This is a genomic window from Reyranella humidisoli, from assembly GCF_019039055.1.
GTDB classification, from domain to species: Bacteria; Pseudomonadota; Alphaproteobacteria; order Reyranellales; family Reyranellaceae; genus Reyranella; species Reyranella humidisoli.
In genome coordinates, this window is sequence record NZ_JAHOPB010000001.1 from 165,381 (window position 1) to 278,458 (window position 113,078).

The window sequence follows — 113,078 nt, forward strand, 5'->3', positions numbered from 1 at the left end:
CAGAGAAACGGCACGATCGCCCGAGCCGCCCGTGTTGGCGAGCGCGATCGCGAAGGTTGCGGCCTCGCCGTCGGTCACCGGCAGCTTCTTGCCGTTGAGACGACCGCCGCCGAACATCGTGCGGATGTTGCGCGGCTTGGGTGGCTGGGCGCCCTCGGCGATGGCCAGCGTGCCGATCGCCTTGCCCGACGCGAGTTCGGGCAGCCACTTCTTCTTCTGCGCGTCCGAGCCTGCGAGCTTCAACGCTTCGGTCGCCAGCACGACCGAAGAGTCGAATGGCACCGGGGCGGCGGCGCGGCCGATCTCCTCGGCGACGACGCAGACCTCCAGCGGCGACAGGCCCATGCCGCCATAGGTCTCGGGGATGCCAAGGGCCGGCACGCCGAGATCGACGAGGCCCTTCCAGACATCTTCCGCATGGGTTTCGGAACCGTCGAGCACGCGCCGCACCACTTTGGTGGGGCACTTGTCGGCGAGGAATTTGCGAACCTGCTCCTTGAGCAGCTTCTGGTCGTCCGAGAAATCGAAGTTCATGATGCCTGACCCTAGCAAGCCTGCTCCGCTCGGGGAACGGCTCTGGGTTCCGACAGGCGGGTTGTGAAGCGCATTATGGTGAACGTCATGAACACTGACCAAATCAAGGACTGGCACGCGCACGTCTATTTCGACGACGCCTCGCGCGACGTGGCGTGGGCGTTGCGCGAGCGTATCGAGAAGACCTTCCCCATCGAGATGGGCCGCTTCCATGAGAAGCCGGTCGGGCCGCATCCGCGCTTCAGCTACCAGGTCGCCCTGAAGAACGAACAGTTCCTCCCGGTCATGTCATGGCTGACGCTGAACCGCGGAGAACTTACGGTGTTCATTCATCCCAACACGGGGCACGATCTGGAAGATCATCGCGACCGCGCGATCTGGATGGGCCAGCAGGTGCCGCTGGTCCTCGACATTTTCACGAAGAAGGATTGACCCCATGGACTCCCTGCTCCCGCTTGCCCAGCGCGTCGGCGAAAAACTGAAGGCCCGCAAGGAAACCGTCGGCATCTCGGAATCGTCGGCCGGCGGTCTCGTCTCCGCCGCGCTGCTCGCCGTGCCCGGCGCCTCGGCCTATTTCATGGGCGGCGCCGTGGTCTACACGCGCCCGGCCGGTGACGCCTTCCTCGCCGTGCCGCGCGAAAAGCGTGCCGGCGTGCGCTCCTCGTCCGAGCCGTGGGCGCTTCTGGCGGCCGAGCATGTGCGCGGGCGCCTCAAGACGACCTGGGGTCTTGCGGAGACCGGTGCATCCGGCCCGACCGGCAATTCCTACGGCGATCCGGCCGGCCACACCTGCGTTGCCGTCGTCGGCGCCCACGGCAGCATCGCGCGCACCCTGCGCACCGGCTCCGACGACCGCGTCGCCAACATGCGCGCCTTCGCCGCCGAGGCGCTCAAGCTGCTGGACGAACAGCTTTCCTGAGATCAGCCGATCGGGCGCTTGAGCGCGGCGATCGCAAGCAACACCCAGCCCGCGATGAAGGCGAGACCGCCGATCGGTGCCACGGCGCCGAACCATCGCGGGCCGCCGAACGACATTGCGTACAGCGCACCCGGGAACAGGACGCTGCCTGCGAGAAAGAGCCACAGCGCAAGCAGGGCGAAGCGCGCGTTGAGCAGCTCAGCGCCCGCCAGGGCGCAGACGCCCAGCATCGCGAGCGCATGGAACATCTGATAGTGGCTGCCGGTCTGCAGCCAGTCCTTCGCCTTGAGGCCTGCTTCCGTGCGCAGGTCGAGCCCGTGCGCGGCGAAGGCACCGGCGGTGACCGAGATCGCGCCGCTGAGCGCCGCGACGACGATCCAGATCCGCGCGGCCTCACCCATGGGTCTACTGCAGAGGCCGGGTCGGACGCCCGCCGGCGGTCATGCCGCCGTCGATCACCAGCTCCTGGCCGGTGATGTAGTTGCCGGCGTCGGTGCACAGGAACAGCACGCCGTTGGCGATGTCCTGCGCCTCGCCGACACGGGGCAACGGCACCGAAGCCGCGGCACGCTCGCGCGGATCGATCGGCGCGTTGCGGCGGTTGCCTTCGGCGCCGGTCGGGATCTTCTCCCAGATCGGCGTGGCGATGATGCCGGGATGGATGGAGTTGCAGCGGATGTTGTCGGCCGCGTGCTCCAGCGCCACCGACTTGGCCAGCAGACGGACGCCGCCCTTGGTCGCCGAGTAGGCCGCGAGGCCCGGCGCGCCGCGCAGGCCGGCCACCGACGACATCAGCACGATCGAACCGCCACCGCCGCGCTGCATCGCGGGGATCGAATGCTTGATGGAGAGGAACACGCCATCGAGGTTGATCGCCTGCTGACGCTGCCAGTCGGCGAGAGTCATGGTGGCGATCGGCGACATGATGCCGATACCGGCATTGGCCACCATGATGTCGAGGCGGCCGTAGCGTTTCTCGGCTTCGGCGACGATACCCGGCCATGCCGCTTCGTCGCGCACGTCATGACGCACGTAGTGCGCCTTGCCGCCCGCTTTCCCGATACGCTCGACGACGCCCTTGCCCAGGGCGTCGTCGATATCGGTGATCAGGACCGACGCGCCTTCGCGCGCCAGCGTTTCGGCACAGGCCTCGCCGATGCCGGAGGCGCCGCCGGTGACGATGGCGACCTTGCCCGAGACCTGTGCCATGGAACGCTCCCTTAGCGGTTCTTCCAATTGCCGGGGCGCTTCTCGGCGTAGGACTTGACGCCTTCCTTGAAGTCCTCGGTCTTGCGCGTCCACTCCTGCTCGGTGAGTTCGCGCTCGGTCGCCGCTTCGGCGCCGTCGGCGAAACCACGACGCATCGTCTCGCGGGTCGACATCACCGCGAGCGGAGCGCTCTCGGCGATCTCCTGCGCGAGCTTGATCGCTTCCTTGCGCACGTCGGCCAGCGGCGCCAGCACGTCGGCCAGGCCCCACGCCACCGCCTCCTCGCCGCCGATGCGACGGCCGGTCAGGAACATCAGGTTCGCCTTCTGCTGGCCGATCAGGCGCGGCAGCGTGAAGGTGAGCGAGAAGCCCGGATGGAAACCCAGACGGGTGAAGTTGGCGGCGAAGCGCGCCTCCGGGGCCGCGACACGGAAGTCGGGCGCCAGCGCAAGGCCGAGGCCGCCACCGATGGCCGGTCCCTGGATCGCCGCGACGCTCGGCTTCTTCGCCCGGAAAATGCGGGTCGCTTCCTTGTAGAGGTGCTTGCCGCTCTCGGCCGCGCCAGTCTGCGGGCGGTTGGCGAAATCGGCGCCGGCGCAGAACGACTTGCCCTGCGCGCACAGCACGTAGGCGCGGATCTTGTCGTCGCGATCGAACGCTTCGAAGGCATCGGCGATCTGGTTGATCAGCGAATTGTCGAAGAAGTTGTGCGGCGGCCGCTGAATCTCGACGATTCCGACCGCGCCGTCGGTGCTGATGCCGAGGTCCTTGAAGGTGGCGCTCATACGTTTTCTCCCACGTTGAAAATACGGTTAACTTGGGCCGGATACTGCCCCGGCAGGGGGCACGCGTCGATACGGGAGGAAAAGGAATGCCGCAAAGCGAACGACACGCCCTGGTGCTGGGCGGAGGCACGATGGGCGTTGGGATCATCTCCATGTTCCTGGGCGGCGGCTGGAAGGTGGACGTCGTGTCGCGCTCCGCCTCGACCCGCGACGGGCTGCCGGCGGCCACTGCCCGGGCACTCAGGACCATGGGAAAGCCTGAGGACATATCGGGTCTCGGGACCTATGCGACGCTCGAGGAGGCGCCCTGGTCGAAGATCGACATCGTTGTCGAGACGGTGACCGAGGACTTGCCGCTGAAGCAGAAGCTTTTCGCCGACATGGAGAAACTCTCCCGTCCCGGCGTGCCGCTGACCTCCAATTCGTCGAGCTTCCCAATCAGCGAGATCGGCAAGGGGCTCGCGACCCAGGACCGCATGATGGGCCTGCACTTCTTCATGCCCGCGCACCTGATCCCGCTGGTCGAGGTCGTGCGCTCCGTCCACACCGATGTGGCGCTTGCCGAAAAAGTCGGCGCGATCATGAGCGAACTGGGGAAGCGGCCGGTCCAGGTGAAGAAGGACGTGATCGGCTTCCTGGGCAACCGGATCCAGGGTGCGCTGATGCGCGAGGCGCTGTGGCTGATCGAAGAGGGAGTGGCCTCGCCGGAAGACATCGACGCGACGGTGCGTCTCTCCTTCGGCTTCCGCTACGCCGCTGCCGGCCCGATCACCCAGAAGGAACATTCCGGCTGGGACACGACCTGTGCCGTCGCCAAGATCATCTGGCCCGACCTCAGCAATGCCGACGGCCCGCCGCCGGTCCTGCAGCGCAACGTCGATCAGGGCCGGATCGGCTTCAAGACCAAGGGCGGCTTCTTCGACTGGGACGATGCCTCGATAGCAAAAGAGCGCGCCCGATATGAGCGCGCTCTTTCTAAATGCCTGGAAATCTTCCGCGAGGAAGGAATTCTCTAGCTAGGCAGCGCGGCCTCGACCGCGGCCACCGCCGCCGCCGCCGCCTCCACCGCCGAAGCGCCGGCCCTTCCACTGGGGACGCGGACCCTGCGGACGATCGCCGGCCGGGCGATCGCCTTGCGGGCGGTCACCGTGGGGACGGTCGCCGTGGGGACGCGGCGCATACTGGCCGCCGCCACCATTGTGGTTCGGACGATCGCCGAACGACCGCGGGCGGTCACCCTGCGGGCGATCACCGTGCGGACGATCGCCATGGGGACGATCGCCCTGCGCGCGATCGAAGCGGTCGCCCTGCGGACGATCACCATGGGGACGATCACCATGAGGGCGGTCACCCCGGGGGCGGTCGCCGAACGGGCGATCACCCTGCGGGCGCGGACCACGCGGACGATCACCCTGGGGGCGCTCGCCCTGCGGACGGTCGCCGTGCGGACGGTCGCCCTGCGGGGCATCGCGGAAGTCGCCACCGCGGAACTGGCTGTCGGCATGCGCCGGCGGACGGTCGCCGCGCGAACGATCATGGTTGGCACGGTCGCCGAACGAGCGATGACCGCCGGGACGACCACCACCGCCAGGACGACCACCGCCACCCGGACGGCCGGCGCCACGCGGACCACCACGGCCCTCGCGGGGACGCTCGTCGCGATCATCACGATCGTCGCCCTCGGCGCGCGCCTTGGGCGGCGGCAACTGCGGCATGTCCTCGTTGGCCGGCGTCGGCACGACGGGAATGCGCTGGTTGGTCAGCCGCTCGATACCCTTGAGCTGGCCGCGCTCGCTGCCGTCGCAGAACGAGATCGCAATGCCCGAGGCGCCGGCGCGCGCGGTGCGGCCGATGCGATGGACGTAGCTCTCGGCATCGGCCGGCAGCTCGAAGTTGATGACATGGGTCACGCCCTGCACGTCGATGCCGCGCGAGGCGAGATCGGTCGCGACCAGGACGCGGGCTTTGCCGCGGCTGAAATTGTCGAGCGCCTTCTGGCGGGCGTTCTGCGACTTGTTGCCGTGGATCGCCTCGGAGCGCACGCCACGGTCTTCCAGCGCCTCGGCGACGCGGTTGGCGCCGCGCTTGGTGCGCGTGAAGATGATGACCCGCTCGAGGCTCTCATCGGTCAGGAGATGGTTGAGCAGGGTGCGCTTGAGGCCGGCGTTCACGAAATAAACGCGCTGGTCGATCTTCTCGACGGTGCGGCCCTGCGGTGCGATCTCGACCTTCTCGGGGTTCTTGAGAATTTCCGAGGAAAGCTTGGCGATGTCGTTCGGCATCGTCGCCGAGAACAGCAGGGTCTGCCGGTTCTTGGACACCGAGGCCGCGATGCGACGGACGTCGCGGATGAAGCCCATGTCGAACATGCGATCGGCTTCGTCGAGGACGAAGAAGCTGACCTGTCCGAGCTTCACGTTGCCGCGCTCGACCAGGTCGAGCAGACGGCCCGGCGTGGCGATCAGGATGTCGACGCCGCGCGCCAGGGTCTCGATCTGGCGGCCGTAGCCCAGACCGCCGACGACGGTGCAGAGGCGCAGGCCGAGGCCGCGACCGTAGGTGTCGAAGCTGCGGGCGATCTGAACCGCGAGTTCGCGGGTCGGCGCCAGCACGAGAGCGCGCGGGCTCTTGGGCTGGGCGCGTTCCTTGTTCTCGAAAAGGTGCTGCAGCACGGGCAGCGCGAACGCCGCCGTCTTGCCGGTGCCGGTCTGGGCGATGCCCAGAACGTCACGGCCCTGCAGCAGGGCGGGAATGGTGCGCGCCTGGATGGGCGTCGGCACGGTGTAGTTCGCTGCATTCAACGCACGCAGCAGCGGCTCGGCCAAACCGAGGTCCGCAAACGTAACTTCACTCACTGAAAATCCTTACTTGCCGCCCGGCATGCCATCCCCGGCACGCGCATCTGTAGCGGCGTTAGGCCTGTTCCCGCGCGCGGCTGGGACGGCTCTTGTCTGGGGGATTGTCTCGGGATGAGGCGCCGTCACAAAGAATGGGGCGCGTCGCGCGATCGCGAGAAATCTTGGACGCCCACGTACCTGTGGGCTGCGGCGTATATGATGGTGCAGCGCAGCGAAGTCAAGCCGATTGCGAGGGCGCCACTGGCATTCGGTCGATCCGCACCCTAAAGTCCCAGCAAAACAAGCACTTAAGGGAGTGAACGATGCGCCGCCGACACCTTCTCGGTCTGACTGCCGCGACACTGGCCACGCCGGCGATCCTGACCAGTGCCTGGGCCCAGGGTTTTCCCAACAAGCCGATCCGCATCATCATTCCCTACGCGCCGGGCGGCACCTCCGACATCCTGGCGCGCCTGATGCAGCCGCATCTGCAGGCTGCACTCGGCCAGTCGGTGGTCGTCGAGAACCGCACCGGCGCCAATGGCAACATCGCCGTCGACATGATCGCGAAGTCGGCGCCCGATGGTTACACGCTGGTCCTCACCGATCTCGGCAATCTCACGATATCGCCGTCGGTGATGAAGCTGCCATTCGATGTCGCCAAGGATTTCAACGCCGTCACGGTGCTGGCCTACACGCCGCACCTGCTCGCCGCGGCGCCCGACCGTCCCTACAAGACCGCCGCCGAACTGATCGCCTTTGCAAAGGCCAATCCGGACAAGCTCAACTATGCGACCGCCGGCCTCGGCAGCGCGCCGCATCTCGCGGGCGCGCTGTTCGCCCATTCGCTCGGCCTGAAGATCACCTTCATTCCGATGAAGGGCGGCGCCGAGGCGATCCAGCAGGTCGCGGGCGGCCACGCCGACGCCCTGTTCAACGGCATGATCGCAACCTTGCCGCACGTGAAGAGCGGCAAGCTGCGCGGCCTCGCGGTGTCGAGCGCCAAGCGCAACGAACTCGCGCCGGATCTTCCGACCGTCATCGAGGCCGCCGGCATCAAGGACTTCGTGACGGGAAGCTGGCAAGGCTTCCTGGCCGCCAAGGGCACGCCGCCGGAAGTGCTGGAGCGGCTCTATGTCGAGATCGACAAGACGACGAAGATCCCCGAAGTGGCCACGCGCCTGAAGGAACTCGGTGCCGAGCCTGTCCTCTACAAGCCCGCGCAGAGCGATACGTGGCGTGGCCGCGAGGTCGAAAACTGGGCCAAGGTGGTGAAGGATACCGGCATCAAGCTTGAGTAGCTGCGGGAGACAGCGATGGAATTCGGTATCCTCTTCACGTCGCACGCCAATCCGAAGGAAGAGCCCTATCCGCATCGCGCCGTGCATGCGCGCACGACGGACGAGATCATCGAGGCGGAGCGTCTGGGCTTCGACACCGCCTGGATCGCCGAGCACCATTTCTCGACGAGCTACGGCATCATGCCGGACTGCTTCGCCTACATGGCCTACCTCGCCGGCAAGACCAGCCGCATCAAGCTGGCCTCCGGCGTGATCACGCTGCCGCTCTACGATCCGATCCGCGTCGTCGAGAACGCCAACTTCGTCGACATCCTGTCGAACGGCCGGGTCATGCTGGGCATCGGCTCGGGCTATCGCCCCTATGAGTTCGTCGGGCTGGGCAAGGATTTCGAGGGTCGCCGCGACATGGTCGAGGAAGCGGTCGGCCTGATGTTCGACGCCTTCCATCGCCATCGCTACGACCACAACGGCAAGTATTTCAGCGGCACCGTCGCGGAGCCCTACGAACTGCTGCCGCAGCCCGTGCAGATGCCGCATCCACCGCTCTACATGGCGGGCGGCACCGACCGCTCGATCGGCTACTGCGGCCGCAACGGCTTCGGCCTGATGCTGTCGACCCTGCCGGGCATCGAGACGCTGGCGGCCCAGACCTCGCTCTACAAGCGCGAACTGGCGAAGGCGTCGGCCGAGCGCGCGAAGAACCCCGCGGCAGGGCAGATCGACATCGCGCGCTGGGTCTACATCGCCGACACCGACGCGCAGGCGCGCGCCGAGACCGAGGAGGCGATCGTCCGCCACATCGCGCATTTCGGCGGTACCGGCACGGCGGGCTATCTCGGCTCGGTGTCGGAGAAGGGCACCCAGCTCAGCTACGACGACCTGCTGAACACCACGCTCCTGCACGGCTCGGCCGAGACGGTGATCGCGCGCCTGCGCGAGATGCAGGCACGCACCGGCATGACCTCGCTGCTGCTGCACTACCCGCCCTATTACGGGCGGGAGAAGACGATGAAGAGCCTGAAGCTCTTCGCCGAACGCGTGATCCCGGCCTTCCGGCCTCCGGCGCATCGCGTCGCCGCCGCGGAATGACGCGGCCCGCGGCCGATCCGGGCCGCAACAACAATTCGCGCGGCGCGATCTTCACCATGCTCGCCATGCTGGGCTTCGCCAGCATGGACACCATCACCAAGTGGATGGTGGCCGACTATCCGATCGGCCAGATGATGTGGGTGCGCTACGCCATCTTCTGCCTGTTCGCCTGGTTCGTCGTGCGCCGCCGCGGCCTGCGCGCTGCCGCGCGGTCGGCCCGCCCCTGGCTGCAGCTCGGCCGCGCGCTGCTGGCGGTGGTCGAGAGTGCGGTGTTCGTGCTCGCCTTCCGCTACCTGCCGCTGGCCGACACGCACGCGGTCGCCGCGACCTCCCCGCTGATCGTGATCGCGCTGGGCGTGCTGTTTCTCGGTGAAAAAGCCGGGCCGGCGCGCTGGGCCGCCGTCGCCGCGGGCTTCGTCGGCGTGCTGCTGATCGTGCGACCGGGTTTCCGCGAACTCGACTGGCCGCTGCTGCTGCCGGTCGCGGGCGCGATCCTGTGGGGCGCCTACCAGATCCTGATCCGCCTCTGCTCGCGCACCGATACGCCCGACACGACGCTCGTCTGGTCGGCCTTCGTGGCCTTCGGCGCGACCACCCTGGTCGGACCGCTGCAGTGGCGCTGGCCGGACGCGACGGGCTGGGGCCTGCTGATCGCCATCGCGATACTGGGCGCCTTCGCTCACTACGCGCTGATCAAGGCCCTGGACTATGCCGAGGCAGGCGCCGTCCAGCCCTACAGCTATACGCTGCTGGTCTTCGTCACGATCCTGGGCGTGATCGTATTCGGCGACGTCCCCGACCATTGGACCCTGGCCGGCGCCGCGGTGATCGTCGCGTCAGGCCTCTACACCTGGCATCACGAGCGGCGTGCAGCTGTTAGAGCTGGATAAAAGGCCCCGTCGTCCCGAGCGGAGCGCAGCGAAGTCGAGGGACCTCTTTTCGCTTCGATACGCCGTGCGCCAGAAATGAGATTCTTCGACTGCGCCGCCCTCTGGGCGGCTGCGCTCAGGATGACGGGGCTTGTTTGTATCTGCCTCTAATTCCTGACGCAGGACAGGTCGCCTTCAGGACAGTTGAGCTGGGTCTCGAGATCCTTCACGCGCACGAGCGTCAGGCGTGCCTGGCACTGGGCGACGATCATGCCGTGGATCGAGCCACCGGCCGTCGGAGATCCGATGAAGGCGCACTCCCTGTCACGGAACTGGATCCACGCCTCCTCTGCCGACTGCAGCCGCGCGCGGCTCTCGGGTGAGAGGCGCGTGCGCAGCTTCGTGTAGACGGCATTGAGTTGCCGGTCGGCGTCCTGTAGCGCGGCACCCGCCTGCTGGTTGAGCTCCATCTGGCTCTGCGCGAAGCCCGCCGCCGGCATCGCGACGGCTGCCATAAGGAGCGCGACCAGCGGCCGAATCATCGCGGCCAGGCCCGCAGCGAAACGAGACCGCCGTCGATCGGCAGCATCACGCCCGTCACCCAGCGCGATTCGTCGGAAGCGAGATAGACCGCGCCATGGGCGATGTCCCAGGCCGTGCCCTCGACCTGCATCGGCACCATCTTCTTGCGCCGGTCGCGCGCCTCGGCGCCGAGATGCGCCACCATCGGCGTGTGTACCGAGCCCACGATGATGCAGTTGGCGCGGATGTTCTGCGTCGCATAGTCGGCCGCGACCGACATTGTGAAGCCGTGCAGGCCGGCCTTGGCCGTCGCATAGGCCACCGCGCCGGCACTGCCCATCAGGCCCAGCGCGCCGGCGATCGACGACACCATGATGATCGAACCGCCGCCGCCTTCCTTCATGCGCGGCAGGCAGGACTTGGTGCAGAGCATCGTCGTCGTGAGATTGGCCTCCAGCACCTTGTTCCAGGTTTCGAGCGTGACCGTCTCGGGCGTGCCCGGTCCGCCGATGCCGACATTGTTATGCAGGATGTCGAGGCGGCCATATTTCTTCATCGCGAAGTCGGCCATCGCCTCGGCTTCATCGATCTTCGCCACATCGGCCGCGAAGACCGACGCCTCGCCGCCCTCGTCCTTGATCTGCTTCGCCAGTCCCTCGGCGCGTTCGGCGCTGCGATTGACGAGGACGACCTTGGCACCTTCCTTGGCGAACAGCAGCGCCGTCGCCATGCCGTTGCCGACGCCCTCGCCGCGCGGCGCCGCACCCGTCACCACCGCCACCTTGCCCTGCAGCCGTCCGGCCATGTCTACTCTCCGCCCAGATGAATTCAGGCGCGGACCTTAGCCGGGAGAGGAATACGATGACCAGCAAGACGGAGACGTTCGAGGGCGGCTGCACCTGCCGGCACGTGCGCTATCGACTCACCTCGAAGCCGCTGTTCGTCCATTGCTGCCATTGCCGCTGGTGCCAGCGCGATTCCGGCACGGCCTTCGCGATGAACGCCATGATCGAGGCCGACAGGGTCGAGCGGCTGGGCGGCGAAGTCGAGGTGATCGACACGCCGACGCTCAGCGGCAAGGGCCAGAAGATCTCGCGCTGCCCGAAGTGCCGCATCGCGGTGTGGAGCAACTATTCAGGCGCCGGCCCGACGGTGCACTTCGTGCGTGTCGGCACGCTCGACGAGCCCGACCGGCTGCCCCCCGACATCCATATCTTCACCATGAGCAAGCAGCCCTGGGTCGCGCTGCCCGCCGCCGTTCCGGCGGCGGCTGAGTACTATGACCGCAACGAACTCTGGCCGAAGGAGAGTCTCGACCGATTTGCCGCGCACAAGGCGAAGAACGCGTCCTGAGCTAGGACCAGTAGACCGCCAGTTTCGCCGCCAGCCACTTCGCCAGAGCGGCATTCACGGCGACCGGCTGCTCCTGCGCCATCCAATGCCCCGACGGCACGACCACTTCAGTGAGGTCGGCGCAGTCGCGGCGCATCGGGTCGGCGAGCTTCGAGGTCATCGTCTCGCAGGTCGTGTCGTAGGCGCCGTGCAGGAACAGGACCGGCATGGCGAGCCTGCCGCCGTTCTTCGCCCGCTTCGAATAGGCGGCGTTGGCCTTGTGGTTCATGTACCAGGAGTCGGGGCCGAAGAAGCCGTTTCTGGTCAAGGCTGCGGCATAGGCCTCCATGTCCGCCTCGGTCAGCACGTCGGGATCGCGCGGCACGTCGGGGCAGGCGCCGCCGCCGAACCAGCCGCCGGCCATGCGCACCATCGAGGTCGGCGCGGGCTTTCCGACCCGCGACGGATCGCCCTTGCGGAACAGCGCCTTCACCAGGTTGCGCGGATTGGCGTCGAAGCTCGCGCAGGCCTTGTCGAAGCTCTCCTCGTAGAAGAACTGGTAGTCCCACTGTCCGGCCGGAAACTGGGCCTCGGGATAAAGCGCGCGGTCGACCAGCGGGACGACGGTCTCCAGCGTAAAGCCCGTGGACAGATAGGGCACACACAGGCTCGCCACGCCCACCGTCTTCTCGGGGTGATGCGCGGCCATGTTCCAGACGACGGGGCTGCCCCAGTCGTGGCCGATCCACACCGCCTTGTCGCGACCGAGTGAAGTGAGCAGCTCGACCATGTCGGCCACGATCTCTTCCTGCGCGAAATCCTCGTGCCGTGCATAGGTGCTGGAGCGGCCGTAGCCGCGCATGTCCGGCGCGATGCAGCGGAAGCCCAGGGCAGCAAAGGCCGGGAGCTGGTGCCGCCAGGAGAGCGACAGCTCGGGCCATCCGTGGACGAAGATCAGCAGCGGGGCGTCTTTCGCTCCGCAGGCGAGGTAGCCCGTCGTGTGACGGGCGGTCTTGACGGTGTGTTCGGTGACCGGGAATGTCATGGCAAGGAGAAGGTCACATGGAAATCGATACCGGCACAACCGAACTCTTGTGCAGCGTCCGCGACGGCGTCGCGCTGATCACGCTGAACCGCCCCGAGGCGCGCAATGCGATGTCGCCCGACCTCACGGAGGCCCTGCGCAACCAGATCAAGGCGCGCGGCGACGACGATGCGGTGGGCGCCCTGCTGATCACCGGTGCCGGCACCGCCTTTTGCAGCGGCGGCGACGTGAAGGGCATGGGCGGCCGCGGCCCGCGCGGCCAGATGAGCTACGAGGAGCGGCTGGCCGACCTGCGCTGGCGGCAGACGCACCTCACCGGCGCGCTGGTCGCCGTGCGCAAGCCCACCATCGCCGCCCTCCCCGGCGCGGCCGCCGGCGCCGGCCTCGCGATCGCGCTGGCCTGCGACATCCGGATCGCCGCGAAGTCCGCCTTCTGCACCACCGGCTACGCCAAGATCGGCCTCTCGGGCGATTACGGCATCTCGTGGCTGCTGACGCGCACTATCGGCCCGATGCGGGCGCGCGAGCTGATGTTCACGTCCGAGAAAGTCAGCTCCGAGCGTTGCGAGCAGATCGGACTCGTCAATCGCGTGGTCGACGACGCCAAGCTGCAGGACGAAGCCTTTGCCTTCGCCAAGTCCCTGGCCGAAGGTCCGCGGGTCGCGCTGCGCCACATGAAGGACAATCTCGACGAGGCGCTGCACATCAACTACTCGGACGCGCACTATCGTGAGGCCGAACGTCTGGTCCAGTCCTCACGCACCGAGGATCACAAGGAAGCGGTCGCGTCCTTCGTCGAGAAGCGCAAGCCGGTGTTCAAGGGGCGGTAGCGGTCACCCACCCCACCTTCACCAAAATCACCTCACCCTGAGGAGCGCTCCGCAGGAGCGCGTCTCGAAGGGTGGGCACGAGCACTACGCCTGTTGCCCATCCTTCGAGACGGCGCGCTGCGCACACCTCCTCAGGATGAGGTGGTGCTGGTGAAACCCTTCGATCAATCCCTGTAGTTCGCCGACCGCTTCTGCAGGTTCGACATGATGGCTTCGAGCTGGTTGGGCGAGCCGATCAGCTTCTGCTGCTCGACCGACTCCATCATCAGTCCGGAGGCGGCATCGGTCGCGACGGCGGCGTTCAGCAGCCGCTTGTTGGCGCGCATCGCGTCGGGGCTCTTGGAGGCGATCTCCCGCGCCGTTTCCAGCGCCGCGGCACGCGGATCGTCGACCACCTTCGTCACGAAACCCATCTCGCGCGCCTCGACGCCGTTGAAGATGCGGCCGGTGTAGGTGAGCTCTCGCACCACGTCCTCGCGCGCCAGATGTCGCATGAGCTGCGTGCCGGCGAGGTCGGGCACGAGGCCCCACTTGATCTCCATCACCGAAAAGCGCGCGTCGGCCGTGGCGTAGCGGATGTCCGGTCCCAGCGCGATCTGGAAGCCGCCGCCGAAGGCCACGCCGTGGACGGCGGCGATCACCGGTACCGGCAGCTCGCGCCACAACCAGGCGCATTGCTGCGGCCGGTTGGCGATGCCGTGAGTACGCTTGGTGAGGTCGCGCACGCCCGGCACCGCGTCGCCTTCCGCCTTCATGGCGGCAAAGCTTCCCATGTCGAGGCCGGCGCAGAAGGCCTTGCCCTCGCCCGACAGCACGACACAGCGCAGGCCCGGCATGGTGGCGAGCTTCGCGCCCGCCTCGATGATGCCCTCGAACATCGCCGGATCGAGCGCGTTCATCTTGTCGGCACGGATCAGGCGCACGTCGGCGACGCCGTCCTTGAGATCGATCGAAACGCGGTCCTTCATTTGTCCCTCTCCGATTTCATCCATTCGCGCAGGCGGCGCTTCACTTCGTCGGGGTCGAGCCGTTGCGGCGGCGCCAGACTGCCATCGTCGCGCTTGGGCCACATCAGGACGGCGATGCCGCGTTGCACGTCGGCGAAGGTGCAATCGTCCGGCAGGCGGTCGAGCAGCGCCCGTACCTGGTCCTTTACGCTGCCTTCCATAGTGCTCATCGCGTCACCATCAGCCAGATGCCCTGCGCTATGTAGACCGCGCCCAGCGCCAGGATCACGCGGCGCGTCCAATGATAGAACTGCTTGTCGGACATGCGGTCGAGGAAACTGCGCGACAGGGTCGTGCCGACCACCGCGAAGGCGGCAGCGTAGCCCATGACCAGCCACTGTTCGAGGTCGCGGCCGGCCGGACCTTCGATCACCAGGCCGAAATAGATCACCTTGGTGAGATGGCCCAGAACCTGTGCCGCGGCCTTGGTGGCGACGTTGACCTGCCGCGTCATGCCGGTGCGAACATAGAAGATGTCGAGCAGCGGGCCGGTCACGCCCGAGACGAGCTGGATGGCGCCGCCGATGGCGCCCGCCAGGAACGCCTGCCCGCCGCGCTCGATGTTGGGCGCGATGCGCTGCGGCACCGCCAGCGCGATGAACGGCGTCGCTCCGACAGCCATCAGCACCAGCGCCTTGTCGGGAACGAAATCGAAGAAGGAGAAGACAACCAGCGAAGCCACGGCCCCTGCGCCGAACTGCAGCACGACGTTCCAGTTCACGTGATGGCGCCACAGCCAGGCCCGCCAGCCGTTGGCCGCGATCTGGATGACGCCGTGGAACACCATGGCGACCGGCACCGGCAGGAAGAGCAGCAGGAAGCCGATCAACAGCATCCCTCCCGCCATGCCGAAGATGCCGGAGACGAACGAGGTCACGACGGCAACGACCGCGAGTGCCGCCAGGACGGGAAGCGAGAACATCGGCATCGGGCGTAGCGCAGCGTGCAGACCGTGTCGAGGATGGGCTAGTGTGCCGGCATGACCGACACAGAACTTCTCTTCACTCCGGCCGTGCAGGCCGCCGCCCTCATCCGCAACAGGAAGCTTTCGCCCGTCGAATATCTCGACGCGGTCCTCAAAGCCGCCGAGCGCGCCAACCCCGTGATCAACTGCTTCCGCGAGGTCATGGTCGACCGCGCGCGACGTGACGCGAAAACGGCCGAGGAAGCCGTCACACGGGGTGAAAAACTGGGCCCCCTGCATGGCATTCCGATCAGCGTGAAGGACCTCGTCGACGTCGAGGGTGCGCCGACCCGCCACGGCTCGGCAATCTTCGAGGGCAACGGCCCGGCCGCGGCCGACGATCTGCTGGTGCAGCGCCTGCGCGCCGCCGGTGCGGTCATCTTCGCCAAGGCGACGACGCCCGAGTTCGGCGTGAAGGGACTGACCGACGGCCCGTTTGGCGTCACGCGCAATCCGTGGAATCTGCAACGCACGCCGGGCGGTTCCAGCGGCGGCGGCGCGGCGGCGGTGGCGGCCGGCCTCGGCCCCCTCTCCCTCGGCACCGACGGCGCGGGCTCGGTGCGCGGCCCCGCCTCCTGCTCGGGGCTGGTCGGCCTCAAGCCGACCCTGGGCGCCGTGCCCTACGACACCACGCGCGACGCCTACGGCAACAACATCTATGCCGGCCCGCTGGCGCGCTCCGTCACCGACGCCGCGGTCATGCATTCGGTGCTGGTCGGTCCGAGCGACAAGGACCCCTGGACCCTCTCCGGCAGCGCGCAGAAGCCGCTGTCCCCGAAGCTCGCGGGCAGCGATCTGGCCGGCGTCCGCATCGGCTACATGGAGCGCACCGCCAATCCACGCGTCGCCGCCGACGTGCGCGACAACACGCGCGCTTCGCTCGCGGCCTGGGAGGCGATGGGCGCCGAGGTCGAGGAGGTCACCGACAAGATCGACTGGATCGAATACGAGGGCCGCGTTCTCTACCAGGCGAATTTCGCCGTGTTCTGCGCGCAATACCTGCCGAAGTGGCAGAACCAGATGGACCCGGTGACACTCGCCTTCATGGAGCGCGGCGCCAAGTTCACCCTGGCGGACTTTCGCAACGCGCAATTTGCGCGCACGACGCTGTTCCGCAAGATCCAGTCCCTGTTCGAGCGCTACGACTTCCTGGTGATGCCGACCAACGCGCGCACCGCGCTCGACGTGACGCACGACGCGGCCAACGACGAGGTGATGATCGACGGCGTGAAGTGCGGCATCACCCGGCAGGGCTGGACCTCCTACCAGTATCCTTTCAACCTGACCGGCCATCCCGCCTGCGCCTACCCGTCGGGCTTCGGCACGGACGGGCTGCCGACCTCCGTGCAGGTCGTGGGCAAGTGGGGCGCCGAGACCGACGTCCTGCGGATGGGCGCCCTGCTCGAAGCCGCCCGGCCGTGGGCGCAGCATCGGCCACCGACGCGCTGATCGTCCGCAACGCGGGCCGCGCAGGCATCGGAGCTTTGCGCGGCCGGGGACGTTCTTCTAGGCTCCTCCCAAACATGAACAGGAGGAATCAATGCGTTTGGTAGCGGTCATTGGAGCACTTGCCGGGCTTGCCTTCGGGTCGGGAACGGCTTTCGCGCAAGCTTTCGACAAGCCCATCAAGATCATGGCGCCCTATGCGCCGGGCGGGAACATCGACGTCACCGCCCGCATCATCGCCGACAAGCTGCGCGAGGTGACGGGCGTCACCGTCATCGTCGAGAACAAGGCCGGCGCCAGCGGCATGATCGGCAGCGATATCGTCGCCCGGTCGGCGCCCGACGGAACGAGCCTCCTGGTCTCGGCCAACTCGCTGGTCGCGGTGCCGGCCATCTACGGCAATGCGCCCTACGACTGGCGCACGGCCTTCACGCCGATCACCCATATCCAGCGCGTGCCGGCCGTCCTCGTCGTGCCGCCCAGCTCGCCGATCAAGACCCTGGCCGACTTCATCGCCCTCGGTAAGGACGGCAAGTTCGCGGTGGCCGATTCCGGCGTCGGCACCACCAATCATCTCGCGATCGAGCTGATCGGCGAGGCCACCAACACCAAGTACACGCTGGTCCACTACAAGGGATCGGGCGCCGCCATGATCGACGTGATGGCGGGCCAGGTGCCGGCCCAGGTCGACCAGCTGAACGCCGCCCTCGGCAACATCAAGTCGGGCAAGCTGCGCGCTATCGCGGTGTCGTCCGACAAGCGCGTGCCGCAGCTTCCCGACGTGCCGACCTTCAAGGAAAGCGGCGTGAAGGGTCTCGAGAACTTCACCTTCGCGACCTTCACCGGCCTGTTCGGTCCGGCCAAGATGCCGCCGGAGGTCGTGGCGAAGATCAACGAGGCGATGGTCAAGGTCCTGAAAGACCCGGCCGTCGTGCAGCGTTTCGCCGACCTCACCGCCGAGGCCTATCCGACTACGCCGCAGGAGACCGCGGCGATGTTCGACGCCGAGGACAAGATGGTCGTCCCGCTCATCAAGAAGCTGCAGATCAAACCGGAGTAGCCCGTTCGATGTCCTTCCTGCCGGCCGCCATCACGCCCATCGTCCTGTTGCTGATCTCGAACGTCTTCATGACGTTCGCTTGGTACGGGCACCTGAAGTTCACCGACAAGCCGCTGTGGCTGGTGGTGGTGGCAAGCTGGGGCATCGCCTTCGCCGAATACTGTTTCGCCGTTCCGGCCAACCGGTACGGCCACGCGGTCTATTCGGCCGCCGAGCTCAAGACCATGCAGGAGGTGATCACGCTCACCGTGTTCGCCGCCTTCTCGGTGCTGTATCTCGGCGAGCGCATCACCTCGAACCACCTCGTGGGCTTCGCCCTGATCTGCGGCGGCGCCTTCTTCATCTTCAAGGGACCGCTCCCGTCCTGGTGAAATCACCAGTCCGGCATGGGATGAGGCGGTCCGTCACCGCGTAGTCTGTCCAGGGGGACCCACGGCTGACGCAACTCCGAACCGCACGACGATTCGAACACGGGCTGCTCGCGGTAACCCTCGCCCTCGCGGCCAGCCTGCGCCTGTGGGATCTCTCCGCTAACGGGTTCGGCAACGAATACTACGCCGCCGGCGTGCGCAGCATGCTGCAGGGCGCCGGCCTCTTGTTCTACAACGCCTTCGATCCGGCAGGGCTGGTCTCGCTCGACAAGCCGCCGCTGGCCTTCTGGATCCAAACGGTCTTCGCCGCCGCGCTGGGCTACGGCACCTGGGCGATCCATCTGCCGCAGGCGCTGGCCGGTACCGCCTCGGTGGCGGTGCTGTATTTCCTGCTGCGAAAGCCGTTCGGCCGGTCGGTGGCGCTGATCGCGGCCTTCCTGATGGCCCTGTCGCCCATCGCCGTCGCGGTCGACCGCTCCAACAACACCGATGCCTGGCTGGTCCTGTTCCTGCTGATCGCAGCCGGGCTCGCCCTCAGGGGTCGTGGCCTGTCGCTGGTCTTCGCGATGGTGGCGCTGGGCTTCGCCTTCAATGTGAAGATGCTGGCGGCGCTCGTCTGCGGTCCCGCGCTCCTCGCCGGCTGGTGGCTCTCCAGCCCGCTCGACTGGCCGCGGCGGCTGGGCTGGATGGTCGCCGGCGGGTTCGCACTGGCCGTCGTCTCGCTGTCCTGGGCGGTCATCTTCGACCTGACACCGGAGCGGCTGCGGCCGCAGGCCGGCAGTAGCAAGAGCGGATCCATGCTCGAGCTGATCGTCGGACACAACGGGATCGAGCGCTTCGTGCGCGACCGGCGTCCACAAGCCCCCGCGACGACACAGGCGCCGCACGCCCTGGCATACGACGCGGCGCCGGTCGGACCGCTGCGCCTCGCCACGCCGATGCTGGCGGGGCAGTTCGCCTGGGCGCTGCCCTTCGCGGTGCTGGGCACCATCCTGGCGTGGCGGAGGCGACGCGCGGCGGTTGCGCTATGGGCCGGATGGGCGCTGACCTACGGCATTGTCTACAGCGCCGCCGGCGGCATCTTCCACATCTACTATCTCGTGACGCTCGCTCCACCCCTGGCCGCCCTGGCGGCCATCGGTGGCGTGGAACTCTGGCGGCGCGGTGCGGTGCCCCTCGCCCTCGGAGTCGCCGCCACGGCGCTCTGGCAGGCCTATGTCACCGGCGGGACGCTCGGCTGGACCGCAACCTGGACCGGCTTTCCCGCCGTCGCGCTGTTCGCGGCCGCCGCGGCGGCCTGGCGCGACCGGCGGCTGACGGCGCTGATCGGTGTCGTCGCGCTGCTGCTCCTGCCCACGGCCTGGGCGCTCAGCCCGATCTTCTCGCCGGGCAACCTCATCCTGCCGTCGGCCAGTCTGCCGCGCTGGCTAGGTATGGACGACGGACGCGGCCCCATCCTATCTCGCACGCATCGCTCCCAGGGAGACGACCCGAAGCTGCTGGCGTTCCTCGAAGCCCAACGTGGCACCGCGAAGTTCCTCGCCGCGACGTCCAACGCGCTGCTGGCCTCGCCGCTGATCATCCGCAGCGGCGAGCCCGTGCTGGCCTTCGGGGGTTACCTCGGCAACGACTCCATCATGAGCCTCGACGCTTTCGCCGAACGGGTGAAGCGCGGCGAGGTGAGATACGTGCTGCTGTCGCCGAGACGCCGCCCGGCCGCTTTCGACGCCTGGGTGCGGGCACGCGGCAGGCCGGTGGACCCGGCGCTGTGGCGCTCGCTGCCAACCGAGCCACGCCGCGCGATCAGCCTCTACGACCTCGCGCCGCGACCGACCAATCGTTGATCTATTCGGCGGGCTGGCCGGTGCCGCGCAGGATCGCCTGCCTTGTCCGCTCGCCGGCGCGGCGGTTGCGGCGCTTGATCCACCACATCAGGAAGCCGGTGACGGCGAAGATCGGGATGATCACGCCCGACACGAACACCAGGAACTTGTAAACGCCGCCCAGTCCGATGCCGTAATGCAGCGCGCGCTGCCAGGCGATGATCTTCTCGCCGGTCGACATGGCCTGCGGATCGAACACGTCGACCACGCTCTTGCGGTAGGGATCGACGATCACCGTGACGATCGGCGCGCCTTCCTCGTGGCCGGGCCGAATGAGGCCGACGCGCAGCGCCTGGTCGGGACGGACCGACAGGAAGGCGTTGAGGAAGCGCGTGCCGGGAACGCGCGCCCGGGCGAGTTCGACGGCTTCGTCGACATCCATCGGGGCGGTCCCGCGCATCGGCTCGACACGGGCCTGGAACATCGCCGCCCGCATGTCGCGACCGGGCCAGACCGTGTTCACCGCCGCCGAGATCTGCTGCGGGAAGGCGAGATAGACGCCGGTGAAGTTCACCAGCATGAAGATCGCCAGCGACCAGATGCCGACCGCGCCATGCAGCTCGCGGTTCAGGCGCAGGCCCTTGGCCTTGCGGCGCACCTGGAAGGCCGCTTTCCATTGGCCGGGCTTCGGCCACCAGAGATAGAGGCCCGAGCAGCCCAGAACGAGCATGGCGACGCCCAGCCAGCCTACGATCTCGCGGCCGACACCACCCGGGATGAAGATGTGGCCGTGCAGGTCGTGGAAGAAGCGTACCCAGCCGGTCATCGCCTGCTGGGTCTCGAGGACCTGCAGCGATACCGGATCGATCAGGATCTGCAGGCTGCCGGCAAACGGACTCTGCATCGGCACTCGGCCTTGCGCCGGCGCTCCCGTCGCCTGCCCGCCCTGCTGGCCCCCTTGCTGGCCTCCCCGGAACTGCGGCCGCTCATTGGCCATGCCGGGTCGCGACAGGCGCACCGCCGCCGGTTCGCCGACCTCGATGGGCCAGCGCACCGCGATGGGAATGCGGCCGGGCTCGCTGTTCGCGGCCTTGGCCGCCTCGATCAGCTTCGCGGCCGACTGCCATTCGCCGGCGGTCTTCACCGGCGGATCGCCCTGGCCCAGCAGATGCTCGATGTCGTGCGCATAGACCAGCACGGCGCCGGTGATGCCCATCATCACCAGCGGCAGCAGCAGGATCAGCCCGACCCAGAGATGGAGCTGCTGCAGCCAGTAGCGGAACGTGCGCCGCAGCGGCTTGGGACCCCTGGCCATCGCTACCCTCCGCCGAACGCCACCGCGATCCGGTACGTGAGGAAGGCCGCCACGTACGCCAGCGCCAGCATGTAAAAGAACGTCACCCACAGCCAACGCCAGCCACCGGTCTCACGGCGGATCACGGCGAGCGTCGACGCGCACTGCGGCGCGAACACGTACCAGGCGAGGAAGGCCAGCGCCGTGGCGAGGCTCCACTGGGAACTCAGTGCCTGGGCGATCTTGTCGGTGGCCTCCTCGCCGCCGCTGATCGCGTAGATCGTGCCCAGCGAGCCGACCGCGACCTCGCGCGCCGCCATGCCGGGGATCAGCGCGACGTTGATCTGCCAGTTGAAGCCGAGCGGCTCGGTCAGCGGCTGAATGGCGGTGCCGATCCGGGCGGCCAGGCTGTAGTTGATCGCCGGCTCCGTCGCGCCCTCGGGCGGCTGCGGGAACGAGGCCAGCGCCCAGATCAGGATCATCATCGACAGGATGATGGTGCCCGCGCGCTTGAGGAAGATGGTGGCGCGCGTCCACAGGCCGATGGCCAGGCTCTTCAGCTGCGGCAGCTTGTAGTCGGGCAGCTCGAGCATGAACGGCTCGCCCGGCTGGCCGCGCCAGATCAGCCGCTTGACCACGAACGACACGGCAAGCGCGCTGGCGATGCCGAGCGTGTAGAGGCCGAACATCACCAGCCCCTGCAGGCCGACGAAGCCCCAGACATCGCGGTCCGGGATGAACGCACCGATGATCAGCGTGTAGACCGGGATGCGCGCCGAGCAGGTCATCAGAGGCGCCACCAGGATGGTGGTCAGCCGGTCGCGCCGGTCGTCGATCACGCGGGTCGACATGATGCCCGGGATGGCGCAGGCGAAGGACGACAGCAGCGGGATGAAGGCGCGTCCATGCAGGCCGGCGCCGCCCATGATGCGATCCATCAGGAACGCCGCGCGCGCCATGTATCCAAGATCCTCCAGCAGGAGGATGAAGAAGAACAGGATCACGATCTGCGGCAGAAACACGATCACGCTGCCGACGCCACCGATCAGCCCGTCCTTGAGGAAGCTCTTCAGCAGATCGGGCAGCGGCAGCCGCTCGACGAGGGCAGCCAGAAAATGGAAGCCCGCCTCGATCGCATCCATGCCCGGCTGTGCCCAGGCGAAGACTGCCTGGAACATCACGAACAGGATGCCGAGCAGGATGAGCAGGCCCCCGACCGGGTGCAGCAGCACGGCATCGGCGCGGGTCGTGAGACTGTCAGGCCGGCCCTGGCCCGTCACCACCGCTGCCAGGATGCGGTCGGCCTCGCGCTGGGCGCTGCGCAGCGCGGCCGCGTCGGGCACGGTCCACAGGGTCCGGCTGGCGCCTTCCGCGGCGACGAGGCGACGATCGACCTCCGCCAGCAAGGCATCGGTGCCGCCACGGCGCACGGCGACCGACGTCACCACCGGCAGGCCCAGTTCCTTGCCGAGCTTCTCGGTGTCGATCTCGATGCCACGCTTGCGCGCGATGTCCATCATGTTGAGCGACAGCATGACGGGGCGCCCGACCTGCTTCAGCTCGAGCACGAGCCGCAGCGCCAGACGCAGGTTGGAGGCATCGGCGACGCACACGATCAGGTCGGGAATCACGTCGTTCTGGATGCGGCCGAGCACGACGTCGCGCGTCACCTCCTCGTCGGGCGAGCGGGCGCGCAGCGAATAGGTGCCGGGCAGGTCGACGATGCGCACCGCGCGGCCGGCCGGAGTGGTCAGCGGCCCGACCTTCTTCTCGACGGTGACGCCGGGATAGTTGGCGACCTTCTGCCGGCTGCCGGTCAGCGCATTGAACAGCGCCGTCTTGCCGCAATTGGGATTGCCGACCAGCGCGACGACAGGCAGCGCGGCAGAGGAAGAGGCGCTCACGGTCAGGCTCCGACCTCGACGAGAATGGCCATCGCCTCGCGGCGACGCAGGCCGATCGTGGTGTTGGCGACGCGCACGGCGATGGGATCGCGGCCGAACAGCCCCTGGTGCAGCACCTCGACATCGGCGCCTTCGACGAAGCCCAGCTCGATCAGGCGGCGTTCGAGTTCCGGCGCCGGCATGCCTGCGGCGACGCGTCCCGCCGCGATGGCATGTATGCGGCCACGGAAGCCCACGCGGGCGGCGCCAAGTGCTATGGTTGATTGGCTGCTCATTGAGAGTAATTCGTAGTAGCACTGAAAATGTTGGTTCGCCAGCGGGAGGTAGGGGCATGGCAAATATCGTTCTGGCGCATGGCGCATGGTCGGCCGCCTGGGCCTGGAAGAAAATGCGACCTTTGCTGCAGGAGGCCGGTCACCAGTTTTTCGCCCCGACCTATACCGGCCTGGGCGCCCGGGCCCATCTCGCCTCCCCCAGCGTCGATCTCTCGACCCATATCGAGGACATCGTGGCGGAGATCGAGTTCGAGGACCTGAACGACGTGGTCCTGTTCGGCCATTCCTACGGCGGCATGGTGGCTACGGGTGTCGCCGACCGAATCAGCAGCCGTCTCGCACGCATCGTGTACATCGACGCCTTCGCGCCGCGCGACGGCCAGAGCCTGTTCGACCTCGTCGGCCCCAAGGCCGAAGGCAACATGCGCAAGGGCGCAGAGAAGGACGGCGACGGCTGGAAGCTACCCGTCAACCCCATGCCGCCGGATACGTCGCCGGAGGATGTGGCGTGGGCCAGCCCTCGCCGCCGGCCGCAGCCGATCAAGACTTTCGAACAGCGCATCAAGCTCGAATCCAAGGAGCCGCTGCCGCCGCGCGACTACATCTATGCGACGCGCAACGGCCCCGGCGACCCGTTCCGCCAGTTCGCCGACCGTGCCCGCAGCGAGGCCGGCTGGACCTGTCATGAGCTCGACACCAGCCACAATCCGCACATCACCTGCCCGAACGAGTTCATGGCGCTGCTGACCAGGATCATGGCGGGCGGGAAGTGAACACCGACCTCGCCCATTCGATCCTGGGCCAGCTCGGCCGCGCCAAACGGGCGGACGACCGGCTCACGATCACCGGCGACGGCGATCCGGTCTTCCAGACGCCTTGGCGTGTCGGTACGGCCGGTGCCGCGGCGCTGGGCGCCGTGGGCCTCGCCGTCTCCGACCTGTGGCGGCTGAAGACCGGCAAGCCGCAGTCGGTCGCGGTCGATCTCAACGCAGCGACCGCATCGCTGCGTTCCAACACCTATGTGCTGCGCAACGGCGAGCGGCCGGTCTCGTGGGATCCGCTGTCCGGCCACTATCCGACGCGCGACGGGCGGCACATGTTCATCCACACCAACCACCCGCACCATCGAGCGGGTGCGTTGCGCATCGCCGGCGCCGAGGGGGACACGCGCGAGGCGCTCGCGGCCGCTGTCGCCAAGTGGGACGGACTCGCGATCGAGCAGGCGATTGCCGATGGCGGCTGCGTCGGCGGCCTGACGCGCAGCCGCGAGGAATGGAACGCCCATCCGCACGGCGTCGCCATCGCCAAGCTGCCACTGATTGACATCGTGAAGATCGGAGACTCGCCGGCCGAGCCGCTGCCCAAGGGCGACCGGCCGTTGTCGGGCATTCGCGCCTTCGATCTCACGCGCGTGCTGGCCGGCCCCACGAGCGGCCGCGTGCTGGCGGAGAATGGCGCCGACGTACTGCACGTCGCAGCGCCGCACCTGCCCTATCAGGCCGAACTGCTGATGGACACCGGTCACGGCAAGCGCTGTGCCTGGATCGACCTGCGCGAGCCCGCCGGCGTCGAGACGATGAAGACGCTGCTCAAAGACGCGGACATCTTCACCCAGGGCTATCGCCCCGGCACGCTGGCCGCGCGCGGCTTCTCGCCCGAGCAGGTCGCGGCGCTGCGGCCCGGCATCGTCTGCGTCAGCCTCTGCGCCTATGGCCACGAAGGCCCGTGGTCATCACGGCGCGGCTTCGACTCGATCGTCCAGAACGTGACCGGCCTCGCCGCGACGCAGGCCTCGCTCGCCAAGCCACGCAACCTGCCGGTCCAGGCCCTCGACTACATCGCGGGCTACCTCGGCGCGCTGGGCGCGCTGGTGGCGCTGGCCCGCCGGGTCGAACAGGGCGGCTCCTGGCAGGTCCGCGTGTCGCTGGTCCAGGTCGCGCACTGGCTGGCGAACCTCGGCACGGTCGACGCCACGAAAGGCGCCGCCGAGCTTTCCGACGAGCTGCTCCTGCCCCTCCTCACCGAAAGCGTCGGCCCGCTCGGCCGGCTGCGACACCTGAAGCCGGTGGTGCAGCTCGGCGAGACACCGGCCTTTTATGCCAAACCCGCCGAACCGCTCGGCACGTCTCCCGCGCAGTGGGCGTAGCAGCATGTCGGACATCCTGAAGACGGAAGCCGAGCTCGAGGCGATCTACGGGCGGCCTCTCGAGGCCGCTACCGTAAAGGAGGTGAACTGGATCACCCCGCATTATCGCGCCTACATCGAGGCCTCGCCCTATGCCGCCCTCGCAACGTCCGGCCCCGAGGGGCTCGACTGCTCGCCGCGCGGCGACCGGCCGGGCTTCGTGCGGGTGCATGACGAGAAGACGCTGATGCTGCCCGATCGGCGCGGCAACAACCGGATCGATTCGCTACGCAACATCGTGCGCGACCCGCGCGTCGCCCTGCTGTTCATGATCCCCGGCGTCGGCAACACGCTGCGCGTCAACGGCCGCGCCCATCTCAGCGTCGCACCGGACCTGCTGGCGTCGTTCGCCGTCGAGGAAAGGGCGCCACGGTCGGTCACCGTGATCGAGGTCGACGCGATCTATTTCCAGTGCGCGCGGGCGCTGGTCCGCTCCGAGCTCTGGAATCCGGCGCGGCATGTCGATCCGAAGTCGCTGCCGAGCGCCGGCCAGATCCTGGCCGCGCTGAGCGGTGAGCGGGTGGGCGGCGAAACCTACGATCGCGAATGGCCGGGCCGGGCAGCGGCCACGATGTGGTGATCCGCGAGCGCGAACCGGCGGACGATCCCGCGATCCGCGCCCTGAACGACCTGGCCTTCGGCGGGACGTTCGAGGGCGGACTGGTCGAGGAATTACGCGAGGCCTTCATCGATGCCGTCGAACTGGTGGCGATCGACGACGGCATGATCGTCGGCCACATCCTGTTCAGCGCGCTGACGGTGATGGTCGATGACGATGCCGTGCCGACCCTGTCGCTGGCGCCGATGAGCGTTCACCCGGCGCGCCAGCGCTCGGGCATCGGCAGCGCGCTGGTGGAAACCGGACTGGAGCTGGCGCGCCACCGCGAGTGGCAGGCCGTCGTGGTGCTCGGCCATCCTGAATTCTATCCGCGCTTCGGCTTCTCGGCGGAACTGGCGAGCGGCCTCGATGCACCGTTCGAAGGCGAGTCCTTCATGGCGCTGGAGCTGGTGCCCGGCGCACTCGACGGCGACGACGGCCTGATCGTCTATCCGGCGGCCTTCGGCCTGGTTTCCTGAGGCGCTTTCCTAGGCGGCGCGCGCGAAGGCCGGCGCCTCGAGAGCGTCGATGAAGCGCCGGCAATAGGCTTCCGCCGTCGTCCGCATCACTTTTTCCTTCAATACCCCATGCCGCTCCCGACGCTCCGACAGCGGCATGGTCAGGGCCACATGCATGGCGTCGGCGATGGCGTCGGGATCGAACGGATTGACGATCAGCGCTTCCGTCAGGTCCTGCGCCGCACCGGCGAACTGCGACAGGACCAGCACGCCGGGATCCTCGTCCGACTGCGCGGCGACGAACTCCTTAGCGACGAGGTTCATGCCGTCGCGCAGCGGCGTGACCACGCCGATCCGGCCGAGGCGGTAAAGGCCCGCCAGGGTCGAGCGCGGCGCGCCCCGCGTCGAGTAACGCAGCGGCGTCCAGTCGAACTCCGAGAACCGGCCATTGATGCGGCCTGCCAGCCGGTCCAGCTCGGTGCGCAGCTTGCGATACTCGTCCACCTCCTCGCGCGAGCGCGGACAGATCTGCAGGAAGTGGATCTTGCGCTTGTGCTCGGGGTGCTTCTCGATCAGCCGGCCGAACGCCTCGAAGCGGTGCGGAAGTCCCTTGGAATAATCCAGGCGATCGACGCCGATGGCGAGAAAGCGGTTCGACAGGCTCTCGGCAACCCGAAGCACTTCCTTGTCACCCTCCGCCCTTTCGGCGTCCTGTGCGAACGCCTGCGCATCGATGCCGATCGGGTCGGCGAAGGCCCGCACCCGGCGACCGGCAAGCCGGATCCACTCGCCGTCCACCGTGGCACCCAGCATCCGCTGCGCGCAGTCGCGGAAGTCGCGGGCATGCTCCTCGGTCTGGAAGCCCACGAGGTCGTAAGCGCAGAGATCGGCCACCAGTTCGCGCGCCACCGGCATCGCCTCGATCATTGACGGCGGCACGAAGGGGACGTGCAGGAAAAAGCCCAGGCGTCCGGCGAACCCCTGCTTGCGCAGCAGGCGGGCGAAGGGAATGAGATGATAGTCGTGCGCCCAGACGGTGTCGTCGCCCTGCAGCAGCGGCATCAGCGACGTGGCAAAGGACTGGTTGACCGAGAGATAGCCCTGGTAGTCCTCGCGGCGGAAATGCATGAGCCCGAGACGGAAGTGCAGCAGCGGCCACAGCGCGCCATTGGCGAAGCCGACATAGAAGCCGCGATAGGCGTCCGGCGTCAGGTCCACGGTCGCATAGGTCACGCCGCGCGCCGCGACGATGGCTGGCTGCGGCGAGGGATCCGCCGTCAGCCGCCCGCTCCAGCCGAACCACAGCGCACCGGGTGTCAGCAGGTCCTTCAGGGCGACCGCGAGGCCACCAGCCGCCGTGCCGCGCGCCTTTGGCACGGGCACCCGATTGGAGACGATCACGAGGCGTGCCACAAACCCTCCTCCCAGCTGCGCGACAGACGCATCGCCGACAGGATCAGGCCGACCTGGCTGTAGGTCTGGGGGAAGTTGCCCCACAGTTCGCCGGTGCGTGGATCGAGGTCCTCCGACAGCAGCCCGACGTGATTGCGCCGCGACAACACGTTGTTGAACAGTTCGAGCGCTTCCTCGCGGCGGCCGACGCTGGCCAGCGCGTCGATGTACCAGAAGGTGCAGAGCAGGAACGCGTTGGACGGCGCGCCGAAATCGTCGGCCTCGACGTAGCGCATCAGGAAGCCGTTCTTCACGAGGCGCTTCGAGACCATGTCGAGGGTGGCGTGAAAGCGCGGATCGTCGGACCGCAGCAGGCCGATCTCGGGAAGGACGAGGCTCGACGCGTCGGCCATGTCGCGATCCAGCACGCCCGACAGCCAGCCTTCCGACGTGGTGCCGCGCTGCAGGATCTCCTGCCGCAGCACGCCGGCCTTGGCGAGCCACTCCCGCGACTCGGCGTCGAAGCCGACCCGGCGCGCAATCAGGCCGAGCCGGTGCTGCGCGGCCCAGCACATCGCCGCCGAAAACGTATGCACCTCTTCCCGCTCGCGATACTCCCAAAGTCCGGCATCGGGCGTGAGCGCCGCGCGGTGCGCCTCGTTTCCCACGACGCAGAGCTGACGATAAAGCTCGACGTCGCCCTGCCGGGGCAGGCGTTCGTCCCAGAACATCTGCGCGGCCGTCAGCACCATGGAGCCATAGACGTCGTTCTGCCGCTGGCCCACCGCCGCGTTGCCGATACGCACGGGCCCATAGCCACGATAGCCGGGCAGCGAGTCGATCAGGCGCTCGACCGTGTCGGTTCCCGGCGCGATCGGGAACAGCGGCGCCACGTTGTGGATTTCGCCGCGGCTGCTGCCGGTTTCGACGACATCCACGATAAAGCGCACGTAGCTTTCCATCGTGCGCGTCGCCGAAAGCCGATTGAGCGCCGTGACGGTGAAGAACGCGTCACGCAGCCAGGTAAATCGGTAGTCCCAGTTGCGCACGGTGCCGGCCGCCTCAGGCACGGACGTCGTCAGCGCCGCCAGCACGGCGCCGGTATCCTCGTAGCTGCAAAGCTTCAGGGTGATCGCCGCCCGGATCACCGCAACCTGCCAGTCGAATGGAATGTTGAGATCGCGGACCCAGCCCTGCCAGTAGACCTCGGTTTCGCTCAGGAACGAGCGCGAGAGCTGGTCGACATTGTCGGTGATGCTCTCGTCGGCGCCGACGATGAGGGTCAGCGGCCGGTCGAGGGAAAACTCCGTTTCGTGCATCACGTAATTCAGCGACGCATCGGTCGTGAGGCGGAGCACGGAAGCATCGCCATAGTAGCGAATGTGATTGCTGCCGACTGTAACCCGGGACTTGTGGGCGCCATAGCCGAAGGTTGGACGCATGCGCAGCGTGATGCGCGGGCGTCCCGCGACCGGCTCGAGACGCCGCACCAGCATGGGCGGGCGGAACATGCGCCCGAAGCGACGAAAGCGCGGCGCGAAATCCCAGATGCGCGCGGTGCCGCCGGCGCCATCGATGGTGGTTTCCAGGATCGCGGTGTTCGGCACGTAACGCTGCCGGCTCTCCTTCATGCCGTCGACGACGACGTCCATGAAGCCGGTCTGCGGATCCTTGCCGCCCAGCAGCGCATTGAACACCGGATCGCCATCGAGCCGGCCGAGGCCGTGCCAGACATGGCGGCCGTTACGGTCGATCAGGCTGGCGATGGAGCAGTTGCCGACGACTCCGAGATCGAGACTGCTCATGCCGACGCTCCCGCCGCGACCGTTTGCGTCGCAGGCGCGCCGGTCAAACGCTCTGCATTGCGCGACAACCAGGCCCGCACCTGGGCAGGATCACCGTCGAAGACCTCCTGCACGCGCAGTCCTTCGCCGCCATGGCGGCGCGCCGCGCTCATGCCCGCCTCGTCGGTGAAATCGTCCCCGACGAAGATGGGGCGGCGGCCCTTGAAGGCGCCGTCCTTCATGAATCTCTCGACCGCATGTCCCTTCGAGGTGGATCGAGGGCCGATCTCGACGGCTTCCCGCGCGGGGATCAGCCGGAACCAGGGATGATCGTCCGGCACCAGTGCTCGCACGACGCGCCAGACATCGTCATGGCGCTCGGGCGCCAGACGATAGTGAATGGCGCATCCATGCGGCTTGGGCTCGATCAGCACGCCGGGCCAGCGTTCGGTGGCGGCGACGAGCGAATCGCGCCAAGCCTGCGTGACGGCCAGGCCCGCAGGCATCTCCTCCACCGTCCCGTCGCTGAAGCGCAGCGTCACCCCATGCTCTCCCGCCGCCGCGGATGTGAACGGCTGCAAGAGCTGATCGATCGTCTTGAGCGAGCGACCGCTCACGATCGCAAGTGCGCCGCCCAGCAGCGCATGAAGATGGGCCAGAAGCCCGGGCAATGACGGCGGAACGACGACCAGCTCCGGCGTCGCCGCGATTTCCAGCAGCGTGCCGTCGAGATCGAGGAAGAGTGCGGAACCGTAGTCGAAATCCGTTGCTGACATATCCTCCCCTCGCGCCATGGGTGCCTAGGGCGCGAAGAGGCCGTCGACCGCTACACGCCGCGTTCGGGGGCCACCGAGATCGAGCGACCGCGCCTAGCGCGCAATTGTTTAACGCCAGGAAAAGCGAGCGGTTCCCAACGACGAAAATGGGAACGGTGAGGCGGCAAGAATTCTCGGAACGGACGCGGCGACCCCGCGTTGAAGCGGCACCAAACAGATCGAAGAGGAGACTGTCATGAGTAGCACCACCGACAAGGCCAAGGGTCTCGCCAACGAGGCAATCGGCAACGTGAAGCAGGGCATCGGCAAGGTCGTCGACAGCGACAAGATGAGGGTCGAAGGCGTGATTCAGGAGCGCAAGGGCGAAGCGCAGCAGGCCGTCGGCAAGGCCAAGGACGCGGTGAAGAAGGCGATCGACGGCTAACGCCGCGCGCAATCAGCACGCATCGAAAAGGAAAGGGCGCCCGTCGCGAGACGGGCGTCCTTTTTCTTTGCCCGGCAATCGCCTAGGCTCGCCGCCAGTCCAAACTGGCGGTCCCCATGCTCAGCTCCCAGCGTCATCTGTTCGACATTCCGCGCGACGTGTGTTTTCTGAATGCCGCCGCCTGGAGCCCCCTGCCTCTCGCGGTCCAGGAAGCAGGGCGCGTTGGCGTGGGTCGCAAGGGACAGCCTTGGAAACTCGATACCGACTTCATGTCCGGCCAGTACGAGCGGGCGCGCAAGGCGGCCGCGGCGCTGATCGGCGCCGATCCCGTCGACGTCGCATTGATCCCCTCGGTCGGCTACGGCGTCTCGACCGCCGGCAAGGTGATGAGCCTTCCGCGCGGCAGTCGCGTGCTCGTACTGCAGGACGACCATACCTCACCGGTGCTCGAATGGATGAGCCGCGCCGAACAGGGCGGCTACACGGTCGAACAGGTGAAGCAGCCACCTGACGGCGACTGGACGGCGGCGGTACTGGACGCGATCGAGCGCAAGGGCGCCGCGCCCCTCTCCCTCGTCTCGATCTCTTCCGTTCACTGGTCCGACGGCGGCGCGCTCGACCTGTCGCGTATCGCCGAGGCGGCTCGGCGCCACGGCGCGGCCTTCCTCGTCGATGCCACGCACGATGCCGGCGTCCGGCGCATCGACGTGAAGGCGCTCGACCCCGATTTCCTGATCTTCCCGACCTACAAGTGGGTGCTGGGGCCCTATGGACGCGCTTTCATGTACGTCGCCAAGCGCAACCAGAACGGCGTGCCGCTGGAACAGACCGCGCCGGCGCGCAAGGGCGTGGCCGCCGAGCAGAAGGTCTATTTCCGCGACCTCTCCTATGCCGACGGTGCGCGCCGGTACGACATGGGCGAGCGCGACCACTTCATCACGCTCGAGATGGCCGCGGTGGGCATGGAGATGATGGCGGGCTGGGGCAACGACGCGATCGTGGCGCGGCTCGGCATGCTGACCGACCGGCTGGCCGACGGCCTCGCCAATTCGGGCGTCCGCGTCCTCGACCGCAAGCTGCGCGCGCCGCATCTCATCTGCCTGCAGTTCCCCAAGGGCATGTCCGACGAGTTGCCAAAGAAGCTCGCGGCGGAGAATGTGTATGCGGCCCCGCGCCTGGGCCGGCTGCGCATCAGCCCGCACGTCTACAACGACGAGCAGGACGTCGATCGCTTCGTCGAGGTTTTCAAGAAGGTGGCGCTGTAACAGCGCGCCGAAAGAGAGGGTCCGTTGCGTAACACTCGTCGCCAGTTTCTGGTCGCGGCACTCGCGTCGCCGTTCGTCGCCCGTGCCGCCTCGGCGCAGGGCAAGTATCCCGAGCGGCCGGTCAAGATCATCGTGCCCTTCCCGCCCGGCGGCGGCGTCGATCTGACGGCACGGCTCATGATGGAGCCGCTGTCGAAGGAACTCGGCCAGACCATCGTCATCGAGAACAAGGGCGGCGCCGGCGGCATCATCGGCGTCGAGGCGATGTCGCACGCGCCGCCGGACGGCTACACGCTGTCGCTCACTGGTGCCGGCACGCTGACGGCCGGTCCCCATCTGCGCGCCAAGATGCCGTACGACCCGACGGCGCTGACGCAGATCACGCGGCTGGTCCGCATGCCCTTCATCGTGGCGGTGCGCAACGACCTGCCGGCCAAGACGCTGCCGGAATTCATGGAGCTGGCGAAGAAGCAGGAGCTGCGCTGGGCATCCGGCGGCATCGGCACCAGCCAGCATCTCGCCGGCGAGCTGTTCACCCAGATGTCCGGCCTCAAGATGATCCACGTGCCCTATCGCGGCACCGGACCGGCGCTCAACGATCTCGCCGCCGGCATCGTCGATGCCTATTTCGGCGACCCTGCAACGCTCGGCCTGATCCGCGGCGGCAAGGCGCGCGCCATGGCCGTCACCTCGCCCGAGCGCTGGCCCGTCCTGCCCGACACGCCGGCAGTCGCCGAGGTCGTGAAGGGATACGAGGCGGAGAACTGGTATGGGCTGGCCGCGCCTCCGGGCACGCCGAAGCCGATCGTCGACCGGCTCAACGAGGCCATCGCCAAGGTGATGGCACAGCCCGACGTGAGGAAGAAGTACGACGAGAACGGCCTCACCCCGGCCCTTCTCTCCCCGGCCGATTACGTGGCCTTCCTGAAGCGCGATTCCGTCACCTGGGGCGACGTGGTGCGCAAGGGCAACATCAAGATCGACGAGTAACAATGTCATCCCGTCTGGCTGTCGATATCGGCGGCACGTTCACCGATGTCGTGCTGGAAACCGGCACGATCTCGCACTCCATCAAGATACTGACGACGCCCGACGCGCCGGAACGCGCGGTCCTGGAAGGCGTGCGCTCCATCCTGGCCGAGGCGAAATGCCGGCCGCAGGATGTGACGCTCGTCGTCCATGGCACGACGCTGGCCACCAACGCGCTGATCGAGCGCAAGGGCGCGCGCACGGCACTGGTTACGACCGAAGGCTTCCGCGATTCCGTCGAGATGGCGTGGGAGCACCGCTTCGAGCAGTACGACATCTACATGGAGCGGCCGCAGCCGCTGGTATCGCGCGACCTGCGCTTCGGTGTCCCTGAGCGCGTCGCCTCCGACGGCGCGGTGCTGCTGGCGCTCGACGAAGCGGCGGTGCATCGCGTCGCCGCGCAATTGAAAGCGGAGAAGATTGAGGCGGTCGCCGTCTGCTTCCTGCACAGCTTCACCAACGAGGCGCATGAGCGTCGCACCGGAGAAATCCTGGCCGAAGCGCTGCCGGGCGTGGCGATTTCGCTGTCCTGCGAGGTCTGTCCCGAGATCCGCGAGTACGAACGCACCTCGACCACCATCGCCAATGCCTACGTGCTGCCACGCATGGCGGGTTATCTCGGCCAACTCGAAGCCGACCTGAAGAAGGAAGGCATCGCCGGGCCGTTGCTACTGATGATGTCGTCCGGCGGCATCACCACGGTAGACACGGCGCGACGCTACCCGGTGCGTCTGGTCGAATCCGGCCCTGCCGGCGGCGCCATCCTCGCGCGCACGGTCGCGGCCGAAAACGACGCCCGCAAGGCCGTCGCCTTCGACATGGGCGGCACCACCGCCAAGCTCACCCTGCTGGACGATCTGGAGCTGCAGCGCTCCCGCCAGTTCGAGGTCGCCCGCGCCTATCGCTTCGTGCAGGGCTCCGGCCTGCCGGTGCGCATCCCCGTCATCGAACTGGTCGAGATCGGCGCCGGCGGCGGCTCGATCGCGCGCCTCGATGCGCTGGGCCGCATCCAGGTCGGTCCCGATTCGGCCGGCAGCGTGCCCGGCCCCGCGAGCTACGGTCGAGGCGGCACCGAGCCTACCGTCACCGATGCCGATACGGCGTTGGGACGCCTCGATCCCGCGCGCTTCGCGGGCGGTGCCATTCCGCTTCACCGCGACAAGGCCGAGGCCGCGCTGCAGGCGCTGGCCGGCCCGCTCAGGACCGATGCCCAGGGCGCGGCGGCCGGCGTTGCCGAAATCGTCGACGAGACCATGGCCAGTGCGGCCCGCGTGCATGCGGTCGAGAACGGCAAGGACACGGCCGACCGGGCGCTGATCGCGTTCGGCGGTGCGGCGCCGCTGCATGCGGCACGTCTCGCCCGCAAGCTCGGCATGAAGCAGGTCATCGTGCCGGTCGGTGCGGGCGTCGGCTCCGCCTTCGGCTTCCTGCGCGCTTCCATCGCCTACGAGGTCGTGCGCACGCGCCATCAGCGGCTCGATATGCTCGACGCAAAGATGCTGAACGAGCTGTTCGCCACCATGCGCGCAGAAGCGGAGGCCGTCGTGCGCCCGGCGGCGCCGGGCGAGACGCTGGTTGAATCCCGCCAGGCCTTCATGCGCTATCGGGGACAGGGCCACGAAATCGCAGTCCCCTTGCCCAACGAGCCATTCGCGTCCGATGCGGCAGGCGAACTGCGCCGCCGCTTCGAGGCGACCTACGAGCAGGTGTTCGGCCGGGCCATTCCCAAGCTCGAGGTCGAGGCGCTGACCTGGACGCTGTCGCTCGCCACCGACCGGCCACTGCCGGCGCCGGCGAAGGCCATCGCCACGTCTGCCGCGCCGCCCCCGTCGGGTCATCGCGAAGTGCTCGATCCCGCGAGCGGCGCCCGCGAGAAGACCGCTCTCCATGAGCGTGCGGCGCTGAAGCCCGGCATGACATTCGACGGGCCGGCCCTGATCGTCGAGGACGGCACGACGACCGTCGTGCCGAAGGGCTTCACCGCCCGCATCAATTCCGTGAGCCAGATCGTCCTGGAGGACCGCGCATGAGCACGCCAGCGGACATTCGCCTGCAAGTCATGTGGAACCGCCTGCTGTCGGTGGTCGAGGAGCAGGCCCGCGCCCTGGTGCGCACCGCCTTCTCGACCAGCGCGCGCGAGGCCGGCGACATCTCGGCCGGCGTGTTCGACCTCGAAGGTCGCATGCTGGCGCAGGCCGTCACCGGCACGCCGGGCCATGTGAACTCGATGGCGCGCAGCGTCATCCATTTCATCCGTGAATTCCCGGTCGAGACGATGAAGGAAGGTGATGCCTACATCACCAACGATCCGTGGAAGGGCACCGGCCACCTCTACGACATTGTCGTCACCTCGCCCGCCTTCCACGACGGCAAGCTGGTGGCGCTGTTCTCCTGCACCACGCACGTGGTCGACATCGGCGGTCTCGGCCAGTCGCCCGACGGGCGCCAGGTCTTCCATGAAGGCCTGTTCCTGCCGCTGCTGCCGCTGATGCGCGAGGGCGTGATCGACGAGAGCGTGATGCGCATCGTGCGCGCCAACGTGCGCGAGCCGGTGCAGGTCGAGGGCGACATCCACGCGCTGGTCGGCTGCAACGGCATCGGCGAGAAGCGGCTCTCCGACATGATGGCCGAGCACGGCATCGACTCGCTCGACGAGCTGGGCGCGCACATCATCGAGAAGAGCCGTGCCGGCATGATCGCGGCGATCTCGAAGCTGCCGCGCGGCACCTGGAAGGGCCATATGCGGATCGACGGCTACGACGCGCCGATCGACCTGCATGCCGCCGTCACCATCCACGCCGATCATATCGCGGTCGACTATGCCGGCACCTCGGGCTCGTCGATCTACGGCATCAATTCGCCGATGTGCTACACCGAGGCTTACACCGCCTTCGGCATCAAGTGCGTCGTGGCGCCGACCATCCCGAACAATGCCGGCACGCTCGACTCGATCCTCGTCACAGCGCCCGAGAACACCATCGTCAATGCGCTTTACCCTGCGGCGGTGAACGCGCGCAGCACGATCGGCCACATGCTGCCCGACGTCTGCTTCGATGCGCTGCATCAGGTGATCCCGGGCCAGGTCCCGGCCGAGGGCACATCAAACCTCTGGAACCTGAAGCTCGGTGCCGGACACGGCATGACGGGCACCATCGGCAACAGCCGACCCTTCATGGTGACGACCTTCCATTCCGGCGGCACCGGCGCGCGGCCGACGCTCGACGGACTGTCGGCGACACCGTTCCCCTCCGGCGTGCGCAACGTGCCGGTCGAGATCACCGAGACCATCGCACCCGTCGTCGTGTGGAAGAAGGAATACCGCCAGGATTCCGGCGGTGCCGGCCAGCAGCGCGGCGGGCTCGGCCAGGTGATGGAGGTCGAGCATCGCGAGGGCGCGCCTTTCGGCATCTTCGCCACCTTCGAGCGGGTCAAGTATCCGGCGCGCGGCCGCGACGGCGGCAAGCCCGGCGGCAACGGCCGCCTCTCGCTGGCCTCGGGACAGGAGCTGAAGGCCAAGGGTTTCCAGACCATCCCCGCCGGCGAACGTCTCGTGGTCGAGATGCCCGGCGGCGGTGGTTACGGCGATCCTGCGAAGCGCGACCCCGAAGCCGTCAAACGCGACATCAGGCTCGGCCTGGTCAGCCAGGAAGCCGCGAAGGCGGCATACGGCGTCGAGGGCGATTAGGGTTTCCGGGCGAAATCTAATCGCGTCAGATACCCTAACAACACCTCACCCTGAGGAGCGAACGCAGTGAGCGTCTCGAAGGGTGGGCACGAGCACCATGCCTGTTGCCCATCCTTCGAGACGGTCGCTTTGGCGACCTCCTCAGGATGAGGTGAGTTGCTTTGCCCGAGATGCAAAGCCGCTGGCGCCCATGAAAACGCCAGAGGTTTGATCCCCTGGCGTTCTTGATTCCAGCGAAGCTCGCCCGCCCTTAGAAAGACTTGTTGGCCTCCGGGCGGTGCTTGTTGCGCAACTTGAAGTCCTGCCGCTCCGCCTTGCGCGGCGCGCGCACCCAGACCTCGCGGTTGGGATGCAGACCGCCGCCGCGCGTCGCCGGAACCGCGCTGGTGCGGGCGCGATGGAGCAGGCGCGTATCGGCGGCGCCGCAATTGGGATGCAGGCCGCCATTGGCCGCGACGACCTTGTCCCATGCCGCCTTGCGCTTGGCGTAGGTGGCGGAGTCGGCAAGCTGGGTGCAGTTCAGCTCGTTGACATTGAGATCGGCCACGATTTCGTCGCCCTCCTCGACCAGCCCGATCGGGCCGCCGATCGCCGCTTCGGGACCGACATGGCCGATCACGAGGCCGACCGAACCGCCCGAGAAGCGCGCGTCGGTCATCAGGGCCACGACGATGTTGCGCTCGCGGCACAGCGTCGTGATGCGCGAGGTCGGGTCGAGCATTTCCGGCATGCCCGGGGCGCCGCTCGGTCCCTCGTAGCGCACGATGATCATGTCGTGGTTCTGGAACGTGTCCGGCGTCTCGTCGAGCGCCTTGAGCAGGCCCGCCTCGCCCTCGAACACGCGGGCGCGGCCACGGAAGAGATTGTCCTCGAGGCCGCCCTCGACGCCCGCGAGCTTCAGGATCGCGGAGAAATCCGGCGACAGGTTGCCGCCCAGCATGCGCAGTCCGCCGGTCGGCTTGTAGGGCTTCTCGACCGGATAGATCACGCGGCCGTCGGCCTTCTTGGCACCCAGCCGCTCGACCTGCTTGGCCAGCGTCTCGCCGGTGCAGGTCAGCACGTCGCCGTTCAGCAGGCCGGCGTCGAGCAGTTCGCGCACGATCACCTGCACGCCGCCGACTTCGTCGATGTCGACCATCGAATACTTCCCGTAGGGACGCGCGTCGGTCAGCACCGGCACGACATGCTGCGAGAGGTAGTTGAATTCCTCCGGCGTCATGACGTCCTTCCAGAAGTCGGCGAAACCGGCGGCACGGGCGATTTCCGGCGCGTGCAGCACCACGTTGGTCGAGCCGCCGATCGCCATCGAGACGATCACCGCGTTGCGGATCGAATCGCGCACGACGATGTCGCGCGGCTTCAGGTCGTTCTTGATCAGGTTTGCCAGCAGATCGACCAGCTCGGCCGCGAACTGGCCGGTGCGGCGCGGATCGTCGGACGGCGGCGCCACCATGTGCAGCGGCTGCATGCCGACCACGCCGATGAAGGTCTGCATGGTGTTGTAGGTGAACATGCCGCCGCAGCTGCCGTAGCCGGGGCAGGCGTGGCAGGCGATGTGGTGGCGGTACTCGGGATCCGGATGGCCGGCAACCTGGTAGGCGCTCACGATGTCGAGCGCCTCGCCGGTGTTCGGGTCCTTGCCGGGATGGATCGGGCCGTCCGACATGATGATCGACGGCAGATTGTGCTCCAGCAGCGCGGAGAGCGTGCCGACCGGGGGCTTGTCGCAGGCCACGACCGCGATCGTGCCGGCAAGGCCGGTGGCGCTCAGATGCTCGCACAGCGCGTCCTGCGTGACTTCGCGGCCGATCAGCGAGTAGCGCATCTCGCGCGTGCCGTTGCGGATGCCGTCCGACGTGGCGATCGTGTATTCGGGCTGGACCAGGCGCATCTTGAGCTGGTTGGCGCCCGTGCCGATGCGCGCCTTGAGCTCGGCGTGGATCGCTTCGACCTTGGACATGACGCCGAGATAGCACTGGCTGTCGCCTTTGGTGCCCACGACGCCGACCGACGGCTCGTGAATGAGATCCGGATCGGTCCCGAGCGCGCGCGCCACACCGATGGTCTGGGTGGAGCGGCCCGGATGGCGATCAATGGTCACAAAGGTCGGCTTCATCACAACCATCCCGTAGAGCTTGCTGACTTGACGTTGGCCCACCGACGCCGGTGGGCGGGTACGGCGGTAATATCACAGGCCTGCTTTGCCATTCCCACGAATTATTCGCGGGTGTGGCAGACATGAAGCCGCTCCCCGGAACACCCGTTCCGGAAAGGTGAGCCATTGTCTCTCGACCGCGCGGCGCCGGACGGGCATTCTCGCGCGAAATTCGGCGTCTGCTTTGCGCCAGAACAAAGAACGAGGAAACCAAGATGTGGCAGCCCAGCGAGCGCTACCCTGACCCGGCCGTGCGCGTGCTCGATCCGTCGTTCAACCAGTACCGGCTGGTGCTGGCCTCGGTGGAGCGGCTCTACACGGGCTGCCGCTGGTCCGAGGGGCCCGTCTGGTTCGGCGACGGGCGCTACCTGCTGTGGAGCGACATTCCCAATAACCGCGTGCTGCGCTGGGACGAGGAGACGGGCAACGTCTCGATCTTCCGCAAGCCCTCGAACAACGCCAACGGCCACACGCGCGATCGCCGCGGCCGGCTGATCGCCTGCGAGCACGATGCCCGCCGCGTCGTGCGCTTCGAGTATGACGGCGCAATCACGGTGCTGGCCGATTCCTACAACGGCAAGCCGCTCAACTCGCCCAACGACGTCGTCGTGAAGTCCGACGGCTCGGTCTGGTTCACCGATCCCACCTTCGGCCTCCTGGGCTACTACGAGGGCCACAAGGAAGAGAGCCAGAACAAGCCCGCCGTCTACCGGCTCGATCCGACCACCGGCAAGCTCGCCGTAATGGCCGACGACATTCCCGGCCCCAACGGGCTCGCTTTCTCGCCCGACGAGAAGAAGCTCTATGTCGTGGCCTCGCGCGCCGAGCCGCACCGCACGATCCTGTCCTACGACCTCTCGGCCGACGGCACCTCGCTGGGCACGGGCTCGGTCCTGATCGATGCCGGACCGGGCGGCTCGCCGGATGGCTTCCGCGTCGACGTCGACGGCAACCTGTGGTGCGGCTGGGGCATGGGCTCGGACGAACTCGACGGCGTGCGTGTCTTCAATTCTTCGGGCAAACCGATCGGCCACATCGACCTGCCCGAGCGCTGCGCCAACGTCTGCTTCGGCGGGCGCCATCGCAACCGGCTGTTCATGGCGGCCAGCCACTCGCTCTACGCCCTCTACGTCAACACGCAAGGCGCGGTCGGCGGCTGATCATGTCCGGAGTCGAGTCGAGCTATGCCTGGTGGCGCCTGGCCGCCAGCGTGACCCTGAGCACGGTCGGCGGCATCGGCATGTGGTGCCTGGTCGTGGCATTGCCGTCGATCCAGCAGGATCTCGGCATCACCCGCGCCGACATCTCCTTCGCCTACACGATGAACACGCTGGGCTTCTTCGCCGGCGGCGTCACCTGGGGCAAGCTGGTCGACAAGCGCGGCATCGTGCTCACCGCGGTGCTCAGCGCCACCGGCCTCGCCATCGGGTTCGCGACGGCGCCGTTCACGCCCTCGCTGCCGCTGTTCGCCACCGTTCAGGTGCTGATCGGCTTCAGCGCGGCGGCGACCTTCGCGCCGCTGGTGGCCGACATCTCGCACTGGTTCGACAAGCGCCGCGGCATCGCCGTCGCCATCGCGGCCTCCGGCAACTATCTCGCCGGCGCGATCTGGCCCTCGATCATCCAGATGATGATCGCTGATCATGGCTGGCGGGTGACCTACTGGGCCGCGGGGGCGCTCTGCTTCGTGGCCATGATCCCGCTGGCCCTGACCTTGCGCCGCAAGCCGCCGCAGCATGAGACAACGGGAGCCGACGGCGGGGCCGGCGCCGCCATCCATTCGCCGCGCTCGCTCGGCCTGTCACCCAACGGCCTGCAGGCGGTGCTGGTGGTCGCCGGCATCGGCTGCTGCGTCGCCATGTCGATGCCGCAGGTCCATATCGTCGCCTATTGCGCCGACCTGGGTTACGGCGTGGCGCGTGGCGCGGAGATGCTGTCGCTGATGCTGGGCTTCGGCATCGTGAGCCGCATCGCCTCGGGCTGGATCGCCGACCGGGTCGGCGGCGTGAAAACGCTACTGCTGGGCTCGACGCTGCAGTGCGTGGCGCTGGTCTTCTATCTGGTCGACGATTCGGTGAACTCGCTCTACCTCGCCTCGGCGCTGTTCGGCCTGTTCCAGGGCGGCATCGTGCCGTCCTACGCGATCATCGTGCGGGAATATTTCCCGCCGAAGGAAGCGGGCTTCCGCGTCGGCCTCGCCATTTCCTCGACGCTGATCGGCATGGCGCTGGGCGGATGGATGGGCGGCGTGCTGTTCGACATGACCGGCTCCTACCGGGCCGCCTTCATCAACGGCATCGCCTGGAACCTGCTGAACGGCGCGGTCGCCTGGTGGCTGCTGTTCCGCCAGAACCGCCGCAACGTCTTCGCGGCGGGCTAGAGGCGCATCGCTTCCAGCAGCGCGTCGCCGGTGTAGGGTTTGCGCACGCGCGGGACGCCCAGCAGTTTCGGCGGGAAAGCGATGTCCTCGCCGTAGCCCGTCGTGAAGACGAAGCGGATGCCGAGCGACGCGAGCTGCTCGGCGACCTCGAAGCTCGTCTCGCGGCCGAGGTTGATGTCGAGCAGCGCGAAGTCGGGCGCGCGCGTGGAAATGGCTTTCAGGGCCTGTGCGGCACTCGACGCCACGCGGACCGATGCGATACCGGCACGCAGCAACGCGCTTTCCGCGTCGAGCGCGATGATCATGTTGTCCTCCACGATCAGCACGTCCTTGGGCAACTCGGTGGCCTGCACCTCGGGAATCGTCTTCTCGGCCGGCTCATCCACCGCTCCCGGCGCGGGACGGACATGGACGGCCGGAACCATGAAGGTCGCGCGGATGCCCTTCGTCTCGTAGTCGAGCGTCGCCTCGCCCTTCAGGTCATAGGGGATGGATCGCTCGATCACCGTCGAGCCGAATCCGCGGCGCGTCGGCGGCTTAACGGGCGGCCCGCCATGCTCGGTCCAGGTGACATGCAGGTTCCTCTCGGCATCGAACTGGGTGCCAATCTCGATATGGCCGCGACTGTCGCTCAGCGCCCCGTACTTGGCGGAATTCGTCATCAGCTCGTGGATGACCAGCGCGAGCGTCGTGAAGCCCTGCGGCTCCAGCAGCACTTCGGGGCCGGACAGCCGCACGCGCGCGGCCCTGCCGCCGAGATAGGCGCCCGCTTCCGCCCCCACCAAGCCGCGGAACGATGCCGGGCCCCAATTGTCCGCGGTGATCTGGTCGTGCGCCCGCGCCAGCGCCTGGATGCGGCCGCCCACCACCTCGGTGAAGGCATCGACCGTGAGCGACGGATCGCGGCTCTGCGAGATGACACTGCGGATCAGTCCCAGGATGTTGCGGACTCGGTGATTGAGTTCGGCGATCAGCAGCTCCTGCCGCTCCTGCGCCCGCTTGCGCTCGACCTCGGTGATGGCCGACAGGCGCAGGATCACCTCGAGCAGGCTGACGCGCAGGCCCTCGGCGATGCGCACGTCGACCGGCTGCCACGGGATCGACTGTCCCCGAACCGTCTCGCACCAGAGTTCGAAGCTCTTGCGCGGCGTGAGGCGCGAGCCCAACGGGCCGACACTGACCTGCTTGCTGGGATCGCCCGCCCAGTTGACGGAGCGCGCGACTTCCTTGCGGAAGAAGACGAGGAAGTCCCGCGCCGGCCGCGACAGCGGGACCACCAGCATGCCGGCCGCCCGATCGGCGAACTCCCGGCCCGGCGGATGCTCGGCCGCAATCTCGTGTACGGCCAGCACCTCGCCAGGATTGCGGCGGGTCAGATGACCGATCAGGCCGGCGAACTGGTCCTGCGTCGGCGCCATGCCCTGCAGCGTCGCATGCCCGCCCGTCCACACGCCGATGCCATCGCAGGACAACAACTCGGCGATCTCGTCGAGATGCGAGACGATGCTGTCGAAGCGGGTCGCTTCCGACGCCATCACGGTGACGAGCTGGTTGTGCAGCTTGCGGGCGCGCGCCTCGTAGAGCGATTCGGCGTCGCGTTCGCGACTTTCCATCAGCAGCGAGAACATCTGGCCGAACAGCTCTGCCGCCGTGCGCCGCTCGAACGGCACGTTGTGCGGCGCATAGTGATGGCAGGCGAAGAGGCCCCACAGCTTGCCGTCGCGCAGGATCGAGACCGACATCGACGCGCCCACGCCCATGTTCTGCAGGTACTCGATGTGGATCGGCGACACGCTGCGCAGCACGCTCATCGACAGGTCGAGCGGCCGGCCATCGATGAGACCGGGCTCCACGGCGGCGGGCCGGGCCGAAATGTCGGGAATGATGCGCAGCCAGTTGCGCTCGTAGAGGATGCGCGCCTGCCGCGGAATGTCGGAGGCCGGATAGTGCAGGCCGAGATAGGATTCGAGGCCGCCGCGTGCCGATTCGGCGATCACCTCGCCCGACCCGTCATGATCGAAGCGATACACCATCACGCGATCGAAGCCGGTGAGACCACGCATCTCGCGGGCGGCCACGCGATAGAAGGTGCGGAGTTCCGAAGCCTGCTGCAGGCGGGAGATCATGGCGCGAACGAGCGCGCCCGAGGACACGCCCTGCTCATGCATGCAGGGTTCGCATTCGATGACGATGGAGCCGTCGACGACATGCACGGCGATGTCGAAGACCGGCCCGTCGTTCAGCAACGGCACGGCAAAGGAGCGTGCCACCGCGTTGCTGAAAACCGCGGTCTGGAGCTGCCCACGGATCAGGTGGATCGCGTCGTGCGTGAACACATTCTCGATCGGCCGTCCGATCAACTCGAGCGGCCCGGCGCCCAGCCACCCCGCGGCGTTGTGCGACAGGCGCGTGATCGTCCATTGCGTGCTGTCGAAGGCCAGCAGGAAGCCGAACGACTGCACCGCGCCCAGCAGGTGGATGGGCTCACGTTCGCAATTTTCGAGATCGACCGGTGTCGCGCGGCTTTCCTCAGACATGGGCGGGTTCCGCGCCGAACAGGCCGAACGCCTCGCGCGCACCGAGCAAGGTCCGCTGCGGCGACTCCAGTACGGCTTCGGACGTCTCCAGACGTTGCAGGAAGCTTCTCCAGAAGTCGCTCCCTGCCCCGTGGCCGAGATAGTGCGTCGCCGCGCGCACCTGCGGATCGTCGCTTTCCGCGGCACGCTTCACCAGCAGTTTCCCGCCCAGTCGCGACCCTTCGAGCACGTAGAGCCGGCCGAACAGCCGCGCCTCGTCCGTGGTCACACTGACGTTCAGCACAGGCGGCACGGCGATGCCGAGAAGGTCGAGGTCCTGCTTCAGTGCCTCTGAACGACGGCGCTCCCGCCAATCGGGCAGGAGCCGCCCCACCCCTCCCCGATCGAGGGCCTGTTCAAGCGGCAGCACGGCGCGCGCAAGGACGGTCAGGAACGCCTCGTAAGCATTCCTGTCGGTAGCGAAAGGTCCGGAAAAGCGCGCGTCGACTTCCGCATGAAGCGTTGCCGTCGCTGCACGCAGCATCTGGCGGGCGGAGGATCGGCCGGGCGCAGCCGAGGTGGTATCGAGCTGCATCTGGGCCATACTACGCAAAATCGCGCCTGATGTTCGAGGATGCAGGGCCGATATATTTGGGGAACCCGTTCCGGTCCGTTGCGTTTTGCGCCATCGATTCCGGACCTCCGGTGGCTGGTCGCTGCGCCCGCGCCTCTGTAGAACCTCTAAACAGAGCCGCCGCCTGCCCTCCAGCCACGGACACTTCCATGCGCATCGTCGCCATCCGCGACATCGTCTCGCCCATCCGCTCCAACATCGCCAACGCCTACATCGACTTCAGCCAGATGACCGCTTCGGTGGTGGCCGTGGTCACGGATGTGATGGTCGACGGCAAGCCCGTCGTCGGGTTCGGCTTCAACTCGAACGGCCGCTATGCGCAGCATGGGCTCCTGGGCGAGCGGTTTATTCCTCGCCTCAGCCAGGCGAAGCCGGAGTCGCTGCTCGACGCCGAAGGCCTGATCGACCCGGCGAAGTGCTGGTCGGTGATGATGGCCAACGAGAAGCCCGGCGGCCACGGCGAGCGCTCGGTCGCCGTCGGCGTGCTCGACATGGCGATCTGGGATGCCGTCGCCAAGGCCAAGAGGGTGCCGCTGTGGAAGCTGCTGGCCGACCGCTTCAATGGCGGCCAGGCCGACGAGAAGGCGTGGGTCTATGCCGCCGGCGGCTACTATTACCCCGGCAAGGGGCTCGAAGGTTTGCAGGACGAGATGAAGCACTATCTCGGCCTCGGCTACTCCTGCGTGAAGATGAAGGTGGGCGGCGTGCCGCTGGCCGAGGACCTGAAGCGCATCGAGGCCGTGCTGAAGATCGTCGGCGCCGGCGAGCGCCTGGCGGTCGACGTCAATGGCAAGTTCGACCTCACCACCGCGATCGAGTTCGGCCGCGCCATCAAGGACTTCGGCCTGCGCTGGTACGAGGAGCCGCTCGATCCGCTCGACTATCTGGCGCATGCGGCGCTCGCCACCGAGTACGCCCCGCCGCTCGCCACCGGCGAGAACCTGTTCTCGATGCAGGACGCACGGAACCTGATCCGCCATGGAGGCCTGCGTCCCGACCGCGACATCCTTCAGTACGATCCCGCCCTGTCCTACGGGCTGGTCGAGTACCTGCGCACGATCGAGATGCTGAAGGCGCACGGCTGGTCGCCGCGGCGCTGCGTGCCGCACGGCGGCCACCAGTTCGCGCTGAACATCGCCGTCGGCCTGCAATGCGGCGGCAACGAATCCTATCCGCAGGTCTTCGCGCCGTTCGGCGGCTTCGCCGACGACTGCGCCGTCGTCGACGGTCGCGTGACGATGCCCGACTCGCCGGGCATCGGCTTCGAACGCAAGGCCGACCTGTGGTCGGTGATGAAGGAAATCGCCTGAGGCCCTATTCGGGCTTCAAGAGCCCGAGCTTCAGCAGTTCCGACACGTTGGCCTCGTCGGCCTTGAGGGCCGCGGTGAATTCCTCCGGGGTCGAGGGGCGCACGATGGCGCCCAGCTCGCGCAGCTTCCTGTTGGCCGCCTCGTCCTTGAGGCCGGCCACCACGCCTTCGTTCAGGCGGGCGATGACGGGCTTGGGCGTATCGGGATGAGTGAACACGCCGGCCGTCGTGTTGCCGTCGAACGGCTTGAGGCCAAGGTCGCCCATCGTCGGCACGTTCGGCAGGTCCGGCACGGGCTGGAGGCTGAACGTCGCGAGGGGCCTGAGCTTGCCGGACTGGATGTGCGGCATCGAGCTGGTGAGCTGGTCGGTGAACAGGTCGAGATTGCCGGCCAGCAGGTCGGCGATGCCGGGCCCGGCGCCGCGATAGGGAATGATGTTGAACTTGAGGTCTTCGTTCAGCTGCAGGCGCAGGATGCCGACATGGTTGGTCGTGCCATTGCCGGCATGGCCGATCGTGACGGTGCCCGGCTTGGCCCGGGCCTCGGCCAGCACACTCTTCATGTCGCGGAAGCGGCTGTCGGCGCGCGTGACCACGAGCGTCGGCACCGTCGTCAGGATACTGACCGGCGCCATCTGCGGCAGCAGCGGCTGCTTGCCCGCGAACAACGGCGCGACGTAGGCGACGGTGAAGCTCGCCATCGAGATCGTGTAGCCGTCGGCCGGCGTGTTGAGCGCAGCCTCCAGCCCCACGACACCGCCTGCGCCCGGCTTGTTGTCGATCAGGATGCCCTGGCCGAGATGGCGGCCCATCGGATCGGAGACGATACGGGCGGTGACGTCGTAGTTGCCGCCCGGGGCGAAGGGGATGACCCAGCGGATCTGCTTGCTGGGGAAGGTCTGCGCCGCAGCGCCTCGAGCCCTGCCGGCCAATGCGCCAGCCATTGCCAGGCCGGCGGCGCCGACCCCAAGAAGCCCGCGCCTGTCGATCTTCATGATCCCCCCTTTGTTTTTATCAGCCTCGCCAGTTGTCCCAGCCGGTACCGTGTGTCTGGTAGCGGCCATCCTGGGGGATGCCCGAATTCGCGCAACCCGCCACAGAACCGGTGATGGCGAGGGCCACGACCAGTGCAATCGTCCGGAAGATATTTGTCATGCTGCCGACATGACACCCGTTCACTCGGGTTTCAACAAACCCGACTTCACAAGTGCGCTAACGCCGACTTCCTGGTCCTTCATGTACGCTGCAAACTCCTCCATGGTGGACGGCCGCGGGACGGCGCCCAGCTCGGCGAGCTTCGCGGCCACGGCCGGCTCCTTCAATGCGGTGACGACGCTGCCGTTCAGGGTGGTCAGGATCGGTTTCGGCGTTTCGACACGTGCCAGCAGCCCCGCCGTCGTACCGCCGTCGAACGGCTTGCTGCCGATGTCGGTGAGCGACGGCATGTCGGGAAGCTGCGCGACGCGGTTCGGACTCATCGCCAGCATGCCTTTCAGCTTGCCCGCCTTGATCTGCGGCAGCGATGTCGTGAGCTGATCCATGTAGAGGTCGATCTGCCCCGCCATCAGGTCGTTGAGGCCGGGGCCCGACCCCTTGTACGGGATGATGTTGAACTTCACCCCCTCGTTCACCTCGAGACGCAGAATGGCGATGTGGTTGGTCGTGCCGTTGCCGGCATGGCCGATGCTCACCGTGCCGGGCTTCGCCTTGGCCTCGGCCAGGACGCCGCGGATGTCGGCGAAACGACCGTCGGGCTTGCCGACGAGAATCATCGGCACGGTCGACAGCAGGCTGATCGGCGCGAACTGCGGCACCAGCGACGGCTTGCCCGCGAGGTAGGGCGAGACGAACAGCACGCTGAAGCTGCCCATGACGACGGTGTAGCCGTCGGCCGGCGCATTGGCCGCGGCCTCGGCGCCCACGAGACCGCCGGCGCCCGGCCGGTTGTCGACGAGAACCTGCTGGCCGAGATTGCGCGACATCGCCTCGCCGACCAGCCGGGACGTCAGGTCGTAGTTGCCGCCGGCCGCGAAGGGCGAGATCCAGCGAATGGGCTTGGTCGGAAAATTCTGCGCCAGAACGGGCGTGCCCGCGGCGGCCGTTGCCGTCAGCGCCAGGCCAGTCCCCAAAAGTTTGCGTCGCGATACCGTCATCTCAAATCCTCCCAATCCGCTTCAGACAGATTGCAATTTCCACCGATCAACGCCACATCGGATTGGGTTCCATCACTCGCGGAGAGAAACACTGGATGCCGGAGCAGCATACCCCGCTCATTGCTACGATTGCTGCGGGTCTGATGCTCGCTTTCATCTTCGGTCTGATCGCGCAGCGGCTGCGCATTCAGCCGCTCGTCGGATACCTGCTCGCCGGCGTCATGGTCGGTCCCTACACACCGGGCTTCACGGCCGACCCTGCCCTGGCCACCGAACTGGCCGAGATCGGCGTCATCCTGCTGATGTTCGGCGTGGGCCTGCACTTCTCGCTGAAGGACCTGCTTTCGGTTGCGCGCATTGCGATCCCCGGCGCCATCGGCCAGATCTCCGTCGCCACCCTGATGGGCGCCGGACTGTCCTGGGCACTGGGCTGGACGCCGCTGGCCGGCTTCGTCTTCGGCCTGGCCCTGTCGGTGGCCAGTACCGTCGTTCTCATCCGCGCCCTGCAGGACCGTCACATTCTCGAAACCCATCGCGGCCGCATCGCGGTCGGCTGGCTGGTCGTCGAGGATCTCGCCATGGTCCTGGCCCTTGTCCTGCTGCCGGCACTGGCCCTGGCGACGGCAGACAACGGCGTGCCGGCCACCCGGATCCTGTTCTCGCTGCTCATCGTGCTGGCCAAGGTCTCGATCTTCGTGGCGATCATGCTGATCGTCGGGCGGCGGCTCATTCCGTGGCTGATGCACCACACCGCACATACCGGTTCGCGCGAACTGTTCCGGCTCGCCGTCTATGCCGTGGCACTCGGCGTCGCCTACGGTGCGCACTACTTCTTCGACGTCTCCTTCGCGCTCGGCGCCTTCTTCGCCGGCATGGTGCTGGGCGAGAGCGACCTCAGCCAGCGCGCGGCGGAGGAAGCCATCCCGCTGCGCGACGCCTTCGCGGTGCTGTTCTTCGTCTCGGTGGGCATGCTGCTCAATCCGAGCGTGTTCGTGGACGCGCCGCTGGCGGTGATCGCCACCATCGCGATCATCGTCGTCGGCAAGTCGGTGGTTGCCTACCTGATCGTCCGCGCCTTCGGCCACAGTCGATCGACCGCCTTCACCGTCTCGGCAAGTCTCGCGCAGATCGGTGAGTTCTCCTTCATCCTGATCGGCATCGGCATCAGCCTGAACATGGTGCCGAAGGAATCGCGCGACCTGATCCTGGCCGGCGCCATCGTGTCGATCATGGTGAACCCGTTCGTCTTCACATTGCTGGAGCGCCTGGGGGGCCACAAGGACACCGCGCCGGCCGACAAGCCCGACGAGCCGGCCACCGACTTCGCGCCGACGACCCTGACCGGCCACGACATCGTCATCGGCTACGGGCGCGTCGGCTCGATGGTCGGCGCCGGCCTGAAGGGCGACAGCGGGAACCTGATCGTCGTGGAGGCCAGCGACGCGGGCGTCGAGCGGGCGCGCAAGGATGGCGCGGAAGTATACTCGGGTAACGCAGCCGAACCGGCGCTGATCGCCGCCATCAACCTCACCGGCGCCCGCCGCCTCTACGTCACCATCCCCGAGGCCTTCGAGGCCGGCCAGATCATCCAGCAGGCCCGCGCCGCCAATCCCAAACTCGATATCCTGGCACGGGCCCATTCGAGCGCGACGGTCGAACATTTCGAGAAGCTCGGCGCCAATCTCATCGTCCTGGGCGAGACCGAGATCGCACATCGCATGCTGGAGCGCGGGCGTGGCGACATGGCGGCGTCCGTGCCGGTCTGATCGGGCCGGCGAGGTCGCAACGCGCGCCGGCCGGCTTGTGTGATAAAAGGCGGAATGTCTCCTGCCCTGCGCGCCACCTGTCTGCTTTGCCTCATCGCCGCAACGCCGCCGCTGGCATGGGCGCAGGCACCTTCAGTCCTGGACTGCACCGGCCCCTTCGCCCGCAACGCCGACGAACGCACCCTCGCCCGCGTCTTCGGCGCGGAGAACGTCGAGCGCGCGAACATTCCCGTCGGCGAGGGAAACACGGAGCCCGGCACCGTCATCTTCGCGAAGGACCCGGAGAAGCGCATCGACATCCTGTGGCATGACGCCTACGCGCGCCCCAACGTGGTGATCATCCGCAACGGCTCGACCTGGCCGGTCGCCGTCGCAGGCCTCGACAAGCCGGTCGCCAACGGCGCGACGCTCGCCGAGATCGAGACGATGAACGGCAAGCCCTTCACGCTGACGGGCTTCGGCTGGGATCTCGGCGGCTACAGCAACAGCTGGGACGGCGGACGCCTCGACAAGCCGGTGGGCGGCTGCAACCTCTCCCTGCGATTCGATCCGCCGAAGGACGCGCCCGGCGACGCGCTCGACAAGGTCAACGGCGACGTCGAGTTCTCGTCGACCGACAGCGCCATGCGGCAGGTCAAGCCCGTCGTCGTCGAGATCGAGCTCGGCTGGCCGCAGTAACCTATTGCGGCTTGCGTTTGAACACGGCGAGCGTGCCGAGCTTGCCGGCCGGGACATAGCGCTGACGCCAGGCCGGCGCGCGCTCGTCGAAGAAGGCCTCGTCGAAGATGTTCAGCAGGATGTAATCGAAGTTGCCCCGCTGGATCTCTTCATCGAGCCTGCCCTGCTGCAGGGCGCGCAGGGCGGGAACCCGCATCTTGCCGTCCAGGTTCACGACGCGGTCGGGCAGCATGAAGCCGAAGCGGCCCGACTCCATCATGCCGATGCGCGAACCGTCGGTCATGAACGGCGACCGGGCGAGCGCGTAGGCCGAGGAACCGAAGTAGCCCCGGTAGGGCACGCCCCAGGGCTCGGCGATCCAGTAGGCATTGGACAGGATGGCGGCGACCAGGACCGCGGAGGCGGTGGCGGCGAATGCCTTCGACGCTTCGAACCGCCTCGCCGCGGCGACGATCACCAGCGACAGCAGGATGACGATCAGCAGCTTCACCGGGCCGAAGTAGCGCTCGTAGAACTGGACCGCGGAGCTGACCAGCGGATAGTAGGCGAGCAGCACGACGTTCGACGCCGCAAAGGCCAGCAGGACGAGGCGCGTCGGCGCCTCCGCCAGCCGGGATCGCGGGCGGAACACCGCGACCAGCAATCCAACGGTCAGGAACACCGCCAGTACGCCGCCCACCATCGGTGGCTCGGTGAGGAATCCTCTCATGCGGACGAACAGGAGCGGGACGAAGGAGACGATGAAGGCCCGGATCGTGTCCGCCGGATGGGTGAACGGACGCAGCGCCACCGAGGTCGCCACGCCGCTCTGGGGCACGAACAGGCCCGCCACCCAGTAGCAGTAGGCGATCCAGGGAAGCACGAGCATGCAGGCGATCACGCCCGCGATCACCAGCTCGTAGAAGCGCGCCCGCGAGCGATCGGCGATCAGGAGAGCCAACATCACGAAGGCGCAAACGAAGACGCCATCGTTGCGCGCGAGCATGAGGATGCCTGCACTCAGTCCCATCATCGCGGCGTGCCGGAGACTGGGGGCGCGAACCGCCGTTCCGGCGCTGCGCTGCGCGACCACCAGGAACAGCAGGAGGGCGGAAATATAGAGACCGCTCTCCATGCCGTTCACATAGAGCTCATTGAGCTGCCGGTCCCAGAGGAACAGGCCCGCGACCAGCGGTATGGCCAGGACGGGAAAAGGCAGGCGCGTCGCGCGCTGTACGAACAGGACGAGCAGAACGGCGCCGCCGATCCAGAAGGCGTAGCTTGCCAGGTAGAGGATCGCGAAGGCCGCCCGGTCGGAACCGGCCAGATAGGCAATGGCGCAGAGAAGGGCCCACAGCGGCTGGATACCCGACGTCCACTCCACCCCGTCGATGGTGATGCCGGCGCCCCGGGCGGCGTTGCGGGCGATGGTCAGATAGTAATAGGCATCGTCGCCGCCCTCGGCGAACGCGACCGCGACCATGTCCGTCGACAGGAGGCGATTGACGCTTTCAGCGACCTTGAACAGGACACAGGCGCCGATCAGCGCCAGAAGGAGAACGAAGAGGATCCTGTTCATCGGGCGTGGCACGTAATTCCCCCTTGATCCCGTGACCTGTATATATTGCCGACGTCGATGAATCTGGTTGTCATATATTTGGCGGGGGCGCTGGTTGCAACGCTGGGAAACGTTGCAAGCCAGGAGGTCGTCTGGCGCCTCATGGGCGGTACCGGCCTCTATTATTCGATGATCGTGGGCACGGGCGTCGGCCTGATCATCAAATACACCTGGGACAAGCGCCTGATCTTCGCCTACCGGCCGGCCTCCCCCACCCACGACTTCATGACGTTCCTGCTCTATGCCGCCATGGGCATCGCGACGACGGCGATCTTCTGGGCGGTGGAACTGGCCTTCTGGTACACGTTCCAGACCACGACCATGCGATACGTCGGCGGCGTGATCGGCCTCGCCATCGGCTACTGGGCGAAGTACCGGCTCGACAAGCGCTTCGTCTTCGGCTCCCAGCCGTAACCCGTCCGCCCCGAGCCGTCCCGACATGCGCCTTCGCTTCCTGTTCGCCGTTGCAGCCCTTCTGGTCGGCATCACCGGGATCGCCGCGGCCTGGTGGACCGTCGGTTCGCTGGGCATCGTCACACCCGAGAAGATCGGCGGGTGGCTCGCGGAAACGCGCGGCCATCCGTGGGCGCCGGCCGTGGTCGTGGCGGCGTTCCTGATCGCAGGCATGGTCGTCTTCCCGATCCACGGGGTGATCCTGGCAACGGCGACCGTCTTCGGCGGCTGGACCGGTTTTGCCTACTCCGCCGTCGGCGTGTTCTTCAGCGGCTGGGCGCCCTATTTCATCGGCGCGCTTCTTGGCAAGGACGCGGTCGCCCGCAACTTCGGCCCGAGGGTGCAGCCCGTTCTACGGGCGGCGAAGGAACACGGCGTGCTCGTCGTCGTCGGGCTGCGGATCGTGCCGGCCGCGCCGGGGACGCTCACCAATCTGGCGCTCGGCGCGAGCGGCATCCGGTTCGCCGATTTCATCGTCGGAACGCTCTTCGGGATGCTGCCTGGCCTCATCGTGGTGTCGCTGATGGGCGACCGGATCATGGCGCTCCTGCAGGCCCCGTCCCTCATCGACATCGTGCTGCTCGCGCTGTGCGTGGCCGCCTATGCCGGAATCGTCGTGGGCGCGCAGTTCCTGGTGTCGCGTTGGCGGAAGTAGCTACGGGCTCGCGCGCCTGGCCGCGCCGCTCCTGATCGCGTCGGCAATGGCCGCCGCGATGCGCCGGTTGCCCTCCGCCGACATGTGGAAATTGAAGAAAATCGCGGCCTTGCCCGGATCCTTCGCGGCTCGATCGATCGTTTCGTAGGTGTCGAGCGTGCCCATCCCGGCCTTGGCCGCGCAGGCGAGGACGGCCCGGGTCTGGCGAATCTCGTCGACGATCCAGGGCGGACGCGGATCGAGGTTCCAGACCGGCGGCGCGTAGAGACCCACGACCAGAGTCGGAAGGCCGAGCCCCGCCAGCCGCTCCATCAGCGGACAGGCGAGCGCCTCGCCCGCCCCGCGCGGCAGGACACGGACTCCCGCCGCCTGCCATTCGTAGGGATCGCCCACCCGCCGCATGATCGTCTCGAGCAGGGCGGACCAGCCGAACACGTCGCGCAGCACGCGCAGGTCCCAGGGGATGGTCGCATCGGGCGAGACCGGCACGTTGCGCAGGACAGGCTTGCCGTCCGCCAGGTCGAAGTACGGCTTTTCCTTGCCCCACAGGCGGCGATATTCGCTGCGCCGCAGATCGTCGGCGATGAAGCCGACGACCAGGAGGCCGGGCCTGTCCCGGACCACGAGCTGTTCGGTATGGAGCACGATCTGGTCGAGACCGAAGCCCACGACGCCGCCGTTCAGCACCTTCCGCTTCAAGTCGGCCTGCAGCAGCGCGGGCCAGCTGCCGCCATCGGCAATCTCGGCGCCATAGGTGAAGGAATCCCCCGTCGCGAGGATCGGCGCACCGGCCGGCATGGCCTGGTCTTCGGGAATGACGCGGAAACCGCTTGCGTCATGATTGGCCTCGGCGGACTTGAAGTCGGGCCGCGAGACGAAGCCCAGCCGCGGATCGAAGGCGAACTGGCCCTGCAGCTCACCCTCGAAGCGGGCCTGCGAGGCCAGCACGAAGTTCGGCCAGCGCAGCAGCCACTCGCTGCCGCGATTGAACCGCGTCACGAGTTCGAGGCCGACCAGCGCGATCAGGATCGAAACCGCGACCAGAACGATCCGGCCGATCCATTCGGCGGCGGGTGACAATCGTCTCATGGCTTCGCTGCGACGCCGGCCAGCATCGCCCGTAATCGTTCGGCCGGCCGGGCCAGGGCGCGGCGCACGGGAATGTCCCAGGCGCGCGACAGCACGAAGGCTGCGACGACGACGCAGGCCGCGGCAAGAAGCACGAACGGCAGCGAGAAGGCAGGCGTGCCCGGCGACATGGTCGCTGGCTGGAGGAAGATGACCAGAGGAGCGTGAAGCGCATAGACGGGATAGGAGATTTCGCCCAGCCACGCGTAGGTCCGTTGTTCCAGGCCCGTCACCGGTTCGACGGTCGACGACCAGACCAGGACCGGGATCAAAAGCGCCGAGGCCAGGTAGGTGAACTTGCCATAGGGCAAGGCACAGATCGCGACCAGGATCACGCAGGCCACGATCGGCCAGAACGCCGGCAGGCGCGGCGGGACGCGTTGCCAGATGCGGAACACCAGCACGCCGCCCAGGAAGAAAAACAGGGCGCGCGCCAGGCCTCCGCCGAACGAGCCGATGCTGAAGCCCGGCGGCACGGTATGGAAATGCACGCTCTGCGCGTAACAGGCGAACGAGACTGCCATCACGATCAGAATCGCCAGGGTCGAGGGCCGCGCGATGCCGTAGATCCAGTTGACGACCAGCTCGTAGAACAGCGACCAGGCCGGCGGATTGAGCGGAAACATGAAGTCGTCGATCGTGAGCGTTCCCGTGCGCACGGCGAACGGCGCGAACGCCGGCAGGAAGAGCAGCGCCATGCCGGTGGCCATCACGAGCCGGCTCCACTCGGTCGGCAGGCTCGGCGCCGCAAGCTCCGCCCCCAGCCCGAGCAGGAGCCCCAGCAGGTACATCGGATAGAGGCGCACCAGCCGCCGCGTCATGAAGGTGCCGGTCGTCATGCCGTCCCGCAGCCGCTGCTCGTAGGTGAAGGAGAGGATGAAGCCGCTCAGACAGAAGAAGTAGTCGACGGCCACGACCGCGTTCGGAAACAGCGCCGTCGACGCCAGTCCGCTTGCCGTGAAGTGATACAGCATCACGCAGATGGCCGCGATGCCGCGCGTCGCATCGAGCGTCAGGAAACGACGCGCCTCGGAACTCATCGAATCTTCACTTCAACCGCTGCATGCGACGACGCTATCAGCGCGCGTGGCCGGCCGAAAGTGCATCCCGGCGCGGTCCACCGCTCGTCCACCCGGGCGGCGCGCCTAGATCAGATCCTCGTAAGCGAACAAAGCGGTGCTGTTCAGTCCATCGAGACGAACCGCCTGCTCGGCCGTCGTGGCATCTGCGTCCGTGTTCCAGAAAAGCCAGCCGTTGGTCAGGCTGGCCACGAAGACCACCTGGAACGATCCGGAAGCCATTGCCGTGGACGCCGCCGCCGAAACGGCCGCGAAATCCTTGAGAGCCGAAGTCGTCTCCGCATAGGCTCCCAGGGGCAGCCCGCCGCCATCGATCGTCGAGAGGTCGATCGTGTCGGTCCCGGTGACGAAATCGCTGACGATATCGTAGGCTCGTTCCGGCGTAGCCGTGGCGGGGCTGTCGTCTTCGCCGAAGACGAACACGTCCGCGCCCGCACCGCCATGCAGCAGGTCGGCCCCTTCGCCGCCCACCAGCGTGTCGTCGCCCTCGTTGCCGTAAAGTCTGTCGTCCTCCGCACCGCCATCCAGGAGGTTGTCGCCCTCGTTACCGTCCAGCCGGTTCGCCAACGCATTGCCCGTGCCGTCGATGGCGTCCGTTCCTCTCAGGCTCAGACGCTCGAATTCATCGCCCAGCGACCAGGAGACCGACGCGGCGATGCGGTCGTAGCCGCCGTCCGCCAGTTCCACGGTCACGTCGCCCGCATCATCGACATAGTAGAGATCGTCTTCGGAGCCTCCCTCCAGCCTGTCGGCGCCCAGGCCGCCATGCAGCACGTCGACGCCCTCCCCGCCGATCAGCGTGTCGTCGCCGTCATTGCCGAGGAGCCTGTCGTTGCCGACGCCGCCCTCGAGCCGGTTCGCACCGGCGCTGCCGTCCAGCTGGTTCGCCAGCGCGTTGCCGGTGCCGTCGATATCCGCCGTACCGCTCAGGGTCAGACGCTCGAACTCGTCGCCGAGCGACCAGGAGAGCGACGCCACGATCCGGTCGTAGCCTCCGCCTGTCAGCTCGACCGTTACATCGCCCGCGTTGTCGACATAGTAGAGGTCGGCATCGGCGCCGCCCGTCATGAGATCGGCACCGAGACCGCCGTCCAGCACGTCGGCTCCCAGCCCGCCCACCAGAGCATCGTCGCCGGCGTAGCCGTAAAGCCTGTCGTTGCCCGAACCACCGGTCAGCTCATCGGTCCCCGCCGTGCCATAGGCGACCAGTGCGGTGCCCGTACCCAGACCGCTCGCGTCCACCTCCAGAGTGCTCGCCGTGGCACTCAGGACGATCTGGGAGCCGAAAGCCGCCGCGGCATTCGCGGCCAGGACCACCGACTGATTCCCGCCGCCGGAGAGAACGAGTCTCTCCAGATGGGACAGGCCCACCAGTTCGGAATCGGTCAGAGGGGCCGCATAGGTCAGGGTTATGCGGTCGGTGCCGGCCAGCCCATCCACCCAGCGCACCGGGTCGGTGAACTCGGCATGGCTGGCGTAGGTGAACCTGTCGTCGCCCGCGGTGCCGCTGCGCAGCCGGAGGTCGATCGTGACGTCCAGCGCTCCGGGATCGGAACTGACGGCGCCGTCACTCGCCGTCGCGGTCAGGCTGTGGCTGCCGGCGGCAAGCGGCACCGAAGCAATCTGCCACGCCCCCGTCGTGCCGTTGGCGGTGGTGCTGCCCAGTACCGTCGCGCCTTCGCGAAGGGTCACCAGAACGCCCGGATCGGCGACGCCGGCAAAGCCCGGCGCCACGATGCCGGTCACTCGGTCGGTCGTCGAGGGACCATTGTCCGAGCCCGGTGCCAGCGCGAGGGTCGGCACCGCCAGCACCGGCTCCGCCAGGTCGAAGACCACCGCGGCGCTGCTGCCGGTATTGTCGGCCAGATCGCTCCCGCGGGCGACCAGGCTGTGGCTGCCCAACCCGACGAGGGTCACGCTGGTGGACCAGACACCACCGCCGCCGACAGTGGCCGTGGCGATCGGGCTGACACCGGCATTGTCGAAGATTTCGACCAGCGTGCCGGGGTTGGCGTCGGTCAGGGTACCGCTGATGGTCCGGCTGGCCGAGAACACGGTTCCACCAGCCTGGTCGATGGCAAGCGTGGGCGCCGTGGTGTCCACCTTCACCACCAGGGCGACCGAGCCGCTGGAGGTGTTCAGCGATGCGTTGGTCGCGGTGGCGGTGAAACGGTGCGTGCCATCGGCAAGCAGGCCGGTGTCGATGCTCCAGGCGCCGGTGGTCGCGTCGGACTGGACCTGCCCCACGAGCAGCGCCCCGTCCTTCAGCGTCACACGCACGTCGGGCGCCGCCAGGCCGGTGATGGTCAGCGTGGTCGTGGACGTGACGTTGTCGGTATCCGAAGCGCCGCTGTCCTGCAGGGCGGAGATGTCGAGGCCGGTCGGAGCGTCGGAGGCGATGTTGTCCGGCAGCAGGAACAGGTTTGCGGGATTGGAGCCCGCGGTGGAAACGCCGTCGATGTCGGCCAGCAAATGGGTGCCGGCGACGGTGCCATCGGTCACCCACAACTCGACGCCGTGGTCTGCGTCGAAGGCACTGAAGACCGCCGTGCCATTGCCGAGCGCGGTAACCCCGGTGATCGTACTGCCGTCGCCGCCGACGTTGATATCCTTCAGCAGGCTGGTGCCGGCGACGGTGCCGTCGGTCACCCACAGTTCCTGGCCATGGGTATCGTCGAACGCGGTGAACACCACCGTACCCGTGCCCAGCGTGACCAGATTCGCCGGGTAACTGCCCACCGAGCCGGCCCTGATGTCCAGCAGCAGGCTGGTGCCAGCCGTGGTTCCGTCGGTCACCCAAAGCTCGGGCCCCGTGCTCGCCGGATCGGTGCCGCTGGCGACGAGGACCGCGCGCCCGTCGCCGAGCGCGGCAATGCCGTTGCCCGCGCCGCTATTCACGCCGGGGGCGATGTCCTTCAGCAGGCTCGTGCCGACCGCCGTGCCGTCGGTCACCCAGAACTCGTTGCCGTGGCTCGCATCCTGCGCCGAGAAAAGCGCCAGGCCGTTGCCGAGCGAGGTAACGAAGCTCGGGTAGCTGCTGTCGGTCCCGGTGTTGATGTCCTTCAGCTGGCTGGTGCCCCCGGCCGTCCCATCGGTCACCCACAGCTCGTATCCGCTGCCGTCGTTGGCACTGAACACCAGCAGCCCGCCACCGATCGACACGAAACCGAAGGGGGCGCCATACCCCGTACCGGGATTGATGTCCTTCAGCAGGGTGGTGCCAGCCGCCGTGCCGTCGGTGACCCACAATTCGTTGCCGTTGGTGGGGTCCGTGGCGGAGAATACCGCGCGGCCATCGCCCAGGGCGGTAAAGCCATAGGCATAGCCGTTGCCGGCACCCGGATTGATGTCCTTCAGCAGGACGGTGCCGTCCGCCGTGCCGTCCGTGACCCACAGCTCGGAGCCGCTGGTGCCGTCGTTGGCGCTGAACAGCACACTGCCATTGCCAAGGGCGAAAAAGCCGGAGGCGTAGCTGCTGGTGGTTCCGGTGTAGATGTCCTTCAGCAGGCCCGTACCCGCGGCAGTGCCGTCGGTGACCCAGAGTTCGCCGCCATGATCCGCATCGCCGCCGGCGAAGACGCGCAGACCGCCATCCACTTCGGCGCCGGAGGGGTACGACTGGGTCGTGGCCGCCAGTTCGCGGGTGCCAGCCGCGGTGCCGTCGGTGATCCAGACCGCAAGGCCGGCAGCGCCGTCCGCCGCGAACAGCGCCTCGCCGCCGCTGGCGGCGAAGCCGCGCGGGAACGAACCGCCCGCTGAATGGACGTTGACGTCGGCCACCTGGACCGTGCCGCCCACCGTGCCGTCGGTGACCCAGAGTTCCGTGCCATGGATGCCGTCATCGACGGTGAAGGCGACGGTGCCGTCGCCGCGGGCCAGGAAATTGGCGGGCGCCCCACCGTCCGTCCCGGCAACGAAGTCGCGCAGCAGGCTGGTGCCGACAGCGGTGCCGTCCGTCACCCACAGTTCCTCGCCATGCACCCCGTCATTGCCGCGGAACACCGCCAGCCCGTTTCCGAGCGAGGTCAGGTCCGCCACCGAGGGGTAATAGGCGTCGCCGACGCCGGGCCAGACGTCCAGCACGAGACCGGTGCCCGCCGCGGTGCCGTCGGTCACCCACAATTCGTCGCCGTTGGTACCGTCAGTGGCGACGAACACCACGCGGCCATCGCCCAGCGCGGTCAGTTCGCCCGGGCCGCTACTGCCACCGCCGGGGCGGATATCCTCGACCTGGGTCGTGCCCGCCGCGGTGCCGTCGGTCACCCAAAGCTCGGTGCCGTTGGTCCCGTTGTTGGCGGCGAACACCATCCGGCCATCGCCGAGCGCGGTGAAACCCGTTGGGCTGGAACTGAGGTTGCCGGAGCGGATCTCCTTGACCAGGCTGGTTCCGCCGACGCTGCCGTCGGTGATCCACAATTCGATGCCTGTGCCGTTGTTGGCGCTGAACAGGACGCGTCCATCGCCAAGAGCGGCGAAGTTCGCCGGCGAAGCGCTGGACGCTCCGGCGCGTATATCCACCAGCAGACTGGTACCGGCGGCGGTGCCATCGGTCACCCACAGCTCGCTTCCCGTGGTGCCATCGTTGCCTGAAAACAAGGCCCTGCCGTCGCCCAGCGCGAAGATCGAGCCAGGAACGCCGCTGTTGGTGCCTGCCCGAATGTCCGCCACCAGGCTGGTGCCGGCCGTGGTCCCGTCGGTGACCCACAACTCGGTGCCGTGGGTGCCGTCATTGGCCGAGAACACGGCACGCCCGTCCCCCAGGGCGGTGACACGAGCGATACCGGAACCGTAGACACCTGGCCGGATATCGGCCACCCGATAGGTGCCCCCCGCGCTGCCGTCCGTCACCCAGAGTTCGCCCCCGTCCGTGCCGTCGTCGGCGGAGAAGACAGCCCGGCCGTTGCCGATCAGGGTGAGGTCGGAGAAATAGCTACTGCCAGGCCCCGCGATGATTTCCGTAACCAGGCTGGTGCCGCCGGAAGTACCGTCGGAGGACCACAGTTCACGTCCCGAGTCGCCATCATCGGCGGTGAACAAGATACGCCCGGCCATCAAGCCCTCACTTGCACGCACGCGTCACAAATACACAAAATTTCTGTACAGTGACTGCAAGATCGTGGGTAGGTAAAATAGTGACGCGGGCGTCGATATTTTCGTTGTACGAGACGGTCATTTGGCGTCGAGGCGCCTTATCCTTTAAGGCGAGTTCGAAAGCATGTCCGCAGCCCCTATTCAGATACAAAGCGACGGCGACAGCGCCCCTCCCTACCGTGTCGATGCCTCGCCCGGCCTGGCCGGATGGTTGCGCCAGCATGAACTCGGCCTTGCCGTTACCACCTACCAGATCGGCAAGCTGTTTCTGGTCGGCGCCCCGGACGCCCAACGGCTCAACGTCACGGAACGGACCTTCGAGCGCTGTCTCGGCGTGGCGATCCAGCGCGACAGTCTTTATCTGGCCGGGCTGAACGCGCTGTACCGCTTCACCAACGTCGTCCCGGCCGGCCAGGACCTCGAGGGCCACGACGCGGTGTATGTGCCGCAGGTCGCCTGGTTCACCGGCGATGTCTTCGCGCACGATGTCGGCGTCCTGCCGGGCGGGCGGCCGGTCTTCGTCAACACCCTGTTCAGCTGCCTCGCGACGGTCGACGAGGCGAGCAGTTTCCGCCCGGTCTGGACACCCCCGTTCGTCAATCAACTGGCGCCGCAGGACCGTTGCCATCTGAACGGGCTGGCGATGGACGAGACCACGGGGCTGCCGGCCTACATGACCGCGGCGGCGCCGACCGATACCGCGCGCGGCTGGTCCGACCAGCGCGTCGGCAACGGGGTTGTGCTCGACATCGCCAGCGGCGAGACGGTGTGCCGGGGGCTGACGATGCCGCACTCGCCCCGGCTACACAGGGGCAAGCTCTACGTGCTGAACGCCGGCACCGGCGAGCTCGGCCTGGTCGAGCCCAAGGCCGGGCGGTTCACGCCGCTGGCCTTCCTGCCCGGCTTCGCGCGCGGCCTCGCCTTTCACGAGGGCCATGCCCTCGTAGGCCTGTCGCTGCCGCGCACCCACAAGGTCTTCACCGGCTTGCCGCTGGAAGATCGGTTGAAGGCGGCGGGCGAGGAGCCGCGTTGCGCCGTCGTCGTGGTGGACCTCGCCAGCGGCAAGGTCGTGCACTGGCTGCGGCTCGGCGGGGTGGTCCGGGAGCTTTACGACATCGCACTTCTGCCCGGATATCGGCGACCGATGCTGGTGGGGCTTGCCCAGGGACAGATCAACCGGCTGGTCATGCGCGGCCGGCCGCTACCCCTGTCCGAACTGGCCACCCCGACCTAAGCGCGGATGGGCTATCGGGGGCTACGGCAGTGCTGACGCACCTGGAGCAAGAGATCGAGCTTTAGCTGCCCTTGCGACTACAGGTATTGATGCCCAACAGGGAATATGGCGGGCACCATCCAAGTGCGGCGGTGGCGAGCGGCACGAGGCCGATCCAGCCCCACGCCGTTTTCGGCCCCCAGAAGGCCAAGCTGATCAGGCCGAGGCCCACGATGATGCGAACGATTCGATCGATGCCACCGACATTGCGGGCCATGTCCACTGCCTCCTCGGAAACCTGCGTTCAACGCTAGGCCTCCCCGCAAGCCGTTCCATGACATAGGTCAACAAGGCGTCGTCCGACCGCGCCGGGCCCGCGAGGCGCGGCCTCTCAATGCCGAATCCGCGAAGGGACCGTCAGCGGGCCGCCCTCAGAACGGCAAGCCGACGTAGTTCTCGGCGAACACCGTCTGCGCGGCGCGCGAGGAAGCGAGATAATCGATCTCCGCGCGCTGCATCTCGGCCTCGAAACTGTGCTCGGGATGCAGCTTGTGCATTGCCAGGGTGAGCCACCAGGAGAAGCGCTCCGCCTTCCACACGCGGGCCGCCGCCGTCTCGCCGTAGGCCGCGAGAAGCGTTCCGTCGTTGCGCCGGTAGTGGGCTTCCAGTGCCCGCGAAAGATAGTGGATGTCGGAGGCCGCGAGGTTCAGGCCCTTGGCGCCGGTCGGCGGCACGATGTGGGCCGCGTCGCCAGCGAGGAACAGCCTTCCGTGCCGCATCGGCAGGAAGACGAAGCTGTGCAGCGCCGTGATGCTTTTCTCCAGAGCAGGCCCGGTCGTGATGTGCGGGGCTACGTCGGGGCCGAAGCGGTTCTTCAGCTCCTGCCAGATCCGGTCGTCGGGCCATTCCTCGATCTTCTCGTCGAGGCTGCACTGGATGTAGTAGCGGCTGCGCGTGCGCGAGCGCATCGACGCCAGCGCGAAGCCGCGGCCGTGGCTGGCATAGATCAACTCGTCGGAACAGGGCGGCACGTCGGCCAGGATGCCCAGCCAGCCGAACGGATAGGCGCGCTCGAAGGAGCGGCTGCCGGCCGCCGGGATCGACGCCCGGCTGGCGCCATGGAAGCCGTCGCAGCCGGCGATGAAATCGCAGGCGAGTTCATGCTCCACGCCATCCACGCGATACCGCAGACGCGGTCGATCGCCCTCGAGATCGTGCAGTGCGACGTCGGCCGCCTCCCAGACGATCGGCCCGTCGCCGGCGAGGCGCGCGGCGATGAGGTCGCGCGTCACCTCGCTCTGCCCGTACACCGTGACGGCCTTGCCGGTGAGACCCGCGAGATCGATGCGAAAGCGGCGGCCGTCGACGGCCAGTTCGACGCCCCCGTGCACCAGCCCCTCGCGATGCAGCCGCTCGGCGACACCCGCCTGCTCCAGCAGGCCCACCGTCCCCTGTTCGAGGACCCCGGCCCGGACGCGGGCCTCGACATAGGCCCGGGACCGGGCTTCGAGGATCACGCTTTCGATTCCGCAGGTTTTCAGCAGCCGCGCGAGCAGGAGACCGGCCGGCCCCGCGCCAACAATGCCGACCTGCGTCCGTTGCTGGCGCGCCATTCACTCCCGCTCCCTGTTTGGTCGATGCTAGGCCGGGACCGGGTTACCGCTCAAGGCCGGCCTGACGGGCCACGCCGGTGGCTGCGTCCTTTCGGTCAGCGGGGATTATTCAAAAAAACGGCGATTTCTGCCTTAGTTCTGCATCATACTGGCGTCAGGATGAGGGTCGCTGAAGACCCCGGCAGGACAAACGGTGAGGCTGGCGATGAAGAGACGAGTTCTGACGCAGGCGCTGTTGATGGGACTGGTCGCGAGGCCTGTCTTTGCCGCTAATCCGCTGCCTGCGTTGCAGGAGACGCCGGGCCTGCTCGACAAGGTGAAATCGGGCGCACTGCCACCGATCGACAAGCGCCTGCCGCGACAGCCCCGGGTCATCGAGAGCTTCTCGGGCGCCGATGGGCCCGGCAGGCACGGCGGCCAGCTCAACATGCTGGTCGCGGCCACGCGCGACACCCGCCTGATGACGATCTACAGCTACACCCGCCTGATCGTGTACGACGACAAGTTCAAGCTGCATCCCGACATCCTCGAGAGCTACGAGGTCAAGGAGGGCCGCGAGTTCACGTTCAAGTTGCGGGCCGGCCACAAGTGGTCGGATGGCCATCCCTTCACGACCGAGGACTTCCGCTTCTTCTGGGAGGACATCGCCAACAACAAGGACCTGTCGCCCAACGGTCCTTCCGTCGAACTGCTGGTCGAAGGAAAGCCGCCGAAGGTCGAAATCCTCGACGAGGTGACGATCCGCTACAGCTGGGACAAGCCCAACCCCGACTTCATCGAGAGCCAGGCACGCGCCGCCCCGCTCTTCCTGTTCCGCCCCGCCCACTACCTGAAGACGCTGCACGGCAAGTACACGGACGAGGAGGAAATCCTCAAGCGCTACAAGGGCAGCCGCTGGTCGAACGTCTTCAAGCGCCAGGACGCGATGTACGGCAACAGCAACGTCGACCTGCCGTCGCTCAACCCGTGGGTGCTGACGACCGTGCCGCCGGCCCAGCGCTTCGTCTTCGTGCGCAATCCCTACTTCCACCGCATCGACGGCAAGGGCAAGCAGCTGCCCTACATCAACGATGTGATCATGACCGTGGTCGCGGCCAATCTGATTCCCGCCAAGGCGGGCCTGGGCGAATCGGACCTGCAGCCGCGCTATCTCGGCCTGCGCGACTACACCTTCCTGCGCGACGCGGCGAAGACTTCGGGCATCAAGGCGCTTCTCTGGGAAAAGGGCTCGGGCTCGGAAGTCGCCTTCTATCCCAACATGAACGCCAACGACGAAACCTGGCGAAAGCTCAACCGCGACGTCCGCTTCCGCCGCGCGCTGTCGCTGGCGATCAACCGCGACGAGCTGAGCGACGTCGTCTACAGCGGCCTGGCCAAGCCGTCCGCCAACACGATCATGCCGCGCTCCCCGCTGTTCAAGCCGGAGTACGCGACGAAGTGGGCAACCCAGGACGTCAAGGCGGCCAACAAGCTGCTCGACGAGATCGGGCTCACCAAGAAGGGCAGCGACGGCATCCGCCTGCTGCCCAACGGCCAGCCGGCGATGTTCGTGGTCGAGCATTCCAGCGAGAAGGCCGACGAGGTCGACACCATGACCCTGGTCGTCGACCAGTGGAAGAAGATCGGCATCAAGGCGCTGCTGAAGCCGCAGACCACCGACAATTTCCGCCTGCGCACCACCTCCGGCGAGGCGATCATGACCGCCTATGCCGGCGTGACGACGGCGGCGCCGACCCCCGACACCAGCCCGCGCGAATTCACCCCGGTGATGCAGGGCGGCCTGCAATGGCCGAAATGGGGACTCTACGTCGAATCGAAGGGCAAGCAGGGCGAGCCCTGCGACATGGAAGTCGGCAAGAAACTGCTGGCGCTGCTGCAGAGCTGGGAGCAGGCAACCGACAGCGCCGGGCGCCGCAAGGCCTGGGAGGAGATCCTGACCGTGAATGCCGACGAGGTCTTCTCGATCGGCACAGTCAACGAGGTGCGCCAGCCGGTGACCGTCGGCAAGAAGGTACGCAACGTGCCGGAGAAGGGCTACTGGGCCTGGGATCCGGGCGGATATATCGGGCTCTACGAGCCCGACACGTTCTGGATCGCCGGCTAGCGATCCAGAATCCGGTCGGAGAGGACGATGGCGAGGCCCGTGGTCGGGCCCCGGCATCGGCGTCGTTACTGCGGCTTGAGCGGTCCCTCGAACAGGCAGTAGCCGTCGAGCATGATCTTGGCGTCGCCCGGCTTGACCGAGCCGACGACGTCCATCTTGTTGCCGCCGCCCACAATGGTGGTCGTCTTGAACTTCATGTCGGGACCGATCGTCGCCTTGAAGCCGCGCTCGGGGCGGCCTTCCTGCTGGAACCATCCATCCACGTTCGTGCCGACGACCGTGACCTTGATCACCATCTTGTAGGTCGGGCACTTGCCGCTGCCCGGGACGTTCAGTCCATAGCCCGTCCAGGTCCATATGGCCGGCTCGGCCAAAGCAGGCGCGGCGGGAAGAAGGGCGACCAGGGCCGCCACAGCGATTTTCTTCAGCATCGACATTCCCTCACCGGAAAGGGTGGCAACGAACACTCAATCACTGGGCGAATTGTAGCCATTTTCGATGTCGAAATCGCGCCGTTTTGAAGGCACGCGCCTTTTCATCGGGCCCGCTTCTTCCGGGCCTTGCCCGGCTTGCGCCCGCCACCCGCCTTGACGGGCCCGGTCTTCGAGGCGAGCGCGGTCTGCAGTGCCTTTTCCGCCTCCCGGATCTTGGCCTCCCGGTTGGGGGCCTCCGCCGGCAGGTTGCGGGCGAAATTCAGCCGGGCCTCGGCCCGCTGGAGGAAAATCGCCTTCTTGGCTTCGGAAATCGGCTGGCCCATGAACTCTCCTGCCGGGAACCGGCGTCATCTGCGGTCCGGCACCTTATCCACTTTCCGGTCCGCCGGGGGCACCGCCGTCTCGGAACTACCCTCGTCTTCGGGACGCTCCACGGTGGGTTCCAGCCCGTAGCGGCCGCCCTTCTCCCCGTCCTCGCGGTCGTAGCCCGGTCCCTCCTCGGCAGCGGCGCCGTAGACGCCAGTCTTGCGCTTCTCCTCGCGGCGGGCGTCCTTGGCCTGTCCGGTGCCGCTATAACTGGCGGAAGCCTCGTTCGGGTCGGGTTTCTCAGGTCGAGCGGTCATGGATCCTCCAGGGTCAGGTATGGTGCGGGGCCGTCACGACGCCGATGGGCGGCGCACCGCGAGAAGCGTCCCGTAGCCCGCCAGTGCGCAGCAGGCCGCCAGGACAGCGAAGAACAACGCGAAGGGGTCGCCCCGACCGACACCCATCCAGAGAGCGACACCGGCAAACACGACGGTGAGGGCGACCGCGCTCCACCACACGACCCGCACGCCCAGCCGCAGCTTCTGGATACGCTCGACGGGCCTGGGCTTGCCGGACGCGGGCGGCGGATCGAGGATGGGCGTGTCGTCGCGAGGTGGGGAACGTTCGGACATGGATGTCAACGGGTACGAACGGCAGAGGCTGCATGCCGCGTTACAGCCTCCGCGATCCCCCTCTCGGGAACATCTGGCTGCGTGACGCCGATGATCCCTCTGCGATTTACGGTCGTTGCCGCATCCTTGGCTGCCTTTGTCGCAAGTGCCGCCCCCTGTCTCGCACAACGGCCGGAGGCCGTGCGCATCGGTGAGTTCAGGATCGACGCGACCGAAGTGACGATCGGCCAGTTCCGGGCCTTCGCCCGCGCGACGTCGCTCCGAACGGCGGCCGAGCGTGAGGGCGGTGGTTTCGAATACACCGGCGGATGGACGCGGCGGCAAGGCTGGACCTATGAGCGCCCGCAAGGCCAGCCCGGCCAGGACTCCGAGCCTGCCGTGCACGTGACCTGGGCCGAGGCCGATGCCTATTGCCGGCATGCGGGCGGCCGGCTGCCGACCATCTCGGAATGGCGAAGCGCCGCCTACACCGAGCAGCGCGAGCGGCCGACCGACGGTTACGTCCGCGGGAAGACCTACCCGTATCCGGTGGGCGACGCGCCCGACGGCATGAACAACAACCGCCGGGCGCACGTCGCGGTCGCAACCACCAAACGCGGCGTCAACGGACTCTACGACATGGGCGCCAATGTCTGGGAGTGGATGGCGGACCGGCGCGGCGAAGAGGCCCTCACCGCCGGCGGATCCTGGTGGTACGGCCCGGAACAGACCCGCACCGACGGTGCCCAGTGGAAGGCCGCCAGCTTCTATGCCGTCTATATCGGGTTCCGCTGCGCTTACGACGCGAAGGGCTGACGCCCTGCAACCCGAGCGACGCTGCGACCGTGGCCACGCTGCCGCGCAGGCCAGGGGAGCGGAATTCCGAGTGTCGAACCTTTCAGCATGTTTCGCTCGTCTACGATGGATTTGAGTTAGTCTGGAGCGGTGTATCTATTGGTCGGCGGAATTACCGACCGGATGAGGGAGAGGTTTAGGAATGTTCTCGCATATCTTCGTCGGCGCGGACGACGTTGCCGTTTCGAAAAAGTTCTATGATGCCGTGCTCGGCGCCATCGGTGTGCCGGAGGGCAAGGCCGATCCCAAGGGCAGGGTCTTCTATCGCACTCCGACCGGCATCCTCGGGATCAGCAAGCCGATCGACGGGAATGCGGCCACCCATGCCAACGGCGGCACAATCGGATTCGCCTGCGACAGCCCCGAAAAAGTGAAAGCCTTCCACGATGCCGGCGTCGCGAATGGTGGCAAGACCATCGAAGACCCGCCCGGCTGGCGCGAAGGCGGAGCGGCCAGACTCTATCTGTCCTATCTGCGCGATCCATATGGCAACAAGATCTGCGCCTTGCATCGCGGCTAACACGCCCGACGAGGACGGGGCATCAGCCGCAGCAGCCTTCCAGAATCATGCTGCTGCGGCTGAGGACCTCGCAACCGGGAATTCGTGGCGACGCCGCCGCGCTACGCGCTGCCGCGCAACCGCCTCCGAACGAGAGCCCAGGCAATGAGCGCGACGACCAGCTTGTCGGCGAACTCAATCAGCAATCCACCGATTGTCACGGCGCTCCAGATACTTTGCTCGGAGGCGATTGGAACAGCATTGTTGGCCGTCATTGCCGGCACCGTTGCGCCTCCAAACACCAAAACCGTCACCGGTGCCGAAACCAGTACTGCCACTATCGCGACTACCGCTCCAAGGATGACGGCTTTCCACAGTCGATCGAAGCCGATGAGTCGCATGACCGCGAGTGCCGCAATCACAACTGAAATCTGAGTGCCAATATAATACGGATACACCGGATTGATGACCGCCCAACCGAGAACGGCCGTGATGGCGCCGACCGCGATGGCAAGCGCAGGGGGAAGGAGCGCAGCTCCGGTCAAGCTGCCAATCGTATCCAGAGAAAGTGGCAGCGAGAGCAGATTGGCGATCGTGCCTACCGCCAGGTTAAGGGCGACACAGGCGGCGGTGATGGCCATCTGGTGCGGCGGGGGGACTTTCAGCATCGCTCGCGTCCTTCCTTAACCGCCATTCACCCGATGACTGATCTGTCGAGACCAGATTGCCGCGCTGGACGGCACGCTGCAAAGCCGTAGTGGCCGCATGGGCACCGCCCCGCCCCCGGGCCGGATCTATTCAGGCCTGCCATGCCGACAGCGTGGCTTGATCACGCCACATATCGTCGCATAGCCTACAGGCAACAAAACACGAAGGGGCGGAGACACCATGGATCGCAGGCAGTTCATCGGCGCATCGGCTGCAGCCGGGCTCGTCGCACTTGGCGGCACCAACGCTGCGCGGGCGCAGCAGATCCTGAAGTTCACGATCACCTGCGGCCACCCGCCGGTGTTCAATTGGGTCAAGGTGCTCGACGAGACGTTCCTCGGCACGATCGACCGCGAACTCGCCGCCGCCGGCTCGCCGGTGAAGATCGAATGGACCAAGGCCTATGGCGGCACCGTGGCGAAGCTCGGCGCCGAGAGCGATGCGCTGAAGACCTCCGTGTCCGATGCAGGCCTCGTGTCGCAGATCTTCGAAGCCGCCAAGTTCCCGCTGCAGCAGGTGACGCTGCAGGTACCGTTCGGTTCGTCGGACATCGCCACCGTCAGCGCCATCGTCCAGAAGCTGAACGGGCAGTTCACCGAGATGAACGACGCCTGGTCGAAGAACAACATGATGGTGCTCGGTATCGTCGCCATCGACGGTTACCAGCTCGTCACGAACTTTCCGGTGAATTCCGCCGCCGACCTCGCGGGCAAGAAGATCTTCGTACCGGGCCCGATCGCCAACTGGCTGCAGGGCACCGGCGCGGTCGCCGTCTCCGGCAACCTCAACACCTACTACAACGGCATCCAGACCGGTGTGGCGCAGGGCGCGATCGTGTCGATGTCGCCGGTCTGGTCGGCCAAACTGCATGAAGTCGCGCCGCACATCACCCTTTGCAATCTCGGCGCCCAGTACACCGGGTCGCTCGCCTTCAACCTGCGCAGCTTCCAGAAGCTGCCGCCGGTCGCACAGGAGGCCGTGCGCAAGGCGGGCAGAGCCTATGATGCCGAATTCGCCAGGACCCAGACGGCCCTCGCGGAGGACGCGGTGAAGAACCTGCGTGCCGCCGGCGCCAACGTCACGACCCTGCCGGAAGCCGAGCGGGCGAAGTGGGCGGCAATGCTGCCCAACCTGCCGGATACCTGGGCAAGCCAGCTCGAGAAGCAGGGCGTCAAGTCCGCCCGCCCGCTGGTCAACGCCTATATCGAGGCGCTGAAGGCCGCAGGCGTCAAGCCGGTGCGGGACTGGAAGGCCTGAGGCCGTGGAGCTGGAAGCCGGCGTCGACAGCGCCGGAAAGGCCGATTCTTACGGGCAGCCCCAGCCGTTTCGCCTGGACCAGATCACCGGCGTCATGAACGCGCTGGGGACGATGGGCATCTTCGGACTACTGGTGCTGATCAACGTCGACATCGTCGGCCGCTCCGTGTTCAACAGCCCGCTGCGTGGCACCACCGAGCTGGTGTCGCTGGCGATCGTCGGCATCGTCTTCATGCAGCTTCCCAATACGCTGTGGGCCGGCCGGTTCGTGCGGGCCGAGTTGCTGATCGACGTCGTCGTGGCCCGCGCGCCACGCCTGGCCGACGTCATCCAGGGCCTGTTCCATGTAATCGGCGCGGCGATCATGGCAATCGTCGTCATGGCGGTGATGCCCGAACTCAGGTCGGCCTGGGAGATCGGCGACTATGTCGGCTCGCTGGGCGACTTCACCGCGCCGACGTGGCCCATCCGCCTGATCACCGTCGTCGGCTCGGCCTTCACCTGCCTGACCTACATCTTCCTCGCCCTTGCCGATTTCCGCAGGGCGCTTCGGGGTACGCCATGACAGCGCTCGGCATCGGCATCGTCTCGCTCGCCATGATGGTCGTTCTGATCATCGCCGGGCTGCATGTCGCCATCTCCCTGCTGCTGTTGTCCTTCGTCGGCGTCTGGCTGATGCGCGACAGTATCGACGTGGCGCTGGCGTTGATGGCGCAGGCGACCAACGATTCGATCGCCAGCCACGAGTTCGGCGTGGTGCCGCTGTTCGTCCTGATGGGCCTGCTGGTGGCGACGGCCGACCTGGGCAAGGACATTTTCGAGGTCGCCAACAGCATGCTTCGCCGCATCCGTGGCGGGTTGGGCGTGGCGACGGTGATGGCGAACGCCGTGTTCGCCGCCATCACCGGCATCTCGATCGCCTCGGCCGCGGTCTTCACCAAGGTCGCCGTGCCGGAGATGCTGCGCTTCGGCTTCACCCCGCGCTTTGCGACCGGCGTCGTCGCAGGATCGTCGGTGCTGGGAATGCTGATCCCGCCCAGCCTGCTGATGATTCTCTACGCGTTCCTTTCCGAGCAGTCGGTCGGCGCCATGTTTCTCGCGGGCGTCATGCCAGGCCTCGTGCTGGCCATCGCTTTCTCCGTCGCGATCATTGCCATGGCGTGGCTGTTTCCGGGCTACGTGGGCGGCACCGCCGCCGTGAACGTGCCGGGCATGGCGCTGCGTGAGGCGGCCGTCAAGGTGGCGCCGGTCGTCCTGCTGATCTTCGTTGTGCTGGGGGGCATCTACGGCGGCATCTTCACCGCGACCGACGCCGGAGCGGTCGGCGCGTTGGGGGCCCTGGCCCTGGCGCTTGCCAAGCGGCGCCTCACGCCCGCGATCTTCTGGAAGGTGCTGGTCGAAACCGGCCGCATCACCGTCTCGGTGCTGTTCCTGATCATCGCCGCCAACCTCTACAGCCGGATGCTGACCCTGTCCGGCCTGCCGCAGTTCATCGTCGAATGGATGGCGGGCCTGGGCTTCGGCGTCGCCGGCTTCCTGACCGTCTTCATCGCGATCGTGCTGTTCCTCGGCTGCATCATCGACTCGGCGTCGATCATGCTGATCGTGCTGCCGCTGATGCTGCCGGTGGCCAAGACGCTCGGCATCGACCTGGTGTGGTTCGGCGTCATCACCGTCGTCGCCGTCGAGATCGGCCTGCTGACACCGCCTTTCGGCATCTCGGTCTATGTCGTGAAAAGTACGCTCAACGACGCCCGCATCACGCTCTGGGATATCTTCGCCGGGACGCAGCCCTTTACGTTGATCATGTTCGCCGTGCTGTTGCTGATCATCGCCTTCCCGGGGATCGCGCTCTTCTTCAATTGAGCGAAGCGCTCTGGCGGCTTGCCTGATCGCCAGCAGCTCGACATCGAACATCAGCGTCGCGTTGGGTGGAATCGCTCCACCGGCGCCGCGCTCGCCATGGCCGACCAACGACAGGTTTGTGGCAGAGCGCCTTGGCCGGTCGGCACGAGCTCGGGCAATGAAGCGCCCTGAATCCCACAGTCATCTGCTTTGAAGAGAAGTGGCCTGAAAGAGAGCCCTTCGGCTCTTCGGGCGCCGAGACCGGTCAACAGGTCCTTCGCGAAACGGCCGCCGATGTTGGGCTCTCCAGACACCCGCCGCAGCGGGAGAGACTGTTCGCTCAGATCGTATTGGCGGAGGATTGGAACCTGGGATCCAACGCTATCTGCGTAGCGGTACGGGTTGTTGCTGCGGGTTGCTGGGGCGCAGTTTACGCCTCGAGGGACAAAAGCTCTTTCGAGCCGGTGGAGGCGGCGGAAGCCCCGGGAAAATACCGCAGGCCGCCCACGGCTTCACCGGAACCCGACAGGATGTTTCGGTTCTCGCGGTTCCAAGGTTTCATCCGGGGAATGTCGGGTGATAGGCTGTCGGGATGACATTGACCCCGCGGCTTGCCACGGGTCCCGGCGCGTCCCTGCGGGACCGGCCCTTCCTCGATCGGGTGCGCACCAACCTGCAGCGAGTCCGGCTGGCGCTCGGCGCCAGGGGCGTCGCCTGGGCGACCGCCGCCGGGCTGGTGGCGCTTGCCTGCGGCGCGGTGGCGCTGACCAAAGTCGCCATGTCGGTGGGAGCGACCGAGGTCGAGTACAGCCGCAACAAGGCGGCCGAGATCCGGACCCTCGACCAGAGCAATCGCGCCTTGATGCGCAGCATATTTTCTCTGTCCACCGGCCGGCGGCAGCTCGCCGAGAGCGACCTTCCCGTGGCGCAGGCCTGGGAAAAGGTGCAGTCCGCCCGGACCGCGATCTGCGACCATCTCGACGTGCGTGCATCTAAGTTCGCGGAACTGCGTGCGGTGTGTGCGGCGAGCGTGGCCCTGCACGAGCGCCTCGCGCCGCAGATCGCCGCGTTCGATCCGCCGCGCCAGTTGATCGACCCGAACACGATGCACGACGCCGCCACCCTTCATGCCAGGGTGAACGACCTGACCGGGGCGATCGCCCAGGAAGCCGAAACGTTGGTCGGGTACATGGCCGACGAATACCGCGAGGCGCTTCTCCTACTGACCGTCAGCACCGGGGGATTCGCCGCGGCCTGCCTGGTGTTGATCGTGCTCGTCGGCCGAGCGTCGATCCTGCACTACGAGCAATCGCAGAAGGCCGGTGAAGCGCTCGACCTCCTCGAGGAGACGATCGAGGCCTTGCCCGCCGGCGTCACGCTCTACGACCGCAACGAGCGGCTGCTGATGTTCAATTCCGCCGCGGTCGCGGCCATACCCCTCCTGAAGCGGCCCGGCATTGTCGGCATCACCTACGAGGAACTGGCGCGCGAGACGGCCAGACTTGACGCCGGGGGCGGCGAGCCGCTGCGCAACACGCCGGAGGAGTGGATCAGGCGCTTCCGCAGCGAAGGCGAGCTGCCGATGCGCCAGTCGGTCGACGGGCGCTGGTTCGAGTGGTCGAAAAAGATGTCGCCCAACGGGCGCACCGTTGGACTCTGGGTCGACATCACCGGGGTCATGCGGGATTTCGAGGAACGCGTACAGCTGACCCAGCGGCTCGACGCAGAGATGGCGCGGCTGCGTTCTATCGTCGAATCGAGTGGCGCGATGATCGTCCTGGTCGATCGCGAGCTGACCGTAATCATGGCTAACAGCGGCTACACGGCAGTGACCGGCGTCGCCGCGGCGGAGGCGGTCGGCCGCCCGTTGAAGGAGATCGTCGATTGCCCGCTCGATCCGGGCGTGCTCGAACGCTGGCTCTCCGGCCCGTTCGAGCCCGGCCGGGTCGAGCCGTCGCGCTTCGCCAACCAGATCCGCGACCGGCAGGGGCGGCAGCGGTTGATATCGGTGACGGCAACGCCCGTGCTCGGGGAAGGCCGGCTGGTTAACAGCATCGTCTTCCTGGGCGTCGACGACACCGAGCGGCGTGACGCCGAGCGAGCCCTGTTCGACGCGGTGCGGCTTGCGACGGTGGGCGAGATGGCGGCCACCGTGGTGCACGAGATCATACAGCCACTGCAGGTGATCAACATTGCCTGTGCTTCGGCCGAACAGGTCCTCCGCGAGGCGACGGGCGAAGGTGTCGCCCCGAACAGGGCGTTCCTGCAGAGCAAGCTCGCCCGAATTGCCAGTCAGGTCGAGCGCGCGGGTCGCATCGCGGGCGAGCTGCGCACCTTCGTGCGTGGCACGGCCGCCGAGGAGGCGACGCCATTCGACCCGGCGACGGCAGTGCACGCGGCTGTCGAATTGACCCAGTACGCCACCCGCCAGGCGGGCGTCACGGTGTCGGTATCGGTCGCGGCAGGACTGCCCGAGGTCATGGGCCACGTCGGACGCGTCGAGCAGGTGCTGGTCAACCTGATCGTCAATGCGCGCGATGCGGGCGGCAGTGCTGTGGAGGTTTCGGCCCGCCCCCTGTTGCGGGACGGCCGCGCCTTCGTGCAGATCGCCGTCGAGGATACGGGCCCCGGCATTCCGAGCGCCATCCTGCCGCAGCTGTTCGAGGCGTTCGTCACCACCAAGCCGCGCAGCACCGGCACCGGGCTCGGACTGCGAATCTGCCGACGCATCGTCGAGGAGATGAACGGCACCATAACGGCGACCAACCTCGCCGAAGGTGGCGTGCGATTCGAGGTCGTGCTGCCGGCGGCTGGCAAGGCGTAACGGTCGCACGATGGACAAGTCTCCTCGTCGCTCTCGCCCCGTCCCGGCCCAATGCCATGTCCTCGTGGTCGAGGACGACGTGGATCAATGTGGTGAAATGGCGGGCTACCTCATCCTCTCCAAGCTTGAAGTGCGGATGGCCTACGACGGCACCTCGGCACTGCGCCAGGCTGCGGAGCATCGGCCGCGCGTGGTCCTTCTCGACTTCAATCTGCCGGACATGTCCGGCATCCAGCTGGCAAAGCAGTTGCGGGCGATCCTGCCGGATGCGGCCTTCATCATGATGTCGGCCCACATCGACGGACTGTCAGAACGGACGCTCCAGGAGATCGGCATGGCTGCTTTCGTGAACAAGCCGGTGCCGCTTGGCCCGCTGCGAAAGGCGGTGCTGATGCTGGTCGCCTCGCCTCGACTTGGCCGCGATGGGCCGAAGCATGGCGAGAAGAGCTGGTTCTCCACGGGACTGGGCGGCCGGCGCCGCTAGAAGCCGGATGTGAGAATGAATGATATTCATCACGTCGCTCACATTTCATTGAATATCGCCTGCGCGGAAGTCGCGTAAATCATCGGCCTCCCCCAACAAGCGGACATTCCCCATGTCAGCGCGAGCACTGTGCGAATCCTCTCTTCGTGGGGGCGGCAGCAACAGAACGTGACCTTGTCGACGGCAGAGGACGTTCAACAAATCGGAGGACGGTGCTCCCACCGGTTCATCGGTGAATTTGATTGGCCGATTGGCACGCAGCTCGTGTGGGGCAAAGACCGCATTGGTGTCAGCTTGCTGATGGCTATCGCTTCGCGACTCTTGGGGTCCTCGCCGAGCACGGCCCACAAAAGGTCGAGAGTCGCGCGCGGATAATCCATTCATTAGAACGGATGAAGCGCTTCACCGGCACCGGCGAGCCGAAAATCCCCAGCAGTTCCAACGCACCAGTTCAACGCCAGTGCCTCTCGCATATCCAGACGGACTGCCAAAAGCACAGCATCCTCGCGCCGAATTGCCTGGTCAAATCAACGGCTTGGAATTCCGTACTGAATTCACCAGGTCGGGAGCTTTGGAGAGAACAGGCCTGAGAGAGCGGAAAAACGTCGGTTTGACGCGTCTGCGAAGTCGGTAGCTTTCAGCAAAAGCCCGCAAACACCGGGCGCTTCAGCGCCCTCGACTGGGCCCAGAGACAGTTGTCTCGGGAGTTAATGGCGGAGGGAAAGAACCTGGGATCGAACGCTCTCTGCGGAGAGGCGCCGGATGCTGCGGTAGGTCAGTCTGCGCACCCAAGCCTTAGAAGCCCTTTGCTCTACAACGATTCGGCCACGGCATCGTGGACCGACCCCGAAATTTTACCGAGCCGCCTCAGGAACAACCATCGCCGTCGCGAAAATCACTTTCTTTTGTCGGCCGCCTGGTTTTCTCATCCTATGACTTCTTGACCGCCCTGCTACTTTGCGTTCGAGGAGATTCTCGGGTCAACGCGACAAGCCCTTCTTCGGGCAGTTGGACTCAGGGGACACCCAGGGGAAGGACGATGATCGAACAACTTCAATCGCGAGCGTCGAGCTGGGTGGCCGCAGTGGCACTGTGCATGGTCGCCGCGGCACCCTTGTCGGCCCAGCAGGCCGCCGACAGCATCTGGTCGGGAGGCACCATCCTGACGATGGACGACAAGGCCATGCGCGCCGAGGCGGTGGCCGTGGCCAACGGCAGGATCATCGCCGTGGGCCGGCGCAGCGATGTCACGAAATTGCAGGGACCCGCAACGCAGTTTGTGGATCTCCAGGGCAGAACTATGGTGCCCGGCTTCGTCGACCCCCATGGCCACGTCGTCGTCGGCGGATTGCAGGCACTGTCGGCAAACCTGTTGGCGCCGCCCGACGGCAAGGTGCGCGACATCGCCTCGCTGCAGCAGACACTGCGCGACTGGGTGCAGACGAATGCCGCTGCCGTCGAGAAGGCCAAGGTCATCATCGGGTTCGGCTATGACAACGCGCAGCTCGCGGAACTTCGCCACCCCACCAAGGAAGAACTGGACGCGGTATCGCAGGACATCCCCGTTCTCATCATCCACCAGTCCTCGCATCTGGCGACGGCCAACTCCGCCATGCTGAGGCTGATGGGCTACGACGCCACCAGCAAGGATCCGGACGGCGGCGTTATCCAGCGCAAGCCCGGGACCAGCGAACCCAACGGCACGCTGGAGGAGACGGCATTCTTTTCAGCCGTGCCGGTAGTGCTGGGTCGCATCGGACCGGAGGGATTGAAGGTGTTCGCACGCGAGGGCGCCAAGCTGTGGGCGCGCTTCGGCTACACCACGGCCCAGGAAGGGCGGTCCGTCCCTCCCATCGCCGACCTGATGAAGCAGGTGGCCGCCGAAGGCGGCTTCGCCATCGACGTGGCAACCTACCCCGACGTGCTGGTCGATCGCGCCTACATCAAGGCCAACCAGAGCGGCACCTATACCAATCGCTTCCGCGTCGCCGGCGCCAAGCTCACCATCGACGGCAGTCCGCAGGGCTTCACCGCCTGGCGGGACAAGCCCTACTTCAAGCCCGTGGGCAACTATCCGCCCGGCTATTCCGGCTACGCCGCGGCCTCGGCCGAACAGGTGATGAGTGCCGTGCAGTGGGCGACCGAGAACGGCATCCAGATCATCACCCATGCCAATGGCGAGCGCGCCTCCGATCTGCTGATCGCCGCCCACCGTGCGGCGCAGGCGCGCGCGCCCGACGGCAGGGAACTGCGCCCGGTGTTGATCCACGGTCAGTTCCTGCGCGAGGATCAGCTCGACAGCTACAAGGCGCTGGGCGTCATCCCCTCGCTGTTTCCGATGCACACGTTCTACTGGGGCGACTGGCATCTGGACCACACCGTCGGCCCGCAGGCGGGCATGAACATCTCGCCCACCGGCTGGGCCCGCAAGCGCGACATGATCTTTACGACCCACCACGACGCGCCGGTTGCATTCCCCGACTCGATGCGCGTGCTCGACGCCACCGTCACGCGCCGGGCGCGCGGCTCGGGCCGCATCGTCGGCCCCGATCAGCGGGTGGACGTGATCACCGCCCTGAAGGCGATGACGATCTGGCCGGCCCATCAGATCTTCGAGGAGAAGGCGAAAGGCAGCCTGGAGGTCGGCAAGCTTGCCGACTTCGTCATCCTGTCGAAGGATCCGACATCGGTCGAAGCGACCACGATTGCCGAGATCGAGGTAACCGAGACGGTCAAGGAAGGAAAGACCGTCTTCCGGCTCGAGCCCGGCAAGCGGACTGACATCGGCCTGCCTGACATCACGCCGCTGCTGGCTGCCTTCGGCGGGCATCCGGGGCCGATCGACGGCTGCGCGCACGACGCGATGTTTCAGCTGACGACTGTCATGGCGGGTGGTCCGGCAAGTCGCTGATGCCTGCACAGCTTCGGCGGGGCGGCAATCCCGCCGAGAAGCGGCTCCTTTTTGAGTACTTGGCAGGTGGCGGAGATACCGCGGGTCAAGACGCGGAGCAGAGTGGCGTTGTCCTTACTCAAGAATTCCCAATGGCCAAGAATGCGCGGGGTACTTGGCGCCGCAGTCATGCCGCCAGTTGTATGCTGACGCTTCTGTCCGCCCTCAGTTCGCTGCTCTCGTTCCGAGTGCGCAGCTGCGATTCACTGGAAATCGTGCCATCGCGGCGCAGGCGTTATCGCGTCGGCAATTGCGTCGCTCGGGGCTGACGCGCTCAGAACACATGCAGCAAGTCCGCCGCGCAACAATGCGGCGCTCTGGCCGAGTGCCGAACATCGTCGGTCGCGATCTTCACCCGCCGAGCGAATTTCATGGCCGCGTCGCCTCTTAAGCAAGGAGAGTAATTCGGTCGATCGCGCCGAACCCCTTTTGAATACAAAAGGATTCGGGCCTTTCATCGAAGCCAATGAAGATTGGAGACGAGGCAATGGCGGAGGATTGGAACCTGGGATCCAACGTTCTCTGCGCAGCGGCGCCCCACGTCGACAGCATGCTGGTCAAGGCGATCACCCACGCGTTCCGGTATCGAACAGCGCGCTGTGCCGGGCGGAGAAACGGCCCCTGTACAGGTAGGCGGCCGCCAATCGCTCGCCGCAGCGCTCAGCCGTAGAAGCGAACTCCGCCCAAGGCGAGGTCGGCCATGAAGGCGCGTCCGATAGCCACTATACCCAGCCGGCGCAGACGCGACAGCTCGAGCGGCGTCTCGGTGCGATGAGGCACAAAATCCGCGAAGGGCAGCCGCAGGCTTTGCCACTCGGGCTTCACCGAAAACTCCTGCCGGTATGACTGCCACGGCCGGTCGAGGTCGGTGGTGCGCAGGTGCAGGCTGTAGGACTGCCGCGCGCCGTAAGCATCGATCTCGAGCCCCTGCCAGCGCCGAGCATCGAGCGTGCCGCTCCCCGCTGCCTCCGGGCGGGCCAGATCGAGTGCCATCTGGATGAAGCCGCCGTTGTTCTCCAGCCGCACGTTGCCGCGCATCACCAGCGCCGGACGTCCCGCCACCGTCTCTCGGGTCAGCGTGCCCCGCGACACACCGCCCATCACCTGGTCGGTGACCAGCTGCCAGCGTGTGCCCGGCGCCGACAGGCCGGCAGGATCGGAGAGATCGTCGATGATCGGGGAAGGCAAGGCTGGGGTCTGGCTCCAGGCCACAGGGAGGGGCGCCACGAGCGCACCGGACAGAAAAAGGAGAGAGCGGTGGGCGGCGCGACGCCGGATCATGCGTCGCTCACGGAGGCGGCACCGCATAGCCGTTGCGGCGCAGGAGGTCCTCCATGGTGCGAATGCCCGCTTCGGTGCGGCCTGCCGCGCAGTCGGAGATGGCGGACTTACGCGGCATATCCATGCTGCCACCACCCTCGCCCCTGCTGGCGTTGTAGCGATCCCAGTATTCGACCAGCTGCGCGCAGCGGGCTCGCGCGGCGGCGGCGGACTCCGCCGCGGGCGGCGGCTGCCCATGGGCCTCACCGCCCCCCACCGACAGAAGGAGCACGCAGGCGAGGAAGGGTAATCGTGACATGGCTGGCTCCGCGAATGCAGATTTTACGTCGGAACGGCCGACCCGGATGTCGACGGCAAGGATTGCCACGACGATGGCGATTGATCGCCCAGGAGCCGATGAGTGCCTCGCCAGCGCCGTGACCATCAAGGTGCCCTCATAGTCCGCAAGCGCGGCGGGCGTAAGCTGGTCCTCCCCCCTGACGGCGCGCCTAACCGCCCCCTGTACTACCCAGACGCGGCGACGGCATCATAAGCCGTCCGCAAAATCGGACCGGACCATCTCCAGCACCGCTATGCTTACCCCGCTTGGACGCTGGGCTTCCGCACGTTCGAGTTTTTTGACCGAACGCGGATGATCTGCGCGAGGTCGAACTGCTGAGGCGTGAAAGCGCTCATCCTTAACCAGCGACGCTGCTTGTTGTCAGTTCTTAGTTGCCGCCAGCACTCCGGAGAGAGATCGAAAGCATGAACGTCGCAGTTGGCGACAGGATCAAAACATCTCAGTGGCACTCAACACTCCAAGATTCCCCTACTCGCCCAGAACGACGCCGCCTTTCGACCAAGAAAAAGGTGAACCTAAGGCTGCCGGCCAAGGGTAGCGTCCAGCGCCTCGACAAACGCCGTCACGTGCCCTCTGAGCGCTTCCAGGCCCTGGCGACTTGCCATGGGCGCTCGATCTGTCCGGAGCATAACCTGCCAGTATACGGCTTCGGACGATCGCAGAAGGCCTTCCAGGTAGTGGCCGCTGGGGCCGTTGGACCCAGCCAACCATCCTTTGACAGTTCTTTCGCCGGCACCCGTCCAAGCCATAACTGTCCTGATTGAGGCGCCGCATGCCCGTTCCTTTTTCAGGGCATCTGAGGCTATGCCTGCCTCTCCTTGACAGATCTGAGACGACCAATCAGTTCGCGGCGCCCCACTCCCTTCGGAGCGGCACAGCCATTCAGCCACCACGCGATGACGCTGGGCGCATAGAGCCAGTGCTCGTGCGCCGCGGCCCGCGCCAGGCCAACCAACCAGCAGATCGACTTCCAGCACTCGCCGTTGGCCCACCATCCAGACGACCCTGGCATCGATCGGCTCAAGCCAAGCCGCCCAGTTGAGCGTTTCCCTCCATGCGGCTGATGGCTGTAGCCGAATGCCAATAGTGGGGCCAAGCCCCCCGCACGCCATGCGCCCAGACATCGCCTGGGAGTCGAACAAGGTGACGCGGCTCACGGCTCCGTCAGCGCATAGAGCTTTACTGGTTGAGATTGTCCATCGAGCGTCACGGGACCGACTAACTCCAGTGCCGCAGCCGAGGTCAGTCGCTCTACGACGGCAGCAGACACCATCGCAGCCTTGCCAAACTGTTTGCAGGCCTTCTCGATGCGGCTTGCGACGTTCACCGTGTCGCCGATGACCGTAAATTCCAAGCGTTGACGCGTGCCGACATTGCCCACCACAGCCAGTCCTGCGTGGATGCCGATGCGTTGGACAAGCGGCGCTTGACCGCGTGCCACACGGTCGCGGTTGAGATCAGCAAGAGCCTTGATCATGCCCCGTGCTGCACGCACAGCACGGTCGGCGGCATCAGGTACCGGCACCGGCGTCCCGAAGGTCGCCATGATGCCGTCGCCAATAAACTTGTCGAGCGTACCACCGGCACGAAAGATCTCGGCGACCATGCGCTCCTGGTATTCAGAAAGCATTGCCAACGCCTCACCCGCTGGCAGCCCCGAGCAGGCGCGTGTGAAGCCGGCCAGATCACTGAACAGCACGACCACCTCCTGTTCTCTACCCCCCGGGCGAAGAAATGCCTCTCCGCCGTCTCGGATGCCCGTGGCGATGTCGGGGGAAAAGTAACGGCTGAGCTGGTCAGTAGTACGTTGCAGCGCCACGGCCTCGCCGACGGTGCGACGGGCGAAAAACACGGCGATGGCGGCGCCGCTTGTGGCGCCGACGACGCACAGGAGTTCGACGATTAGGCGGGTGGTGCTGACGGCCGGCCCAAAATAAGGTTCCGCGCTATTGGAAATAAAGATGGTAGCGGGATCGTGCGCGGCGACCCCATAGAAGCCGACCAAGGTGGCAGCTACGCCGCCACCAACGATTACGACATGGAGCGGGCGCAGCGTCAGCGTCATGAGCGCAATCATGGTAAGACCTGCCGCAGCTACCGGAATTTTAGTCAGAAGCGTTACCGGTGCTGTCGACGCGTAGGTGCGCCACGCCAAGTAGCCTGTAATTGCTGCGAACGCTCCACAGCCCACGGCCGCAACGACTCCGACGACCTCGACCCAGCTACGCCGACGAAGAGCTGCCAGCAGGAGAACCTGTAGCCCGATTGTAGTAGCGAAATAGGCAACTGCCCGAGGGGCGTCGATGTAGGTATGCGGCTTGATGAAAAACTGAACCGCCATATACGCAGCCCAAGCCACGAAGCAAGTCAACCCGATGCTGATCATCAGCGTGAGGCTTCGTGCTTCGCGTTCGCGCAAGAGCTCGTCGGTTCCGTCTTTGCGGGTTATGTCCATCGATTGCCCCTAGGTTGGGCCGCCCTTTCGGCCGCTGAGGCTGATGCCACTCGACATTGCTAGCGGCTGCTTTCCTGCATTGAGCGGGCCCACTCCACAAAAGCGCTGATCAACGTGACCTTCGGGCACCCAGATTCTCTCGGCTGAATGCCATATGAATGACACTTCAAACTCATGTTCATACGCGTCGAAAGACTATGCAAGACGTTTGAGGACCAGAGTTATTCCGTAGGGTATCCGTCGTGCCGGTATGTCCGTGAGTCACCAAGGCGCTGACTAGAGAGAGGCCCGCACAGCGGTCGCTATCGTGCTCCAGTGGGATCCTGCCAAACGCCGGCCCCAGCTGGGCTGCCCCCGGTTTGGTTGACACCAAGCTAAGCTAATCCCGCCTGCCTCTCGAACTCCATGTGGCTTCTATACCCGATGGTCGAGTCCCTGTGCCTGGGGTTCTAGAAGCGTTCGATGTAATCGAACACGTCCGCCCTGGCGCGCGCGTCCAGTACATCTTGCGTGCCGTGCGCCCGGTCTTGAGCGAGGAGCAGAAGATTCGCCGGATCCCGGTGGCCAACTCTCCGTCGCTCCGGCTCCGCTGGTTGCGCGGTCGCACCACCCACGCAGAGATGCCATTGAGGTTGCAGGTCTCAATCATGCTGTATAGCCGCGGCGCGTTCGCCGTCCGCGTCGGTGCCGACGAAGGTCCATTTTGCGGCCGAGAGTCATTGTGCCGCGCGAAACTCCGATCCCAGCCCCACTCTCCGACCGCCCGAACCCGCCAAACATGCAGATTTACGCTCCGAATTCTCCAACAAGATCGGTCGCTCACAAGAAGAGTACTAAATCCCGCAGTCATCAGCTTGGGAGAGAATGGGCCTGGGAGAGAGCGATTCAGCCCTATTGGCGCCTGGGCCGGTCAACAGGTCTGGCGTGAAAAGCCCGCCGATGTTGGGCTTTCGAGCCCCCGCCGAGGCGGGAGAGACTGTTCAGTTAGGTAGCAGTGGCGGAGGATTGGAACCTGGGATCCAACGTCCTGCAGTTTATGCCTATTCGTTGTGCCCCGTTGGACGTGTCTCCGTGCGGGAAGTCTGCTGGGAAGCCAAACCTCTCCCTATCCATCGATCGCGGCCAGGGACCTAGCCCTCGCGGGTACCAGATCGGACATGCTCTCGAGCAAAGCCTCCGCGCCGGACTGCTTCTACAGGCCAGATCACTTGCCGTGCGCGCGCGCGGCGAGGGCTTCGAGGATAATGGCCACGCACGCTTCGGTTCCCATGGCTCCGGTATCGACCGTCACGTCGTACTCGCAGAACGTATGGACGATGTCGGCAAGTCCGCGCGCCCGGCCTACGACGCGGTCGCCGCGGGCACGCTCGCGGGCTTCCAGGATGCCGAGCGGGCAGGTAACGCCGATCGCGAAGACAGCCAGCCCGGCCGTCGAGCGACAAAAGCTCTCGTACATGGCGCGGTCGTGCAGCACATGGTCGAAAATGACAGGGTTGCCGCCGTCGACCAGCGCACGCACCGCGGGCGCCATCGACTGTACAAGGCGGCGGAACACCGGCCCGAAACGCGCGACGACGGCAGGTGGCGCTCCTGGCGCCGATGTCGTCACCATCTCGACGCCCAGCGCCGTGAACGCATCGTGTTCAGCCTGCCGACCGGTATCGGCGCCGCGATAGTAGCGTGGCGCGGACATCAGGATGAAGTCGTCGAAGCCCACGACGAGATAGGGAGAAGGAATCGCCGCCTGCAGGGCGCGGCAAAGCGTGGTCTTACCCGCACTTGACGGGCCGTTGACCAGCACGAGGTCGGGCCAGCGCTCCGGGGTCTCTGTCATCATGCCGACCCAGAGGTGCGGGTGAAGGCCGGCCGACCGCACGGCAAGGACAGCATCAGCTCCTGGTCCACCGGCACTGTCACGCAGGCCAGGATACGCGCCCAATCCATAATCGCCCCCTGCCCTGCACCGACTCGACCACGGCATCATGGGCCGTCGGCGAAATTGTATTCAGCCGCCTCAGGAACGACTACCGATGCCGCCTGAATCACTGTTCCCCGGCCGATCCAGTTTTTTGGCCATACGCGGTTCGCGCGAGATCCCCGTCGTCGTGCCCGACCCGATTAGCGAGCCATCCGCTAGTTGGCAGTCATGCCGCCGTCGATCACCAGCTCGCTGCCGGTGACCCAGGCGGCATCGTCGGAGGCGAGGTAGAGGCAGCCCGCCGCGATGTCGTCAGGCGTCCCGAAGCGACCGAGTGGCGTCGCTTCGAGGCGCTGGCGTGCGACGTCGGGATTGGAATGGCCCGGCACGGTCATCGGCGTGTCGACGAAGCCCGGATGCACCGAGTTCACGCGGATCTTGTCCCGCGCGTACTGGATCGCCGCGGCCTTGGAGAAGATCCGCACCGCGCCCTTGGAGGCGTGATAGGCGGCATTGGCGTGCGAACCGACGATGCCGCAGATCGACGAGATGTTGATGATCGAGCCGCCGCCGGCCCGCAGCATGGCCGGCACCGCGGCCTTGGTGCCGAGGAAGACGCCGGTGGCGTTGATCTCCATGACCCAGTTCCACTGCTCCAGCGTCTGGTCGGCAAGGCGCGGTCCGGCCGTCAGGCTGGTCTGGATGTTGAGCTTTGGATCGCGGCCCGAGATACCGGCGATGTTGCACAGGATGTCGAGGCGGCCATAGGCCTTCTCGGCGTCGGCCACGATCTCGGCCCACCGGGCCTCGTGGCGCACGTCCTGCGTCGCGAAGGTCGCCGTTCCGCCTGTGTCGACGATCTCCTTTTCCATCGCCTTGCCAAGTGTGGCGTTGCTGTCGGTGAGGACGACGGAAGCACCGTGCAGGGCGAACAGCCTGGCCGTCGCCGCACCGATGCCCGACGCGCCACCCGTCACGAGCGCCACCTTGCCGATCAGTCTCTTCCCCGGTTGCATGCCTGTCCTCCTCGCTTCCCCGACATTGTTTTCAGCCGCGATCGTGGCGTGGGATCGTGACACGGCGGCCAGCGAAACGACAGGCGGTGGTCTGATTGACTCCCCCGGCCGGGCCCGCACAATCCTCACAACCAAAAAGAGATTGCGAGGAAGCCATACGCTTCGTGTCCAAGGCGGCGTTGATCACCGCAGCCGAATTGGGCCCCGAGGGCATCGACGTCACGGGCAGCGTCTGACAGCCAGCAAGAGACGAGGGAGAGGAACATGGCCGGCAAGGTCGGATTCATCGGACTCGGCGCCATGGGCGGACCAATGGCGCTCAATCTCGTGAACGCGGGCTTCGCGCTCGTGGTGCACGACATCGATCAGACCAAGACCGCGCCGCTCCGGGCCAAGGGCGCCGAACTCGCCGGTACGGCGGAAGGCGTGGCGGCGGCGGTGGAGCGGACCATCGTCATCGTCGAAACCACGGAGCAGGCGGAATCGGTCATCGCCGGCGAGCGCGGCATCATCAAGAGCGCCAAGCCGGGCCACATCGTGCTCTGCATGGCGACCATCGATCCCTTCGCCGCCCGCGCCCTCGCCGACACATTGGCGGCTCAGGGTATCGCCATGCTCGATGCGCCGGTGAGCGGCGGCACGGGCCGGGCGCAGTCGGGCGAGCTGTCGGTGATCGTGGGCGGCGCCGCCGACGTGGTTGCCAAGTGCGAGGACCTCTTCTCGGCAATGGGCAACCGCACGTTTCATGTCGGCCCGCTGGGCAATGGGCTTGCCATGAAGCTGGTCAACAACATGCTGGTCCAGGTCAACACCGTGGCGGTGGCCGAGGCCCTGGTGCTGGGCGTCAAGGCGGGGCTCGATCCGCAGATGATCTATGACGTGGTGCGCGTCTCGACCGGCGCCAGTGCCGCGTGGGAACTGCGCGTGCCGCGAATTCTGAACGACGATTTCGAGCCGGGCGGCACGATCGACATTTCCTACAAGGATCAGGAACTGGAGACTGCCTTCGCAAAGCGGCTGGGCGTGCCGCTGCTGCTCGCGAACGTCACGCAGCAGGTCTACCAGATGGCGCGTGCCCGTGGCCTCAACAAGCAGGACGGGGCGGCGATCGTCAAAGTCTTCGAGCAGATGGCGGGCGTCACCGTGAAGAAGGGGACAGGGCAATGACCACATTCGTGCTGATCCACGGCGCCTACCAGGGCGGCTGGATCTGGAAGACGACCGCCGAGCACTTGCGTACCAGGGGCCATCTGGTGCTGACGCCGACGCTCGACGGGTGCGCCGAGCGCAAGGGCGGGCTTCGCGCCGGCATCGACACCGAGAGCCACGCGGCCGAAATCGCCGAGCTGCTGTTCTACCAGGACCTGCAGGATGTCGTGCTGGCTGGCACCAGCACCGGCGGCATGGTGATGGCGCGTGCGGCCGAACTTGCACGCGAGCGTGTGGCACGGGTGGTATTCGCCGATGCGCTGGCGCTGCGCGACGGCGAGGCGTTGCCCGATATCGTGAAGCGTCCGACCGCCGTGAACACCGAATTCGGCACCGGCCCGTCGCGCCAGGATTTCGAGACGCGCCTGTTCGTCGATCTCGAGCCCAAGGTGCGGGCCTGGGCGCTGGAGCGCTGCACGCCGCATCCGATCGCCGCCATGCAGGCGCCGGTCAAGCTGGACCGCTTCTGGGACCAGGCTTGGAACGCCTCGGTGATCTGGTGCAAGCGCAGCTCGAACCCGCCCGTCGCGCACCAGCGCCGCGCCGCCGAGCGGCTGAAGGCACGATGGCACGAGCTCGATACCGGCCATTACCCCATGTTGAGCGAGCCGGCCGCCCTGGCGCGGCTGATCGCAGAAGGATGACGGACGTGACGGAGACGAAGGGCGCCGACCTGCGTGCGTTGTTGCCTGACCACTGGTCTCGCTCCCCTGCCGCTGGCATACGCGTCGTTCCGCGGGCCACCAGGCCCGTCAGGGACGCCGGCGCAGCGCCGTCACCATGACCAGCGCCGCGACCGCCTGCAGCGCCACCGTCGTGCCCAGCGCCCAGCTGTAGCCGTCAGGATCCCAGCCGCCCGAATCGGTGCGCGGCCAGAGGTCGAGGACCCAGCCAACCGCCGCCTGGACCGCGAAGGCCAGGCCCAGCGCCACCGTGTTGGTCGCCGTCGAGACCCGGCCGGTCAGGTCGGGCGGGAACATCTGGTTGACCACCACGTAGCCCACCGAGCCGGCGGCGCTGAACAGCGCCATCGCGAGAAACAGCGCCAGCACAACCGCGAACTCGCGCGGCTGCAACATCAGCCCGACCTGCACCGCTACCACGGCGACCAGCGCCACGATGGGCACGATCACGGCCGGCAGGCCGAGCCGTTCCGCGCGGCTGGCGGCGCTGCCGGTCAGCACGCTGCCCGCGATCATCGCCAGTGTGTAGAGGAACAGCACGCCGGCCCGGGTCGCCCCGTCCATGCCGGCAACGTCGCGCAGCCACGGTCCGGCCCACAGGCCGAGGTAGGCGAAGTTGAAGGTCGAGATGGTCGCGACCGCCGGGCCGAAGAGCCAGAAGGTCGGCGACGCCAGGATGCGCGCGCTCGAGGCGAGGTAGCCCCCGAGCGTCGGCGCCGGTCCCGGCCCGCGCGGCTTTTCGGGCACCGCCAGGAAAATCCAGAGCGCGACCGCGAGCGTGACGGCGCACAGGACCCAGAAGACGCCGCGCCAGCCCAGCGTCGGCAGCAGGGCCTGCACCGGCACGGTCGTGACCATGCTGCCGACCGCGGCGATCGCCGTCGAGATGCCGATGACCTGGGCGACGCGACGGCGCTCGAACCAGTCGGCATTGCCCTTTAGCACCGCCATCAGCCCGGCCGAGATGCCGACGCCCAGCAGGACGCGCCCCAGAGCCAGCCCGGTAAATCCCGGCGACAGCGCAAAGATCGCGAATCCGAGCGCCGCCAGCGCCATCAGCGCGACCTGGACGCGCCGCGCACCGAAGGCGTCGAGCGCGACCCCCAGCGGCAGCTGCGTCACGGCATAGGCGGCGAACATGCAGGCGGCCAGCGTCCCCAACTCGACCGCCGACAGGCCAAGCTCCACGGCCAGCACCGGCCCGACGATCGCCATCACCGTGCGCGCGGCCTGGTTCACGAAGTGCGCCGCAGCGAACGGGAGCGTCACTCTCAGCAACATCGACAAACAGTATGACAGGCATTCCAGTCGGGCGTCGCCTGGGGAACAGTCGCTGGGACCCGGTGCCCTCCAAGGGCGCCGAGACCGGTCAACAGATCGTCGACGAAATGCGTGCCGCTATTGGGCTTCTTCGGGCTCAGTCCGCTCACCGGAGAACGCTGTCCCGTGCGGCACTGGCGGAGGGGGTGGGATTCGAACCCACGGTACGCTTGCACGCACAACAGTTTTCGAGACTGTCCTAATCGACCACTCTAGCACCCCTCCGGGCGCGGGTTTATAGGCGGGCGTCTTTGGAGGAGCAACAGCTTCCCGCAGGCAGCGGCGCGAAGTCTCAAAAGGGCTCGAATCGCTCGCCAGGCGGCGCGCGGGCGGGCTGTCCGGACGGCAGCAGCGCCTCCCGCGAGGCCCTGTTCAGCTCCAGAGCCTTGAAAAGATTGTCTTTTCAGCACTGGCGGCGTTCAATTCGTGGCGTCCGCCAGACCCGCCTCCGGCGTTGACTCACGAGCGGGCATGCGTATATTCCGCGCTTCTTCGGCGGGCCCTGCGGTCCGCCGCGTTATTTCGTGTTTTTCGGCGTTTCAGGCCGGGGAACCTCAAGCCGGGTGTCATCATGATCGCCGTTATCCGCACGGGTGGAAAGCAATACACGGTCGCCGCCGACGACCAGCTCACGGTCGAGAAGATCGACGGAGAGGCCGGCACCAAGGTCGAATTCACCGACGTGCTGATGGTCGGCGACAAGATCGGCGCGCCGGTCGTCGAGGGCGCCAAGGTCGTTGGCTCGATCGTCAAGCAGGCCCGCGGCGAGCACGTGATCATCTTCAAGAAGCGCCGTCGCCAGAATTCGCGGCGCAAGAACGGCCATCGTCAGGACCTGACGGTGGTCAAGATCGAACAGATCGTCGCCTGAGCAGAGCGACCGGAGTAGTACGATGGCACATAAGAAAGCAGGCGGCTCCTCGCGTAACGGCCGCGATTCCGACGGCAAGCGCCTCGGCGTGAAGCGCTTCGGCGGACAGAAGGTCCTGTCGGGCAACATCCTGGTCCGCCAGCGCGGCACCAAGATGAACCCGGGTGAGAATGTCGGCCTCGGTCGCGACCACACCCTGTTCGCCACCATCGACGGTGTCGTGTCCTTCCGCACCCGTGCGGGCGGCAAGGTCGAGGTGAACGTTCTCCCGGCGCCGGCACTGGCCGCCGAATAGCCGTTCCCATCCCATCGGATTGAGAAGGGGGAGCGGCTCGCCGTTCCCCCTTTTCGTTTCTGGACCCCATCCCATGAAGTTCCTCGACCAGGCCAAGATCTACGTCCGCTCCGGCAACGGCGGCGCCGGATGCGCGGGCTTTCGCCGCGAGAAATTCATCGAGTTCGGCGGACCGGACGGCGGCGACGGCGGGCGCGGCGGCGACGTGATCGCCGAATGCGTCGACGGCCTCAACACGCTGATCGACTATCGATATGCCCAGCATTTCAAGGCCGAGACCGGCCATCACGGCATGGGCAGCCAGCGCACCGGCGGCAAGGGCAAGGACATCGTGCTGCGCCTGCCGCGCGGCACGCAGATCTTCGCCGAGGACAACGAGACGCTGCTGGTCGACATGACCGAGATCGGCCAGCGCGTGATCATCGCCAAGGGCGGCGACGGCGGCTACGGCAACCTGCACTACAAGACCTCGACCAACCGCGCGCCGCGCCGCGCCGATGCGGGCTGGCCCGGCCAGGAAATGGCGCTCTGGCTGCGCCTCAAGCTGATCGCCGACATCGGCCTGGTCGGGTTGCCCAACGCCGGCAAGTCGACCTTCCTTTCCACCAACACCAACGCGCGCCCCAAGATCGCGGACTATCCCTTCACGACGCTGCACCCCGGCCTCGGCGTGGTGAAGGTGGGCGACGGCTCCGACGCGCGCGAGTTCGTGATGGCCGACATTCCCGGCCTCATCGAAGGCGCGCATGAAGGCGCCGGCCTCGGCACGCGCTTCCTCGGCCATGTCGAGCGCTGCCGCGCGCTGCTGCACCTCGTCGACGGCACGCAGGACGACGTGGTCGACGCCTATCGCACGGTGCGCCGCGAGCTGAAGGCCTATGGCGGCAACCTCGCGCGCAAGAAGGAAATCCTCGCGCTCAACAAGACCGACGCCATGACGCCGGAGGACATCGAGGCCAAGCGCGCCGCGCTCGCGAAGACCAGCCGCAAGACCGTGCATGTCATCTCCGCGGTCTCGCGCCAGGGCGTGGCGCCGCTCCTGCACGAGCTGATGAAGCTGGTCGAGAAGCAGCGGGCGCCCTCCCGGGAAGCGGCATGACACCCCTTGCGGGCGCCCGTCGGCTGGTCGTCAAGATCGGCTCCTCGATCCTGGTAGACGAGACGAAGGGCGAGGTCCGGCGGGATTGGCTCGAAGCGCTGACCAACGACGTCGCGCGCCTGCACAAAGGCGGCTGCGAGGTCGTGCTGGTCTCGTCCGGCGCCATTCGTCTCGGCCGCACCCACCTCAAGCTGCCGAACGGCCCGCTGCGTCTCGAAGAGAGCCAGGCCGCCGCCGCGACCGGCCAGATCCAGCTCGCGCAGGCCTACCAGGAAGCGCTGGCACGGCACGGCATCACCGTCGCGCAGATCCTGTTGACCCTGAACGATTCGGAGGAGCGCCGCCGCTACCTCAACGCGCGCCAGACCATGGCGACGCTGCTGGGCCTCGGCGCCATTCCCGTCATCAACGAGAACGACACGGTCGCCACCGACGAGATCCGCTTCGGCGACAACGATCGCCTGGGCGCGCGCGTCGCCGAGATGATCACGGCCGACACACTGGTGCTGCTGTCCGACATCGACGGTCTCTACACCGGCGACCCGCGCAGCGACGCCTCGGCGACGTTCATTCCCGAGATCCGCGAGATCACGCCCGAGATCGAGGCGATGGCGGGCGTCGCGGCGTCCGAGATGTCGAACGGCGGCATGGTGACCAAGCTGATGGCCGGCCGCATCGCGATGGCCGCCGGCTGCCGCATGGCGATCGCCGACGGACGCAATGTCGGCGCACTGGGCGCGCTGATCGACGGCACCGCGCGTTGCAGCTGGTTCCTGCCCGAGGCCTCGCCTCTGTCGGCCCGCAAGAAGTGGATCAAGGGCTCGCTCAAGCCGACCGGCACGCTGGTCGTCGACGACGGCGCGGTGCGCGCGCTCTCGACGGGCAAGAGCCTGCTGCCGGCTGGCGTCACCTCGGTCGCCGGCGAGTTCCGCCGTGGCGACGTCGTCGACGTGAAGGATCGCGGCGGGCGCGTGCTGGCGCGCGGGTTGGTCGCCTATGCCGCCGACGACGCGCGACGCATCGCCGGCCGCAAGAGTGCCGAGATCGAACGGCTGCTGGGTTTCCGCGGCCGCGACGAGATCGTCCATCGCGACGACCTCGTGGTCGAGTGACGAGACGGAGCGTCCCATGAACGTTCAGACCAAACCCGCCGCGGAAGACGCCGTGGCCATCGTGGCCGAACTCGGCCGCCGCGCGAAGGCCGCCGCCGCCGCGCTGCGCAATGCGCCGACCGACGCCAAGAACAAGGCGCTCGCGGATGCCGCGCGCCTGATCCGCGACGAGAAGCCGGCCATCCTTGCCGCCAACGCGCGCGACATCGAAGCCGCCAGGGCCGCGGGCATGACCACTGCCCTGCAGGACCGGCTGTTGCTGAACGACGCGCGTGTCGAAGCAATGGCGAAGGGCCTCGACGAAATCGCCGCGCTCCCGGATCCGGTCGGCGCGACCATCGAGCAGTGGCAGCGTCCCAGCGGCCTGGCCTTCAGCCGCGTGCGCGTGCCGATCGGCATCATCGGCGTGATCTACGAGGCGCGCCCCAACGTCACCGCCGACGCCGGCGCGCTCTGCATCAAATCGGGCAACGTCGTCGTGCTGCGCGGCGGCTCCGACAGCTTCCATTCCTCGCGCACCATCGTGGAGCTGCTGCGTCGCGCGCTGGCCGGCGCCGGCCTGCCCGAGGATTGCGTGGCGCTGGTGCCCACCACCGACCGCGCCGCCGTGGGCGAGATGCTGCGCGCCATGGACTGGCTCGACCTCATCGTGCCGCGCGGCGGGCGTTCGCTGATCGACCGCGTGACGCAGGAAAGCCGCGTGCCGGTGCTGCGCCACTATGACGGCATCTGCCACGTCTATGTCGACCGCGACGCCGACGTCGCCATGGCGCGCGACCTCGTGGCCAACGCCAAGATGCGCCGCGTCAGCGTCTGCGGCGCCGCCGAGACGCTGCTGATCGACCGCGCCGCGCTCGACACGCACCTGAAGCCGGTACTCGACAGGCTGCACGAGCTGGGCTGCGAGGTGCGCGGGGACGCCGAGGTACAGAAGCGCGACCCGAAGGCTCTGGCCGCCACCGAGAAGGACTGGCGCACCGAGTATCTCGAGCCGATCATCTCGGTCGCCGCCGTCGACGGCGTCGACGGTGCCATCGCGCATATCGCGCGCTACGGCAGCCAGCACACCGAATCGATCGTCACCGACAATGAGGCCACGGCGCAGCGCTTCCTGGGCGAGGTGGACAGCGCCATCGTGATGCACAATGCCAGCACGCAGTTCGCCGACGGCGGCGAGTTTGGCCTCGGCGCCGAGATCGGCATCTCGACCAACCGCATGCACGCGCGCGGGCCCGTAGGCCTGGTCGAGCTCACGACCTACAAGAACATTGTGCGCGGCAAGGGTACGCTGCGCCCGTGAGAGTTCGGCCGTGACCCTGCACCCCATGCCGGGCGTGTCGCGCGCCACGACGCGGCGCATCGGCCTGCTGGGCGGCTCGTTCAACCCTGCCCATGCCGGCCACCGGCACATCAGCCTGGAGGCGTTGAAGCGCCTCGGTCTCGACGAGGTGTGGTGGCTGGTCTCGCCGCAGAACCCGCTGAAGAGCGGCGACGGGATGGAGCCGCTGCCGACCCGCGTGGCCCGTGCCCGCCAGCTCGCCCGCCATCCGAGGATCCGCGTCGATGCGCCCGAGCTTGTGCTCGGCACGCGCTACACACTCGACACGGTGCGGGCGCTGAAGCGGGTCTATCCGCGCGCAAAATTCGTCTGGCTGATGGGCGCCGACATCCTGCCCCAGCTCGTCGACTGGGCCGGCTGGCGCGACCTGTTCGGCAGCATCCCCATCGCCGCCTTCGCCCGCCCGGGCTGGAGCCATGCCGCCCTCGCCGCCCCGGCGCCGCGCACCTTCGAGCGTTTCCGGCTGCAAGCCGCCGAGGCCCGCCAGCTCGCCACTTGCGAGCCGCCGGCCTGGTGCTTTATCCCGAGCAGACTGGATACCCATTCGGCCACGGCGATCCGCGCCGTGCGCCCGCCCCGAACCAGAGCGAAAGGAAAGACCATCCCCGACCAGACCCGCCAGCTTCCCGACCGAAGCAAAGCCTCCGACGCGCTCCTGAAACTGGTGCGCGACTCCCTCGACGACAACAAGGCCGAGGACGTCGTCGTCATCGACCTCAAGGGCAAGTCGGCCTTCGCCGACTACATGGTGATCGCCTCCGGCCGCTCGAACCGCCAGGTCGTCGCCATCGCCGAGAATCTCGCCGACAAGCTGAAGCAGACCGGCCACGGCTACACGCCGGTCGAGGGCAAGCAGACCGGCGACTGGGTGCTGGTCGACGCCGGCGACGTGGTCGTGCACGTCTTCCGCCCCGAACCGCGCGCCTTCTACGCGCTCGAGAAGATGTGGGCGCTCGAGAACGAGGCAGCCGACAAGCCCGTCAAGAAGGCGGCCGCCAAGCGCGCCGCGCCCAAGACGGCGAAGAAGCCCGCGGCCCGGCGCAAGCGCGCCTCCTGAGCGTGGCTTGAAGATCACCATCGCCGCCATCGGCCGCGCGACGCGGGGGCCGGAGCGCGATCTCTACGACCACTATGCCGGCCGCATCCGCTGGCCGCTGACGCTGCGGGAACTCGAGGAAAAGCGGAAGCTCCCCGCCCCGCAGCTCATGCAGCGCGAGGGCGAATTGCTGCTGGAGGCGGCGCCGGCCGGCGCGACGCTGGTCATGCTGGACCGGCGCGGCAAGGTGCTAGACAGCGAGGCCTTCGCCGCCCGCCTGGGGAGCTGGCGCGACACGTCCGTGTCGGACGTGGCCTTCCTGATCGGCGGGGCCGACGGGCACACCGAGGCGATGCTCAGGAAAGCCCGCCTGGTCCTGTCTTTTGGAGCCATGACCTGGCCCCATCTGCTGGCTCGCGGCATGCTGGCCGAGCAGATCTACCGGGCGCAGCAACTTCTTGCCGGGCATCCCTATCACCGGGCGTGAAATACCGGCAATTTTGCCTCTGTTCTGACGAAAAACCGGGGCTACATTGGCGGTCATGCACGCAATTTCCCGGTGGCTCGCGGCCGCCTCCTCCTCCCTCCTCCTGGCTGCCGTTCCCGGCGCCGCCATGGCCCAGTCGACGACGCAGGCCAAGCCCCCTGCCGCCAATCCCGCCGAGAAGCCGGCCCTGAAGGGTGTGCGCAGCATCCCGTACGTCTCGATCACCGGTGAGGACGGCAAGCAGCGCCACTACGAGACCAACGCCATCCCTCTGCTGTTCCATCGCGCCTGCTTCGGCTGGCGCATGTATCTCGGCGGCCCCAACCGTGTCGTGTCGCTGCGCGAGGTCCTCACCACCTCGCAGCCGGCCGAGCAGGTGATCGCCGGCCCCGAGACGGAAGTCAGCGCCGACAAGACCAAGGCCACGACCCGCATGCTCGAGACCGTGCAGGACGGCGTCCTGCAGCGGTCGTGGTGCATCATTCCGGGCGACCCGCCCGGCACCTACACCTACGACGTGAGCATCGATGGCGAGCCGCGCGGCGAGTTCGTGTTCTGCGCCATCGAGGTGCCCGACCAGAATCCCAACACCGATCCGCGCGAGCTGAGCTGCCCCAACAAGTTCAACGCCGTGGAGCGCGCCCAGCCACAGCCGCGGAAGGCCTCGTAATGACCGACAAGGCCTCGCGTCCGGTCCTGCTCTGCATCCTCGACGGGTGGGGCCATCGTCCCGAGCGCGCGAACAACGCCATCCTGGGCGCCCGCACCCCTAACTTCGACCGGCTGGTCGCCACCTGTCCGCAGGGGCTGATCGACGCCTCGGAAACCTTCGTCGGTCTGCCCAAGGGGCAGATGGGCAATTCCGAGGTCGGCCACATGAACCTCGGCGCCGGCCGCGTCGCCGTGCCCGACCTGCCGCGCATCGACAATGCGATCGAGGATGGCTCGCTCGCCAGGAACCCGATCCTCATCGAGACGATCGCCACGCTGAGGAAGAGCGGCGCGGCATTGCACCTGATCGGCCTCGCGTCGCCGGGCGGCGTGCACGCTCATCAGGACCATCTCGTCTTCCTCGCCAACCTGTTCGCAGGGCACGGCGTGCCGGTCTGGATTCACGCTTTCCTCGACGGAAGGGACATGCCGCCGCGCAGTGCGCTGGAATGCCTCGACCATATCCAGGCGGGCCTGACGCCCGGCCTGCCGATCCGCTTCGCCACCGTGTCCGGCCGGTTCTATCCGATGGATCGCGACAAGCGCTGGGAGCGCGTGACGCTGGCCTATGACGCGCTGGTCGACGCCAGGGGCGAGCATGCGACGACGGCGAAGCAAGCCGTCGACAAGGGCTATGCCGCCAATCTCGACGACGAGTTCGTGCTGCCCACCGTGATCGACGGCTATGCCGGCATGAAGGATGGCGACGGCCTCCTGATGTTCAACTACCGCTCGGACCGCGCGCGCCAGATCCTGACGGCGCTGCTCGATCCGCGCTTCGACGGCTTCACTCGCAACCGGGTCGTCAACTTCGCGACGAAGGTCGGCATGGTCGACTATTCGGCGGCGCTCAATCCGTTCCTGAAGACGCTGTTCCCGCCGGAAATCATCAGGATGGGCCTCGGCGAGACCGTATCGAAGGCGGGCCTGAAGCAGTTGCGCATCGCCGAGACGGAGAAATACGCGCACGTCACATTCTTCTTCAACGGCGGCGAGGAGCGTGTGTTCGACGGCGAGGAGCGCATCCTCGTGCCCTCGCCCAAGGTCAAGACCTATGACCTGAAGCCGGAGATGAGCGCGCCTGAGGTGACCGACAGGCTGGTCGAGGCGATCGGCTCGGGCAGGTTCGACCTGATCGTCGTCAATTACGCGAATACCGACATGGTCGGCCATACCGGCGATCTCGGCGCCGCCACCCGGGCGGTGGAGGCGGTCGACGGCTGCCTCGGGCGGCTGATGCAGGCCATCCAGGCGGCCGGCGGCGCGATGTTCGTCACCGCCGACCATGGCAATGCCGAACAGATGTTCGACGAGCAATCGCACCAGAAGCACACCCAGCACACGTTGAATCGCGTGCCGGCCCTGCTCTTCAACGCGCCGGCCGCCGTCCATTCGCTGGCCGACGGCAAGCTGGCCGACGTGGCGCCCACGCTGCTCGCCCTGATGGGAGTCGCGCAGCCTGCGGAAATGACGGGCAAGTCGATGCTTTCGACCGCCTCGCGGCCGGCCATCCTGGCCACTCCGCGCCCAGCGGCCGCAGCCTCTGCCTGATTTGTGAAGTGGTGCAGGAGCCCGACGCCTTGATCCTGCCAAAGACGCCCCTGTATCCTCCCTCCCACGCTGAAACTCCGGATCGCCGGGCGTCAAAGCCCCTGGCGACTTCCCTCCTGAAGGCACCCAAATGACCTTTCTGCGCTTAGCCTCACTTGCCACGGCCGTGGCTTTCCTGGCCGCTCCTGCCCTGGCGCAGAACAAGCCGGCCGATCCGAAGGCCGCCGGCGGCGACAAGAGCGAGCTCTATCAGCAGCTCAATCTGTTCGGAGACGTGCTGGAGCGCATCCGCCGCGACTATGTCGAGCCGGTTGAAGAGAAGCAGCTTATCGAGAATGCCATCAATGGCATGCTGAGCGCCCTCGACCCGCATTCCAGCTACATGAACCCGAAGTCGTACAAGGACATGCAGGTCCAGACGAAGGGTGAGTTCGGCGGGCTCGGCATCGAAGTCACGATGGAGAACGGCGTCATCAAGGTCGTGTCGCCGATCGACGACACGCCCGCCTCCAAGGCCGGCATCATGCCGGGCGACCTGATCTTCGCGCTGGACGGCGAGCCGGTGCAGGGCCTCACCCTGCAGGAAGCCGTCGAGAGGATGCGCGGCAAGGTCGGCACGCCGATCAAGGTCTCGATCCGCCGCGGAACCAAGGATCCCTTCGACGTGTCGCTGACGCGTGAGACGATCAAGGTGAAGCCGGTCAAGTACCGCCTCGAGGGCGGCGACATCGGCTACATCCGCGTCACCTCCTTCACCGAGCAGACGACGCCGGGCGTGCTCGACGCCGTCGAGAAGCTGAAGAAGGAAGCAGGCAACAAGCTCAAGGGCTACATCATCGACCTGCGCAACAATCCGGGCGGCCTGCTCGACCAGGCGATCGCGATGTCCGACGCCTTCCTCGACAAGGGCGAGATCGTTTCGGTCAAGGCGCGCAAGAACGACGAGGTCCAGCGCTGGAACGCCAAGCCGGGCGACGTCGCCAACGGGCTGCCGATTGTCGTGCTGATGAACGGCGGCTCGGCCTCGGCGTCTGAGATCGTGGCCGGCGCGCTGCAGGATCACCGCCGCGCCATCGTTCTCGGCACGCGCTCGTTCGGCAAGGGCTCGGTCCAGACCATCATGCAGGTGACCGGCGGCGGCGCGATCCGCCTGACCACGGCGCTCTACTTCACGCCGTCGGGCCGCTCCATCCAGAAGGAAGGCATCAAGCCGGACATCGAGGTCGAGCCCGCGAAGATCGAAAGCATCCAGCAGCGTTCGAGCTTCCGCGAGGAAAACCTGCGCCGCTCGATCACCAACCCGAACGACAAGCCCGTCGCCCCGCCGCCGCCGGCCAAGCCGGAAGCCGGCAAGCCGGGCGACAAGACCGACGACAAGGCCGCCGGCCAGAAGGCTCCCCAGGCGACTCCCCAGACAACGCCGTCGGGCGATCCGGACGAGCCGCCGAAGGAGCAGGCTGCCGACTACCAGCTGCTGCGCGCTGCCGACCTTATCCGCGGCATCTCGCTCTACAGCGGCAAGGCCAACTGAAAGCCCTTCCGGGAATGACGCCGTGGCCCGCACCGGCCGAAGCGGCGACGTAACGGCAAAGCGGCGACCGACCCACAGGGGGCTGGTCGCCGCTTACCTTTTCGTGTTCGCCCTGATCGCCGGTTCTGCCGGTGTCGTCTTCGGGTACCTGCTGGACGGCGAGGCGACGCGAGCGATGGACAGCGCGGTGGCGGCTTCACCCGTCAGCCCCGCGTCCGCGGCCGCCGTGCCGCCCGAACCTGCCCCCATCCAGGCCCTGCCCCTGCCGGTCCGGCCAGCGCCGTCCCTTGGGTTCCGCAAGCTGCCGCCCGAGGAATCGGCCGGCATGATCGAGATCACCACCGACGGGCTGCGGCTGCCGCGCATCTCGCCCTCGGGCTGGATGCCCTGGATCGCCAATGCCCGGCGCTTCGATCCGTCGGTCGGCGCACCGGCACGGCTCGGCCTGCTGATGATCAATGTCGGCCTCAAGGAGCCGGCCATGCGCAAGGCGATCGAGGAACTCCCACCCGAAGTCAGCCTGGCGTTCCTGCCCGGCACGCCCGATCTGCCGCGCTGGCTCCAGCAGGCGCGGGCCTTCGGCCATGAAACCTACCTCATGCTGCCGATGGACGACCCGGCCGTGGGCGAACGCGGCCTCCGCCCGATCGAGGCGGCAGCCGATGCCGCGGAGAACCTGAAGCGGCTGCGGACCATCCTCGCGCGCGGCGAGGGCTATGTGGGCCTTGTCGTCGCGGCGCCCGGCCGCCCCGCCCTGGCCGAGGCGGTGCTGCGCCCGCTGTTGAAGGAGATCGCCGATCGTGGCCTCGCGCTGATCGAGATCAGCCCGATGCCCGGCCCGGCCTCGATCCAGCGGCTGACCGAGGAACTGGGCGTGGGCTACGCCCGCAGCACCGACGTACTCGACTACAAGCTGGCCGGCGAGGGCGTCGTCGGCAATCTCGACCGACTGGCGGCCTGGGTCGCCGAGGCGGCCCCGGACCGCGCGCCCCGCCATGCATTCGGCGTCGCGCAACCGGACGAGGAAGCCATCACGGCCCTGCGCGGCTGGTACAAGGGGCAGGAAGCGCGCAAGGACGTGTCGATGGTGCCGATCATCGGCCATTTCGAATGCCGCGATGCCTGCATGAACCGGATGCGTACCCAGCCCGCCCAGCTCCGCCCATGAAGAACATGATGATGATGATGATGACCGGCCGTCCCGATGAATATCGCCGCAACGTCGGCATGATGCTGATCGCCCCGGACCGGCGCGTCTTCGTCGGCTGCCGCGCCAACCAGCCGGATGCATGGCAGATGCCCCAGGGCGGCATCGACAAGGGCGAGACGCCCGTGGAAGCCGCCTGCCGCGAGTTGCAGGAGGAGGTCGGCACGTCCAAGGCGCTGCTGCTGCGGGAAAGCGCCAGGTGGATCGCCTACGAGGTGCCGGAGGACCGGCGGCCCGCCTACTGGAAGGGACGCTGGCGCGGGCAGGCGCAGAAGTGGTTCGCGCTGGCCTTCACGGGAACGGATGCCGACATCGACATCCATGCGCACGACCAGGAATTCGTCGCCTGGCGCTGGATCGCCCCGGGCGAACTATCGTCCGTGATCGTGCCCTTCAAGCGCGCCGTCTACGACGCGGTGTTCACGGAATTCGCCGACCTGATCTAAGCGCCTTCTCTAGGCGTTCTGGGCGGCCAGCCTGGCGGCGTTGCGGCGCAGGAACCAGAGGCCGGCGCGCGTCATCAGGTTGTTGAGCCGGCCCTGCGGTTCAAGACCGATCGTCTTCAGGACCATGGCAATGGCGCGCTGGACATGGGTCTGCCGGTACAGCGGATAGGCCCGGCGCGCATAGGCCTGCATGTTGCGCTTGCGGTCGTAAACCGCATCCACCGGTTCGTTGGCGGCGAAGTAGGCGTATGCCAGTTCGTCGTCCTCGCTTTCGGCCAGACGCCCCCAGCCGATGCGCAGGCGGGCCCAGCGGTTCAGCCGGTCGCGCTGCAGGCAGCGGTTGAGATGCTCGTAGAACAGCTTGTAGTGGCGGAACTCGTCGGCCGCGATCTTCTGGCAGACCTGCTTCAGCACCGGCTCCTCGGTCGCGTCCTTGAGGGCGCTGTAATAGGAACTGGTGCCGGTCTCGACGATGCAGCGCGCGATCATTTCGCCGGCCTGGCTGCCTCGCACCGATTCGTTCACATGCAGGGGCAGCTTGTAGCCGGTGCGAAAGCGCTCGAAGGCGGCGTCGAAATCCCACGTCGGATCGGCCAGCTGGGCCCAGCGGCCGAGCGCCAGGCCATGCTGCACTTCCTCGACGACCCAGTTGTCGACGGCGTCCATGAACAACACGTCGCCGGCGAACACCCGGCCGAGATAGATGCCGTAGTCGCCTCCGTTCCGCTCCACCAGGGCTGCGGCCTTGATGTTGCGAAGGATCTCCGGATCGACCTTCGACGCATCGAAGCGATCCCAGGCGATCGTCTCGAGTGTCCAGTTACCCATGAACGAGCACCCTCGGCGCGTTGTCTTACCAGCGTAATAAACCCACCTCCGGCCTGCGTTTCAATGGCAGACCGGTGCACTTCTCGACTGAAAAATGCGCAGTAGCGCTGAAATCAGCGGCTGGCGTAGAAGGCCTGGGCGCGCTTCAGATCCTGGGCAATGCCCAGATTCTTCTCGGCGGCAGCCTTCTCGGCGGGCGTAGCGGCGTCAGTGATGTCGTTGCGGGCCGAGCGCTCGCGGTCGTCGAGCTGCGCGACGGTAACCTGCTCGAAGGGTACCGCCTCGTCGGCGAGCACCGTGCAACGCTCCGGCGTGACCTCGGCGAAGCCGCCGGCCACGAGGAAGCGCTGCTGGACCTTGTTGCCCTGGTAGACCTCGAGGACGCCCGGACGGACGGTCGAGATCAGCGGGGCGTGGCCCGGCAGGACGCCGAAGTCGCCTTCGCTGCCCGGGACGACGACCATGTCGGCCTCGGTCGCGAGCAGTTCGCGCTCGGGCATCACCAGACGGAAGGAGACCTTGGCCATCTGCTTAGGCCGCCTCGGCCGCGAGCTTCTTGGCCTTGTTCACGGCTTCCTCGATCGTACCGACCATGTAGAACGCCGGCTCCGGCAGATCGTCGTACTCGCCGGCAAGGATGCCCTTGAAGGCCTTGATCGTGTCCTCGAGCTTCACGAACACGCCCGGCGTGCCGGTGAACACTTCGGCCACGTGGAACGGCTGGCTGAGGAAGCGCTGCATCTTGCGGGCGCGGCTCACGACCAGCTTGTCCTCTTCCGACAGCTCGTCCATGCCCAGAATGGCGATGATGTCCTGCAGCGACTTGTACTGCTGCAATACGCGCTGCACGGAGCGGGCGGTGTCGTAGTGCTCCTGGCCGACGACGCGCGGGTCGAGCATGCGCGAGGTCGAGTCGAGCGGATCGACGGCCGGGAAGATCGCCTGCTCGGCGATCGAGCGGCTGAGCACGGTCGTGGCATCCAAGTGGGCAAACGAGGCGGCCGGGGCCGGATCGGTCAAGTCGTCGGCGGGCACGTAAATGGCCTGCACCGAGGTGATCGAGCCCTTCTTGGTCGAGGTGATGCGCTCCTGCAGGCCGCCCATGTCGGTGGCCAGGGTCGGCTGATAACCCACCGCCGACGGGATACGGCCGAGCAGCGCCGACACTTCCGAGCCGGCCTGGGTGAAGCGGAAGATATTGTCGACGAAGAACAGCACGTCCTGCCCTTCGGCATCGCGGAAGTATTCGGCGACGGTGAGGCCCGACAGCGCGACGCGGGCACGGGCGCCCGGCGGCTCGTTCATCTGGCCGTACACCAGAGCCACCTTGGAGCCCGGACCGTCGAGCTTGATGACGCCGCCCTCGATCATCTCGTGATAGAGGTCGTTGCCCTCGCGGGTACGCTCGCCGACGCCGGCGAACACCGACACGCCGCCGTGCGCCTTCGCGACGTTGTTGATCAGTTCCATGATCGTCACGGTCTTGCCGACGCCGGCGCCGCCGAACAGGCCGATCTTGCCGCCCTTGGCGTAGGGCGCGAGCAGGTCGATGACCTTGATGCCCGTGACCAGAATCTGGGCTTCCGTCGACTGCTCGGTGAATTCCGGCGCGCTGCGATGGATCGGCAGGGTCTGCTTGTTGCCGACCGCGCCGCGCTCGTCGATCGGATCGCCGATGACGTTCAGGATGCGGCCGAGCGTCTCGGGGCCGACCGGCATCTGGATGGGCGAACCGGTGTCGACCGCCTTCTCGCCGCGGACCAGACCGTCGGTCGTGTCCATCGCGATGGCGCGCACTTCGGATTCACCCAGGTGCTGGGCGACTTCCAGCACGATCAGGCGGTTGTCGGCGTTGACGTGCAGCGCGTTCAGGATGTTCGGCAGCTGCCCGGCTTCGAACCGCACGTCGACGACCGCGCCCGTGATCTGGGTGATCGAGCCGATGCTATTGGTTGCCATGAGACGGATCCCTTTCTTTCTATTGCGTACAGCGCGCGGCCTAAACGGCCTCGGCGCCCGAGATGATCTCGATGAGTTCCTTGGTGATGGTGGCCTGACGCGAGCGGTTCATCTGCAGCGTCAGTTTCTTGATCACTTCGCCGGCGTTGCGCGATGCCGAGTCCATCGCCGTCATCTGCGAGCCGTAGAAGCTCGCGGCGTTCTCCAGCAGGGCGCGGAAGATCTGGACGGTCAGGTTACGCGGCAGCAGGTCGGCGAGAATCTCGCCCTCGTCCGGCTCGAATTCGTAGATCGCGCCGCCCGCTGCAACGGGAGCAGCCGTATCGGCCGTGCCCTCGGGCGCCGGCGGCGGGATGAGCTGCTGCACCGTCGTGACCTGGGTCATCGCCGACTTGAAGCGATTGAAGACGATGGAGGCCACGTCGAATTCGCCGGCGTCATACATCTCCATGACGCGCTTCATGACCCTCTGGGCGTCGCCGAACCCAAGGCGCGGACGCCCGAGGTCGGTCATGCCCTCGACCAGCAGAGTGCTGTAGTCGCGGCGCAACTGCTCGCGGCCCTTGCGGCCCACGGTGAAGATCTTGACGGTCTTGCCTTCGGCCTGGAGCGCGCGGATCTGACGGCGCGCCTCGCGCACGATGGTGCTGTTGAAGCCGCCGCACAGGCCACGATCACCCGTGGCGACGATCAGCAGATGAACCTTGTCCGAGCCGGTGCCGGCCAGCAGGCGCGGGCCGGTACCGCCTTTGAAACTGTGACCCAGCGACGCCAGAATCCGGTCCATGGCTTCGGCATAGGGACGGGCCGCGGTGGCCTGCTCCTGGGCGCGTCGCAGCTTGGCGGCTGCGACCATCTTCATGGCCTTCGTGATCTTCTGCGTCGACTGGACGCTTCGGATCCTGAGCCGGTAGGTCTTGAGACTGGGCATCTAAACCTGCGAGCGCCTTAGGCGAACTTCTTGACGAAATCGCCGAGGAACGCCTTCAGCTTGTCGTCAGTCTCCTTGACGATCTCGCGCTTCTCGCGGATCGACGACAGGATCGAGCCTTCGGCGCGGACCGCGTCGAGCAACTGGCGCTCGAACTCGTTGATGCGGCCGATCGGCAGCGTGTCGAGGAAGCCGCGGGTGCCGGCATAGAGCGAGATGACCTGCTCCTCGACCGGCATCGGCGAGAACTGGCCCTGCTTCAGCAGCTCGGTCAGGCGCTGGCCACGCGCGAGCAGGCGCTGGGTCGAGGCGTCGAGGTCCGAGGCGAACTGGGCGAAGGCCGCCATTTCGCGATACTGCGCCAGCTCCAGCTTGATGGTACCGGCGACCTGCTTCATCGCCTTGATCTGCGCGGCCGAGCCGACGCGGCTGACCGACAGGCCGACGTTAATGGCCGGACGGATGCCCTGATAGAAGAGCTCCGTCTCGAGGAAGATCTGGCCGTCGGTGATCGAGATCACGTTGGTCGGGATGTAGGCCGACACGTCGCCGGCCTGCGTCTCGATGATCGGCAGCGCCGTCAGCGAGCCCGAGCCGTTCTTCTCGTTCAGCTTGGCGGCGCGCTCGAGCAGGCGCGAATGGAGATAGAACACGTCGCCGGGATAGGCTTCGCGGCCCGGCGGGCGGCGCAGCAGCAGCGACATCTGGCGATAGGCGACGGCCTGCTTGGAAAGATCGTCATACACGATCACGGCATGCATGCCGTTGTCGCGGAAGTACTCGCCCATGGCGCAACCGGTGTACGGCGCGAGGAACTGCATGGGCGCCGGGTCGGACGCGGTGGCGGCGACGACGATGGAGTATTCCAGCGCGCCGTTGTCCTCGAGCGTCTTGACGATCTGGGCGACGGTCGAGCGCTTCTGGCCGATGGCGACGTAGACACAGTAGAGCTTGCGGCTCTCGTCGGTGCCCTTGTTGATGCCCTTCTGGTTCAGGAAGGTGTCGATCGCGACGGCGGTCTTGCCGGTCTGGCGATCGCCGATGATCAGCTCGCGCTGGCCGCGGCCGACCGGGACCAGCGAGTCGACGGCCTTGAGGCCGGTCTGCATCGGCTCGTTCACCGACTTGCGCGGAATGATGCCCGGCGCCTTCACCTCGACCAGGCGGCGCTCGGTGGTGGCCAGAGGGCCCTTGCCATCGATCGGGTTGCCGAGACCGTCAACGACGCGGCCGAGCAGGCCCTTGCCCACGGGCACGTCGACGATGGTGCCGGTACGCTTGACGGTGTCGCCTTCCTTGATGGTGCGATCTTCGCCGAAGATGACGACGCCGACATTGTCGCTCTCGAGATTGAGCGCCATGCCCTTGATGCCGCCGGGGAACTCGACCATCTCGCCGGCCTTGACGCTGTCGAGGCCGTAGACGCGCGCGATGCCGTCACCGACGGAGAGGACCTGGCCGACCTCGGCCACTTCGGCTTCGGTGCCGAAGTTGGCGATCTGCTGCTTCAGAATGGCCGAGATTTCGGCGGCACGGATATCCATTTAGGCAACTCCCTTCATGGCAAGCTGCAGGCGCTGCAGCTTGCTTCGGACGGACGAATCGAACAGGCGCGAACCGACTTTGACGACGAGACCGCCGAGAATGTCGGGTTCGACGCGCGCGTCGATGGAAACCTTATTGCTGGCCAGCACGGAGCGCAGCGCGGTGCTGAGCTGCTGCAGCTGGGCGGGGGAAAGTGGAACGGCCGAGGTGACCGTCGCGGTCGTCTCGCCGCGGCGGCGGGCGAGTTCGGCGAGGAACGCCGAGGCCATCGCCGGCAGATCGCGCGAGCGGCCGTTGGCAGCCACGGTGCCGATGAAGCTGCGGGTCAGCCCGGAAATGCCGGCGGCATCGAGAACCGCGAGCAGCGCCTTGCCCTGCAGGGCGCGGCCGATGACCGGGCTGGCAATGAGGCGCGCCAGGTCGGCGCTCTCGTCGAGCAGCTTGCGAAAGGTGGCGAGATCCTGCGCCACCTGGTCGAGGGATTTGGCGCTATCCGCGAGTTCAAAAAGGGCGCTGGCATAGCGTCCGGCAACGCCGGTGGTTGCGGTGGTCACGTCTAGAGCCTCTCCCCTGCCGCGGAACACGGCCGGCAAGCCATTGAATTCACACGCTTTTCGCTAGCAGAACGCCCCGCGTCGCTTGCCGCCCCACCCCGGAAAAGCGCGCGTTGCTACCATGCTGCATTTCCCGGCGCAACGTCGGCAAAGCGCTGTTCTACAGCGGTTTTTCGGCGCGGGGGTCCCGACGTGTGGACTCAAAGGAAGGAATACGGGTCGACATCGACCTGCAGACGCACTGAACCGGGCAGGCCGATCTTCTCCAGCCACGCATGTAGCAAGGGCTGCACGGCGGTCTCGCGGCCGGCCTTGAGCAGGAAGCGACGGCGGTGCCGGCCGCGCAGCAGGGCCAGCGGTGCGACCGACGGCCCCAGGATCGTGACGCCTTCCTGCTGCGGCGCCTGGCGCGCGAGTGCTGCACAAACATTGTCGACCGCCACGGGATCCGGCCCGGAAATGATCAGGGAAGCCAGCCGTCCGTAGGGCGGCATGCCGGCCAGCGACCGGTCGTGCAGTTCGACCTCGACGAAGCGGTCGCGATCACCCGAAACCAGCGCCTGCATCACCGGATGGTCGGGATTGTGGGTCTGGATCAGCGCCCGGCCCGGCCTCCCGTCGCGGCCGGCGCGGCCCGCCACCTGATAGAGGAGCTGGAACGTCCGCTCGGCCGCCCGCAGATCGCCGCCGTTAAGGCCGAGATCGGCATCGATCACGGCGACCAGCGTGAGGTTGGGGAAGTGATGGCCCTTCGCCGCCATCTGCGTGCCGATCAGGATATCGATCTCGCCCTTCTCCATGCGTTCGACCGCGGCCGACGCCTCGTCGCGGTTCATCAGGCTGTCCGACGTGAAGAGTTCCAGCCGCGCCTCGGGGAAAAGCTCCAGCGCCTCCTCCGCGAGGCGCTCGACACCGGGACCGCAGGCGACGAACTGGTCGACCGCGCCGCAATGCCGGCAGGTCTGCGCCGGCGGCTCGGTGTAGCCGCAGTGATGGCAGACCAGCGTGCGGCGAAAACGATGCTCGACCAGCCAGGCTGAGCATTGCGGGCACTCCAGCCCCGAGCCGCAGGCGCGGCAGAGCGTGATCGGCGCATAGCCGCGGCGATTGAGGTAGAGCAGCGTCTGCTCGCCGGCCGCCAGCGTCTTCTTCATCGCCTCGACGACCGGCGGCGACAGCCAGCGGCCGCGCGAGGGCGCCTCGCGTCGGAGATCGATCGCCGACAGGGTGGCGAGCCGATGGCCGCCGTGCCGCCCCGGCAGATGCACCTCGCCGTAACGGCCGGTCTTCACGTTGACGACGCTCTCGAGCGAGGGCGTCGCGGACGCGAGCACGATAGGTGCGGAGGCAAGGCGCGCGCGCACCACCGCCATGTCGCGCGCATTGTAGACGACGCCCTCGTCCTGCTTGAACGAACTGTCGTGTTCCTCGTCGACGACGATGAGGCCGAGATTGGCGAATGGCAGGAACAACGCGGAGCGCGCGCCCACGACGACGCCGACCCGCCCCTCGGCAATGGCCCGCCAGGTTTCGCGGCGTTCCAGGCTGGTGAGGCCGGAATGCCAGGGCGACGGCAAGGCGCCGAAGCGGTCCTCGAAGCGCCTGAGCCATTGCGCCGTCAGCGCGATCTCCGGCAGCAGCACCAGCACCTGCCGGCCAGCGGCGAGACAGGCGGCGACCGCCTCGAAATAGACCTCTGTCTTGCCCGCGCCCGGCACGCCATCGAGCAAGGTCGCAGAGAAGGCATGTGCCTTCACCTTCTCGACCAGGCTATCGGCGGCGATCTTTTGCGCGGCCGACAAGGTCGGCCCGTCATGAAGCCCGTCGGGTTGCGGAAAGGAGCGGCGCACGATGCGCTCCTCGGCCACCAGTAGCCCGACCGATGCCATACTCTTCACCACCGACGTGCCCACGCCGGCGAGATGCGCAAGCTCCGCGGCGGCCATCGCGGGCCCATCCTTCAACTGCTCCAGCACGCGACGACGCGCCGCCGTGAGCTTGAGCGCAGTGTCCTCGGTCGGCGCGGCCGGGCGATAGACCAGTTCGGTCTTGGGCGCTTCGAGCGCCGACGGCACGCTCATCGCCATGCGCAGCACGGCGCCTGCAGGCATCAGCGTGTAGGCCGACACCCAATCGACGAAGCGGCGCATCGCGTCGGCCATCGGCAGTGCCGGCAGCACCGCGATCACGTCGCGCAACTTCTCCGGCGCGACGTCGCCGGTGCCTGTGCCCCAGACGACGCCGACGGTTTCGCGCTTGCCCAGCGGCACGATGACGAAATGCCCCGGCACGACCGCCATGCCTTCAGGCACGCGATAGTCGTAGGCATCGCCGAGCGGCAGCGGCAGCAAGACCTTGACCGTGTTTTCCACCGATTCGAGACGCGACGACGCTGCCCCCTTGGCTTGTGGCTCCGAGGGGGAATCGCTAGAAATTGTGGCAACAGGCGAGTCCGAACCACTGGCCATTGGGGTAGTTTATATGAAGTTCTTCGTCGATACCGCCGATGTCGCCGATATCACGGATCTGGCGGCCTCCGGCCTGCTCGACGGGGTGACGACCAACCCCTCGCTGATCGCCAAGTCGGGCCGCCAGATGCTCGACGTCATCAAGGAGATCTGCGCCATCGTCCCGGGCCCGGTCAGCGCCGAAACGGTCGCGACCGACCACAAGACGATGCTTGAGGAAGGCCGCAAGCTCGCCAAGCTGGCCAGGAACGTCACCGTGAAGGTTCCGCTGACGCCAGACGGTCTCAAGACCTGCAAGGCACTAACCTCCGAAGGCACGATGGTGAACGTCACGCTCTGCTTCTCGGCGGCGCAGGCGCTGCTGGCAGCCAAGGCCGGCGCAACTTTCGTATCGCCCTTCGTAGGCCGCCTCGACGATATCGGCCAGGACGGCATGCATCTCATCGGCGAGATCATGACGATCTACCGCCAGTACCCGCACTTCAAGACCGAGGTGCTGGTGGCCTCGATCCGTCACACGCAGCATGTGATCGCCGCCGCCAAGCTCGGCGCCCATGTCGGCACGCTGCCGCCCAACGTGCTGCGCCAGCTCTTCAAGCACACCCTGACCGACAATGGCCTGAAGGCCTTCCTCGACGATTGGGCCAAGACCGGCCAGTCGATCCTCTGACCCGGGGACGGGCACATGGCCAATGACGGTACGATCCCGGCGCCCGACGGCTCCGGCCGGCAGGTGAAGCTGATCACCGCCGACGACGTCGTGGCCTATCTCAAGGCTCATCTCGACTTCTTCGACAAGAACGGCGAACTGGCCGCCGAGATGGGCATCACGCCGAGGGTCCAGGGACCGGGCGTCATCGACATGCAGCAGGCGATCCTGAAGCGCCTGCGCGGCGAGATCGAGAAGCTCAAGGTCGAGCGCACCGAGATCATCGCCAATTCCAAGCAGAACCAGATCGTCCAGAACCGTATCCAGGCGGCGGTAATCAGCATCATCCAGGCGACGACGTTCGAAAAGATGATCCACGTCGTCACGCACGAGCTGCCCGAGCTGCTCGACGTCGACTTCATCACCATGGCGATCGAGGCCAATGCTGACGCGCCCAAGCGCGTGCCGGTGCGCGGCGTCTACGTGCTGGCGCCGGGCGCCATCGACGCCGCCATCGGCCCCGACAAGCATGCCCGCCTGCGCTCCGACATCGTCGGCGAGGAAGCCTTCTTTGGCGACGTCGCGCGCTTCGTGAAATCGGACGTGCTGATGCGCCTGCAGGTCTCGTCGGGTTCGCCCGACGGCGTCATGTGCTTCGGCGCGCGCGATCCGGAGGCCTTCGGCCCGGAGATGGCGACCGAGCTGCTGTTCTTCCTGTCGAAGGTGCTGGAGAACACAATCCGCGCCTGGCTCGACCTGCCCGAGTGACATCGCCTTGAGTGTCGCAGGCGCACTGGAGGCGTGGCGCGACTGGCTGAAGACCGAGCGCAGGCTCGCCGTGCACACGCTCACCGCCTACGAGCACGACGTCGCGACCTTCCTTGGCTTCATGACGACCTATCTCGGCGAGACACCGACCCTCGATGCGCTCGCGAGGCTGAAGCCCGCCGAGTTCCGTGCCTGGCTGGCCGATCGCGCGCACCAGGGCATGGCGCGCACCTCGACGGCACGGGCCTTCTCCTCGGTTCGCTCGTTCTTCCGCTTCCTCGACAAGAACGGCCTCGCGCACAATGCGAGCATCGCCACCATCCAGACGCCCAAGCTGCCGCGCTCAGTGCCGAAGGCGCTGAGCGAACGCGACATGGAGGACGTGCTCCAGGCCCAGTCCGACCAGGAGCGCGCGCCGTGGATCGACCTGCGCGATGCCGCGGTGCTGGTCCTGCTCTACGGCGCCGGCCTTCGCATCGGCGAGGCGTTGTCGCTCTCCAAGGCGGAAGTCGACGACCTGTTGAAGAGCGGCCGCGACACGCTTGCCGTCACCGGCAAGGGCAACAAGACGCGGCTGGTGCCGCTGCTGCCGCAGGCGCTGCAGGCGCTCAAGGCCTATCGCGACGCCTGCCCCTGGCTGGCCGCGGCCAAGCCGTCGGATCGCGTCTTCGTGGGCGCGCGCGGCGGCGCGCTCGATCCCGCCATCGTGCAGAAGCGGGTGCGCGAGATCCGCCGGGACCTCGGCCTCGCCGAAAGCGTGACGCCGCACGCGCTGCGCCATTCCTTCGCGACGCACCTGCTGGGCGCCGGCGGCGACCTGCGTACCATCCAGGAATTGCTGGGCCACGCATCGCTGTCGACGACGCAGCGCTACACCGACGTCGATGCCGCCCGCCTCGCCGCCGTCTATCGCGCCGCGCATCCGCGCGCGAAGGGATAAGCATGCCGCAGCATATCGGGATCGTCGCCTGCTCCGCCGAGGGCGCCGCCCTCTGCTACAAGACGATCTGCGTCGAAGGCGCGGGACTAATGGGTCCGCATGCCCATCCCGAAGTCTCGATGCATACCCATTCGCTGGCCGATTATGTCGAGCGGCTCGATCGCGGCGACCGTGCCGGCGTGGCCGAGCTGATGCTCTCGTCGGCCGGAAAGCTCGCCAAGGCCGGTGCGGATTTCCTGATCTGTCCCGACAATACGATCCATCAGGCGATGGCGCTTGTGCTGCCGCGCTCGCCGCTGCCCTGGCTGCACATCGCCGAGGTGGTCGCCGCCGAAGCCGCAGCGCGCGGCTACAGGAAGCTCGGCATCACCGGTACGCGCTGGCTGATCGACAGCGAGGTCTATCCCCAGAAGATCGAGGCGCAGGGGCTCGCGTGGCTGCGCCCCACGGACGCCGAGCGTGACGAAACCAACCGCATCATCATGGACGAACTGGTGCAGGGCGTGTTTACGGCAGAGGCCGTCGCAGCCTACCAGCGCGTGATGGGCCGCATGAAGAAAGAGGGTTGCGATGCCGTCATCCTGGGCTGCACCGAAATCCCGCTGATCATGCACGACGGCAACTCGCCGCTGCCGACCCTCGATTCGACGCGCCTCCTCGCCCGCGCAGCCCTGAAGCGCGCCGTTACAGCGCCTTCCGGAAGATGATCTCGCCGTTGTCCTGACGGCCGATCTCTTCCCAGCCGTTGGTGCGATAGAAGCGCTCGGCGCGCGTACCGGGCCCTGTCGTCAATGTCGCCGCCGCAAAGCCCGCGGCACGCACATCCTCACAGGCAAGCGGCAGCAGCGCCTGTCCCAGCCCACGGCCCTCGTAATCGGGATGGATGAACAACCCGAAGATCGTGCCGTCGCGCGGATCGGCGACGGAGAAGCCCTGCACCGCACCCGCCTCCTCCCATACCCAGAAGGTGGCGTTCTCGAAGATCCAGTCAGCGGTAGTCTCGACCTTGCCTGCCGAGGCCGCGCTGAGCTGGTTCTCGCGCACGGCAAGGCGCACTTCGGAAATGCGGGGACGGTCGGCGAGGGTGGCTTTGCGGATCATGAAACAGAGTCCGATGCGGTGCGTGAATTCGGCCGACGATGATACCATTGCCGCCAATGGATCGCGTGCTGCTCACCCCGCGATGTCTGCTCCTGTCGCTGCTGGCCTTGGTATCGCTCGCCATTGCCCTGCCGCCGCTGGCACAGGCGCGTGCCGAACCGGCGAATGACCGGCGCCCCTCCGTCGCCGACATCTGCAGCACGCTGGCCCAGGCGGCAGCCGAGAACGGGCTGCCGGAAGAGTTCTTCACCCGCCTCATCTGGCAGGAGAGCCGGTTCAATCCCTCGGCCGTCAGCCCGGCGGGCGCGCAGGGCATCGCGCAATTCATGCCGGGGACCGCGGCGATGCGCGGCCTCACCAACGCCTTCGAGCCGCTTCAGGCGTTGCGCGAGTCGGCGAGCTACCTGCGCGAGCTGCGCACGACCTTCCGCGGCAATCTCGGCCTGGCCGCAGCCGCCTACAATGCCGGTCCCGGCCAGGTCGAGGCCTGGCGCGCTGGCCGCAGCGTCCTGCCCGGCGAGACGCAAGCCTATGTCCGCATCGTCACCGGTTATAGCGCCGAGGCCTGGACCGCCCACCCGATGCCGCAGCTGCAGTCCACGGCGACACAGACAGGCGAGCGCTGCATCGAACTCGCCAGGAACATGATCGACACGCCGCGCCGCCGCCCCCTGCTCACCTCGGACCCGGCCTGGGGACCGTGGGGCGTCCAGCTTGCCGGCAACTGGTCCGAAGGCCGCGTGCTTGCCCACTACGAGAGGCTGCGGCGCAAGTACGAACCCGTGCTCGACGATCGGCTGCCGCTGGTCCTGAATTCGCGCCGCAACGATTTGCCCACCTACGCCGTGCGGGTCTCGGCAAAGACCCGGGCGGAGGCCGACGCACTCTGCGCGAAGCTGAGGGCCAAGGGGGGCGCCTGCGTCGTCTTCCGCAACCCGCGGGATTGACGCGAAGCTCCCCTGTAGAACGGGGAGGAGAAGAGCTTGTTGATCAAGCGGCCTGGTAGACGAGATGCAGCGCGCCGCCCGAGCGGGGCTCGCATTTGACCAGCCGCAGCCCGAGGCCGGGTGTGCCCTCGGGGAAGAGCGGGATGCCGTCGCCCAGCACGAGCGGCAGCAG

General features: G+C 67.0%; 105 protein-coding genes, 1 tRNA gene and 2 pseudogenes (2 of these 108 cut by a window edge). 57 read left to right on the plus strand and 51 right to left on the minus strand.

From position 1 onward, the window contains the following. On the minus strand, positions 1 to 534 hold the 5' end (the start) of the coding sequence (locus tag KQ910_RS00840; protein ID WP_216956077.1) for an acyl-CoA dehydrogenase family protein. The gene continues 591 nt to the left of window position 1, outside the view; 534 of the gene's 1,125 nt are visible here — the first part of the coding sequence; the start codon lies at positions 532 to 534; the stop codon falls past the left edge of the window. An 87-nt stretch (positions 535 to 621) separates the two neighbouring features. Between KQ910_RS00840 and KQ910_RS00845 the strand changes: the two genes are divergently transcribed. Further along, the gene (locus tag KQ910_RS00845) at positions 622 to 966 is read left to right on the plus strand and encodes a DOPA 4,5-dioxygenase family protein (protein WP_216956080.1); all 345 of its coding nucleotides are present in this window, start codon (positions 622 to 624) and stop codon (positions 964 to 966) included. A 4-nt stretch (positions 967 to 970) separates the two neighbouring features. Further along, positions 971 to 1,453 carry a CinA family protein gene (locus tag KQ910_RS00850; protein ID WP_216956083.1) on the plus strand — a complete coding sequence of 161 codons (483 nt, stop codon included), beginning with the start codon at positions 971 to 973 and terminating at the stop codon, positions 1,451 to 1,453. Between the two features lie 2 nt (positions 1,454 to 1,455). Here KQ910_RS00850 and KQ910_RS00855 read toward each other — a convergent pair whose 3' ends face one another. The 3 genes from KQ910_RS00855 to KQ910_RS00865 are packed head-to-tail and all read right to left on the minus strand — an operon-like array spanning position 1,456 to position 3,447. Then, positions 1,456 to 1,854, minus strand: coding sequence for a DUF423 domain-containing protein (locus KQ910_RS00855; RefSeq protein ID WP_216956086.1), 399 nt, complete (start codon positions 1,852 to 1,854; stop codon positions 1,456 to 1,458). Between the two features lie 4 nt (positions 1,855 to 1,858). Then, the gene (locus KQ910_RS00860; RefSeq protein WP_216956089.1) at positions 1,859 to 2,662 is read right to left on the minus strand and encodes an SDR family NAD(P)-dependent oxidoreductase; all 804 of its coding nucleotides are present in this window, start codon (positions 2,660 to 2,662) and stop codon (positions 1,859 to 1,861) included. Between the two features lie 11 nt (positions 2,663 to 2,673). Next, positions 2,674 to 3,447, minus strand: coding sequence for an enoyl-CoA hydratase/isomerase family protein (locus KQ910_RS00865; protein WP_216956092.1), 774 nt, complete (start codon positions 3,445 to 3,447; stop codon positions 2,674 to 2,676). 86 nt (positions 3,448 to 3,533) lie between these two features. Here KQ910_RS00865 and KQ910_RS00870 point away from each other — a divergent pair, with 86 nt between their 5' ends. Continuing rightward, on the plus strand, positions 3,534 to 4,463 hold the full coding sequence (locus KQ910_RS00870; RefSeq protein WP_216956094.1) for a 3-hydroxyacyl-CoA dehydrogenase family protein: 930 nt from the start codon (positions 3,534 to 3,536) through the stop codon (positions 4,461 to 4,463). Here the strand turns inward: KQ910_RS00870 and KQ910_RS00875 are convergent, their stop codons facing one another. Then, entirely contained in the window at positions 4,464 to 6,302 is a 1,839-nt protein-coding gene (locus KQ910_RS00875; protein ID WP_369408266.1) for a DEAD/DEAH box helicase, read from the minus strand. It lies immediately after the preceding gene. A gap of 305 nt (positions 6,303 to 6,607) precedes the next feature. On the opposite strand from KQ910_RS00875, the gene KQ910_RS00880 reads away from it, so the two are divergent. From KQ910_RS00880 to KQ910_RS00890, 3 genes are read left to right on the plus strand one after another with little or no spacing between them, the layout of a single operon-like run. After that, positions 6,608 to 7,585 carry a Bug family tripartite tricarboxylate transporter substrate binding protein gene (locus KQ910_RS00880; RefSeq protein WP_216956098.1) on the plus strand — a complete coding sequence of 326 codons (978 nt, stop codon included), beginning with the start codon at positions 6,608 to 6,610 and terminating at the stop codon, positions 7,583 to 7,585. Positions 7,586 to 7,600: 15 nt separating this feature from the next. After that, entirely contained in the window at positions 7,601 to 8,674 is a 1,074-nt protein-coding gene (locus KQ910_RS00885; RefSeq protein ID WP_216956101.1) for an LLM class flavin-dependent oxidoreductase, read from the plus strand. Next, a complete protein-coding gene (locus tag KQ910_RS00890; RefSeq protein WP_216956103.1) occupies positions 8,671 to 9,564 on the plus strand; it encodes a DMT family transporter in 894 nt (297 codons plus the stop codon). Before KQ910_RS00885 ends, KQ910_RS00890 begins: the two co-directional genes overlap by 4 nt. A gap of 146 nt (positions 9,565 to 9,710) precedes the next feature. On the opposite strand, the gene KQ910_RS00895 is transcribed toward KQ910_RS00890, so the two are convergent. Both KQ910_RS00895 and KQ910_RS00900 read right to left on the minus strand, forming a co-directional pair. Beyond that, complete coding sequence (locus tag KQ910_RS00895) at positions 9,711 to 10,085, minus strand: lysozyme inhibitor LprI family protein (RefSeq protein WP_216956105.1); 375 nt, start codon at positions 10,083 to 10,085, stop codon at positions 9,711 to 9,713. Beyond that, a complete protein-coding gene (locus KQ910_RS00900) occupies positions 10,082 to 10,870 on the minus strand; it encodes an SDR family NAD(P)-dependent oxidoreductase (RefSeq protein ID WP_216956109.1) in 789 nt (262 codons plus the stop codon). Before KQ910_RS00900 ends, KQ910_RS00895 begins: the two co-directional genes overlap by 4 nt. Before the next feature lie 56 nt (positions 10,871 to 10,926). Here KQ910_RS00900 and KQ910_RS00905 point away from each other — a divergent pair, with 56 nt between their 5' ends. Beyond that, positions 10,927 to 11,418 (plus strand): GFA family protein, encoded by a 492-nt coding sequence (locus KQ910_RS00905; RefSeq protein WP_216956112.1) that lies wholly within the window; start codon positions 10,927 to 10,929, stop codon positions 11,416 to 11,418. A 1-nt stretch (position 11,419) separates the two neighbouring features. On the opposite strand, the gene KQ910_RS00910 is transcribed toward KQ910_RS00905, so the two are convergent. After that, positions 11,420 to 12,442 carry an alpha/beta hydrolase gene (locus KQ910_RS00910; protein WP_216956114.1) on the minus strand — a complete coding sequence of 341 codons (1,023 nt, stop codon included), beginning with the start codon at positions 12,440 to 12,442 and terminating at the stop codon, positions 11,420 to 11,422. Between the two features lie 17 nt (positions 12,443 to 12,459). Here KQ910_RS00910 and KQ910_RS00915 point away from each other — a divergent pair, with 17 nt between their 5' ends. Next, positions 12,460 to 13,272 carry an enoyl-CoA hydratase-related protein gene (locus KQ910_RS00915; RefSeq protein WP_216956117.1) on the plus strand — a complete coding sequence of 271 codons (813 nt, stop codon included), beginning with the start codon at positions 12,460 to 12,462 and terminating at the stop codon, positions 13,270 to 13,272. Between the two features lie 164 nt (positions 13,273 to 13,436). Here KQ910_RS00915 and KQ910_RS00920 read toward each other — a convergent pair whose 3' ends face one another. The 3 genes from KQ910_RS00920 to KQ910_RS00930 are packed head-to-tail and all read right to left on the minus strand — an operon-like array spanning position 13,437 to position 15,207. After that, positions 13,437 to 14,240, minus strand: coding sequence for a crotonase/enoyl-CoA hydratase family protein (locus KQ910_RS00920; RefSeq protein ID WP_216956120.1), 804 nt, complete (start codon positions 14,238 to 14,240; stop codon positions 13,437 to 13,439). Then, positions 14,237 to 14,449, minus strand: a complete 213-nt coding sequence (locus KQ910_RS00925; protein WP_216956122.1) for a hypothetical protein — start codon at positions 14,447 to 14,449, stop codon at positions 14,237 to 14,239. Before KQ910_RS00925 ends, KQ910_RS00920 begins: the two co-directional genes overlap by 4 nt. Further along, positions 14,446 to 15,207 (minus strand): TSUP family transporter, encoded by a 762-nt coding sequence (locus tag KQ910_RS00930; RefSeq protein ID WP_216956125.1) that lies wholly within the window; start codon positions 15,205 to 15,207, stop codon positions 14,446 to 14,448. The genes KQ910_RS00925 and KQ910_RS00930 overlap by 4 nt, the downstream gene beginning before the upstream one ends. Positions 15,208 to 15,258: 51 nt before the next feature. Between KQ910_RS00930 and KQ910_RS00935 the strand changes: the two genes are divergently transcribed. From KQ910_RS00935 to KQ910_RS00950, 4 genes are all read left to right on the plus strand, one after another. After that, positions 15,259 to 16,692, plus strand: coding sequence for an amidase (locus KQ910_RS00935; protein ID WP_216956127.1), 1,434 nt, complete (start codon positions 15,259 to 15,261; stop codon positions 16,690 to 16,692). 91 nt (positions 16,693 to 16,783) lie between these two features. Continuing rightward, positions 16,784 to 17,749: a Bug family tripartite tricarboxylate transporter substrate binding protein gene (locus KQ910_RS00940; protein WP_216956129.1), complete on the plus strand. Its 966-nt coding sequence runs from the start codon at positions 16,784 to 16,786 to the stop codon at positions 17,747 to 17,749. An 8-nt stretch (positions 17,750 to 17,757) separates the two neighbouring features. After that, entirely contained in the window at positions 17,758 to 18,120 is a 363-nt protein-coding gene (locus tag KQ910_RS00945; protein ID WP_216956131.1) for a DMT family protein, read from the plus strand. Between the two features lie 203 nt (positions 18,121 to 18,323). Then, a complete protein-coding gene (locus KQ910_RS00950; protein WP_216956133.1) occupies positions 18,324 to 19,964 on the plus strand; it encodes a glycosyltransferase family 39 protein in 1,641 nt (546 codons plus the stop codon). Between the two features lies 1 nt (position 19,965). On the opposite strand, the gene KQ910_RS00955 is transcribed toward KQ910_RS00950, so the two are convergent. Genes KQ910_RS00955 through KQ910_RS00965 form a run of 3 tightly spaced genes read right to left on the minus strand, consistent with a single transcriptional unit; the run spans position 19,966 to position 23,416 of the window. Next, positions 19,966 to 21,258, minus strand: coding sequence for a PepSY-associated TM helix domain-containing protein (locus tag KQ910_RS00955; protein ID WP_216956135.1), 1,293 nt, complete (start codon positions 21,256 to 21,258; stop codon positions 19,966 to 19,968). Between the two features lie 2 nt (positions 21,259 to 21,260). Continuing rightward, a complete protein-coding gene (gene feoB / locus KQ910_RS00960; RefSeq protein ID WP_216956137.1) occupies positions 21,261 to 23,141 on the minus strand; it encodes a ferrous iron transport protein B in 1,881 nt (626 codons plus the stop codon). A 2-nt stretch (positions 23,142 to 23,143) separates the two neighbouring features. Next, on the minus strand, positions 23,144 to 23,416 hold the full coding sequence (locus KQ910_RS00965) for a FeoA family protein (RefSeq protein ID WP_216956140.1): 273 nt from the start codon (positions 23,414 to 23,416) through the stop codon (positions 23,144 to 23,146). Between the two features lie 56 nt (positions 23,417 to 23,472). On the opposite strand from KQ910_RS00965, the gene KQ910_RS00970 reads away from it, so the two are divergent. The 4 genes from KQ910_RS00970 to KQ910_RS00985 are packed head-to-tail and all read left to right on the plus strand — an operon-like array spanning position 23,473 to position 26,678. Further along, positions 23,473 to 24,189, plus strand: a complete 717-nt coding sequence (locus KQ910_RS00970) for an alpha/beta hydrolase (protein ID WP_216956143.1) — start codon at positions 23,473 to 23,475, stop codon at positions 24,187 to 24,189. After that, positions 24,186 to 25,562, plus strand: a complete 1,377-nt coding sequence (locus tag KQ910_RS00975) for a CoA transferase (protein ID WP_216956145.1) — start codon at positions 24,186 to 24,188, stop codon at positions 25,560 to 25,562. The genes KQ910_RS00970 and KQ910_RS00975 overlap by 4 nt, the downstream gene beginning before the upstream one ends. Before the next feature lie 4 nt (positions 25,563 to 25,566). Then, entirely contained in the window at positions 25,567 to 26,181 is a 615-nt protein-coding gene (locus tag KQ910_RS00980) for a pyridoxamine 5'-phosphate oxidase family protein (RefSeq protein WP_216956147.1), read from the plus strand. After that, a complete protein-coding gene (locus tag KQ910_RS00985; RefSeq protein WP_216956149.1) occupies positions 26,148 to 26,678 on the plus strand; it encodes a GNAT family N-acetyltransferase in 531 nt (176 codons plus the stop codon). Before KQ910_RS00980 ends, KQ910_RS00985 begins: the two co-directional genes overlap by 34 nt. Positions 26,679 to 26,687: 9 nt before the next feature. Here KQ910_RS00985 and KQ910_RS00990 read toward each other — a convergent pair whose 3' ends face one another. From KQ910_RS00990 to otsB, 3 genes are read right to left on the minus strand one after another with little or no spacing between them, the layout of a single operon-like run. Further along, positions 26,688 to 28,070, minus strand: a complete 1,383-nt coding sequence (locus KQ910_RS00990) for an alpha,alpha-trehalose-phosphate synthase (UDP-forming) (RefSeq protein WP_216956152.1) — start codon at positions 28,068 to 28,070, stop codon at positions 26,688 to 26,690. After that, a complete protein-coding gene (locus tag KQ910_RS00995; RefSeq protein WP_216956155.1) occupies positions 28,055 to 29,854 on the minus strand; it encodes a glycoside hydrolase family 15 protein in 1,800 nt (599 codons plus the stop codon). The genes KQ910_RS00990 and KQ910_RS00995 overlap by 16 nt, the downstream gene beginning before the upstream one ends. Further along, the gene (otsB, locus tag KQ910_RS01000) at positions 29,851 to 30,609 is read right to left on the minus strand and encodes a trehalose-phosphatase (protein WP_216956158.1); all 759 of its coding nucleotides are present in this window, start codon (positions 30,607 to 30,609) and stop codon (positions 29,851 to 29,853) included. Before otsB ends, KQ910_RS00995 begins: the two co-directional genes overlap by 4 nt. Positions 30,610 to 30,844: 235 nt before the next feature. On the opposite strand from otsB, the gene KQ910_RS01005 reads away from it, so the two are divergent. From KQ910_RS01005 to KQ910_RS01025, 5 genes are all read left to right on the plus strand, one after another. Then, positions 30,845 to 31,033 (plus strand): CsbD family protein, encoded by a 189-nt coding sequence (locus KQ910_RS01005; protein WP_216956160.1) that lies wholly within the window; start codon positions 30,845 to 30,847, stop codon positions 31,031 to 31,033. Positions 31,034 to 31,149: 116 nt separating this feature from the next. Then, a complete protein-coding gene (locus KQ910_RS01010) occupies positions 31,150 to 32,298 on the plus strand; it encodes an aminotransferase class V-fold PLP-dependent enzyme (RefSeq protein ID WP_216956163.1) in 1,149 nt (382 codons plus the stop codon). A gap of 24 nt (positions 32,299 to 32,322) precedes the next feature. Further along, positions 32,323 to 33,288 (plus strand): Bug family tripartite tricarboxylate transporter substrate binding protein, encoded by a 966-nt coding sequence (locus KQ910_RS01015; protein WP_216956166.1) that lies wholly within the window; start codon positions 32,323 to 32,325, stop codon positions 33,286 to 33,288. A gap of 2 nt (positions 33,289 to 33,290) precedes the next feature. Continuing rightward, positions 33,291 to 35,357: a hydantoinase/oxoprolinase family protein gene (locus KQ910_RS01020; RefSeq protein ID WP_216956169.1), complete on the plus strand. Its 2,067-nt coding sequence runs from the start codon at positions 33,291 to 33,293 to the stop codon at positions 35,355 to 35,357. After that, the gene (locus KQ910_RS01025) at positions 35,354 to 37,012 is read left to right on the plus strand and encodes a hydantoinase B/oxoprolinase family protein (protein WP_216956172.1); all 1,659 of its coding nucleotides are present in this window, start codon (positions 35,354 to 35,356) and stop codon (positions 37,010 to 37,012) included. Before KQ910_RS01020 ends, KQ910_RS01025 begins: the two co-directional genes overlap by 4 nt. Positions 37,013 to 37,262: 250 nt before the next feature. Here the strand turns inward: KQ910_RS01025 and KQ910_RS01030 are convergent, their stop codons facing one another. Next, positions 37,263 to 39,128: a dihydroxy-acid dehydratase domain-containing protein gene (locus KQ910_RS01030; RefSeq protein WP_216956175.1), complete on the minus strand. Its 1,866-nt coding sequence runs from the start codon at positions 39,126 to 39,128 to the stop codon at positions 37,263 to 37,265. 254 nt (positions 39,129 to 39,382) lie between these two features. Here KQ910_RS01030 and KQ910_RS01035 point away from each other — a divergent pair, with 254 nt between their 5' ends. Together KQ910_RS01035 and KQ910_RS01040 are read left to right on the plus strand one after the other, a co-directional pair. Further along, positions 39,383 to 40,327, plus strand: a complete 945-nt coding sequence (locus KQ910_RS01035; RefSeq protein WP_216956178.1) for an SMP-30/gluconolactonase/LRE family protein — start codon at positions 39,383 to 39,385, stop codon at positions 40,325 to 40,327. A gap of 2 nt (positions 40,328 to 40,329) precedes the next feature. Beyond that, on the plus strand, positions 40,330 to 41,547 hold the full coding sequence (locus tag KQ910_RS01040; protein WP_216956180.1) for an MFS transporter: 1,218 nt from the start codon (positions 40,330 to 40,332) through the stop codon (positions 41,545 to 41,547). Here KQ910_RS01040 and KQ910_RS01045 read toward each other — a convergent pair. Both KQ910_RS01045 and KQ910_RS01050 read right to left on the minus strand, forming a co-directional pair. Further along, entirely contained in the window at positions 41,544 to 44,084 is a 2,541-nt protein-coding gene (locus tag KQ910_RS01045; RefSeq protein WP_216956182.1) for an HWE histidine kinase domain-containing protein, read from the minus strand. The genes KQ910_RS01040 and KQ910_RS01045 overlap by 4 nt on opposite strands. Beyond that, the gene (locus KQ910_RS01050) at positions 44,077 to 44,667 is read right to left on the minus strand and encodes a biliverdin-producing heme oxygenase (RefSeq protein ID WP_216956184.1); all 591 of its coding nucleotides are present in this window, start codon (positions 44,665 to 44,667) and stop codon (positions 44,077 to 44,079) included. The genes KQ910_RS01045 and KQ910_RS01050 overlap by 8 nt, the downstream gene beginning before the upstream one ends. A gap of 179 nt (positions 44,668 to 44,846) precedes the next feature. Here KQ910_RS01050 and KQ910_RS01055 point away from each other — a divergent pair, with 179 nt between their 5' ends. Beyond that, entirely contained in the window at positions 44,847 to 46,007 is a 1,161-nt protein-coding gene (locus KQ910_RS01055; protein ID WP_216956186.1) for a mandelate racemase/muconate lactonizing enzyme family protein, read from the plus strand. Positions 46,008 to 46,011: 4 nt separating this feature from the next. On the opposite strand, the gene KQ910_RS01060 is transcribed toward KQ910_RS01055, so the two are convergent. The 3 genes from KQ910_RS01060 to KQ910_RS01070 are packed head-to-tail and all read right to left on the minus strand — an operon-like array spanning position 46,012 to position 48,159. Next, the gene (locus tag KQ910_RS01060; RefSeq protein ID WP_216956188.1) at positions 46,012 to 47,001 is read right to left on the minus strand and encodes a Bug family tripartite tricarboxylate transporter substrate binding protein; all 990 of its coding nucleotides are present in this window, start codon (positions 46,999 to 47,001) and stop codon (positions 46,012 to 46,014) included. Positions 47,002 to 47,020: 19 nt separating this feature from the next. Continuing rightward, positions 47,021 to 47,161, minus strand: coding sequence for a hypothetical protein (locus KQ910_RS01065; RefSeq protein ID WP_216956190.1), 141 nt, complete (start codon positions 47,159 to 47,161; stop codon positions 47,021 to 47,023). Positions 47,162 to 47,181: 20 nt separating this feature from the next. Then, a complete protein-coding gene (locus KQ910_RS01070; RefSeq protein ID WP_216956193.1) occupies positions 47,182 to 48,159 on the minus strand; it encodes a Bug family tripartite tricarboxylate transporter substrate binding protein in 978 nt (325 codons plus the stop codon). A 95-nt stretch (positions 48,160 to 48,254) separates the two neighbouring features. On the opposite strand from KQ910_RS01070, the gene ybaL reads away from it, so the two are divergent. Beyond that, positions 48,255 to 49,925, plus strand: coding sequence for a YbaL family putative K(+) efflux transporter (ybaL, locus tag KQ910_RS01075; protein ID WP_216956196.1), 1,671 nt, complete (start codon positions 48,255 to 48,257; stop codon positions 49,923 to 49,925). 54 nt (positions 49,926 to 49,979) lie between these two features. Next, entirely contained in the window at positions 49,980 to 50,603 is a 624-nt protein-coding gene (locus tag KQ910_RS01080) for a hypothetical protein (protein WP_216956198.1), read from the plus strand. A 1-nt stretch (position 50,604) separates the two neighbouring features. Here the strand turns inward: KQ910_RS01080 and KQ910_RS01085 are convergent, their stop codons facing one another. Then, positions 50,605 to 52,161, minus strand: coding sequence for a hypothetical protein (locus tag KQ910_RS01085; protein WP_216956200.1), 1,557 nt, complete (start codon positions 52,159 to 52,161; stop codon positions 50,605 to 50,607). A 57-nt stretch (positions 52,162 to 52,218) separates the two neighbouring features. On the opposite strand from KQ910_RS01085, the gene KQ910_RS01090 reads away from it, so the two are divergent. Both KQ910_RS01090 and KQ910_RS01095 read left to right on the plus strand, forming a co-directional pair. Then, positions 52,219 to 52,614: a GtrA family protein gene (locus tag KQ910_RS01090; RefSeq protein ID WP_216956202.1), complete on the plus strand. Its 396-nt coding sequence runs from the start codon at positions 52,219 to 52,221 to the stop codon at positions 52,612 to 52,614. A 25-nt stretch (positions 52,615 to 52,639) separates the two neighbouring features. Next, complete coding sequence (locus KQ910_RS01095) at positions 52,640 to 53,308, plus strand: TVP38/TMEM64 family protein (protein WP_216956205.1); 669 nt, start codon at positions 52,640 to 52,642, stop codon at positions 53,306 to 53,308. On the opposite strand, the gene KQ910_RS01100 is transcribed toward KQ910_RS01095, so the two are convergent. The 3 genes from KQ910_RS01100 to KQ910_RS01110 all read right to left on the minus strand — a co-directional run bounded on the left by KQ910_RS01100 (position 53,309) and on the right by KQ910_RS01110 (position 60,258). After that, the gene (locus KQ910_RS01100; protein WP_216956207.1) at positions 53,309 to 54,397 is read right to left on the minus strand and encodes an SGNH/GDSL hydrolase family protein; all 1,089 of its coding nucleotides are present in this window, start codon (positions 54,395 to 54,397) and stop codon (positions 53,309 to 53,311) included. Next, on the minus strand, positions 54,394 to 55,476 hold the full coding sequence (locus KQ910_RS01105; protein ID WP_216956209.1) for an acyltransferase family protein: 1,083 nt from the start codon (positions 55,474 to 55,476) through the stop codon (positions 54,394 to 54,396). Before KQ910_RS01105 ends, KQ910_RS01100 begins: the two co-directional genes overlap by 4 nt. 105 nt (positions 55,477 to 55,581) lie before the next feature. Then, the gene (locus tag KQ910_RS01110) at positions 55,582 to 60,258 is read right to left on the minus strand and encodes a beta strand repeat-containing protein (RefSeq protein WP_369408267.1); all 4,677 of its coding nucleotides are present in this window, start codon (positions 60,256 to 60,258) and stop codon (positions 55,582 to 55,584) included. A 472-nt stretch (positions 60,259 to 60,730) separates the two neighbouring features. Here KQ910_RS01110 and KQ910_RS01115 point away from each other — a divergent pair, with 472 nt between their 5' ends. Further along, complete coding sequence (locus KQ910_RS01115; protein WP_216956212.1) at positions 60,731 to 61,840, plus strand: TIGR03032 family protein; 1,110 nt, start codon at positions 60,731 to 60,733, stop codon at positions 61,838 to 61,840. Positions 61,841 to 61,901: 61 nt separating this feature from the next. Here KQ910_RS01115 and KQ910_RS01120 read toward each other — a convergent pair whose 3' ends face one another. Beyond that, positions 61,902 to 62,096 carry a YgaP family membrane protein gene (locus KQ910_RS01120; protein WP_216956214.1) on the minus strand — a complete coding sequence of 65 codons (195 nt, stop codon included), beginning with the start codon at positions 62,094 to 62,096 and terminating at the stop codon, positions 61,902 to 61,904. A gap of 154 nt (positions 62,097 to 62,250) precedes the next feature. Then, entirely contained in the window at positions 62,251 to 63,432 is a 1,182-nt protein-coding gene (gene pobA, locus KQ910_RS01125) for a 4-hydroxybenzoate 3-monooxygenase (RefSeq protein ID WP_216956216.1), read from the minus strand. Between the two features lie 205 nt (positions 63,433 to 63,637). On the opposite strand from pobA, the gene KQ910_RS01130 reads away from it, so the two are divergent. Then, positions 63,638 to 65,536 (plus strand): ABC transporter substrate-binding protein, encoded by a 1,899-nt coding sequence (locus tag KQ910_RS01130; RefSeq protein ID WP_216956219.1) that lies wholly within the window; start codon positions 63,638 to 63,640, stop codon positions 65,534 to 65,536. A gap of 65 nt (positions 65,537 to 65,601) precedes the next feature. Here KQ910_RS01130 and KQ910_RS01135 read toward each other — a convergent pair whose 3' ends face one another. From KQ910_RS01135 to KQ910_RS01150, 4 genes are all read right to left on the minus strand, one after another. Then, entirely contained in the window at positions 65,602 to 65,967 is a 366-nt protein-coding gene (locus KQ910_RS01135; RefSeq protein ID WP_216956222.1) for a hypothetical protein, read from the minus strand. A 104-nt stretch (positions 65,968 to 66,071) separates the two neighbouring features. Further along, positions 66,072 to 66,293 (minus strand): hypothetical protein, encoded by a 222-nt coding sequence (locus tag KQ910_RS01140; protein ID WP_216956225.1) that lies wholly within the window; start codon positions 66,291 to 66,293, stop codon positions 66,072 to 66,074. A 24-nt stretch (positions 66,294 to 66,317) separates the two neighbouring features. After that, the gene (locus KQ910_RS01145) at positions 66,318 to 66,593 is read right to left on the minus strand and encodes a hypothetical protein (RefSeq protein ID WP_216956228.1); all 276 of its coding nucleotides are present in this window, start codon (positions 66,591 to 66,593) and stop codon (positions 66,318 to 66,320) included. A gap of 33 nt (positions 66,594 to 66,626) precedes the next feature. Continuing rightward, the gene (locus KQ910_RS01150) at positions 66,627 to 66,908 is read right to left on the minus strand and encodes a hypothetical protein (RefSeq protein WP_216956230.1); all 282 of its coding nucleotides are present in this window, start codon (positions 66,906 to 66,908) and stop codon (positions 66,627 to 66,629) included. 180 nt (positions 66,909 to 67,088) lie between these two features. Here KQ910_RS01150 and KQ910_RS01155 point away from each other — a divergent pair, with 180 nt between their 5' ends. Further along, positions 67,089 to 67,703 carry a formylglycine-generating enzyme family protein gene (locus KQ910_RS01155; protein ID WP_369408268.1) on the plus strand — a complete coding sequence of 205 codons (615 nt, stop codon included), beginning with the start codon at positions 67,089 to 67,091 and terminating at the stop codon, positions 67,701 to 67,703. Positions 67,704 to 67,884: 181 nt separating this feature from the next. Beyond that, positions 67,885 to 68,262 carry a VOC family protein gene (locus KQ910_RS01160; protein WP_216956235.1) on the plus strand — a complete coding sequence of 126 codons (378 nt, stop codon included), beginning with the start codon at positions 67,885 to 67,887 and terminating at the stop codon, positions 68,260 to 68,262. Between the two features lie 101 nt (positions 68,263 to 68,363). On the opposite strand, the gene KQ910_RS01165 is transcribed toward KQ910_RS01160, so the two are convergent. Next, a complete protein-coding gene (locus KQ910_RS01165; protein ID WP_216956238.1) occupies positions 68,364 to 68,909 on the minus strand; it encodes a hypothetical protein in 546 nt (181 codons plus the stop codon). A gap of 220 nt (positions 68,910 to 69,129) precedes the next feature. Here KQ910_RS01165 and KQ910_RS01170 point away from each other — a divergent pair, with 220 nt between their 5' ends. Genes KQ910_RS01170 through KQ910_RS01180 form a run of 3 tightly spaced genes read left to right on the plus strand, consistent with a single transcriptional unit; the run spans position 69,130 to position 72,072 of the window. Next, positions 69,130 to 70,206, plus strand: coding sequence for a C4-dicarboxylate TRAP transporter substrate-binding protein (locus KQ910_RS01170; RefSeq protein ID WP_216956241.1), 1,077 nt, complete (start codon positions 69,130 to 69,132; stop codon positions 70,204 to 70,206). 4 nt (positions 70,207 to 70,210) lie between these two features. Further along, positions 70,211 to 70,771, plus strand: a complete 561-nt coding sequence (locus KQ910_RS01175) for a TRAP transporter small permease subunit (RefSeq protein WP_216956253.1) — start codon at positions 70,211 to 70,213, stop codon at positions 70,769 to 70,771. After that, on the plus strand, positions 70,768 to 72,072 hold the full coding sequence (locus tag KQ910_RS01180; RefSeq protein ID WP_216956255.1) for a TRAP transporter large permease: 1,305 nt from the start codon (positions 70,768 to 70,770) through the stop codon (positions 72,070 to 72,072). The genes KQ910_RS01175 and KQ910_RS01180 overlap by 4 nt, the downstream gene beginning before the upstream one ends. A gap of 21 nt (positions 72,073 to 72,093) precedes the next feature. Here the strand turns inward: KQ910_RS01180 and KQ910_RS26610 are convergent. Continuing rightward, a pseudogene (locus tag KQ910_RS26610) lies at positions 72,094 to 72,177 on the minus strand (FKBP-type peptidyl-prolyl cis-trans isomerase); the annotation flags it as partial. 535 nt (positions 72,178 to 72,712) lie between these two features. Here KQ910_RS26610 and KQ910_RS01185 point away from each other — a divergent pair. The 3 genes from KQ910_RS01185 to KQ910_RS01195 all read left to right on the plus strand — a co-directional run bounded on the left by KQ910_RS01185 (position 72,713) and on the right by KQ910_RS01195 (position 78,270). Beyond that, entirely contained in the window at positions 72,713 to 74,875 is a 2,163-nt protein-coding gene (locus tag KQ910_RS01185) for a PAS domain-containing sensor histidine kinase (protein WP_216956257.1), read from the plus strand. A gap of 10 nt (positions 74,876 to 74,885) precedes the next feature. Further along, positions 74,886 to 75,359 (plus strand): response regulator, encoded by a 474-nt coding sequence (locus tag KQ910_RS01190; RefSeq protein ID WP_255560175.1) that lies wholly within the window; start codon positions 74,886 to 74,888, stop codon positions 75,357 to 75,359. Between the two features lie 1,039 nt (positions 75,360 to 76,398). Further along, positions 76,399 to 78,270, plus strand: a complete 1,872-nt coding sequence (locus tag KQ910_RS01195) for an amidohydrolase (protein WP_216956261.1) — start codon at positions 76,399 to 76,401, stop codon at positions 78,268 to 78,270. A 699-nt stretch (positions 78,271 to 78,969) separates the two neighbouring features. Here KQ910_RS01195 and KQ910_RS01200 read toward each other — a convergent pair. The 5 genes from KQ910_RS01200 to KQ910_RS01220 form a co-directional block, all read right to left on the minus strand. Then, positions 78,970 to 79,497: a CIA30 family protein gene (locus KQ910_RS01200; RefSeq protein ID WP_229600287.1), complete on the minus strand. Its 528-nt coding sequence runs from the start codon at positions 79,495 to 79,497 to the stop codon at positions 78,970 to 78,972. Positions 79,498 to 79,597: 100 nt separating this feature from the next. After that, the gene (locus tag KQ910_RS01205) at positions 79,598 to 79,888 is read right to left on the minus strand and encodes a hypothetical protein (protein ID WP_216956265.1); all 291 of its coding nucleotides are present in this window, start codon (positions 79,886 to 79,888) and stop codon (positions 79,598 to 79,600) included. 1,195 nt (positions 79,889 to 81,083) lie between these two features. Next, a complete protein-coding gene (locus KQ910_RS01210) occupies positions 81,084 to 82,385 on the minus strand; it encodes an adenylate/guanylate cyclase domain-containing protein (RefSeq protein ID WP_216956267.1) in 1,302 nt (433 codons plus the stop codon). Positions 82,386 to 83,589: 1,204 nt separating this feature from the next. Then, the gene (locus KQ910_RS01215) at positions 83,590 to 84,222 is read right to left on the minus strand and encodes a chloramphenicol phosphotransferase CPT family protein (protein ID WP_216956270.1); all 633 of its coding nucleotides are present in this window, start codon (positions 84,220 to 84,222) and stop codon (positions 83,590 to 83,592) included. Positions 84,223 to 84,518: 296 nt separating this feature from the next. Beyond that, the gene (locus KQ910_RS01220; protein WP_216956272.1) at positions 84,519 to 85,319 is read right to left on the minus strand and encodes an SDR family NAD(P)-dependent oxidoreductase; all 801 of its coding nucleotides are present in this window, start codon (positions 85,317 to 85,319) and stop codon (positions 84,519 to 84,521) included. Positions 85,320 to 85,583: 264 nt separating this feature from the next. Here KQ910_RS01220 and KQ910_RS01225 point away from each other — a divergent pair, with 264 nt between their 5' ends. Beyond that, positions 85,584 to 86,486 carry an NAD(P)-dependent oxidoreductase gene (locus tag KQ910_RS01225; protein WP_216956274.1) on the plus strand — a complete coding sequence of 301 codons (903 nt, stop codon included), beginning with the start codon at positions 85,584 to 85,586 and terminating at the stop codon, positions 86,484 to 86,486. After that, positions 86,483 to 87,172: an alpha/beta fold hydrolase gene (locus KQ910_RS01230; protein ID WP_216956275.1), complete on the plus strand. Its 690-nt coding sequence runs from the start codon at positions 86,483 to 86,485 to the stop codon at positions 87,170 to 87,172. The genes KQ910_RS01225 and KQ910_RS01230 overlap by 4 nt, the downstream gene beginning before the upstream one ends. Positions 87,173 to 87,280: 108 nt before the next feature. On the opposite strand, the gene KQ910_RS01235 is transcribed toward KQ910_RS01230, so the two are convergent. Continuing rightward, positions 87,281 to 88,480 (minus strand): MFS transporter, encoded by a 1,200-nt coding sequence (locus KQ910_RS01235; RefSeq protein WP_216956276.1) that lies wholly within the window; start codon positions 88,478 to 88,480, stop codon positions 87,281 to 87,283. A gap of 186 nt (positions 88,481 to 88,666) precedes the next feature. Next, positions 88,667 to 88,756 (minus strand) — tRNA-Ser (locus KQ910_RS01240). Positions 88,757 to 89,102: 346 nt separating this feature from the next. Between KQ910_RS01240 and rplU the strand changes: the two are divergent. The 12 genes and pseudogenes from rplU to KQ910_RS01300 all read left to right on the plus strand — a co-directional run. Then, positions 89,103 to 89,396, plus strand: a pseudogene (gene rplU, locus KQ910_RS01245) (50S ribosomal protein L21); the annotation flags it as partial. A 28-nt stretch (positions 89,397 to 89,424) separates the two neighbouring features. Continuing rightward, positions 89,425 to 89,697 (plus strand): 50S ribosomal protein L27, encoded by a 273-nt coding sequence (rpmA, locus tag KQ910_RS01250; protein WP_216956278.1) that lies wholly within the window; start codon positions 89,425 to 89,427, stop codon positions 89,695 to 89,697. Positions 89,698 to 89,770: 73 nt separating this feature from the next. Next, positions 89,771 to 90,796: a GTPase ObgE gene (gene obgE, locus KQ910_RS01255; protein WP_216956279.1), complete on the plus strand. Its 1,026-nt coding sequence runs from the start codon at positions 89,771 to 89,773 to the stop codon at positions 90,794 to 90,796. Further along, positions 90,793 to 91,908, plus strand: coding sequence for a glutamate 5-kinase (proB, locus tag KQ910_RS01260; protein ID WP_216956280.1), 1,116 nt, complete (start codon positions 90,793 to 90,795; stop codon positions 91,906 to 91,908). Before obgE ends, proB begins: the two co-directional genes overlap by 4 nt. 16 nt (positions 91,909 to 91,924) lie before the next feature. Continuing rightward, the gene (locus KQ910_RS01265; protein ID WP_216956281.1) at positions 91,925 to 93,208 is read left to right on the plus strand and encodes a glutamate-5-semialdehyde dehydrogenase; all 1,284 of its coding nucleotides are present in this window, start codon (positions 91,925 to 91,927) and stop codon (positions 93,206 to 93,208) included. 10 nt (positions 93,209 to 93,218) lie between these two features. Next, positions 93,219 to 94,304: a nicotinate-nucleotide adenylyltransferase gene (locus KQ910_RS01270; RefSeq protein WP_216956283.1), complete on the plus strand. Its 1,086-nt coding sequence runs from the start codon at positions 93,219 to 93,221 to the stop codon at positions 94,302 to 94,304. A 7-nt stretch (positions 94,305 to 94,311) separates the two neighbouring features. Further along, positions 94,312 to 94,770, plus strand: coding sequence for a 23S rRNA (pseudouridine(1915)-N(3))-methyltransferase RlmH (gene rlmH / locus KQ910_RS01275; RefSeq protein ID WP_216956284.1), 459 nt, complete (start codon positions 94,312 to 94,314; stop codon positions 94,768 to 94,770). A gap of 127 nt (positions 94,771 to 94,897) precedes the next feature. Then, positions 94,898 to 95,440, plus strand: a complete 543-nt coding sequence (locus KQ910_RS01280; protein ID WP_216956286.1) for a PM0630 family protein — start codon at positions 94,898 to 94,900, stop codon at positions 95,438 to 95,440. Then, on the plus strand, positions 95,440 to 97,032 hold the full coding sequence (gpmI, locus tag KQ910_RS01285) for a 2,3-bisphosphoglycerate-independent phosphoglycerate mutase (protein ID WP_216956294.1): 1,593 nt from the start codon (positions 95,440 to 95,442) through the stop codon (positions 97,030 to 97,032). Before KQ910_RS01280 ends, gpmI begins: the two co-directional genes overlap by 1 nt. A gap of 130 nt (positions 97,033 to 97,162) precedes the next feature. Next, positions 97,163 to 98,563, plus strand: coding sequence for a S41 family peptidase (locus KQ910_RS01290; RefSeq protein ID WP_216956298.1), 1,401 nt, complete (start codon positions 97,163 to 97,165; stop codon positions 98,561 to 98,563). A 22-nt stretch (positions 98,564 to 98,585) separates the two neighbouring features. After that, positions 98,586 to 99,731 (plus strand): divergent polysaccharide deacetylase family protein, encoded by a 1,146-nt coding sequence (locus tag KQ910_RS27115; protein ID WP_216956301.1) that lies wholly within the window; start codon positions 98,586 to 98,588, stop codon positions 99,729 to 99,731. Further along, positions 99,728 to 100,216 carry an RNA pyrophosphohydrolase gene (locus KQ910_RS01300; RefSeq protein WP_229600288.1) on the plus strand — a complete coding sequence of 163 codons (489 nt, stop codon included), beginning with the start codon at positions 99,728 to 99,730 and terminating at the stop codon, positions 100,214 to 100,216. The genes KQ910_RS27115 and KQ910_RS01300 overlap by 4 nt, the downstream gene beginning before the upstream one ends. Before the next feature lie 9 nt (positions 100,217 to 100,225). On the opposite strand, the gene KQ910_RS01305 is transcribed toward KQ910_RS01300, so the two are convergent. From KQ910_RS01305 to KQ910_RS01335, 7 genes are all read right to left on the minus strand, one after another. Continuing rightward, positions 100,226 to 101,044, minus strand: coding sequence for a ferritin-like domain-containing protein (locus KQ910_RS01305; RefSeq protein ID WP_216956303.1), 819 nt, complete (start codon positions 101,042 to 101,044; stop codon positions 100,226 to 100,228). 113 nt (positions 101,045 to 101,157) lie between these two features. Next, positions 101,158 to 101,571 carry an ATP synthase F1 subunit epsilon gene (gene atpC, locus KQ910_RS01310; RefSeq protein WP_216956306.1) on the minus strand — a complete coding sequence of 138 codons (414 nt, stop codon included), beginning with the start codon at positions 101,569 to 101,571 and terminating at the stop codon, positions 101,158 to 101,160. Between the two features lie 4 nt (positions 101,572 to 101,575). Next, positions 101,576 to 103,003, minus strand: coding sequence for a F0F1 ATP synthase subunit beta (gene atpD / locus KQ910_RS01315; protein ID WP_216956308.1), 1,428 nt, complete (start codon positions 103,001 to 103,003; stop codon positions 101,576 to 101,578). 40 nt (positions 103,004 to 103,043) lie between these two features. After that, a complete protein-coding gene (locus tag KQ910_RS01320) occupies positions 103,044 to 103,934 on the minus strand; it encodes a F0F1 ATP synthase subunit gamma (RefSeq protein ID WP_216956311.1) in 891 nt (296 codons plus the stop codon). A gap of 17 nt (positions 103,935 to 103,951) precedes the next feature. Continuing rightward, positions 103,952 to 105,478 (minus strand): F0F1 ATP synthase subunit alpha, encoded by a 1,527-nt coding sequence (gene atpA / locus KQ910_RS01325; protein WP_216956314.1) that lies wholly within the window; start codon positions 105,476 to 105,478, stop codon positions 103,952 to 103,954. Further along, positions 105,479 to 106,063 carry a F0F1 ATP synthase subunit delta gene (locus tag KQ910_RS01330; protein ID WP_439653326.1) on the minus strand — a complete coding sequence of 195 codons (585 nt, stop codon included), beginning with the start codon at positions 106,061 to 106,063 and terminating at the stop codon, positions 105,479 to 105,481. Between the two features lie 170 nt (positions 106,064 to 106,233). Beyond that, positions 106,234 to 108,405 carry a primosomal protein N' gene (locus KQ910_RS01335; protein ID WP_369408269.1) on the minus strand — a complete coding sequence of 724 codons (2,172 nt, stop codon included), beginning with the start codon at positions 108,403 to 108,405 and terminating at the stop codon, positions 106,234 to 106,236. Between the two features lie 109 nt (positions 108,406 to 108,514). On the opposite strand from KQ910_RS01335, the gene fsa reads away from it, so the two are divergent. Genes fsa through KQ910_RS01355 form a run of 4 tightly spaced genes read left to right on the plus strand, consistent with a single transcriptional unit; the run spans position 108,515 to position 111,565 of the window. After that, complete coding sequence (gene fsa / locus KQ910_RS01340) at positions 108,515 to 109,171, plus strand: fructose-6-phosphate aldolase (protein WP_216956319.1); 657 nt, start codon at positions 108,515 to 108,517, stop codon at positions 109,169 to 109,171. A gap of 15 nt (positions 109,172 to 109,186) precedes the next feature. Further along, a complete protein-coding gene (locus tag KQ910_RS01345; RefSeq protein WP_216956322.1) occupies positions 109,187 to 109,918 on the plus strand; it encodes a DUF484 family protein in 732 nt (243 codons plus the stop codon). Between the two features lie 7 nt (positions 109,919 to 109,925). Beyond that, a complete protein-coding gene (locus KQ910_RS01350) occupies positions 109,926 to 110,858 on the plus strand; it encodes a tyrosine recombinase XerC (protein WP_229600290.1) in 933 nt (310 codons plus the stop codon). Between the two features lie 2 nt (positions 110,859 to 110,860). Next, a complete protein-coding gene (locus KQ910_RS01355; RefSeq protein WP_216956325.1) occupies positions 110,861 to 111,565 on the plus strand; it encodes an aspartate/glutamate racemase family protein in 705 nt (234 codons plus the stop codon). Here the strand turns inward: KQ910_RS01355 and KQ910_RS01360 are convergent. Then, the gene (locus KQ910_RS01360; RefSeq protein ID WP_216956328.1) at positions 111,543 to 111,959 is read right to left on the minus strand and encodes a GNAT family N-acetyltransferase; all 417 of its coding nucleotides are present in this window, start codon (positions 111,957 to 111,959) and stop codon (positions 111,543 to 111,545) included. The two genes, KQ910_RS01355 and KQ910_RS01360, sit on opposite strands and share 23 nt — an antisense overlap. Positions 111,960 to 112,015: 56 nt before the next feature. Here KQ910_RS01360 and KQ910_RS01365 point away from each other — a divergent pair, with 56 nt between their 5' ends. Beyond that, positions 112,016 to 112,906, plus strand: coding sequence for a lytic transglycosylase domain-containing protein (locus tag KQ910_RS01365; protein ID WP_216956330.1), 891 nt, complete (start codon positions 112,016 to 112,018; stop codon positions 112,904 to 112,906). Between the two features lie 43 nt (positions 112,907 to 112,949). Here KQ910_RS01365 and KQ910_RS01370 read toward each other — a convergent pair whose 3' ends face one another. Further along, positions 112,950 to 113,078, minus strand: the end of a protein-coding gene (locus tag KQ910_RS01370) for a dihydrofolate reductase family protein (RefSeq protein WP_216956333.1). It continues 396 nt past the right edge of the window; 129 of the gene's 525 nt are visible here — the last part of the coding sequence; its start codon lies beyond the right edge, outside the window; its stop codon occupies positions 112,950 to 112,952.

Coding starts and splice junctions, on each gene's coding strand:
- KQ910_RS00970 (WP_216956143.1), top strand. CDS start 23,473: ATGGCAAATATCGTTCTGGCGCATGGCGCATGGTCGGCCGCCTGGGCC.
- KQ910_RS01345 (WP_216956322.1), top strand. CDS start 109,187: ATGGCCAATGACGGTACGATCCCGGCGCCCGACGGCTCCGGCCGGCAG.
- KQ910_RS00955 (WP_216956135.1), bottom strand. CDS start 21,258: ATGGCCAGGGGTCCCAAGCCGCTGCGGCGCACGTTCCGCTACTGGCTG.
- KQ910_RS01065 (WP_216956190.1), bottom strand. CDS start 47,161: ATGACAAATATCTTCCGGACGATTGCACTGGTCGTGGCCCTCGCCATC.
- KQ910_RS00930 (WP_216956125.1), bottom strand. CDS start 15,207: ATGCCGATGTTCTCGCTTCCCGTCCTGGCGGCACTCGCGGTCGTTGCC.
- KQ910_RS00995 (WP_216956155.1), bottom strand. CDS start 29,854: ATGAGCAGTCTCGATCTCGGAGTCGTCGGCAACTGCTCCATCGCCAGC.
- KQ910_RS01055 (WP_216956186.1), top strand. CDS start 44,847: ATGCGCATCGTCGCCATCCGCGACATCGTCTCGCCCATCCGCTCCAAC.
- atpD (WP_216956308.1), bottom strand. CDS start 103,003: ATGGCAACCAATAGCATCGGCTCGATCACCCAGATCACGGGCGCGGTC.
- KQ910_RS00935 (WP_216956127.1), top strand. CDS start 15,259: ATGACCGACACAGAACTTCTCTTCACTCCGGCCGTGCAGGCCGCCGCC.
- KQ910_RS01095 (WP_216956205.1), top strand. CDS start 52,640: ATGCGCCTTCGCTTCCTGTTCGCCGTTGCAGCCCTTCTGGTCGGCATC.
- KQ910_RS01135 (WP_216956222.1), bottom strand. CDS start 65,967: ATGCTGAAGAAAATCGCTGTGGCGGCCCTGGTCGCCCTTCTTCCCGCC.
- KQ910_RS00920 (WP_216956120.1), bottom strand. CDS start 14,240: ATGAAGGACCGCGTTTCGATCGATCTCAAGGACGGCGTCGCCGACGTG.
- KQ910_RS01040 (WP_216956180.1), top strand. CDS start 40,330: ATGTCCGGAGTCGAGTCGAGCTATGCCTGGTGGCGCCTGGCCGCCAGC.
- KQ910_RS01070 (WP_216956193.1), bottom strand. CDS start 48,159: ATGACGGTATCGCGACGCAAACTTTTGGGGACTGGCCTGGCGCTGACG.
- KQ910_RS01025 (WP_216956172.1), top strand. CDS start 35,354: ATGAGCACGCCAGCGGACATTCGCCTGCAAGTCATGTGGAACCGCCTG.
- obgE (WP_216956279.1), top strand. CDS start 89,771: ATGAAGTTCCTCGACCAGGCCAAGATCTACGTCCGCTCCGGCAACGGC.
- KQ910_RS01150 (WP_216956230.1), bottom strand. CDS start 66,908: ATGTCCGAACGTTCCCCACCTCGCGACGACACGCCCATCCTCGATCCG.
- KQ910_RS01160 (WP_216956235.1), top strand. CDS start 67,885: ATGTTCTCGCATATCTTCGTCGGCGCGGACGACGTTGCCGTTTCGAAA.
- KQ910_RS01305 (WP_216956303.1), bottom strand. CDS start 101,044: ATGGGTAACTGGACACTCGAGACGATCGCCTGGGATCGCTTCGATGCG.
- KQ910_RS00885 (WP_216956101.1), top strand. CDS start 7,601: ATGGAATTCGGTATCCTCTTCACGTCGCACGCCAATCCGAAGGAAGAG.
- KQ910_RS00865 (WP_216956092.1), bottom strand. CDS start 3,447: ATGAGCGCCACCTTCAAGGACCTCGGCATCAGCACCGACGGCGCGGTC.
- atpA (WP_216956314.1), bottom strand. CDS start 105,478: ATGGATATCCGTGCCGCCGAAATCTCGGCCATTCTGAAGCAGCAGATC.
- KQ910_RS01105 (WP_216956209.1), bottom strand. CDS start 55,476: ATGAGTTCCGAGGCGCGTCGTTTCCTGACGCTCGATGCGACGCGCGGC.
- KQ910_RS01360 (WP_216956328.1), bottom strand. CDS start 111,959: ATGATCCGCAAAGCCACCCTCGCCGACCGTCCCCGCATTTCCGAAGTG.
- KQ910_RS01290 (WP_216956298.1), top strand. CDS start 97,163: ATGACCTTTCTGCGCTTAGCCTCACTTGCCACGGCCGTGGCTTTCCTG.
- KQ910_RS01210 (WP_216956267.1), bottom strand. CDS start 82,385: ATGGACATAACCCGCAAAGACGGAACCGACGAGCTCTTGCGCGAACGC.
- KQ910_RS00905 (WP_216956112.1), top strand. CDS start 10,927: ATGACCAGCAAGACGGAGACGTTCGAGGGCGGCTGCACCTGCCGGCAC.
- KQ910_RS01060 (WP_216956188.1), bottom strand. CDS start 47,001: ATGAAGATCGACAGGCGCGGGCTTCTTGGGGTCGGCGCCGCCGGCCTG.
- KQ910_RS01035 (WP_216956178.1), top strand. CDS start 39,383: ATGTGGCAGCCCAGCGAGCGCTACCCTGACCCGGCCGTGCGCGTGCTC.
- KQ910_RS01085 (WP_216956200.1), bottom strand. CDS start 52,161: ATGAACAGGATCCTCTTCGTTCTCCTTCTGGCGCTGATCGGCGCCTGT.
- KQ910_RS00880 (WP_216956098.1), top strand. CDS start 6,608: ATGCGCCGCCGACACCTTCTCGGTCTGACTGCCGCGACACTGGCCACG.
- KQ910_RS00870 (WP_216956094.1), top strand. CDS start 3,534: ATGCCGCAAAGCGAACGACACGCCCTGGTGCTGGGCGGAGGCACGATG.
- KQ910_RS01215 (WP_216956270.1), bottom strand. CDS start 84,222: ATGATGACAGAGACCCCGGAGCGCTGGCCCGACCTCGTGCTGGTCAAC.
- KQ910_RS01190 (WP_255560175.1), top strand. CDS start 74,886: ATGGACAAGTCTCCTCGTCGCTCTCGCCCCGTCCCGGCCCAATGCCAT.
- KQ910_RS00950 (WP_216956133.1), top strand. CDS start 18,324: ATGCTGCAGGGCGCCGGCCTCTTGTTCTACAACGCCTTCGATCCGGCA.
- KQ910_RS01005 (WP_216956160.1), top strand. CDS start 30,845: ATGAGTAGCACCACCGACAAGGCCAAGGGTCTCGCCAACGAGGCAATC.
- KQ910_RS01115 (WP_216956212.1), top strand. CDS start 60,731: ATGTCCGCAGCCCCTATTCAGATACAAAGCGACGGCGACAGCGCCCCT.
- KQ910_RS01165 (WP_216956238.1), bottom strand. CDS start 68,909: ATGCTGAAAGTCCCCCCGCCGCACCAGATGGCCATCACCGCCGCCTGT.
- KQ910_RS00845 (WP_216956080.1), top strand. CDS start 622: ATGAACACTGACCAAATCAAGGACTGGCACGCGCACGTCTATTTCGAC.
- KQ910_RS00925 (WP_216956122.1), bottom strand. CDS start 14,449: ATGAGCACTATGGAAGGCAGCGTAAAGGACCAGGTACGGGCGCTGCTC.
- KQ910_RS01080 (WP_216956198.1), top strand. CDS start 49,980: ATGTCTCCTGCCCTGCGCGCCACCTGTCTGCTTTGCCTCATCGCCGCA.
- KQ910_RS01145 (WP_216956228.1), bottom strand. CDS start 66,593: ATGACCGCTCGACCTGAGAAACCCGACCCGAACGAGGCTTCCGCCAGT.
- ybaL (WP_216956196.1), top strand. CDS start 48,255: ATGCCGGAGCAGCATACCCCGCTCATTGCTACGATTGCTGCGGGTCTG.
- KQ910_RS00855 (WP_216956086.1), bottom strand. CDS start 1,854: ATGGGTGAGGCCGCGCGGATCTGGATCGTCGTCGCGGCGCTCAGCGGC.
- KQ910_RS01045 (WP_216956182.1), bottom strand. CDS start 44,084: ATGTCTGAGGAAAGCCGCGCGACACCGGTCGATCTCGAAAATTGCGAA.
- KQ910_RS01365 (WP_216956330.1), top strand. CDS start 112,016: ATGGATCGCGTGCTGCTCACCCCGCGATGTCTGCTCCTGTCGCTGCTG.
- KQ910_RS01205 (WP_216956265.1), bottom strand. CDS start 79,888: ATGTCACGATTACCCTTCCTCGCCTGCGTGCTCCTTCTGTCGGTGGGG.
- KQ910_RS00915 (WP_216956117.1), top strand. CDS start 12,460: ATGGAAATCGATACCGGCACAACCGAACTCTTGTGCAGCGTCCGCGAC.
- KQ910_RS01130 (WP_216956219.1), top strand. CDS start 63,638: ATGAAGAGACGAGTTCTGACGCAGGCGCTGTTGATGGGACTGGTCGCG.
- KQ910_RS01220 (WP_216956272.1), bottom strand. CDS start 85,319: ATGCAACCGGGGAAGAGACTGATCGGCAAGGTGGCGCTCGTGACGGGT.
- KQ910_RS01020 (WP_216956169.1), top strand. CDS start 33,291: ATGTCATCCCGTCTGGCTGTCGATATCGGCGGCACGTTCACCGATGTC.
- gpmI (WP_216956294.1), top strand. CDS start 95,440: ATGACCGACAAGGCCTCGCGTCCGGTCCTGCTCTGCATCCTCGACGGG.
- otsB (WP_216956158.1), bottom strand. CDS start 30,609: ATGTCAGCAACGGATTTCGACTACGGTTCCGCACTCTTCCTCGATCTC.
- KQ910_RS01180 (WP_216956255.1), top strand. CDS start 70,768: ATGACAGCGCTCGGCATCGGCATCGTCTCGCTCGCCATGATGGTCGTT.
- KQ910_RS00860 (WP_216956089.1), bottom strand. CDS start 2,662: ATGGCACAGGTCTCGGGCAAGGTCGCCATCGTCACCGGCGGCGCCTCC.
- KQ910_RS01120 (WP_216956214.1), bottom strand. CDS start 62,096: ATGGCCCGCAATGTCGGTGGCATCGATCGAATCGTTCGCATCATCGTG.
- KQ910_RS00980 (WP_216956147.1), top strand. CDS start 25,567: ATGTCGGACATCCTGAAGACGGAAGCCGAGCTCGAGGCGATCTACGGG.
- proB (WP_216956280.1), top strand. CDS start 90,793: ATGACACCCCTTGCGGGCGCCCGTCGGCTGGTCGTCAAGATCGGCTCC.
- KQ910_RS00910 (WP_216956114.1), bottom strand. CDS start 12,442: ATGACATTCCCGGTCACCGAACACACCGTCAAGACCGCCCGTCACACG.
- atpC (WP_216956306.1), bottom strand. CDS start 101,571: ATGGCCAAGGTCTCCTTCCGTCTGGTGATGCCCGAGCGCGAACTGCTC.
- KQ910_RS00850 (WP_216956083.1), top strand. CDS start 971: ATGGACTCCCTGCTCCCGCTTGCCCAGCGCGTCGGCGAAAAACTGAAG.
- pobA (WP_216956216.1), bottom strand. CDS start 63,432: ATGGCGCGCCAGCAACGGACGCAGGTCGGCATTGTTGGCGCGGGGCCG.
- KQ910_RS00895 (WP_216956105.1), bottom strand. CDS start 10,085: ATGATTCGGCCGCTGGTCGCGCTCCTTATGGCAGCCGTCGCGATGCCG.
- KQ910_RS01280 (WP_216956286.1), top strand. CDS start 94,898: ATGGCCCAGTCGACGACGCAGGCCAAGCCCCCTGCCGCCAATCCCGCC.
- KQ910_RS00965 (WP_216956140.1), bottom strand. CDS start 23,416: ATGAGCAGCCAATCAACCATAGCACTTGGCGCCGCCCGCGTGGGCTTC.
- KQ910_RS01170 (WP_216956241.1), top strand. CDS start 69,130: ATGGATCGCAGGCAGTTCATCGGCGCATCGGCTGCAGCCGGGCTCGTC.
- KQ910_RS01030 (WP_216956175.1), bottom strand. CDS start 39,128: ATGAAGCCGACCTTTGTGACCATTGATCGCCATCCGGGCCGCTCCACC.
- KQ910_RS01355 (WP_216956325.1), top strand. CDS start 110,861: ATGCCGCAGCATATCGGGATCGTCGCCTGCTCCGCCGAGGGCGCCGCC.
- fsa (WP_216956319.1), top strand. CDS start 108,515: ATGAAGTTCTTCGTCGATACCGCCGATGTCGCCGATATCACGGATCTG.
- KQ910_RS01090 (WP_216956202.1), top strand. CDS start 52,219: ATGAATCTGGTTGTCATATATTTGGCGGGGGCGCTGGTTGCAACGCTG.
- KQ910_RS01265 (WP_216956281.1), top strand. CDS start 91,925: ATGAACGTTCAGACCAAACCCGCCGCGGAAGACGCCGTGGCCATCGTG.
- KQ910_RS01100 (WP_216956207.1), bottom strand. CDS start 54,397: ATGAGACGATTGTCACCCGCCGCCGAATGGATCGGCCGGATCGTTCTG.
- KQ910_RS00945 (WP_216956131.1), top strand. CDS start 17,758: ATGTCCTTCCTGCCGGCCGCCATCACGCCCATCGTCCTGTTGCTGATC.
- KQ910_RS01300 (WP_229600288.1), top strand. CDS start 99,728: ATGAAGAACATGATGATGATGATGATGACCGGCCGTCCCGATGAATAT.
- KQ910_RS00900 (WP_216956109.1), bottom strand. CDS start 10,870: ATGGCCGGACGGCTGCAGGGCAAGGTGGCGGTGGTGACGGGTGCGGCG.
- KQ910_RS00940 (WP_216956129.1), top strand. CDS start 16,784: ATGCGTTTGGTAGCGGTCATTGGAGCACTTGCCGGGCTTGCCTTCGGG.
- KQ910_RS01225 (WP_216956274.1), top strand. CDS start 85,584: ATGGCCGGCAAGGTCGGATTCATCGGACTCGGCGCCATGGGCGGACCA.
- rpmA (WP_216956278.1), top strand. CDS start 89,425: ATGGCACATAAGAAAGCAGGCGGCTCCTCGCGTAACGGCCGCGATTCC.
- KQ910_RS01320 (WP_216956311.1), bottom strand. CDS start 103,934: ATGCCCAGTCTCAAGACCTACCGGCTCAGGATCCGAAGCGTCCAGTCG.
- KQ910_RS01010 (WP_216956163.1), top strand. CDS start 31,150: ATGCTCAGCTCCCAGCGTCATCTGTTCGACATTCCGCGCGACGTGTGT.
- KQ910_RS01195 (WP_216956261.1), top strand. CDS start 76,399: ATGATCGAACAACTTCAATCGCGAGCGTCGAGCTGGGTGGCCGCAGTG.
- KQ910_RS01050 (WP_216956184.1), bottom strand. CDS start 44,667: ATGGCCCAGATGCAGCTCGATACCACCTCGGCTGCGCCCGGCCGATCC.
- KQ910_RS01140 (WP_216956225.1), bottom strand. CDS start 66,293: ATGGGCCAGCCGATTTCCGAAGCCAAGAAGGCGATTTTCCTCCAGCGG.
- KQ910_RS00890 (WP_216956103.1), top strand. CDS start 8,671: ATGACGCGGCCCGCGGCCGATCCGGGCCGCAACAACAATTCGCGCGGC.
- KQ910_RS00985 (WP_216956149.1), top strand. CDS start 26,148: ATGGCCGGGCCGGGCAGCGGCCACGATGTGGTGATCCGCGAGCGCGAA.
- KQ910_RS01230 (WP_216956275.1), top strand. CDS start 86,483: ATGACCACATTCGTGCTGATCCACGGCGCCTACCAGGGCGGCTGGATC.